The 115343-nt window shown below is 56.3% G+C and carries 99 protein-coding genes and 2 tRNA genes (1 of these 101 running past the window's edge); 64 read left to right on the plus strand and 37 right to left on the minus strand.

The genetic code is table 11. The features are described 5' to 3' along the window. The first annotated feature begins 138 nt into the window (after positions 1-138). The gene (locus J4D97_RS13290) at positions 139-957 is read left to right on the plus strand and encodes an enoyl-ACP reductase FabI (protein WP_208307982.1); all 819 of its coding nucleotides are present in this window, start codon (positions 139-141) and stop codon (positions 955-957) included. Between the two features lie 199 nt (positions 958-1156). Then, on the plus strand, positions 1157-2059 hold the full coding sequence (locus J4D97_RS13295; protein ID WP_243900305.1) for a restriction endonuclease: 903 nt from the start codon (positions 1157-1159) through the stop codon (positions 2057-2059). A 210-nt stretch (positions 2060-2269) separates the two neighbouring features. Here J4D97_RS13295 and J4D97_RS13300 read toward each other — a convergent pair whose 3' ends face one another. Further along, positions 2270-3721: a phytoene desaturase family protein gene (locus tag J4D97_RS13300; protein WP_208307983.1), complete on the minus strand. Its 1452-nt coding sequence runs from the start codon at positions 3719-3721 to the stop codon at positions 2270-2272. A gap of 252 nt (positions 3722-3973) precedes the next feature. Here J4D97_RS13300 and J4D97_RS13305 point away from each other — a divergent pair, with 252 nt between their 5' ends. From J4D97_RS13305 to J4D97_RS13320, 4 genes are all read left to right on the plus strand, one after another. Further along, on the plus strand, positions 3974-4756 hold the full coding sequence (locus J4D97_RS13305) for a rhamnogalacturonan acetylesterase (RefSeq protein WP_208307984.1): 783 nt from the start codon (positions 3974-3976) through the stop codon (positions 4754-4756). A gap of 124 nt (positions 4757-4880) precedes the next feature. After that, positions 4881-5684 carry a rhamnogalacturonan acetylesterase gene (locus tag J4D97_RS13310; protein WP_208307985.1) on the plus strand — a complete coding sequence of 268 codons (804 nt, stop codon included), beginning with the start codon at positions 4881-4883 and terminating at the stop codon, positions 5682-5684. Further along, the gene (locus J4D97_RS13315; protein WP_208307986.1) at positions 5681-6637 is read left to right on the plus strand and encodes a pectinesterase family protein; all 957 of its coding nucleotides are present in this window, start codon (positions 5681-5683) and stop codon (positions 6635-6637) included. The genes J4D97_RS13310 and J4D97_RS13315 overlap by 4 nt, the downstream gene beginning before the upstream one ends. A 19-nt stretch (positions 6638-6656) precedes the next feature. Beyond that, positions 6657-7661 carry a pectinesterase family protein gene (locus J4D97_RS13320; RefSeq protein ID WP_208307987.1) on the plus strand — a complete coding sequence of 335 codons (1005 nt, stop codon included), beginning with the start codon at positions 6657-6659 and terminating at the stop codon, positions 7659-7661. On the opposite strand, the gene dinB is transcribed toward J4D97_RS13320, so the two are convergent. Beyond that, positions 7644-8684 (minus strand): DNA polymerase IV, encoded by a 1041-nt coding sequence (dinB, locus tag J4D97_RS13325; RefSeq protein WP_243900316.1) that lies wholly within the window; start codon positions 8682-8684, stop codon positions 7644-7646. The two genes, J4D97_RS13320 and dinB, sit on opposite strands and share 18 nt — an antisense overlap. Before the next feature lie 202 nt (positions 8685-8886). On the opposite strand from dinB, the gene J4D97_RS13330 reads away from it, so the two are divergent. The 7 genes from J4D97_RS13330 to cphA all read left to right on the plus strand — a co-directional run bounded on the left by J4D97_RS13330 (position 8887) and on the right by cphA (position 16436). Then, a complete protein-coding gene (locus J4D97_RS13330; RefSeq protein WP_208307988.1) occupies positions 8887-9954 on the plus strand; it encodes a fatty acid desaturase family protein in 1068 nt (355 codons plus the stop codon). Positions 9955-10020: 66 nt separating this feature from the next. Further along, a complete protein-coding gene (locus J4D97_RS13335; RefSeq protein WP_208307989.1) occupies positions 10021-10335 on the plus strand; it encodes a hypothetical protein in 315 nt (104 codons plus the stop codon). A gap of 120 nt (positions 10336-10455) precedes the next feature. Next, positions 10456-10740 carry a PIN domain-containing protein gene (locus tag J4D97_RS13345; RefSeq protein WP_208307991.1) on the plus strand — a complete coding sequence of 95 codons (285 nt, stop codon included), beginning with the start codon at positions 10456-10458 and terminating at the stop codon, positions 10738-10740. A gap of 5 nt (positions 10741-10745) precedes the next feature. Then, positions 10746-11186, plus strand: a complete 441-nt coding sequence (locus J4D97_RS13350; RefSeq protein ID WP_208307992.1) for an SMI1/KNR4 family protein — start codon at positions 10746-10748, stop codon at positions 11184-11186. Between the two features lie 165 nt (positions 11187-11351). Further along, positions 11352-13394 (plus strand): 30S ribosomal protein S1, encoded by a 2043-nt coding sequence (gene rpsA / locus J4D97_RS13355; RefSeq protein ID WP_243900306.1) that lies wholly within the window; start codon positions 11352-11354, stop codon positions 13392-13394. A gap of 163 nt (positions 13395-13557) precedes the next feature. After that, positions 13558-13628: transfer RNA gene (locus J4D97_RS13360), tRNA-Cys, on the plus strand. A 195-nt stretch (positions 13629-13823) separates the two neighbouring features. Then, complete coding sequence (gene cphA, locus J4D97_RS13365) at positions 13824-16436, plus strand: cyanophycin synthetase (RefSeq protein WP_208307993.1); 2613 nt, start codon at positions 13824-13826, stop codon at positions 16434-16436. 179 nt (positions 16437-16615) lie between these two features. Here cphA and J4D97_RS13370 read toward each other — a convergent pair whose 3' ends face one another. After that, a complete protein-coding gene (locus J4D97_RS13370) occupies positions 16616-17563 on the minus strand; it encodes a hypothetical protein (RefSeq protein WP_208307994.1) in 948 nt (315 codons plus the stop codon). Between the two features lie 53 nt (positions 17564-17616). Here J4D97_RS13370 and J4D97_RS13375 point away from each other — a divergent pair, with 53 nt between their 5' ends. The 4 genes from J4D97_RS13375 (at position 17617) to J4D97_RS13390 (ending at position 22344) form a co-directional block, all read left to right on the plus strand. Continuing rightward, positions 17617-18282, plus strand: a complete 666-nt coding sequence (locus J4D97_RS13375) for a methyltransferase domain-containing protein (protein WP_347879345.1) — start codon at positions 17617-17619, stop codon at positions 18280-18282. A 339-nt stretch (positions 18283-18621) separates the two neighbouring features. After that, positions 18622-19476 carry a 3-deoxy-8-phosphooctulonate synthase gene (gene kdsA / locus J4D97_RS13380; protein ID WP_208307995.1) on the plus strand — a complete coding sequence of 285 codons (855 nt, stop codon included), beginning with the start codon at positions 18622-18624 and terminating at the stop codon, positions 19474-19476. 148 nt (positions 19477-19624) lie between these two features. Next, positions 19625-21382, plus strand: a complete 1758-nt coding sequence (gene sppA / locus J4D97_RS13385; RefSeq protein ID WP_208307996.1) for a signal peptide peptidase SppA — start codon at positions 19625-19627, stop codon at positions 21380-21382. Positions 21383-21525: 143 nt separating this feature from the next. Next, on the plus strand, positions 21526-22344 hold the full coding sequence (locus J4D97_RS13390; RefSeq protein WP_208307997.1) for a purine-nucleoside phosphorylase: 819 nt from the start codon (positions 21526-21528) through the stop codon (positions 22342-22344). A 161-nt stretch (positions 22345-22505) separates the two neighbouring features. Here J4D97_RS13390 and J4D97_RS13395 read toward each other — a convergent pair whose 3' ends face one another. The 4 genes from J4D97_RS13395 to J4D97_RS13410 form a co-directional block, all read right to left on the minus strand. Beyond that, positions 22506-23351 (minus strand): DUF4249 domain-containing protein, encoded by an 846-nt coding sequence (locus J4D97_RS13395; protein ID WP_208307998.1) that lies wholly within the window; start codon positions 23349-23351, stop codon positions 22506-22508. A gap of 4 nt (positions 23352-23355) precedes the next feature. Beyond that, positions 23356-25647 carry a TonB-dependent receptor gene (locus J4D97_RS13400; RefSeq protein WP_243900307.1) on the minus strand — a complete coding sequence of 764 codons (2292 nt, stop codon included), beginning with the start codon at positions 25645-25647 and terminating at the stop codon, positions 23356-23358. 160 nt (positions 25648-25807) lie between these two features. Continuing rightward, positions 25808-26119, minus strand: coding sequence for a thioredoxin (trxA, locus tag J4D97_RS13405; protein WP_185282794.1), 312 nt, complete (start codon positions 26117-26119; stop codon positions 25808-25810). Between the two features lie 70 nt (positions 26120-26189). Beyond that, positions 26190-26636: a hypothetical protein gene (locus tag J4D97_RS13410; RefSeq protein ID WP_185282795.1), complete on the minus strand. Its 447-nt coding sequence runs from the start codon at positions 26634-26636 to the stop codon at positions 26190-26192. A gap of 249 nt (positions 26637-26885) precedes the next feature. Here J4D97_RS13410 and J4D97_RS13415 point away from each other — a divergent pair, with 249 nt between their 5' ends. Continuing rightward, a complete protein-coding gene (locus J4D97_RS13415; protein ID WP_208307999.1) occupies positions 26886-27203 on the plus strand; it encodes an HNH endonuclease in 318 nt (105 codons plus the stop codon). 105 nt (positions 27204-27308) lie between these two features. Continuing rightward, positions 27309-28373, plus strand: coding sequence for a DUF6687 family protein (locus J4D97_RS13420; RefSeq protein ID WP_208308000.1), 1065 nt, complete (start codon positions 27309-27311; stop codon positions 28371-28373). 20 nt (positions 28374-28393) lie between these two features. On the opposite strand, the gene J4D97_RS13425 is transcribed toward J4D97_RS13420, so the two are convergent. The 6 genes from J4D97_RS13425 to J4D97_RS13450 all read right to left on the minus strand — a co-directional run bounded on the left by J4D97_RS13425 (position 28394) and on the right by J4D97_RS13450 (position 38217). Next, positions 28394-31834, minus strand: a complete 3441-nt coding sequence (locus J4D97_RS13425) for an AAA family ATPase (RefSeq protein ID WP_208308001.1) — start codon at positions 31832-31834, stop codon at positions 28394-28396. 618 nt (positions 31835-32452) lie between these two features. After that, positions 32453-33283, minus strand: coding sequence for an ion transporter (locus J4D97_RS13430; RefSeq protein WP_208308002.1), 831 nt, complete (start codon positions 33281-33283; stop codon positions 32453-32455). Between the two features lie 273 nt (positions 33284-33556). Then, positions 33557-34486 carry an NmrA family NAD(P)-binding protein gene (locus J4D97_RS13435; RefSeq protein ID WP_208308003.1) on the minus strand — a complete coding sequence of 310 codons (930 nt, stop codon included), beginning with the start codon at positions 34484-34486 and terminating at the stop codon, positions 33557-33559. A 167-nt stretch (positions 34487-34653) separates the two neighbouring features. After that, the gene (gene sbcD / locus J4D97_RS13440; RefSeq protein ID WP_208308004.1) at positions 34654-35871 is read right to left on the minus strand and encodes an exonuclease subunit SbcD; all 1218 of its coding nucleotides are present in this window, start codon (positions 35869-35871) and stop codon (positions 34654-34656) included. Positions 35872-35994: 123 nt separating this feature from the next. Continuing rightward, a complete protein-coding gene (locus J4D97_RS13445; RefSeq protein ID WP_208308005.1) occupies positions 35995-37353 on the minus strand; it encodes an MBL fold metallo-hydrolase in 1359 nt (452 codons plus the stop codon). Between the two features lie 402 nt (positions 37354-37755). Beyond that, complete coding sequence (locus J4D97_RS13450) at positions 37756-38217, minus strand: hypothetical protein (protein ID WP_208308006.1); 462 nt, start codon at positions 38215-38217, stop codon at positions 37756-37758. Positions 38218-38432: 215 nt separating this feature from the next. On the opposite strand from J4D97_RS13450, the gene J4D97_RS13455 reads away from it, so the two are divergent. Next, the gene (locus tag J4D97_RS13455; protein ID WP_185282803.1) at positions 38433-39914 is read left to right on the plus strand and encodes an amino acid permease; all 1482 of its coding nucleotides are present in this window, start codon (positions 38433-38435) and stop codon (positions 39912-39914) included. A gap of 133 nt (positions 39915-40047) precedes the next feature. Here J4D97_RS13455 and J4D97_RS13460 read toward each other — a convergent pair whose 3' ends face one another. Next, positions 40048-40260 (minus strand): DUF2945 domain-containing protein, encoded by a 213-nt coding sequence (locus J4D97_RS13460; protein WP_208308007.1) that lies wholly within the window; start codon positions 40258-40260, stop codon positions 40048-40050. 207 nt (positions 40261-40467) lie between these two features. On the opposite strand from J4D97_RS13460, the gene J4D97_RS13465 reads away from it, so the two are divergent. From J4D97_RS13465 to J4D97_RS13500, 8 genes are all read left to right on the plus strand, one after another. After that, a complete protein-coding gene (locus tag J4D97_RS13465) occupies positions 40468-43524 on the plus strand; it encodes an amidohydrolase family protein (protein WP_243900308.1) in 3057 nt (1018 codons plus the stop codon). Positions 43525-43698: 174 nt separating this feature from the next. Then, positions 43699-45051 carry an amidohydrolase family protein gene (locus J4D97_RS13470; RefSeq protein WP_208308008.1) on the plus strand — a complete coding sequence of 451 codons (1353 nt, stop codon included), beginning with the start codon at positions 43699-43701 and terminating at the stop codon, positions 45049-45051. 231 nt (positions 45052-45282) lie between these two features. Beyond that, the gene (locus J4D97_RS13475) at positions 45283-45924 is read left to right on the plus strand and encodes a response regulator transcription factor (RefSeq protein ID WP_208308009.1); all 642 of its coding nucleotides are present in this window, start codon (positions 45283-45285) and stop codon (positions 45922-45924) included. 453 nt (positions 45925-46377) lie between these two features. Then, the gene (locus tag J4D97_RS13480) at positions 46378-46578 is read left to right on the plus strand and encodes a hypothetical protein (protein ID WP_208308010.1); all 201 of its coding nucleotides are present in this window, start codon (positions 46378-46380) and stop codon (positions 46576-46578) included. A 192-nt stretch (positions 46579-46770) separates the two neighbouring features. After that, positions 46771-48801, plus strand: coding sequence for an RICIN domain-containing protein (locus J4D97_RS13485; RefSeq protein ID WP_208308011.1), 2031 nt, complete (start codon positions 46771-46773; stop codon positions 48799-48801). Between the two features lie 224 nt (positions 48802-49025). Next, positions 49026-49916 (plus strand): DUF6929 family protein, encoded by an 891-nt coding sequence (locus tag J4D97_RS13490; protein ID WP_208308012.1) that lies wholly within the window; start codon positions 49026-49028, stop codon positions 49914-49916. Between the two features lie 500 nt (positions 49917-50416). Continuing rightward, a complete protein-coding gene (locus J4D97_RS13495; RefSeq protein ID WP_185282809.1) occupies positions 50417-50821 on the plus strand; it encodes a hypothetical protein in 405 nt (134 codons plus the stop codon). 65 nt (positions 50822-50886) lie between these two features. Beyond that, on the plus strand, positions 50887-51309 hold the full coding sequence (locus J4D97_RS13500) for a BLUF domain-containing protein (RefSeq protein ID WP_185282810.1): 423 nt from the start codon (positions 50887-50889) through the stop codon (positions 51307-51309). Between the two features lie 137 nt (positions 51310-51446). Here the strand turns inward: J4D97_RS13500 and J4D97_RS13505 are convergent. The 3 genes from J4D97_RS13505 to J4D97_RS13515 all read right to left on the minus strand — a co-directional run bounded on the left by J4D97_RS13505 (position 51447) and on the right by J4D97_RS13515 (position 53065). Then, positions 51447-51528, minus strand: a tRNA-Leu gene (locus tag J4D97_RS13505). 27 nt (positions 51529-51555) lie between these two features. Then, complete coding sequence (locus J4D97_RS13510; protein WP_185282811.1) at positions 51556-52092, minus strand: iron-sulfur cluster co-chaperone HscB C-terminal domain-containing protein; 537 nt, start codon at positions 52090-52092, stop codon at positions 51556-51558. Between the two features lie 178 nt (positions 52093-52270). Further along, on the minus strand, positions 52271-53065 hold the full coding sequence (locus J4D97_RS13515; protein WP_208308013.1) for an SAM hydrolase/SAM-dependent halogenase family protein: 795 nt from the start codon (positions 53063-53065) through the stop codon (positions 52271-52273). Between the two features lie 127 nt (positions 53066-53192). Between J4D97_RS13515 and J4D97_RS13520 the strand changes: the two genes are divergently transcribed. The 27 genes from J4D97_RS13520 (at position 53193) to ftsZ (ending at position 84290) form a co-directional block, all read left to right on the plus strand. Continuing rightward, complete coding sequence (locus J4D97_RS13520) at positions 53193-54311, plus strand: PhoH family protein (RefSeq protein ID WP_208308014.1); 1119 nt, start codon at positions 53193-53195, stop codon at positions 54309-54311. 126 nt (positions 54312-54437) lie between these two features. After that, entirely contained in the window at positions 54438-54869 is a 432-nt protein-coding gene (locus J4D97_RS13525) for a GNAT family N-acetyltransferase (RefSeq protein ID WP_208308015.1), read from the plus strand. A 175-nt stretch (positions 54870-55044) separates the two neighbouring features. Further along, positions 55045-57282, plus strand: coding sequence for a ComEC/Rec2 family competence protein (locus J4D97_RS13530; RefSeq protein ID WP_208308016.1), 2238 nt, complete (start codon positions 55045-55047; stop codon positions 57280-57282). 180 nt (positions 57283-57462) lie between these two features. Continuing rightward, positions 57463-58266, plus strand: coding sequence for an enoyl-CoA hydratase/isomerase family protein (locus J4D97_RS13535; protein WP_432207211.1), 804 nt, complete (start codon positions 57463-57465; stop codon positions 58264-58266). A 232-nt stretch (positions 58267-58498) separates the two neighbouring features. After that, positions 58499-58978 (plus strand): sterol desaturase family protein, encoded by a 480-nt coding sequence (locus J4D97_RS13540; RefSeq protein WP_208308018.1) that lies wholly within the window; start codon positions 58499-58501, stop codon positions 58976-58978. 110 nt (positions 58979-59088) lie between these two features. Further along, on the plus strand, positions 59089-60003 hold the full coding sequence (locus J4D97_RS13545) for a MerR family transcriptional regulator (RefSeq protein ID WP_208308019.1): 915 nt from the start codon (positions 59089-59091) through the stop codon (positions 60001-60003). 276 nt (positions 60004-60279) lie between these two features. Further along, entirely contained in the window at positions 60280-60795 is a 516-nt protein-coding gene (locus J4D97_RS13550; protein ID WP_185282819.1) for a sigma-70 family RNA polymerase sigma factor, read from the plus strand. Positions 60796-61162: 367 nt separating this feature from the next. Next, complete coding sequence (locus J4D97_RS13555) at positions 61163-62638, plus strand: phytoene desaturase family protein (RefSeq protein WP_208308020.1); 1476 nt, start codon at positions 61163-61165, stop codon at positions 62636-62638. A 144-nt stretch (positions 62639-62782) separates the two neighbouring features. Then, on the plus strand, positions 62783-63625 hold the full coding sequence (locus tag J4D97_RS13560; RefSeq protein ID WP_208308021.1) for a phytoene/squalene synthase family protein: 843 nt from the start codon (positions 62783-62785) through the stop codon (positions 63623-63625). A gap of 72 nt (positions 63626-63697) precedes the next feature. Next, complete coding sequence (locus J4D97_RS13565; protein ID WP_208308022.1) at positions 63698-64168, plus strand: hypothetical protein; 471 nt, start codon at positions 63698-63700, stop codon at positions 64166-64168. Positions 64169-64253: 85 nt separating this feature from the next. Then, the gene (locus tag J4D97_RS13570) at positions 64254-65441 is read left to right on the plus strand and encodes a carboxypeptidase-like regulatory domain-containing protein (RefSeq protein WP_208308023.1); all 1188 of its coding nucleotides are present in this window, start codon (positions 64254-64256) and stop codon (positions 65439-65441) included. Between the two features lie 81 nt (positions 65442-65522). Further along, a complete protein-coding gene (locus J4D97_RS13575; RefSeq protein ID WP_243900309.1) occupies positions 65523-66401 on the plus strand; it encodes a 4-hydroxy-3-methylbut-2-enyl diphosphate reductase in 879 nt (292 codons plus the stop codon). Between the two features lie 177 nt (positions 66402-66578). Continuing rightward, positions 66579-67220, plus strand: a complete 642-nt coding sequence (locus J4D97_RS13580) for a fatty acid desaturase (RefSeq protein WP_432207212.1) — start codon at positions 66579-66581, stop codon at positions 67218-67220. A 229-nt stretch (positions 67221-67449) separates the two neighbouring features. Beyond that, on the plus strand, positions 67450-67926 hold the full coding sequence (mraZ, locus tag J4D97_RS13585; RefSeq protein ID WP_208308025.1) for a division/cell wall cluster transcriptional repressor MraZ: 477 nt from the start codon (positions 67450-67452) through the stop codon (positions 67924-67926). Then, the gene (rsmH, locus tag J4D97_RS13590) at positions 67923-68858 is read left to right on the plus strand and encodes a 16S rRNA (cytosine(1402)-N(4))-methyltransferase RsmH (RefSeq protein ID WP_208308026.1); all 936 of its coding nucleotides are present in this window, start codon (positions 67923-67925) and stop codon (positions 68856-68858) included. Before mraZ ends, rsmH begins: the two co-directional genes overlap by 4 nt. A 121-nt stretch (positions 68859-68979) precedes the next feature. Continuing rightward, complete coding sequence (locus J4D97_RS13595; RefSeq protein ID WP_208308027.1) at positions 68980-69681, plus strand: FtsL-like putative cell division protein; 702 nt, start codon at positions 68980-68982, stop codon at positions 69679-69681. Further along, positions 69678-71957 (plus strand): penicillin-binding protein, encoded by a 2280-nt coding sequence (locus J4D97_RS13600; RefSeq protein ID WP_208308028.1) that lies wholly within the window; start codon positions 69678-69680, stop codon positions 71955-71957. Before J4D97_RS13595 ends, J4D97_RS13600 begins: the two co-directional genes overlap by 4 nt. Positions 71958-71984: 27 nt before the next feature. Continuing rightward, positions 71985-73457, plus strand: coding sequence for a UDP-N-acetylmuramoyl-L-alanyl-D-glutamate--2,6-diaminopimelate ligase (locus tag J4D97_RS13605; RefSeq protein WP_208308029.1), 1473 nt, complete (start codon positions 71985-71987; stop codon positions 73455-73457). Further along, entirely contained in the window at positions 73454-73681 is a 228-nt protein-coding gene (locus J4D97_RS13610; RefSeq protein ID WP_208308030.1) for a hypothetical protein, read from the plus strand. The genes J4D97_RS13605 and J4D97_RS13610 overlap by 4 nt, the downstream gene beginning before the upstream one ends. 74 nt (positions 73682-73755) lie before the next feature. Then, on the plus strand, positions 73756-74976 hold the full coding sequence (gene mraY / locus J4D97_RS13615) for a phospho-N-acetylmuramoyl-pentapeptide-transferase (protein ID WP_208308031.1): 1221 nt from the start codon (positions 73756-73758) through the stop codon (positions 74974-74976). A gap of 54 nt (positions 74977-75030) precedes the next feature. Next, entirely contained in the window at positions 75031-76386 is a 1356-nt protein-coding gene (murD, locus tag J4D97_RS13620) for a UDP-N-acetylmuramoyl-L-alanine--D-glutamate ligase (protein WP_208308032.1), read from the plus strand. A gap of 124 nt (positions 76387-76510) precedes the next feature. After that, positions 76511-77689 (plus strand): FtsW/RodA/SpoVE family cell cycle protein, encoded by a 1179-nt coding sequence (locus J4D97_RS13625; RefSeq protein WP_185282832.1) that lies wholly within the window; start codon positions 76511-76513, stop codon positions 77687-77689. 164 nt (positions 77690-77853) lie between these two features. Then, positions 77854-78954 carry an undecaprenyldiphospho-muramoylpentapeptide beta-N-acetylglucosaminyltransferase gene (murG, locus tag J4D97_RS13630; RefSeq protein WP_208308033.1) on the plus strand — a complete coding sequence of 367 codons (1101 nt, stop codon included), beginning with the start codon at positions 77854-77856 and terminating at the stop codon, positions 78952-78954. 12 nt (positions 78955-78966) lie between these two features. Next, a complete protein-coding gene (gene murC, locus J4D97_RS13635) occupies positions 78967-80418 on the plus strand; it encodes a UDP-N-acetylmuramate--L-alanine ligase (protein WP_208308034.1) in 1452 nt (483 codons plus the stop codon). Continuing rightward, entirely contained in the window at positions 80402-81166 is a 765-nt protein-coding gene (locus J4D97_RS13640; protein ID WP_243900310.1) for a cell division protein FtsQ/DivIB, read from the plus strand. Before murC ends, J4D97_RS13640 begins: the two co-directional genes overlap by 17 nt. Positions 81167-81260: 94 nt before the next feature. Then, positions 81261-82643 carry a cell division protein FtsA gene (ftsA, locus tag J4D97_RS13645; RefSeq protein ID WP_208308035.1) on the plus strand — a complete coding sequence of 461 codons (1383 nt, stop codon included), beginning with the start codon at positions 81261-81263 and terminating at the stop codon, positions 82641-82643. A 123-nt stretch (positions 82644-82766) separates the two neighbouring features. Further along, positions 82767-84290 (plus strand): cell division protein FtsZ, encoded by a 1524-nt coding sequence (gene ftsZ / locus J4D97_RS13650; protein WP_208308036.1) that lies wholly within the window; start codon positions 82767-82769, stop codon positions 84288-84290. 100 nt (positions 84291-84390) lie between these two features. On the opposite strand, the gene J4D97_RS13655 is transcribed toward ftsZ, so the two are convergent. The 3 genes from J4D97_RS13655 to J4D97_RS13665 form a co-directional block, all read right to left on the minus strand. Then, the gene (locus J4D97_RS13655) at positions 84391-85767 is read right to left on the minus strand and encodes a GDSL-type esterase/lipase family protein (RefSeq protein ID WP_208308037.1); all 1377 of its coding nucleotides are present in this window, start codon (positions 85765-85767) and stop codon (positions 84391-84393) included. Between the two features lie 109 nt (positions 85768-85876). Beyond that, positions 85877-86062: a hypothetical protein gene (locus J4D97_RS13660; RefSeq protein ID WP_208308038.1), complete on the minus strand. Its 186-nt coding sequence runs from the start codon at positions 86060-86062 to the stop codon at positions 85877-85879. Between the two features lie 50 nt (positions 86063-86112). Further along, positions 86113-87234: a cytochrome-c peroxidase gene (locus J4D97_RS13665; protein ID WP_208308039.1), complete on the minus strand. Its 1122-nt coding sequence runs from the start codon at positions 87232-87234 to the stop codon at positions 86113-86115. 152 nt (positions 87235-87386) lie between these two features. Here J4D97_RS13665 and J4D97_RS13670 point away from each other — a divergent pair, with 152 nt between their 5' ends. Next, positions 87387-88685 (plus strand): voltage-gated chloride channel family protein, encoded by a 1299-nt coding sequence (locus J4D97_RS13670; RefSeq protein WP_208308040.1) that lies wholly within the window; start codon positions 87387-87389, stop codon positions 88683-88685. Between the two features lie 202 nt (positions 88686-88887). Here the strand turns inward: J4D97_RS13670 and J4D97_RS13675 are convergent, their stop codons facing one another. The 8 genes from J4D97_RS13675 to J4D97_RS13710 form a co-directional block, all read right to left on the minus strand. Continuing rightward, complete coding sequence (locus tag J4D97_RS13675; RefSeq protein WP_208308041.1) at positions 88888-89880, minus strand: hypothetical protein; 993 nt, start codon at positions 89878-89880, stop codon at positions 88888-88890. 55 nt (positions 89881-89935) lie between these two features. Continuing rightward, entirely contained in the window at positions 89936-91009 is a 1074-nt protein-coding gene (locus J4D97_RS13680; RefSeq protein ID WP_208308042.1) for a cytochrome-c peroxidase, read from the minus strand. A 2-nt stretch (positions 91010-91011) separates the two neighbouring features. Then, entirely contained in the window at positions 91012-91794 is a 783-nt protein-coding gene (locus J4D97_RS13685) for an MbnP family protein (protein ID WP_208308043.1), read from the minus strand. 98 nt (positions 91795-91892) lie between these two features. After that, the gene (locus tag J4D97_RS13690; protein ID WP_208308044.1) at positions 91893-92273 is read right to left on the minus strand and encodes a hypothetical protein; all 381 of its coding nucleotides are present in this window, start codon (positions 92271-92273) and stop codon (positions 91893-91895) included. Between the two features lie 116 nt (positions 92274-92389). Then, the gene (locus J4D97_RS13695; protein WP_185282845.1) at positions 92390-92917 is read right to left on the minus strand and encodes an NADPH-dependent FMN reductase; all 528 of its coding nucleotides are present in this window, start codon (positions 92915-92917) and stop codon (positions 92390-92392) included. 78 nt (positions 92918-92995) lie between these two features. Beyond that, on the minus strand, positions 92996-93751 hold the full coding sequence (locus tag J4D97_RS13700) for a succinate dehydrogenase/fumarate reductase iron-sulfur subunit (protein WP_185284202.1): 756 nt from the start codon (positions 93749-93751) through the stop codon (positions 92996-92998). A 138-nt stretch (positions 93752-93889) separates the two neighbouring features. Continuing rightward, the gene (locus J4D97_RS13705) at positions 93890-95824 is read right to left on the minus strand and encodes a fumarate reductase/succinate dehydrogenase flavoprotein subunit (RefSeq protein WP_185282846.1); all 1935 of its coding nucleotides are present in this window, start codon (positions 95822-95824) and stop codon (positions 93890-93892) included. Next, on the minus strand, positions 95824-96561 hold the full coding sequence (locus J4D97_RS13710) for a succinate dehydrogenase cytochrome b subunit (RefSeq protein WP_185282847.1): 738 nt from the start codon (positions 96559-96561) through the stop codon (positions 95824-95826). The genes J4D97_RS13705 and J4D97_RS13710 overlap by 1 nt, the downstream gene beginning before the upstream one ends. A gap of 235 nt (positions 96562-96796) precedes the next feature. Between J4D97_RS13710 and J4D97_RS13715 the strand changes: the two genes are divergently transcribed. From J4D97_RS13715 to fabD, 3 genes are all read left to right on the plus strand, one after another. Further along, positions 96797-99619 carry a gliding motility-associated C-terminal domain-containing protein gene (locus J4D97_RS13715; RefSeq protein WP_208308045.1) on the plus strand — a complete coding sequence of 941 codons (2823 nt, stop codon included), beginning with the start codon at positions 96797-96799 and terminating at the stop codon, positions 99617-99619. A 68-nt stretch (positions 99620-99687) separates the two neighbouring features. Then, the gene (locus J4D97_RS13720; protein ID WP_208308046.1) at positions 99688-100050 is read left to right on the plus strand and encodes a hypothetical protein; all 363 of its coding nucleotides are present in this window, start codon (positions 99688-99690) and stop codon (positions 100048-100050) included. 179 nt (positions 100051-100229) lie between these two features. Then, on the plus strand, positions 100230-101111 hold the full coding sequence (gene fabD, locus J4D97_RS13725; RefSeq protein ID WP_208308047.1) for an ACP S-malonyltransferase: 882 nt from the start codon (positions 100230-100232) through the stop codon (positions 101109-101111). 201 nt (positions 101112-101312) lie between these two features. Here the strand turns inward: fabD and J4D97_RS13730 are convergent, their stop codons facing one another. The 4 genes from J4D97_RS13730 to J4D97_RS13745 form a co-directional block, all read right to left on the minus strand. Next, positions 101313-101732: a hypothetical protein gene (locus tag J4D97_RS13730; RefSeq protein WP_208308048.1), complete on the minus strand. Its 420-nt coding sequence runs from the start codon at positions 101730-101732 to the stop codon at positions 101313-101315. A gap of 206 nt (positions 101733-101938) precedes the next feature. Beyond that, positions 101939-102427, minus strand: a complete 489-nt coding sequence (folK, locus tag J4D97_RS13735) for a 2-amino-4-hydroxy-6-hydroxymethyldihydropteridine diphosphokinase (RefSeq protein ID WP_208308049.1) — start codon at positions 102425-102427, stop codon at positions 101939-101941. Positions 102428-102517: 90 nt separating this feature from the next. Then, on the minus strand, positions 102518-103378 hold the full coding sequence (locus J4D97_RS13740) for an alpha/beta hydrolase family protein (protein ID WP_208308050.1): 861 nt from the start codon (positions 103376-103378) through the stop codon (positions 102518-102520). Positions 103379-103419: 41 nt separating this feature from the next. After that, on the minus strand, positions 103420-103794 hold the full coding sequence (locus J4D97_RS13745; protein ID WP_208308051.1) for a DMT family protein: 375 nt from the start codon (positions 103792-103794) through the stop codon (positions 103420-103422). Between the two features lie 152 nt (positions 103795-103946). Here J4D97_RS13745 and J4D97_RS13750 point away from each other — a divergent pair, with 152 nt between their 5' ends. Then, positions 103947-104927, plus strand: a complete 981-nt coding sequence (locus J4D97_RS13750; RefSeq protein WP_185282854.1) for a polyprenyl synthetase family protein — start codon at positions 103947-103949, stop codon at positions 104925-104927. A gap of 163 nt (positions 104928-105090) precedes the next feature. Here J4D97_RS13750 and J4D97_RS13755 read toward each other — a convergent pair whose 3' ends face one another. Next, positions 105091-105417 (minus strand): hypothetical protein, encoded by a 327-nt coding sequence (locus J4D97_RS13755; protein ID WP_185282855.1) that lies wholly within the window; start codon positions 105415-105417, stop codon positions 105091-105093. A 152-nt stretch (positions 105418-105569) separates the two neighbouring features. Between J4D97_RS13755 and J4D97_RS13760 the strand changes: the two genes are divergently transcribed. Further along, positions 105570-106160 (plus strand): GNAT family N-acetyltransferase, encoded by a 591-nt coding sequence (locus J4D97_RS13760; RefSeq protein ID WP_208308052.1) that lies wholly within the window; start codon positions 105570-105572, stop codon positions 106158-106160. Positions 106161-106248: 88 nt separating this feature from the next. On the opposite strand, the gene J4D97_RS13765 is transcribed toward J4D97_RS13760, so the two are convergent. Beyond that, positions 106249-107535 (minus strand): TlpA disulfide reductase family protein, encoded by a 1287-nt coding sequence (locus tag J4D97_RS13765; protein ID WP_208308053.1) that lies wholly within the window; start codon positions 107533-107535, stop codon positions 106249-106251. Between the two features lie 168 nt (positions 107536-107703). Between J4D97_RS13765 and J4D97_RS13770 the strand changes: the two genes are divergently transcribed. Together J4D97_RS13770 and J4D97_RS13775 are read left to right on the plus strand one after the other, a co-directional pair. Further along, a complete protein-coding gene (locus tag J4D97_RS13770) occupies positions 107704-110010 on the plus strand; it encodes an aconitate hydratase (RefSeq protein WP_185282858.1) in 2307 nt (768 codons plus the stop codon). A 138-nt stretch (positions 110011-110148) separates the two neighbouring features. Beyond that, complete coding sequence (locus tag J4D97_RS13775; protein ID WP_208308054.1) at positions 110149-110835, plus strand: TIGR02117 family protein; 687 nt, start codon at positions 110149-110151, stop codon at positions 110833-110835. Positions 110836-110838: 3 nt separating this feature from the next. On the opposite strand, the gene J4D97_RS13780 is transcribed toward J4D97_RS13775, so the two are convergent. Next, positions 110839-111252, minus strand: coding sequence for a hypothetical protein (locus tag J4D97_RS13780; protein WP_208308055.1), 414 nt, complete (start codon positions 111250-111252; stop codon positions 110839-110841). Positions 111253-111385: 133 nt separating this feature from the next. Between J4D97_RS13780 and J4D97_RS13785 the strand changes: the two genes are divergently transcribed. Beyond that, on the plus strand, positions 111386-112093 hold the full coding sequence (locus J4D97_RS13785; RefSeq protein ID WP_185282861.1) for a carbonic anhydrase: 708 nt from the start codon (positions 111386-111388) through the stop codon (positions 112091-112093). A gap of 76 nt (positions 112094-112169) precedes the next feature. On the opposite strand, the gene J4D97_RS13790 is transcribed toward J4D97_RS13785, so the two are convergent. Both J4D97_RS13790 and J4D97_RS13795 read right to left on the minus strand, forming a co-directional pair. Next, the gene (locus J4D97_RS13790; protein WP_208308056.1) at positions 112170-112418 is read right to left on the minus strand and encodes a hypothetical protein; all 249 of its coding nucleotides are present in this window, start codon (positions 112416-112418) and stop codon (positions 112170-112172) included. A 260-nt stretch (positions 112419-112678) separates the two neighbouring features. Next, positions 112679-115343, minus strand: the 3' portion of a protein-coding gene (locus J4D97_RS13795) for a S8 family peptidase (RefSeq protein WP_208308057.1). It continues 158 nt past the right edge of the window; only the last 2665 of its 2823 coding nucleotides appear in the window; the start codon falls outside the window, past its right edge; its stop codon occupies positions 112679-112681.

A 115343-nucleotide genomic window follows, 5' to 3' on the forward strand; every position in this document is an offset into this window, starting at 1 on the left:
ATGCTGAGCCTGTCGAAGCATCTCTACTGATAGTAATTAATTACTATCAGTAGAGATGCTTCGACAGGCTCAGCATGACGTTCTTATTTTTTTTACCTCCTTTGTACTCTGAATCCTCATACTACCCAACTTCACCTCATGCCTAATCTACTCGCTGGCAAAGTCGGCATTATCTCCGGCGCCCTCAACGAAAAATCTATTGCCTGGAAAGTGGCCCAGAAAGCCCACGCCGAGGGCGCCCGCTTCGTGCTGACCAATGCTCCACTGGCCATGCGTATGGGCGAAATTAACGCCTTAGCCGAGGAGTGCAACGCTCCCATCATTGCGGCTGATGCTACCTCGGTGGAAGACCTGGAAAAGTTGTTCTCGGGCGCTCAGGAGCAACTGGGCGGCAAGATTGACTTCGTGCTGCACTCCATTGGCATGTCGCCGAACATCCGCAAGGGCAAGCACTACGGCGAGCTGAACTACGACTGGTTCCAGAAAACGCTGGATATCTCGGCGCTGTCGCTGCACAAGATGCTGCACGTGGCCGAGAAGCAGGACGCCCTCAACGAGTGGGGCTCGGTGGTGGCCCTGTCGTACATTGCCGCCCAGCGCGCCTTCCTCGACTACACCGATATGTCGCAGGCTAAGGCGGTGCTCGAAAGCATTGCCCGCAGCTACGGCCAGCGCCTGGGTAAGCAGAAAAAAGTACGCGTGAACACGGTGTCGCAGTCGCCTACCAAGACCACGGCCGGCGCCGGCATCAGCGGTTTCGACGCGTTCTACGATTACGCCGACAAACTCTCGCCCCTCGGCAACGCCCCCGCCGAAGCCTGCGCCGACTACTGTATCTCGCTGTTCTCGGACCTCACGCGCTACGTGACCATGCAAAACCTCATGCACGACGGCGGCTTCAGCACCACCGGCATTTCGGAGGAAATGGTAGAAGTGCTGACGAAAGCTAGCTCGTAAGTGGTAGTTGTTTATGCGAAAAGCCTGGCCGAAAGGTCAGGCTTTTTTGTTTATTGTGTTGTAGTTATTGACTTGGTTGGTAATGCTATCAAATAGTTACATTTACTAATCGTTTTTGATATTTTAAACTTAATTTCGTCGCGTCTACTAAACTGTAAATGCAACTTGAGTGACCTGTGTATAGAAGTTACATAGTATTTTGACCAACATTCAAAGAGAAATGGACATTCCAAAATTTGACGAAACGTTTTTGCCTATACTAGAAGTTCTCAAATCTGGTAATGTCTATAAAACACGAGATTTAATAGACGAAGTAAAATCCGTATTTTATTTTGAATTAACAGAGGAGCAACTTAGGCAAGAGACCAAATCAGGTGACTTGCTTATCGATAATAGGATAGCTTGGGGGAAGTCTTACTTAAAGAAAGGGGGATACGTTTTCTTTCCCGAGAGAGGTTACGTGCAGATAACAGAAAAAGGTAAAAATCATTCTTCGAGTTTAACTGTACGAGATTTAGAGAACGAGTCTTCTTTCTTCGATTTTTATAAACAAGTACCGACACAATCTCTTATCAGTGAAACTCCCAAATCTAATGTCTCCTCACCGCAAGATCTGATAGATGAAGGTGTCAAAAGAATTGATGACGAAGTAAAAAGCGAGTTGCTATCTAAACTCAAAGGTATCAATCCATATTTTTTTGAAAAAGTCGTTTTAAGATTGCTTAAAAAAATGGGGTATGGTGAATTTATCGAAACAGCAAAGTCTGGAGATGGAGGTATTGATGGAATTATCAATGAAGATCAACTTGGTTTGGATAAAATTTATATACAAGCGAAAAGATTTAATGACGGCAAAGTAAGAGAAACTGATATTAGAAATTTTATTGGTGCAATGAGTGGTGATACAAATAAAGGTGTGTTCGTAACGACATCAGATTTTGATAATAAAGCGTTGGAAAAGGCTCGTTCAGCTCATCATAAAATAATCTGTATTAATGGAGAAAAGCTTGTAGAACTTATGCACAAATTTAATGTAGGAATTCAAATAAAAACAACTTACGAAATTAAGCAGGTTGATGAAGATTTCTTTGATGAAAAGTAAAACATCATATAATAAGGTATTGTCAAATGAAAATAGGTACATCACTGTTGGGTTAAAGGAAGCAGTTAAACAACATCAACTTGTTGAATTCTTAATTATAAGATTAAAATAGGTTGCTATTCCAACCTTCAGCCAGAAGAAGTAAGTAAAATTCCTCTCTTGGCTGAATATGCGGAATGTAGTCTTCTTTGTTCCTGCTACCGTTCTACTCTACCCCTCATACAACGGCGCAGCCGGTAGCTGAAATACATCATGCAACGCTTGCTTGGCGGCGTGGTAGCCACACAAGCCGTGCACGCCCCCGCCGGGAGGGGTAGCCGAGGAACACAGGTAGAGCCCTTTGGCGGACGTACGGTAAGGCGAGGCGCGCAGGGCCGGGCGCGTGAAGAGTTGGCCGATATCTAACACGCCGCCGTTGATGTCGCCGCCCACGTAGTTGGGGTTGTGGGCCTCCATCTGGGCCGTGTCGAAGGTGTGGCGGCCGATGATCCGGTCGCGGAAGCCGGGGGCGAAGCGCTCTACCTGTTGCTCAATGGCGGCGGTCATGTCGATGCGGGAGCCGTTGGGCACGTGGCAGTAGGCCCAAGCTGTGTGCTTGCCGGCCGGGGCGCGGGTAGGGTCGAAGAGGCTTTGCTGAGCCAGCAGCACAAACGGCCGCGTGACGTGGTGGCCCTGGGCGGTGGCCCGCTCGCCGGCAATAATTTCCTCGCGGGTGCCTCCCAGATGAATGGTGCCGGCTTGTCGGCACTCGGGGGCGGTGAAGGGAATAGGAGCATCCAGGGCCCAATCGATTTTGAACACGCCCATGCCGTAGCGGTAGCGCCGCAACTGCCACTGGTACACAGCGGACAGACTGTGACCAGCTATCTGCAACAGCTGTGTGGGCGTCACGTCGAGCAGCACTGTGCGGGCTTGGGGCAGTTGGTCGAGGGAGCGTACGAAGGTGCCGGTTTCCACCGTGCCGCCCAGCGCCCGGAAGTGCGCCACCAGCGCATCGGCAATGGACTGCGAGCCGCCCTGGGGTAGGGGCCAGCCGCCGCGGTGGGCCGCTATCAACAATACCAGGCCAATAGCCGAGGTAGTGAGGTTGCTGAGCGGCTGAATGGCGTGGGCGGCCATCCCGGCAAACAAGCCCCGCGCTTCTTTCTGCTGAAAATAGCTGGTGAGCACGGAGGCCGGTAGCATAGCCGGCGCACCAAACTGCGCCATCTGGAGCGGATGTTTAGGAAAATGCAGCGGAGCCAGCACGTCGTTGGCAATGGCGGGCCAGCTAGCTATCAGTGGCTCCAGGAGTTGGCGGTAGCGCTGCTCGTCCTGGCCCAGGTGGCGCGCTGTATCGGCCAGGGAGTTATAGACCGCGGCAGCCGTGCCACTATCGAAGGGGTGAGCGGCGGCTACGGGCGGCATGAGATATTTCAGGCCGTAGTGGGCCAGGGGTAGGGTCTGGAAGAAAGGGGAACCAACGGCCAGCGGATGGATGGCTGAGCAAATGTCGTGGCGGAAGCCAGGGAGCGTCAGCTCGGCCGTGCGCAGGCCACCGCCCAACTCGCTCTTGCCTTCAATCAGCAGCACTGACAAACCGGCTTGTTGAAGCGTAGTGGCGGCAGCCAGGCCATTAGGGCCTGAGCCAACTACTACGGCATCGTATCTGGAATCGGGCATAATGGCTCGGGTAGGGTTGTTGGCTATACGAGGGTAAGGGCAGGGTAGGCTGTTTTGCACATCCTGTGTCCTAGGGCTGAAGCCCTAGGCTAGACACCGGGACGTTGGTATGAAACCGATCCGTAGCTCCTGGGACACAGGGTGCGCTAAAATACTGCGTTTGGCAACGTTCCCGTAGAAAAAAGCGGCGTGCTGCTTGGGAAAGGTAGGGCAAACCGGTAGTATGTGCTTCGTCCTACCCATCTCCCACCTATGAATCATCCGTTGTTTCGGCTCGCGGGAGCCGTGCTGCTGCTGGCGTTGCTGGCCTTTGGTCCACCCAAAAAGAACATCACCGTGTATTTGGTCGGCGACTCTACTATGTCGATTAAGGAGCGCAAGGCCTACCCCGAAACGGGTTGGGGGATGCCCTTTACGGTATTTTTCGATGAAACCGTAACCGTGGACAACCGTGCGCAGAACGGGCGTAGCACTAAAACCTTCCTCACCGAAAACCGCTGGCAGCCCGTGGCCGCCGCGCTTAAAGAAGGCGACTACGTGTTCATTCAGTTCGGCCACAACGACGAGGTACCGACGAAGAAGAGTTACACACCCAAAGCCGACTATCGCGCCAACCTAGTGCGTTTCATCACCGAAACCCGCGCCCGCAAGGCTACGCCCGTGCTGCTCACGCCCGTAACGCGCCGCAAGTTCGACGCAAATGGCAAGATTGAAGGCACACACGACACCTACTCGGCCCTGGTGCGGACCATTGCGCAGGAGCAAAAAGTGGCATTCATTGATCTGGACCGCGAAAGTCAGGCGCTGTTGCAGCAGTTTGGAGAAGAAAACAGCAAGCTGCTATTCAACCACTTGGCGCCTAGTGAGCACCCTAATTATCCTGATGGCCGCGAAGACAACACGCACTTCTCGGAGCTGGGCGCCCGCAAAATGGCCGAGCTGGTACTAGCCGATATTCGGGGGCTAAAGCTGGAACTGGCCGACCACATTGTGCAGCGCGAATCCAAAAAGACTGTGGATGCGCAGGCGCGGTAGGGTAGGGAACATAAAGCGTAGAGTTGTTCCCGAACAATAAAACAGAACGTCATGCTGAGCTTGTCGAAGCATGATGTTCTAAGGTGGATTTTTAGAAACAAATCTCATATATAAAGACCAGAGTATGTCATACATGAAAAGCATTGGCTTTCTGCTTGTGCTGGGGCTGCTTGCCTTTCGGCTGCCGCCCATCCATAAGACCACCGTCTACCTGATTGGTGATTCTACCATCGCCCAGAAAATACCGCAGACTTTCCCGGAAACCGGGTGGGGTATGCCGCTGCCTACTTTCTTCGACTCGACAATTGTAGTGGCCAACCATGCCAAGAATGGCCGCAGTACGCGTACGTTTCTGGCAGAAAACCGCTGGCAACCCATTGTAGAGGCCTTGCAGCCCGGCGACTACGTATTCATTCAATTCGGGCACAACGACGAGGCCGAAAACTACCCCGACCGCTATACCCCACCCGCCGACTACCGCAAAAACCTGCTGAAATTTGTGGCCGAAACGCGCCGCAAAGAGGCGTATCCGGTGCTGATTACGCCCGTCACGCGCCGCAAATTCATGCAGGGAAAGCAGCAGGAAACCCACGTAGCTTACTCGGCTGTGACGGCGGAGGTGGCTAAGGCGCAAAAAGTGCCGCTCATCGGCCTCGACAAGATGAGCCGGGATATGGTGCAGCAATTCGGGGAAGAAAACAGCAAGCTGCTCTTTCTGCAACTCGCGCCCGGCGACCACCCCAACTACCCCTACGGCCGCCAGGACAACACGCACTTCTCGGAGCTGGGTGCCCGCAAAATGGCGCAACTCGTGGTGAGTGAGTTGAAGACGCAGCGCATCCCACTGGCCGACCACCTGGCCCGGCCCCTACCCAAAAACGCGGTGCCGCCCACCAAAGGCCCCGACACGCAACCTACTACCCCATGAAGCATCTGATTCTCCTGTGTTGCCTGCTCAACGTACTGCTCACAGAGCGCGCCTTCGGCTACGATTTCGTGGTGGCGCAGGACGGCAGCGGGCAGTTTCGAACGGTGCAGGCCGCTATTGATGCGGTGCCGGATTTCCGGAAGAAAGTCACCACTATCTTCATCAAAAAGGGCACTTACAAAGAAAAGCTGGTGCTGGCCGGTACGAAAAATTTGGTGCATTTCATCGGCGAAGACGCCCGCGCTACCATCCTCACTTACGACGACTACAATCAGAAAAAGAACCGCTTTGGCGAGGATAAAGGCACCTCGGGCTCGGCTAGCATCTACATCTTCGGCACCGATTTTTCGGCCGAAAATCTGACATTTCAAAACTCATCGGGGCCGGTGGGGCAGGCGGTAGCCGTGTGGGTGGCCGGCGATAAAGCCCGATTTAAGAATTGCCGGTTTCTGGGGTTTCAGGACACGCTTTACACCTACGGCTACGGTAGCCGGCAGTATTACCAGAACTGTTACATCGAGGGTACCACCGATTTTATCTTTGGCTCTAGCACGGCGTGGTTCGAGCGTTGCGAGATTTTCTGCAAGAAAGGCGGCTCCTTCGTCACGGCTGCTTCTACCCCCGATACCACCCGCTACGGCTACGTGCTCAACCACTGCCGCCTGACTGGCAACGCCCCCGCCAACAGCTACGCCCTGGGTCGCCCGTGGCGCTCCTACGCCAAAACCGTGTACCTGCACTGCGAGTTGGGCAACTTCATTAAGCCGGAAGGCTGGGACCCGTGGGGCAAGGAGGAAAACAAGCGTACCGCCTACTACGCCGAGTACCAAAACACTGGCCCCGGCGCCGCGCCCAAACAGCGTGTGCCGTGGGCGCACCTGCTCACGGCGCAAGAGGCCCAGCAATACACGCTGGCTACCGTGCTGCGCGGCTGGGACCCTACCCAGGAGTAAGGTTACGTTATCACCGGCTATGAACCACAAAATACTCTGCCTGCTTGGCCTACTGCTGTTGCTGCGGGTAGGCGTGTGGGCGCAACACCACGCCGTAGCGCCCGGCCTGATAACGGTGGCGGCGGACGGCAGCGGCACGTACCGCACCATTCAGGAAGCCGTGAATGCCGTGCCCAACCAGTCGCAGCAGCGGGCAGTAATTCATGTGAAGCCCGGCACCTATCGCGAAAAACTAGTGGTGCCTACCCTTAAAACCCATATTTCCCTACTCGGCGACGACCCCGCTACTACCATTATCACATTCGACGACCACTCGGGTAGTAATGGTATTGATACCTATTCCTCGCATTCGGTGCTGATTCAGGGCAATGATTTTGAGGCCGTAAACATTACGTTTCAGAATACCGCGGGCCGTACGGCGGGTCAGGCTGTGGCGCTGCATGTAGAGGCCGACCGATGCGTATTCCGTAACTGCCGCATCCTCGGCGACCAGGATACTTTGTTTCTAGCGGCTGGTCATACCCGGCAGTACTTCTACCGCTGCACCATTGAGGGCACTACCGATTTCATCTTTGGTGCCAGCACGGCGGTGTTTGAGCAGTGCACCATTGTCTGCAAGAAAAACTCCCACATCACGGCCGCTTCCACGCCGGAAGGACAGCCCTACGGCTTCGTTTTTCTGCACTGTCGGTTACTGGCCGATTCTACGCTGGCAACCAATGTGTCGCTGGGGCGGCCGTGGCGGCCCCATGCCCGTGTGGCCTACCTCTACACAGAAATGGGCCGGCACATTCGCCCGGAAGGCTGGGACAACTGGAAAAATCCGGACAACGAAAAAACGGCCTCCTACCTCGAGTACCGCAGCACTGGGGCCGGTGCTCAGCCGCAGCAGCGTGTGGCGTGGGCGCACCAGCTCTCCGCTAAAGAAGCGAAGCGCTACACCGTAAAGCAAGTTTTAACAGGCCTGGATAAATGGCAGCCGGGCAAGGTCGCGCCTACGTTTTCACTACAACCCCAATCCTAGCTGCCGCCCTACCATATCGGCCTCCGTTTCCAGCCCCGATAACGAGACGCCCAGCAGGCGCACGCCTTTGGGCAGGGGTAGGAGGGCCGTTAGCAGCTCGTGGCTGATGCGCATCACCGTGGCTACGTCGGCCAGGGGGGTAGGGAAGCTGCGGGAGCGGGTAATCTGCTGAAAGTCGGCGTATTTCACTTTCAGCGTGACGGTGCGACCGCGCAGGCCGGTTCGCTCGCAATGCGTCCACACTTTTTCCAGGCACGGTTGCAGGTGCTCGGTGAGGTCGGGTAGGGTAGTGAGGTCGCGGGCGAACGTGGTTTCGGCGCCGATGGATTTGCGCACCCGGTCGGCCACCACGGGGCGGTGATCTTGCGCCCGCGCAATAGCAAAGTAGTGCGAGCCCGCCTTGCCAAAGTGCTGCCGCAGAAACGCCTCCGACTGCTGCCGAAGGTCCCAGCCGGTGCGGATACCCAATTGCTCCATGCGCGCCGCCGTCACGCGCCCAATGCCGTGAAATTGTCCTACTGCCAGCTGCTCCACAAACGCCAGCCCCTCGTGCGGCCGAATGACGAACTGCCCGTTGGGCTTGCGGTAATCGGACGCCAGCTTCGCTAAGAACTTGTTGTAGGAAATGCCCGCTGAGGCCGTCAACTGCGTTTGCGCCAAGATTTTCGCTCGTATTTCCTCCGCAATGCGTGTGGCCGAGGGTAGGTTATAGCGGTTCTGAGTCACATCGAGGTAGGCCTCATCCAGTGAAAGCGGCTCAATCAGCTCTGTGTAATCAGCAAAAATGGCGTGAATCTGTCGCGATACGCCTTTATATACCTCAAAGCGCGGCGGCACAAACAGCAGCTCCGGACACAGGCGCCGGGCCGTGGTGGCGGGCATGGCCGAGCGTACGCCAAACTTCCGGGCTTCGTAGCTGGCCGCGGCCACCACGCCCCGCTCGCGGGCGCCACCTACTGCTAGTGGTCGGCCGCGCAATTCAGGGTTATCACGCTGCTCCACCGACGCGTAGAAAGCGTCCATGTCGAGGTGAATAATCTTGCGGGTTTCGGGCTCCAGTGAGTTCGTCGTCAGCACCCGGCAAAGATACGGCGGGTAGGGGAGAGGAACTATCGGCGTACGATGCAGGTTGGGCGGGTAGGGTACGCAATTTTGCACGACAGTCACCTGCTGTCCCCTCAACAGGAAGAGGTATCTTTGCTTTCCTGTTTATCCCATTTTCTTCATGCACGCACCCAAATTCGCGGCTTCGCGCTCTTTTCATCAGGAGTTGAAGCGTCGCACCAACGCCTACTTTGCCGAGGCTGGCAAAGCCACCACAGGCGGCAATTCCTTGTTTATCAAAGCCCTGATTTTGACTACCGCTTTTGTGGCAGTCTACGTGCATCTGGTTTTCCTGACGCCGCCTACCTGGCTGGCCGTTGCAGAGTGCTTGCTGCTGGGTGCAATTGGCGCCGCTATCGGCTTCAACGTGATGCATGATGGCGCCCACGGCTCATTCAGTAAAAAGCGATGGGTGAATCAGTTTGCCGCGTTTACGCTGAATGTAATGGGCGGCAACAGCTTTATGTGGAATATGAAGCACAACCTCATCCACCACATGTACACCAACATCGACGGCGTGGACGACGACCTGGATGCGCAGCCCTGGTTACGCCTTAGCCCCGGCCAACCACGCCGTAGCCTGCACCGATTCCAGCACCTGTACTTCTGGTTTTTCTATGCCCTGCTGTTCATCGCCTGGATTTTCTACATGGATTACCAGAAGTATTTCCGGGGCAAAATTGGGGAGATGCCCATCAAGAAGATGAACGCGTCGGACCAGGGTGTTTTCTGGGGCTTCAAAGCGTTACATCTGGGGCTGTTTGTGGCCCTCCCTATTTATATGGTAGGGTTTGTAAGCTGGCTGGTAGGGTTCTTGCTCTTTATGGCTGTAGCCGGCTTTACCCTCAGCATCGTGTTTCAGTTAGCTCATACTGTGGAGCACGCCGAATTTCCAGTGCCGCACGCTACCACCAACAAGCTGGAAGACGAGTGGGCCATTCACCAGATCAAGACCACGGCCAACTTTGCTACCGATAATAAGCTACTTAGCTGGCTGGTTGGTGGCCTCAACTTTCAGGTAGAGCACCACTTGTTCCCTACCATTTCCCACGTGCATTACCCAGCCCTCAACAAGATTATCCGACAGGTGTGCGAGGAGTTTGGCATCACGTATAATGAGTATCCAAAAATGCGCTACGCCGTAGCCTCGCACGTGGCACATTTGCGCGAGTTGGGTAGGCGGGCATAGCCATCCACTGATTTTGTATATTTGGAGAGTTGCGGTATTTGCCGCAACTCTCTTTTATTTCTAGCTATGAAGACTGTCGTTTTGCATGTGCAACTTCCTGACTCAGTTGAACTTACTGAGCAGCAATTACAGGCGTTGCTATTGGAAAAACTTTTTGAGCGTGACTCACCCGCTAAGGCTGACAGTAACGATGCTGCTTCGGAAGCAGTACAGGTACCCGCCAAAGATGCAGCGGATATCCGCCATTTGATTGGGTTGTATTATGCGGAAAAAGCCACCGCTGCTATGGATGCACTATGGAAAAAAAATGGCTGGACAGCCGAAACTATGCAACAATGGCTGCGTGAAAAGATGCGTTCTTCCAGTCGTAAAGCTTCATGAAGGTGGTACTCGATACCAATGTGTTGTTGGTATCTATAAGCCGTCGGTCCATTTATCGACCCATAATAGAAGCGCTACAGCAGCAACACTACGAATTATTAGTAACGAGCAGTATTTTGCTTGAATTATGAAGAGATAATAGGGTTGCGTAGTAGTCCAGAAGTGGCCTCCAACTTTCTCAATGCCCTGCAAAATTTTAGCAACGTCCGCGAAGTCATTCCTCATTATCGGTTCCAATTAATCCCGACTGATCAGGACGACGAAAAGTTTGCTGATTGCGCGGTAACTGGACAAGCAGATTATTTAGTTACCGAGGATTCGCATTTTAAAGCACTTATCAAGATTAAGTTTCCTGCTGTGCGGGTACTATCAGCGCAGGAGTTTTTGTCGCTATTACCTAACTGACTGCAATGGTAGAAAATACCTTTGAGGAACTGATAACAGAGCCGGAGTTCAAGGTAGGAGCAACGCAAGAGGAACAAGCCCGCCTCAAAGCAAAGATGGACTTTGATTACCCACCCAGTTATCTAGAATTCCTAGCGAGGCATAATGGTGGTGGCGGTTGGTTGGGCAGAGGATGGTTTTCGCTCTACTCCGTTGCAGATGCACTCGATATAAACGCGTTGTGGATGAAGGATGCAGATTACGAAGAGCATTTTATCAACTATTATTGGCTAATCGGCTCTAATGGTAGTCTTTTCACTTATGCCATCGAAAAGGAGACAGGACATTTTGTTGAGTTGGATGTCTTTGATGACGAGTATGCGGTGTATTTGGGAAAAAGCTTTCAGGAGTTTCTTAACTTCTTGCATAAGTTATCATTCGAGCGGTGTGATGAAGACGGGGACTAGGTGCGCAAATGCGAGATAATGTCCTGTTTTACTTGCGCGTAACTTTCCGTATCTTTGCGCCCCCACCAGGGTGGTGGGACGGCGCTTCAGCGCTGTGTATCAAGCAAAAACGCGATTCGGAGGCGGGCCCTGCGTCGAACGTGTATAGGAGGGCCACTAGCTAATATGGCAGAAGTAGTAGATAACTTCGACTGGGATAATGTTGGAGCCAGCGGCTTCGGCGGTAACTATTCCGCAGAGGAGCGCACCCGGATGGAGGAAATGTACAGCGACACGCTGACGACCGTCCAGGAAGAAGAAGTAGTACGTGGCGTAGTGGTAGGCATCACCGACCGCGACGTTATCCTGAACATTGGCTTCAAGTCTGACGGACTAGTGCCCGTGTCAGAATTCCGTGACCTGCCCGATCTGAAGCCCGGCGACGAGGTGGAAGTATTCATTGAGGAGCAGGAAAACGCCAACGGCCAGCTGATCCTGTCGCGCAAGAAGGCGAAGATCAAGCAGGCTTGGAAAGCCATTTACGATGCCCTGGAGAATGATACCATTCTGGAAGGCGTAGTAAAGCGTCGTACCAAAGGTGGTCTGATCATGGACCTGGACGGCGTAGAAGCCTTCCTACCCGGCTCGCAAATTGACGTGAAGCCTATCCGTGACTTCGACATCTATGTAGGTCGTCGCATGGAAGTGAAAGTGGTGAAAATCAACGCTGCTTTCGACAACGTGGTAGTTTCGCACAAAGTCCTGATCGAGAAAGACCTCGAGAAGCAGCGCGAAGCCATCCTCAACAACCTGGAGAAAGGCCAGATCCTGGAGGGCGTTATCAAGAACATGACCAACTTCGGTGTGTTCATCGACCTCGGTGGCGTAGACGGTCTGCTGCACATTACCGACATCTCGTGGGGCCGCATTGCACATCCTTCGGAAGTGCTGCAACTCGACCAGAAGTTGAACGTGGTAGTACTGGACTTCGACGAAGCCAAGAAGCGTATTTCACTGGGCCTGAAGCAGCTGACTCCTCACCCATGGGATTCGCTGCCCGAGGACATGGGCGTAGGCTCGAAAGTGAAGGGCCGCATCGTGAACGTAGCCGACTACGGCGCATTCATGGAAATCATCCCTGGCGTAGAAGGCCTGATCCACGTTTCAGAAATGAGCTGGAGCCAGCACCTGCGCAACCCGCAGGACTTCATCAAGCAGGGCGACGTGGTAGAAGCGCAGATTCTGACGCTGGACCGCGAAGACCGCAAGATGAGCCTGGGTATCAAGCAGCTGAGCGAAGATCCATGGACTCGTGGCGACTTCGGTACGAAGTACGCCGTGGGCACCAAGCACAACGGCCTGGTGCGTAACCTGACCAACTTCGGCCTGTTTGTAGAACTGGAAGAAGGTGTAGACGGTCTTGTGCACGTGTCGGACCTGTCATGGACCAAGAAGATCAAGCACCCCTCCGAAATGGTGAAGGTGGGCGACCGTCTGGATGTATTGGTTCTGGAGTTGGACGTGTCTAACCGTCGCTTGGCCCTGGGCCACAAGCAGCTGGAGGAAAACCCCTGGGATACGTTCCAGACGGTATTCACCCCTGGTTCGGTACACCGCGCTACCATCACCGAGAAGAACGACCGTGGTGCCGTGCTGGAGTTGCCTTACGGCATCGAAGGCTTCGCCTACCCCAAGTCGTTGCAGAAAGAGGATGGCTCGCAGGCTGAGAACGGCGAATCGCTGGACTTCCGCGTGGTAGAATTCTCGAAGGACGACCGTCGCATCGTACTCTCGCACACGGCTGTGTACAACCAGTCGGTAGAAGAGGAGAGCCGTGCTTCCAAGTTCAAGAAGAAGACGCCAACTACGGCTGGTGGTGCTTCGACTTCGAATGCTGCTGACGTGAAGAAGGCAACTGCGCAGCCCGCTGAGAAATCAACGCTGGGTGACCTGGACGCACTGAGCGCCCTGCGTGACCGGATGATGGGCTCGGAGCGTGAGGCTGGTGAGCAGAAGTTGCAGTCGCAAGCCGGCAAAAAGGCTGCCCCTGCTGCTGAGGCTCCTGCCGAAGCTGAAGCTCCTGCTGAAGAAGAAGGCCTGATTGCTCGCGTAACCAAAGCCGCTTCCGACGCCATCGACACCGTAACGCACGCTGCCGAAGACGTAGTAGACCGCGCCAAGCACCTGCTTGATTCGGATGACGACACCAACAAAGAAGACAAAGCGTAAGCTGACCTTCTAAGCTGGAAACAAGAAGCCCTGGAGCAATCTGGGGCTTTTTTGTGCGTAATAAAACCTGCTATGATACAGAAGTTTAGTGAATAAAGGCAAGAAAAGAACGGGTTCTGTTTGGCAAAAGTCAATTATTGGCGTATGTTTGCGCTCCCAATCCGGTGACGTGACCGAGTGGCTAGGTAGAGGTCTGCAAAACCTCCTACGGCGGTTCGAATCCGCCCGTCACCTCTTCCTGTTTTGCTTGCTTGCCCCGGTCGATTAGCCCCGACCGGGGCTTTTTGCGTTTTACTTCCTATGTTGATAGGAGAGAAAGCCGTGCAATTATTCTGGCAAAACCAGCCGTAAGCCCGACATTATCCCTACCTTCTGGCCTTGTCTTGCGTATAGTGCGGGCATACTCCGTTTTTCACCCACGCTTATCGTATGAAGATTGTCGACCTGCGCACCATGCGCGGCCCTAGCTATTGGTCTGTTAAACATACTCGCCTGATTGTCATGAAAGTTGACTTTGGGGAGTTGGCCGGCACCTGGTCGAATAGCATGTCTGAGTTACCGGAGCAACTGGCGGAGCTATTCCCGAACCTGGGTATGGCTAATCCGCACCATTCTGCCGAGGCCACCAAGCATCCGCCCCTCACCCGCGACCAGCTAGCTGATGGTGAGCCGTTGGCTTATGTACTGCAACACATGGCACTGGCCTTGCAGCGCCAGGCCGGCATGCCGGTGTATTGGGGCAAGTCCTACCCCGCGCACGAAGCAGGGATGGAGATGGTGGTGTTTGCTTACCGCGAAGAGCGCGCTGGCCGCCAAGCCGCTGAATACGCAGTGGAAATACTAGACGCCCTCTGCAAAGGCCAATCAGTGGATCTGAAGCCCATGCTGGCGGAGCTGCACGATATTCGGGAAGAAGAATACTTCGGACCCAGCACGCAGAGTATTGTGTCGGAAGCGGCTTCGCGCAACATTCCCTACATCCAACTGGAGAACAGCAACATTATTCAGCTGGGTTACGGCGTGAACCAGAAGCGCATCTGGGCCACTACCACTACCTATACATGCAATGCAGGTGTAGAAATTGCGGGCAACAAAAACCGCACGAAAGCCATGCTCAAGAACGCGGGCGTGCCCGTGCCCCGCGGTACCACTGTGTACTCGGAAGAGGGTCTGCGGGATGCTATTGACGAGTTGGGCTTTCCTATTGTGACTAAGCCGCTGGATGGCAACCACGGCAAAGGCGCCACCATCAAGATTCAGAATTGGGAAGATGCCGTGGTAGGCCTGAAAGCAGCGCAGGAATACTCTCGCGCCGTGATTGTGGAACAGTATATTGAGGGTGCCGACTTTCGGTTGCTGGTAGTAAATGGTAAGCTGGTGGCTGCGGCCAAGCGCACGCCCGCCGCCGTAACGGGCAACGGCACGCACACCATTCAGGAGTTGATTGATCAAGTCAACACCGACCCACGCCGCGGTATTGGCCACGAGAAGGTGCTCACGGCCATCAAAGCCGATAAGCACACGCTGGATATCCTGGCTGCACAGCAATTGTCGCTGGACTCCGTGCTACCGGCCGGCCAAACAATCTACCTCAAGAGCACAGCCAACATCAGCACCGGCGGCACCGCTACTGACGTGACCGACCTGGTAGACCCCTACAACGTACTACTGGCCGAGCGTGTCGCCGGCACCATCGGCCTTGATATTTGCGGTATCGACCTGCTCACCGACGATATTGCGGTGCCGCTCAACGAAACTCGCGGCGCCGTGATTGAGGTAAATGCCGCGCCCGGCTTTCGGATGCACATTTCACCCACTGAAGGATTGCCGCGCAACGTGGCAGCGCCTGTGGTGGATATGCTGTTTCCGCCCGGTGTGCCTACCCGCATCCCCATCATTGCCGTGACGGGCACCAACGGCAAGACCACTACCACGCGTCTGATTGCTCATATGGTGGCCTCTAAAGGGTACAAAGTAGGCTTCACCACGACGGACGGGATTTACATCCAAGGCGTGCAGCTGCAAAAAGGCGACTGCACCGGTGGCCAAAGCGCCGAGTTCGTGCTGCGGGACCCTACCGTGAACTATGCAGTGCTGGAAACCGCCCGCGGCGGCATGCTGCGTTCTGGGTTGGGCTTCCACTCCTGCGATATTGCCGTTGTCACCAACGTAGCCGCCGACCACTTGGGCCTGCGTGATATTTACACCGTGGAGGAAATGGCTGCTGTGAAGGGCGTGCTACCCCGTACGGTGCGTAAAAATGGTTGGGCTGTGCTGAATGCTGACGACGATTTGGTGTACCAGATGGGCCACAAGCTCGACTGCCGTGTGGCCTACTTCAGTATGGATGAGAACAACCCGCGCATTCTGGAGCACGTGGAGGACGGCGGCGTGGCGGCGGTGTACGAGGAAGGCTACATCACCATCTACAAAAACAGCTACAAGCTGCGCATCGACCGGGCCGTGGAGTTTCCGGTGACGTTTGGGGGTAGGGCTGGCTTCAACATTGAGAATAGCCTGGCGGCGGCGCTAGCCGGTTACCTGGCCGGGTTTGATAAGGACGATATCAAAACGGCGTTGCGCACGTTTGTGCCTTCGGCCAGCAAAACGCCGGGCCGCATGAACGTGTTTAAGTACCCGCAGTTTGAGGTGATTGTGGACTACGCCCACAACACAGCAGGTATCACCAAGTTTGCTGATTTTCTGAATGCTACCGAGGCCACGCATAAGGTAGGCATTGTGTCAGGCCTAGGCGACCGGCGGGAAGAGGATACGTTGGGCTTCGCACGCATAGCCGGGCAGATTTTCGACGAAGTAATCCTGCGCCAAGACCGTGACTTACGCGGTAAAACTGCTGAGGAGCTACGTGAGCTAATGACCCGCGGCCTGCAACTAGACAAGCCCGAGATTCCCATCACCTACATCGAAAACGAGCTGGACGCCATCGACCACGCCCTCCACACTGCCCGCCCTGGCTCTGTGGTGTGCATCTTCACCGAAAACATCAGCGCCACCATCAAAAAGCTGGAGAACCATCAATAAGGATGAAGTTCGTCTGAACCACGAATTCGCTCGGATTTTTCGGATTACGCGAAGTTTATGGATGATTTCAAATAAAAGGAGCTTGCCAATTGGCAAGCTCCTTTTGTTTTTTGGTACAGTATAAATCGTCCACAAAATTCGCGTAATCTGAAAAATCCGAGCGAATCCGTGGTTCAGACTTACTTCAACGTGAACGTGGTTTTGCCGATCATCACGCCACCCGAATATAGCTCTACCGTGTGCAGACCGGTTTTGTAAGGTGCACCCTTGGCGTACAAAAACTGCACAGGCTGGCGGGTGTTATCAAACACGATGTCCTGCTTGGCGGTGTAAAACGCCTCCGACCCATCAACCATAAACGTGCCGCCGCCGGTGCTCAGGTTGTATAGCGCCGAGCCGTCGGGCTCGATCAAGCGCATCATGATTTGCTTGGTTTCCTTGGGGGCCACGTCGTTGCGAGCTAGGTTGAAAGTAACTTTCACTTTCTCTACCCGCTTGGCTTTGAACTCGTTGTCGTCGTCGTCCTTTTCTTTGTTGCGGCCGTTGATGATGCCTACCCGGATGTTGTCGGCTTGCAGGCGCGAGGCCACGGCTACCTTGTCCGACAGCTCCTGGTTGGAGCGTACTACCGTCGAGATGGTGTCGGTGAGTTTGTTTTGGCGCTCTTTCAGGGTAGTTGTTTCGGTGTAGAGAGCCTCGTTATCAGCCTTCAACTGAGCAATTTCCTCGTCTTTTTTGCGCAGCTGGTTCTCGAAGTTGGCGGCGCGCTCCTTAAAGCGACGCTGCTCGGCAATAGAGAAGCTGCCCTTGCGGAAGGAGCGCAGTTTCAGCAAATCGGCGTTGATAGAGGCAATGCGAGCCTCCAGCGAGTCGTTGGCTAGGCCCATCCCTTGTACTTCTTGGCTCTGGCGCTCAAAATCAGCCTTTAAGGTTTCGTACTCTTTGATTTGCTGTTCCAGCTTGGAGTCTTTCTCTTTGACAGTGGCTGTCAGCTGCTCGTTTTGCTTGCCTTTCTGCTGATTCAGGTAGAACAGGAAGCCGTTGATGCCCAATAGCACCAGAAAGAGGGCCACGAACAGCCAGACCCGGTTGTTGTTTTTAGGTTCAGAATTTTGAGTTGGTTCCATGTAATGGGAGGGTTAAGTGATACCCGGCAGATGCGGGTGGGACCAGTACCTTTGTGCACAAAAATAAAGGGATTGTGCACGTGCGCAAGTCCCGGCTTAAATCGGATAAGGTGATGCAACCTACGCAAAAGCTTGATGCCATCTACTGGCAAGGGCGTTACGAGGCCGGACAAACTGGCTGGGATACGGGCCAGATAACGCCGCCTCTGCGGGAATATTTCATGCAGCTATCCGAGCCTGATGCTCGCCGCATCCTCATTCCGGGCGCTGGACGCGGCTACGAAGCCGAATATTTGCACGGCCAGGGCTACTCCCAGGTGTGGGTGGCCGACGTGGCGCCCGACGCCCTAGCGGCCCTGCAAACCCGCGTGCCCAACTTCCCGGCGGACCACTTGCTGCTACAAGATTTTTTCGCCTTTGCGCCCACCGAGCCATTCGATTTGCTGGTAGAGCAGACGTTCTTCTGTGCCCTCGACCCCGCCCAGCGCCCCAACTACGCCCGGCAGTGCGCCGCGCTTTTGCGCCCCGGTGGTACGCTCGTGGGCTTGCTCTTCGACACGGAGTTTTCGCAGCCCGGCCCACCCTTCGGCGGTAGCGCGGCGGAGTACCGCACCTATTTCGAGCCGTATTTTGATTTCGTGCATTTCGCGCCGGCTTATAATTCGCTGAAACCCCGGCAGGGTAGGGAGTTGTTTATCTGTCTGCGTCGGAAAAGTTAAGAACGCAACAATGCTATTTTTACAGCAAATTCTGCAAAAGCTGCTGTTAGCCCTTTTGGCTACCTTCTGGATAGCTGATTTATTGCTGCTATGTATGCTGGCTTATGCTGTCTGTCGCAGCTTTCTATTTCCGTACACTGAGCAAGAATTACGCGACACGGTACTATGGGAGCCAGAAGACAAAGACGGATACCTATTGTTCTTTCTATTAAGCTTTCTGTTGCTACTAGGTATTTCGTGGATAATGCGTAGAACAACGCGTACCCATTAATATTCTGCGTTTCATAGCTTCCCTATTCGTTTAAAGACTTACCTTCTCACATTCACCTCTTGCCTCCTATGTTTGCCCAACTCGCCAACGCTCTCCCGCATTTCCGCAATACCAATTCTGGTCAGTTCTTTCTGATGGCTGGCCCCTGCGTTATCGAGGGCGAGGACATGGCCCTGCGCATTGCTGAGCGCATTAAGCATATCACCGATAAGCTCCAGATTCCTTACATCTTCAAAGGCTCCTACCGCAAGGCCAACCGCTCGCGCCTAGATTCCTTCACCGGCATCGGCGACGAAACGGCCCTGCGCATCCTGCAAAAGGTGGGGCGCGAAATTGGGGTGCCTACCGTCACCGACATCCACGAAACCACCGAGGCTGCCTTTGCCGCCGAGTATGTAGACGTGCTGCAAATTCCGGCGTTTCTGTGCCGCCAGACCGATCTGCTGATTGCCGCCGCCAAAACTGGCAAAGTAGTGAACGTGAAAAAAGGCCAATTCTTGAGCGGCGACGCCATGCAGTTTGCCGTGGATAAAGTGCGCCAGTCCGGCAACGAGCACGTGATTCTGACGGAGCGTGGCAACTCGTTCGGCTACTCCGACTTGGTGGTGGACTTCCGCAACCTGCCGGCCATGCAGCAGTTTGGCGTGCCCGTGGTGATGGACGTGACCCACTCCCTGCAAAAGCCCAACCAGAGCAGCGGCGTGACGGGCGGCCAGCCGGTCCTCATCGAAACCATTGCCAAAGCCGCCATTGCCGTGGGCGCCGATGGCCTGTTCATCGAAACGCACCCTACCCCCGCCACCGCCAAATCGGACGGGGCCAACATGCTGCCGTTGGATCAGCTGGAGGGTCTGCTCACCCGCCTCACCACGTTGCGCCAGGCCTTGCAGGATACGGGCAGCATCGAGGCCTTGCCAGCGTAAAAATTATCTGTCATCCTGAGCTTGCGAAGGACCTTCTCACGGCAGAACGAGGCGTTGTTCAACGTGAAAAGGTCCTTCGCAAGCTCAGGATGACAGACTGTTTTACGTTTCTATATCTTTTCCGCATCTCCCTATCTGAATCCCCTACATGAAACAATTTTTTAAGTACGTGCTGGCTACCCTCACGGGGTTGGTGCTGTTTGGTATACTGAGTTTTGTGCTGTTGCTGGGGGCGCTGTTTGTTCTGGCCAGCTCCGCCGATAAGGAGGTGACGGTAGCCAGTAACTCGGTGCTGGAAATCAAGCTGGATAAGCCGTTGGCTGAGCGCGAAAGCCGCAGCTCGTTGGCGTCGCTCATCAGCTCGCAGGCCGATGATATTGGGTTGGAACAGGTGAAAGAAGCCATTGGCCGTGCCAAAGATGACGGCGACATCAGAGGCATTTTGCTGAATGTGGAGCTGGTGCAGGGTGGCATGGCCTCGCTGGAGGAAATTCGCGATGCGCTGCTGGATTTCAAGAAATCGGGCAAGTTCATCGTGTCGTATGCCGATGCGCAATCGGAAAAGAGCTACTACTTGGCTTCGGTGGCTAACCGTATCTACCTCAATCCGCAGGGCACGCTGGAGTTCAACGGTCTCAGCTCGGAGACCTACTACTACAAAAACCTGTTCGATAAGCTGGGCGTGGAGCCGTACATTTTCCGGGTAGGCTCGTTTAAGAGCGCCGTAGAGCCGTATTTCCGCACCAGCATGTCGGATTCGGCGCGGCTGCAAACGTCTTCGTTCCTGAACTCGCTCAACAACTACATGCTGGGCCATGTGGCCACGGCCCGCCGCATTCCGGGGCCACGCCTCAAGGTTATCAGCGACTCGATGCTGGTGCACAACGCCGACGACGCCAAGCGCCTCGGCCTGGTTACCAACTTAGGCTACTACGACCAGGCTACCGACTACATCAAAGGCAAGCTGGGCGTGGCGAAGGATAAAAAGCTGAGCACCATTGACCTGAGCGACTACGCCAAAAACAGTGAGGATGAAACGCTGGGCAACAACCGGATTGCCGTTATCTACGCCGAGGGCGACATCGTGACGGGTAAGGGTAGCGGCAGCAGCATTGGCAGCACGCGCTTCGCCGAGGCCATCCGCAAAGCCCGTATGGATGATAAGGTGAAGGCCGTAGTACTGCGTGTGAACTCGCCCGGCGGCTCCTCGCTGGCCTCGGATATTATCTACCGCGAGGTGGTGCTCACCAAGAAAGTGAAGCCCATTATTTGTTCCATGTCGGATGTGGCGGCGTCGGGCGGCTACTTCATTGCCATGGCCTGCGATACCATCGTGGCCCACCCCAATACCATCACGGGTAGCATCGGCGTATTCGGCGTATTGCCGAACATTGGACCGTTCTTGAGTGAGAAAATTGGGGTGACGACGGACCGGGTGAAAACGGGCGAGTTCTCGGATATTCCCACCATTACGCGCCCGCTCACGACCTACGAGAAACAGCAGCTGCAACAGGAGGTAGACCGCATCTACGCCGATTTCACCACCAAAGCCGCCCAAGGCCGCCACATGCCTGTAGAGCGCCTGCGCCGCTTGGCGTCGGGTAGGGTGTGGTCGGGCAATGAGGCCAAGGCCCGCGGCCTGGTCGACGTGCTGGGTTCTATGGATGATGCGTTGCGTATCGCCGCCCGCCGCGCCAAGCTGAAAGAGGGCGACTACTCCTTGCAGCGCCTACCCCGCCAAAAAACCTTCGTCGAAAGCATGTTCAGTGGCCTGAACGAGGAAGTGCGCTTGCGCATGGTGAAGCAGGAAATGGGCGCGCTCTATCCTATGTACGAGCAATACCAGAAGCTCACGCAGATGCACGGTGTGCAGGCCCGCATGCCGTTTGAGATGACGATTGAGTAACGTTTTACAACGTTTGTCATCCTGAGCAGAGCGAAGGACCTTCTCACACCAGAACGAGTCGTTGTTACGCCTGTTATTCTGCCGTGAGAAGGTCCTTCGCTCTGCTCAGGATGACAAACGGTCTTACACTTCAACCCCAACCCATGCAACAACTCCGCGAAGCTACTGCCTACCTCCAAACCCGTCTGCAAGACTTTCAACCCGAATTCGGCATTATCCTCGGTACCGGTTTAGGTGGGTTGGTGCAGGAAATCGAAGTAGCCCACACGTTTTCCTACGCTGATATTCCGCACTTTCCAGTGTCTACGGTAGAGAGCCATTCAGGCAAGCTGCTGGCGGGCACGCTGGCGGGTAGGCGGGTGCTGGTGATGCAGGGGCGCTTTCACTTCTATGAGGGCTACTCCATGGAGCAAGTAGTGTTTCCGGTGCGCGTGCTAAAGCTACTGGGCATTCAAAAGCTGTTTGTGAGCAACGCTGGCGGCGGCCTCAACCCTGATTACAACTACGCCGACCTCATGCTCATTGAGGACCACATCAATCTGCAACCCACCAACCCGCTCATCGGCAAAAACCTGGACGAGTTGGGCCCGCGCTTCCCCGATATGCTGGAGCCCTACGACCACAGCCTGCTGTCCCTAGCCGAAAAAGCTGCTCAGGATTTAGGATTCGCCGACAAAGTGCGGCGCGGCGTGTACGCCTCCCTACCCGGCCCCATGCTGGAAACCCCCGCCGAGTACCGCTACCTGCGCACCATCGGGGCCGATGGGGTAGGGATGAGCACCGTGCCCGAAGTCATTGCCGCCGTGCACATGCAACTGCCCGTGCTGGCCATATCCGTCATCACCGACCTGTGTGCGCCCGGCAAGCTCAAGCGTGTGCAATTAGCTGATATTCTGCGCGTAGCCGCCGATGCCGAGCCCCGCCTCACAGCGCTGTTGAAAGCGGTAGTAGAGCAGTGTTGAAAAGGTGAAGTTGTGAGTTTGTGAAGTTGTGAATGAAAAAAAGTGTGTCCTCCTGAGCTTGCGAAGGACCTTCTCACGGTAGAACAACGAGTCGTTCAGCTGGCATAAGGTCCTTCGCTCTGCTCAGGAGGACACACTTTTTTTCATTCACAACTTCACCGCTACTCCCGCAGAATAATATTCTGCCGCTGCACGCTCAGTACCGTGAATACCCCAATGCCGCCCGTCACGGTTGATTTTACGCCGGAGGGCTGCGCGAAGGGGTTATTGTTGGCACTGCGCGCATCCTGCACCGATTGCAGAAAGTTGTAGTAGGGCGTGTCGAGGTGGAACAGGCTGACGATGAGCGTGTCGTTGGGGCGGAACTCGTAGGACGTGCCCAGCGTGATACTCTGGCCATCGGTGAGGCGGTCTTGCACGGTGTACTCCACTTCCGGTTCGCGGAGGAGGGAGCGGCGATGCACCATGAAACGGTAGGCGTCGCCGAGGCCGGCGGGGTCCTGGAAGGTGTTGAGGACGTAGGCCTTGCGCTGGTCGCCGGTTTCGTTGTTGAAGCGCCATTCTACCTTCTGAATCGGTACGGTGGCGGGCACGGTGGCCGTGCCGGTGAGGCGCCTACCTTGCTTGTCGTATACCTCCAGCCCAAAGATGTCGCCAGGCCGGGCATTCAGTCGCCGCCGACCAATGTGTGTGTAGCCTTTGCGCGTCGTGCGGTCGATGGTCGGCGCGTACATAAGCGTGTCGCGGGTGCCATTAGGGCGAATGATAATGGCCGTGGCATCGTCTACCAAGGGTATCACCGCCTCGGCTAGGTAGGGCTGCGTTTCGGTAATAGTCAGGCGCGGCACCACGTTCGGCTCCAGATACGCTTCCACCACCAACTGCGACGGCCCGAAAGGCAGCTCCACGTCGATATCTTGTTGCAGGCTGCCGCAGCCGGCCAGTAGGGTAGGAGAGAAGAGGCTCAGCAACAGCCAGGCAGCAGGTCGGCGGCGGAAACAGCGCATCAGGTTAGAATTTGAAGTTGTATGTAACCGACGGAATAGTCGGAAACAGCGACACCTGCCGGGCTCTGTATCCCGTGGTGAGATTGGTCTGCGGATCTTCTATCCGGTCGAAGTAGATGAAGTACGGATTGCGCCGGTTATAGGCATTGTAAATGCTCAACGTCAGGTCCGACTCGCCGTGGCGGGGGCGCAGCTTATACACCAGGCCCAAATCGAGGCGGTTATAGGGCGCTAAGCGGTAGGTGTTGCGCTCGGGGTAGAGCGGCACCGCTACCGGGTTGCCGCCGCTGCCCAGCGCATCTTGGTAGATGAAACGCCCCTGCGGCAGTGTAGTAGCGGCCCCGGAAGTGAATACAAACGAGCCCGTGAGGTTGATGCGCGGCGAAAGCTGGTGCAGGACCACCACCGTCAGATTATGGCGCCGGTCGTAGGTAGGGTAGTAAATAGCACCGTTGTTGATGCCCGTGGTGCCGCGCTGGGGCGGAAAGCGCCGCTTGGTCCAGGCCAGGGTGTAGCCAATCCAGCCGGTGGTTTTGCCTTCCTTTTTCTCCAGGTAAATTTCGTCGCCATAGGCCCAGCCCTTGCCGAATAAGAACTCTTGGTCCAGATCGGCATTGGCAAACAGCTGGGCGCCGTCCCGAAAATCAATCTGGTTTTCGGCCCACTTATAGTATACCTCGTTGGTCAATAGATACTTGCCGCCGCCCAGCAGCCAGCTCACGCCCGTGGCTACCTGTTGCGAGCGTTGCGGCTTCACTGATAGGCGCGAAGGGTACCAGATGTCGGTGGGTAGAGACGCGCCCGAGTTCGTGACCAAGTGAACGTACTGGTACATCAGCGCGTAGTTGGCCTTCAGGCTGAGGGTAGGGGAAAGGGAATAGCGCGCCGCCACGCGGGGCTCGATGCCGCCGTAGGTATCGGAGCCGCTGTGAAAGCCCGACAGGCGCAGGCCATAATCAAGCTGCCACTTGTCGTTGACAGTAAAGTTGTCGGACGCGTACAGGCCGCCTTCCTGGCCGGTGTAGCTCACATCGGAGCCGAAATTGACCAGGTTGCTCACACTTTCAGCCTGCAAACGGCCTACCCCAAAGTCGTGCGAAGTGATAGTGGCCCCGGCTTTCAGAATGTGCCGATTGTCGGCGGTGTGGTATTCCAGATCGGAGCGGAGGCTCAGGTCGCGGATGGTAGAGGCCAGGCCGAAGCTGAACTCGTCCAGCGCATTGCCGATGTTGTAGCGGTAGCGCGTGAAGGAAGCCGTGGTATTCAGGTACAGGCGCGGCGCAAAGGTGTGCTGCCAGCGCAGCGCGCCCAGCGTATTGCCCCACTCGAAGTTGATATTAAAGCCACCGTCGCTCTTAAAGCCAAACACATCCTTACCGTAATAGCCAGTCAGGAACACCTGGTCTTTGCGGCCCAACTGGTAGTTGGCTTTCAGGTTGAGGTCCTGAAAGTAGTAGTCGGGAATGGGGCTGTAATCTGCCGTGCCCTCGTTCAACCGGTTGATGGCCCGCGTGAACACATCAAAATACGTGCGGCGTCCGGAAACCAGAAAAGAGCCCTTGCCCTTGTTCAACGGCCCTTCCACGGCCAGGCGCGATGAAATCAGACCGATGCCGCCGCTCACGCCTACCTTCTCGTGGCTGCCTTCGCGCAAGCGCACATCAATAATAGAGGAAAGCCGCCCGCCATATTGCGCCGGAAAGCCACCTTTGTATAGGTCCACGCTCTGCACGGCATCGGGGTTGAACACCGAAAACAGCCCGAACAAGTGCGCTGGGTTGTAGACCACCGCATCATCTACCAACACCAAGTTTTGGTCCGATGAGCCGCCGCGCACGAACAGGCCCGAGGTGCCCTCGCCGCCGTTCTGCACGCCGGGTTTGAGTTGTAGGGTTTTCAACAAGTCCACTTCCCCAAACAGCGCGGGCAAGAGCTTGGCCTCGCGGGTAGTGAGGCGCTCCACGCTCATTTGCGTGGTCTGAAGTTTTTGTTCTAGCGTGCCCGTACCGCGCACAATCACCTCGCCCAGCTCATTGGCTGCGGTGGGCAGCTCAACCAACAGGCGCTGGTCGCGGCGCAGCGTGATGGTGCGCGTAACGGGCTGATAGCCAAGAAAGGAAACGACTACCTCGTGCGTGCCCGGGGGTAGGGGCAAGGAGTAGGCCCCCTGGGCATCGGTGGCGGTGCCGGTGGCCGAAGCAGGCACCGCCACCGACGCGCCGGGTAAAATTTCGTGCGTGTCGGCGGCGCGCACCACGCCACTAAGGGTATACTGCGTTTGCGCTAGCGCAAACAACGGTAGTAGTAGACTGACTACTAGAAGGGTACAGCGTGCAAACAACAGACGAAGGGTTTCGGGGCGAATGGTAGAAAAGTGCGGGCAAATGCCGCCTACTCCAACGCCCAACCTCGTCGGATAGTTTGTCGGTTAGGAATTGCGCACCAACAAAGCTACTTCAACGATTGACAAAGCCCTGCAACGCCTGATTGAGCTGCGGCGCGGGCACCACGCCCGCCTGCCGCCACACGGGCTGCCCATTCTGAAACAGAATAAGGGTAGGAATGCTCTGTACTCGAAACTGTTGGGCCACCGCCTGGTTGCGGTCTACGTCAATCTTGATGACGCGCAGCTTGCCCTGGTGCTGCTGGGCTACCTGTTGCAGAATGGGCGCCATGGTTTTGCACGGGCCGCACCAATCGGCGTAAAAATCGACCAGCACCGGCATGCCAGGGCTGTTGATTAACTCGGAAAAAGACTTCTTCGGCATGAGAAAAATGGTTGCGGAGTTGGAGAGGAAATGAACTACTCCGCATACGCAGGCGCCGACAAAAAGGCTTCTACTTCCGCTTCTCAACAACCGTTACGTCGTTGCCGGCTTTTTCAAACTCGAAGAAACCCCCTACTACCTTTTTGCCGCTCACCTGGCACTCCCACACGTAGCGGCCGGGCGCAGCCGTGCCTGCCTCGTTGCGGTCCGACTTGAAATAGTCGGCCTCGGAAGGCTCCGAGGGGAAGATAACGTCTACGCCTTTTTGCCCCGCTGGTATCTGCTTTTCCAGCATATAGCTTTTGCCGGTCGATTGGTTGGTCACCACAAACTTAGCGGTGTACGCCCCCAACTGACCAAACTTATCCACCACACCCAACTTCACGTACGAGTCCGTCGATACCAGCCAGGTTTGCGCGTGAGAGGCAGTGGAGCTTAACAGAAGCAGGGTCAGCGCGAAACCGGCTGCTCGTAGCAGTGTGGTCAAACCAGATAAAGAGGAAGTAGAAGTGGGCATACGCAAAAGATGAAATGTGAGGAGTAAAAAGCTAGGTTTTGGGGTTATTCTACTGGCCGAACTGCTTGCCTAGTGTCTTATGGAAGCAATTGCAATGAGTTGAAAATTTTGGATTAACATATTTCAAAAGAATCAGCTAAATATAAAATATTCTGGAAAAATAGACTGTTTATATTTATGAATTTTGCAATATATATGAATTATTATACAGTGACCATAAAAGATACTACCCAAGCAGCTAAGTAGAATATGGCACGCCGTCGGAAAGAGGTATTTGCTAAATCTGTGCCGGAAGAGCCGCAGTGTGCGCTGTGCTTGCGGCGGGTAAGGCAGGTAACGCGCCACCACTTGGTGCCGCGGGAAGAAGGTGGTAAGTATGGACCTGTGGCTGACTTATGCCAGCCGTGTCACAGCACGGTGCACCTTTTGCTACCCAACAAAACCCTGGCCCGGCAGTACGGGACCATCGAGGCTCTACGGGAAGCAGAGGAGTTGCAGAAGTATCTGGGCTGGATTCGGAACAACCGCGTAGAACGGATTTCCAACCGGCGTAGTAAGTATAAATAAAGCAATTTTAATTGTAAGGTTTTAAATAGAACTATGTATGGTTCAGGTGGCGTCCGATATTCTTGCCGTCGGGCAGGAAGCAGGCAGGCTGCTACCTTTACCATCATGACTTCTGCCCGCTACTTCGTTCCATTTGCCCAGCTACGCCAGCAGCCTACCATCCTGGTAGATAGCACCGGCTTGGGCGCTGCCCTCACGTTGGCGCACTGGCGCGGAGCCGTTACCCCTACACCGTTGCGCGACGATACCAGCGCCGGCTCGGTGCTGCGTGCCCTGCACCAGCCCGCCATGCCTGGACTGGAAGCGCAAGCCGTGTCGGCCAACCACTTCGACGTAGACGGATTTGTGGGCGTGTGGAGTCTGCTGCACCCCGAACTAGCGCTGCGCCACGAGCACCTATTGCGCCTAGTGGCTACCCTCGGCGACTTCCGCGAAATTGATTGGCACGACCCGCAGGCCAACCATGCCCTGCAACTGGTTTGCTGGCTGAATGCCGAGGAAAAGGCACGATTCTACGAGCCGTTTGGGGCGCCCGCCCGGCGACGGCGGGAGGATGAGGCTTCGGCCGAAAAGTTTGCGTGGTTCCTGCCGCGCTTTGCCGCGGTGCTGGAAAACCCAACGTCCGAACGCGCCGTGTGGCTGCCGGAATACGAACGGGTGCAGCAAGCCGCAGCCATCATGCAAAGCCCTGCTACCAGCCTCACGCCCTACTCCGAAATTGGGCTGATGGTGGTGCGCACACCGGAGCCGCTACCTTACTACGCGCTGTTCGGCCCCACGGCAGGTTTCGATATGGTGCTGAGCCTCTATGATAATCAGCGGTATGAATTTGAGTACAAATACACCACGTGGATTGATCTGGAATCGCGCCCCACGCTACCCCGGCTGCAGCTCGATGCGCTGGCTAATCGTCTGAATGCGCTGGAACAAACCACCCGCCGCTGGACTCACGACGGCATTACCGATACCGGTCCGCTGCTGCGCCTCTCTGGCAAAGGCCTCACCAAGGCCCAGCGCTACGCCGACCCCGACCAGCGGCCTCTGTACCAATCGTCTATCGCATCAGAAGAAATAGAGCGTGAAGTCGTGTCGTTTTTTCAGCAGGGTTACGCCACCATAGAGCCGCGCCGCTACTGGACGTGGGCAGAGATACGGGCAGCCGGGCAGTAGCGCCGCGCTGGAAATCGGCGCTACTGCTCTTCCCCAAACCCAATAACTCGCAACGTACTCACGCCGCCAGCGCCCTTGCGTACGTTAATTTGCGTGCTCACGCGTTCCTTTAGCGCCTCCACGTGGGAAATGATACCGATGGTTTTGCCGGTGCCCTGCAAGGTTTCGAGAGCCGATAGGGCCACGTCGAGCGTGTCGGGGTCGAGGGTGCCGAAGCCTTCGTCGATGAAGAGCGTGTCGATTTGCGTTTTGCGGCCGGCCAGCTCCGAGAGGCCCAGGGCCAGCGCCAGACTCACCAGGAAACTCTCCCCGCCTGATAGCGAGTTCATGGAGCGCACGTTGTCGGCCTGATAGTGGTCGGTGATGAGCAGGTCGAGGTGCTCCTGCGGGTTGCGGCTGATGCGGTAGCGGTCCGAGAAGCGGTGCAGGTGGCGGTTGGCCAAGTCTACCAAGCGGGCTAGGGTCAGGCCTTGGGCAAATTCGCTGAACTTCTTACCATCAGCCGAGCCGATGAGGTCCGTGAGCTGGCGCCAGCGCCGCGCTTCTTGCTGCTGCTTCTCAATTTCCACCACCAACGAAGCGTGCTTGGCTACCCCGGCGCGGTGGTCGGCGAGGCGCTGTTGGCGCTGGCCAAGCTGCTGGTTGAGAGTAGCAAGTTGCTGGGTGTTGTCAGTTAGTTGCTGCGTAATGACCTCCGGCAGCTCCGGCGTGAGGGCGCGGGCTTCCTCTTGTTGAAGCTGCTCGGCAGTTTCGCGTAGCGTCTGCTCGGCTAGGATGGCGTCTTGCTCGTGGCGGCGGAGCTGGCTTTGCAGGTTGTCTACCTCCGCATCGGGTAGGAGCAGGGTAGGGAGGATGGCGGGGTCAGGCGCGAGGCTAGCCGCGCCCAGCGCCTCCGACAGGGTAGCGTAGCGTTCAGCTTGCACTTGCTGCTGCTGTGCAACATCTTGCTCTCGCTGGCGCAGCTTATCGGTGGCGATGGTGAGCGTGGTAGTATGCTGTTGTAGTTGCTGCTCCGCCTGCTGGCGGCGCTGGTCGGCGGTGCGCACGGCCGTTTCCAACTGGCGACGGGCGTCGGCTACGCTGGTGGTATTGGGTAGCAGCTCGTGGCGCTGCTGCTGGCGCTGCACAATTGCCTGGTGCTGCTGCGCCAGGGCCTCGCGGCGCTGATCCAGTTCCAATTGCAGCCGTGTGCGCTCTTTCTCAGCAGTGGTGGCGCGTTCGTTTTCCAGGTCCAGCTTGCGTTCCAGCTGCTCGGCTTCCAACTGCTTGCGACGGAAATCGGCACCGGCAGTTTCCAGGTTTCGCACCAGCGCCGCGCCGTTCTCACCCGAAAATTCCAGCCCAAACGACCGGATTAAGCTCGTGATGTTCTCCTTCATCAAAGGCTCCTGTTCGCGCGCATCCTGCAAGCGCGTGGTCAGGCGTTCCAACTCTGTCCGAAGCTGCTGTTGCTGCTGTTGGGCGTTGTGTTGGTCTGCCTGGGCTTTGGCCTGAATGAGTTGGGCCTGCTGCTGCAATTGTTCCGTATCACTCAGCTCCTTAGCTAAGGCGCGCACGGTGGCCGGTATAGTCGTTTCTTCCTCTTCTGACAACCACCGCACCACTGCCGTTTCGGGCTCACTTAAAGGAGCGCCGTTTTCCAGCAATCCGCTGATGCCCACTAGCCGGTTGATGCGCCCTTTCAAGGCTACTGTTTGCTTCTCCAAGGCTTGCTCCCGTTCCCGGTCGCGCTGCACAGAGTCTTCGCTCACGCCCAGTACGCCGGTGGCATAGGGGTGCTCCACGGCTCCACACAGCGGGCACGCCTCGCCGGCTATAAGGTGCCGACGAGCTTCCTCATGGGTCAGAATAAGCTGATGCGCGTGCATGAGGCGACGCAAGTCCTGCAAGCTGGCATCCAACGTGGCGGCTTCGCGATGCAAGCGGGCTACGTGGTGCGTTAGCTGGTGGCGCCAATCGGTGCGGGCGGTAGCGGCGGTGGCGTGCCGCTGGGCCAGGGTAGTGAGTTGGGTGTTGGTTTCGGCAAGTAACTGGGTGCTGTTGGTCTCGGTGCTGGTGGCGGCGGTCAGTTGGCGCTGGCGCTCCCGAATCAACTCACTCAGCCCTGTAAGCTCAGTACGGTTGTGCTGCCAATCCTGGAGGTAGCCACTCAAAGGCGCCAGGGCTTCCGATGCGCTGCTGAGGACGGTGTGACGCGTAAGCCACTCGCGCAATGTGCGGGCCTGCTGCTCCTGCTGATGCACCTGCGCGGCGGCCAGGGTAGCCGTGTTTTTCTGCTCTTTCCATTGAAGGTTGAAGCCTTGGTATTCCTGCTTGCCCTTCTCTAGTTGATGTTGCTGGTCGGCTAGCTGATGGTCGAGCAATTCGGTGGCGCGCAGCTTCGGCTCCTGTTCCGCCTGAGTGGCAGCGGCCTGCGTATGGACCTCGTGGGCGGTGTGCAGCGTGGCTTCGGCGGTGGCACGGCGCTCTTGCAGCTGCGGTAGTTGCTCTTGCAGCTGGCCTACCTCGGTGCGTAGCCTGCCTAGCTGCTGCTCGGCTTGGCGGAGCAAGGCATAATCGGTGGCGAAAGGTGCGGCCTGCTGATGCAGTGCCAAACGCTGCCGCAATGGGGCCAGCGTTTCGGCCTGGGCAACAAGTTGCTGCTGGCGTTGCTGGGTGGTGTGCTGACGTTGACGCAGGTCGTGCAGCCTTTGGTGCCACTGCCGCGCCTCGCGCAGCTGCTCCTGGGTGGCAGTAGCGGTTTCGAGCTGAGTGGTTAGTTCCTGCGCTTCGGCTTCCAGCGCCCCTACCTCTTCTGCCGACAGCAGCGTCACGCCCGCCAGACCCGCCCGCAATTGCTCTACCCGTTGGGCTTCTTCCTTGGCCCGTTGGAACGCCGCCACCGAAATATCGGAGTACTTGCGCGTGTCAGTAATCTTCTCCAACAGTTGGGCCCGCTCGCCGGGGCTCGACTTCAGAAACCGGGTGAAGTCGCCTTGAGCCAGCAGCACGGAGCGCAGAAACTGCCGGTATTCCAGCCCGCTCAGCTCGGCCACGCGCACCGGCACCCGCGACTTGTAGCTTTCCAGAATCGGCCATTTATCGGGCGCCTCGGGGGTAGGCGTTTCGGGTTGCTCGCTCAGCTCCATTTTGGGGTCCTGGAGGTTGCCACCGGGCTTGCGGCGGGCGCGGTACTGCCCCCACTTCGAGCGGTAGGTTTTGCCGCTCACCTGAAACTCCACCTCGGCCCAGCTCTCGCCCGTGCCGTGGCTCATCACCTGCTCGGGGCCGCTACCCTCGTGGCGCGGCACCTGGCCGTAGAGGGCCAGCGTAATGGCATCGAGGATGGTGGTTTTGCCGGCGCCGGTAGGGCCCGTGATGGCAAACAGCCCCGCATCGGCCAGAGGGGCGTGGCTGAAATCAACAAAATGCTCCCCGCGCAGGGAGTTGAGATTGAAAAAGCGGACGCGGAGAATTTTCATGCGGAGTAAACACCAGGGCGGACCACGAAGTTACTGCGCTAAAAGAAACTGCATGGTGAGACAAGGCGCAGAGTCACCTTTTGATACTTGAGAAGTAGGCGTGCGTAAGTGATATGCGCAGCGAATTGTAGTTATTTAGTACATGCATACTTCGTTATCGCCCCTACTTATCCCGGCGTTCATAGCCGTGTTTATTGGCTTTTGGTGCGTGGTTTGTAAGCTTATCTCCTTTTTTGGCTGGCACCAACTGTCTACACAATTCGAGGTTGCGCCGGAAGATATGATAGAGCCGCAGTTTCGACTGCACCATGCGAAACTAGGCTTAGCCAGGTACAACGGCGTAATCAAAGCAGCCGCATCGGCGTCTGGCTTATCACTGTCCGTTGTGTTTCTTTTTCATATAGGCCACCCTCCACTGCTCATTCCCTGGTCGTGTATTGGGTCGCTTGAGGAGCAAACGTTTCTTTGGTCCACTACCTACACAACGCGTATTCTAGCAGGCAGTACTAGTATCAAGTTCAAATTCAGCGGCGAAGAATTTAAAAAGGTAATACAGCCCTGGTTGGCAGCAGGCTAAGCCCAGTGTTGTACTAGATGCAGTGTAGAATATAGCAGCCTCTACAGCTTCTCCCCGCAATTCCAGCAAAACTCGGCGTCGTCGCGGTGGTCCCCAGCTTGGCATATGTGGCAAGTCGCCTGCTTGAAGGTAGGCGCATCGGAGGTAGGGCGAGCCATTTGAGCCGATACAATACCGGTGGGAACAGCAATAATGGCGTAGCCCAGAATCATCAAGATAGAGGCCATGGTTTGGCCCAGTATGGTACCCGGCGAAATGTCACCGTAGCCAACGGTGGTCAGCGTTACGATGGCCCAGTAGATGCTTTTGGGAATGCTGGTAAAGCCGTTCTGGCCACCTTCCACTACATACATGAAGGTGCCAATCACAATAACTAGCGTGAGAACCGCCGTCAGGAAAACAAGAATTTTGAAACGGCTGGCTTTAAGCGCGTTCAAGATAAATTCGCCTTCTCCCACAAAGCGGCCCAGCTTAAAAACGCGAAAGACGCGCAGCAGCCGCAGTGTTCGAATTACTACGAGATAGTGGCTGCCTAGCATCACCAGAGAAGCCAGCGTAGGCAGAACAGCCAGCAAATCGATAATGCCCAGCAAGCTTAGTGCATAAGCTAGTGGCCGGCGTACCACCACCAGCCGGATGATGTACTCTAGCAGAAACAACCCCGTGAAAGCCCACTCCACTGCCCGCAACAAAGACCCGTATTGCGCCGCAATCTGACTCACGCTTTCCAGCATCACTGTGAGCACGCTCAGCACAATGGCCACAAGCAGCACTGCATCAAACGTCTGGCCGGCCGGCGTGTCCGATTCGAAGATGATGCGGTAGGCGCGCTGCTTCCAGTGGGGGGTGTTTTCGTGAGGCGGTATATCCATTAGCGAGGAGCAGGATGGTAGGTAGTTGCCCTCTACCTACGCAAACGGGCCTTTGCAGGTATACCAGCAAGCGCCTGTGCCAGGGCGTTGTGAATTTACTACCTACTACTAGTGAAGTGATTAATATAAAATTATACTCATCGGATATCTCTTATTCACACCCGCTTATAGCTGAGCTTGCAAGCAAATAGCACCAAGCAAAAAGAGCGTTATTTCGACCAATGGAAGAAACAACGCTCTTTGGTTTAATATCCAGAGAGTCAACAGTAACGCCTACCCCCTTTTTGGCAGTACATCCTGCACCTTCGTCCAATGCAGGTCGGGGTATCGGTCGTTGTCCAGTGTGGGTAGGCTGACTTGACCCGAGAGCATGTTGTGCATGTACTGCATGCCCTGCCACGGTGGGAATACCTCGTTCTCGGCTGGCATAAGCGTTTTCGTCACCTTGATCATCGTTTCTAAGACGCCCAGGCCGCCTACCCGTAGCAGCTTAAAGGGCTGACCCATTACCTCGCTGGCAATGGCTTGCAGGTCGCGCACGGTGGTGACGTCGCCGGCGATGCGCAAGTAGCGGGGCGTGGTGGGGTCGAGAGCGGCGGCAGCGGTGTAGGCAGCCGTGTCGACCATGGTGGTAGACTCCAGTGGCTGGTCGGCGCTACCCCAGTACACAATGCGGCGTATGGTTGGCTGAATGAGCGGCGCCTGTCCGGTGAACAGGTCCATGAACATGCCGTTGAAGATGGACGTGGCCTGAATAGGTGCCTGATCAAGCCGCTGCTGAAACTCCCGGCGCAGGTCGAAGTTGCGGTTCGAGCCTTCGGGCAAGCGGGTGAAATCGGCGGAATAGTCGGAGGGGATGAAGCGCGGTACACCAGCAGCCGCAGCGGCATTGAGCAGGCGCGTTTGGGCATCCACAATCACCGGCCGCAACCCCGACAACGCCGACACCACACAATCGGCCCCATGGCAGGCTTGCGTGAGGTCGGCCACGCTGCTGTAATCAGTCTCTACCACCTCAGCACCCTGCAAGCGCAACGACTCTGCCTCGGCCGACGCACTGCTGTTAGGGCGCACCAGGGCCCGTACTGTAGCGCCTCGCTGGCGAAGGTGGTGGGCAATCAGTAAACCAAGCGAACCGGTAGAGCCGGCTAATACGATGGTAGTGGGTAGGGTAGTAGAGCCAGCTTTAGAGTCGGTAGCCATAAGTGGGAGTAGTAGGTGAGTAGTTAGGTTGCACTGTATGGGCGTGTCAACTACAGAAAGTAGTACCGCCTACCTTTCCCGAAGGTTGTGGAGAAGCAAGAAAGACACGATTTCATTCAAGCCTGAGCAGGGTAGAAAATACGGCCAGCAGTAGAATAGGCCGCGTACTACATTCCTTCCAACAACTCATCAAACGTGCGCAGCAACTCCGGCCGGTCTTCTTCTGGCTCCGCTTCCAGGCGCTGCACAAACACTTCGCGCTCCGTGAAATCGTGTAGGCTGCGGGTGAGGGGTTCCTCTTCCTGACCCAAGAGGCGCGGGGCCGCCACGCGAAAATGGCGTCGGTTCAGCACTTGTAGCTGCCCTCGGTCCAGGGCTTCTATCACCTTCAGCAACTGCTCGGCTACCTCCAACTGGCTCAACTCGGAGCGAATCTCCACGTCGGCCCAGGCGGGTAGGGGGTAGTCGGTGTTGTCGTAGGTGGTGAGTTGGGTGAGGACTTCGTCGAGGTTTCCGTGGAAGCGCACCAGCCGGCGCACACCCGGTACGGGTAGGGAGTTGATGGTGAGGCCATCTGGGGTGAACTCCAACAAAACAACCTCCTTAGGATAGTCGATTTCGGAAAACGACAGCGCAATGGGCGCCCCCGAATACCGGATGTGCTCCCGCCCGCCCACGCGCTGTGGGCGGTGCAAGTGCCCTAGGGCCACATAATCAAAGACGGTAGGGAAATGCTCGGCCGTTACCTGCCCCAGGTTGCCCACATGAATGGTGCGTTCCGAATCGGAAGGGGAGCCGCCAGCGGCGTAGAGGTGGCCCGTAGCTAGCACAGGTAGGCCAGCAGCTTTCAACTGCCACACAGTTTCCAACTCGGCCAAGCGGGCGTAGTGGTCGGCAATGCCTTGCTTGATGCGGGCCTCGCGCTCCTCGGCGCTTTCGCCCGGCACCGATAGGCGCACATCTCGGTCGCGCAGGAAAGGCACGGCGCATATCACCAGGCCAGGGCGACCCTGCGCATTGTCAATCACCAGTACCTGGTCGTCGAAACAATCAGGCACGCAGCCAATTACGTGCACGCGCAAGTGGCGCAGCAGGCGGGCGGGGGCATTCAGGGTAGCCGGCGAGTCGTGGTTGCCGCCCACCAGCACCACATCGCGGCAGCCGGTGTCGCGCATTTGCAGCAGGAAGGAGTAATACAGCTCCAGCGCCTGGTTGGAAGGGGAACCCGTATCAAATACGTCGCCGGCCATCACCAGCACTTCTACCTGCTGCTCGCGCACGGTCTGCACCAGCCACTCCAGAAAGTGACGGTGCTCCTCCGTGCGCTCGTGGCCACCCACGAAACGCTGACCCAAATGCCAGTCGGCGGTATGCAGAACCTTCATATAGGGGCGTGTTGCAGGCGCCCGTCGTTATTACGAGACGGGCGCAGGGAATCTAGGGGGTAAGGAATGCTAGATGAAGTATAGGGCTCAACATCTAGCAGCAGTAGCGGGTGTCAGACGCTCCTACTGAAACTCCTGTACAGCTTCGCCCAAATCATACACAGCCGTACCGGGAAGTAGCGGCACCAAAATGCTGGCGCCCGCCGCCGAGCGGTAGCCACCGGCGCAATGCACCAGCACTGACTTGTCGCGTGGGATTTCGCCAGCTCGCTCGCGCAACTCGGGTAGAGGAATCAGCAGTGCCTCCGGAAACAGGGCCTGTTGAGCTTCGGAGCGGTTGCGAATGTCCACTATCGTAAACTCCTCGGGATGTTGTCGCACATCCTCCACATCCACTTGCAGGCTCACGGCCGGCAGAATGGGCGGGGTAAGCAGTGCACCCTTGATGTTTGTTTCGTAGCCAATTTTGGCCGTTTTACGGATAACGGTGTCCAGGGCAATACGCGTGTCGGCAATGAGGTAGAACGGCTCATCGGGGCCTACCACCGAGCCCAGCCAGGTTTCAAACTTGCCCCCATCCTGTAAGTTGATGGCTGAGGATAAGTGGCCCGCCTTGAACTGCTCTGCTGGTCGCGTATCAATAATGAGCACGCCGGGCTCTAGAGGCTCATCGGCTTGCAGACGCGGCACACACCGCACGCTGTTTTCGAAAGAAGAAGCGCCCTGCTTGTTCAGGAGCACATCGTACCCAAAATACTTGGGCACAAAGGGTTGATCTTCTAGCAACACCCGCACAAACTCCGGTTCCGTCATGGGCTGAAGGGCGTAGTTGGAGCGCGCCTCCTTGCCAATAGTGCTGTCTAGCTCGGTGCTAGTGGTTTTGCCGCACAGCGAGCCAGGCCCGTGGGCGGGGTATACCTTGGTAGCGGGGGGTAGGGTCAGGAGTTTGTCGTGGAGGCTGTGGTAGAGCTGCACGGCCAGGTGCTCGCGCTGATGGCCGCCCACGGCCTCACTTTCGCGTAGGTCGGGGCGGCCCACGTCGCCCACAAACAAGGTGTCACCGGTGAATACGGCACGGGTCTGGCCCAAATCATCAATGAGCAGCACCGAAATGCTGTCGGGGGAGTGGCCAGGAGTGCTGAGGGCGTGCAACTCCACGGTGCCCAGCGTCAGCCGGTCGCCATCGTCGAAATTCTGGTGAGGATAGGCGGCTTTCGTGAGCTTGCTACAGTAGATGGTAGCGCCGGTTTCCTCGGCTATTTCCAGGTGGGAGCTAACGAAATCGGCGTGGGGGTGGGTTTCGATGACGGCCTCGATGGTAGCATCGTGCTCGTCGGCGAAATCATAGTAGGGTTGTGGGTCGCGGCTAGGGTCGATGAGCGCCACGTAACGGCCGCACCGGATAGCGTAGCTGGCATGGGCCAGTCCTTTATCATAAAACTGCTGAATCTGAACAGACTGACTACTAGGCAGGGGACTCATGAGGGAAGCATATAGTGAATGCGACGCCGCGCGGTAAGCTGGTCCGGACGCGGCATCGACCGGCCAGGCCCGCCGACGCATATTCTCAAATATAAGCAAACGCAACGTGCGCCGGGAGGTTAGGGAAAGGAAGGGTTAAAAAATTGAGGCGTAATGTATTGGTCATCAACCGGATAAAAAATAAGGCGGTTATGCAATGCCGTGTAGCTCTGTAATAGAGGGCAGGGCATTTGCCACAGACAACGTCATGCTCAGCTGTCGAGCCGTGCATCCGTCAGAAAAGCGGCATTTGCCACGGCTGGCCGGTAGTAAAATACCTGGTAAAACCACTGCGGAAACCACGCAAAACGGCCCGCTTGTTTGCACAAGCGGGCCGTTAAAATAGAAATTAAGAGGCTACGACTAGCCGTTCGTGCTGGCCTTCATCTTGCCTTTTTTGCCTTTGCGGTCCTGCAATTTGCCTTGCATCTTGTCCATGCGCTCATCGCGCATTTGGGTGTACTTGGTGTACTGGTCGCTGGTCAGGATGCCTTTCAGCTGCTCCTCGTACTTGTCGCGGGAGGCTTTCATGTTCTGCATCATGGCCTGACGGTCGGCGCTGGCCTGGGTGCGCATGGTTTGCCGCTCCTGCTGTTGGGCCAAGGCCAGGGATTTCACTTTCGTAGTCTGGTCGGCCGAGAGGCTGAGCTGCTTGGTGAGGCGCTGGGCTTGCTGGTCGGCACGCTGCTCGGGCGTCATGTTGCGCATACCCTGGCCGCGCATGGGGCGGTGCATTTGTCCCGTTTCATTTTGGGTAGTGGTCTGAGCCGAAGCGGCGCCCATGGTAAAGACAAAAGCAGCAAACAGAATGAGTGATTTTTTCATGGTCGAAAGCAACTATTACGTTGTTTTTGGGTGATTACTGGCCGTTGGACAGCGCTCCAAAAGCGAGGTTTAACGGGGGCGAAGAAAAGTTTTAGTGCGTTGCCGCTACACTCGCATTAACCAGATAAAAGCTATATTCGGGCCATCTGAACTGATTTCGCAGCTTTGTAAGCGCACCTTTTACACTTTTCATTCTCTTTTCTCCCTTCTCTTCTATGGCAGATATTTTCGCCAAAAAGTCCCTCGACAAGCTGATGCACGAAGCCGACGAGGGCGAGGGCGGCGGCCTCAAGCGAACCCTAACGGCTACCAACCTCACCATGCTGGGCATCGGGGCCATCATCGGCGCCGGCATTTTCGTGCTGACGGGAACGGCGGCTGCCAACGCAGCTGGTCCGGCCATTGTCATCTCCTTTATTATTGCGGGCCTGGGCTGCCTGTTTGCGGGCTTGTGCTACGCCGAATTCGCCTCCATGATTCCGATTGCCGGCTCGGCCTACACCTACGGCTATGCTACGCTGGGTGAGTTCGTTGCCTGGATCATTGGCTGGGACCTGATTCTGGAATACCTCTTCGGCGCGGCTACGGTGGCCGTGGGCTGGAGCGGTAACCTAGTGAGTATTCTGGAAAAAGCCGGTGTGCACGTGCCCGCTGCCATTTCGCAGGCTCCTATCGCCTACGACGGCGCGCATTTCAGCACTACGGGTGCTGTTATCAACCTGCCGGCGGTACTCCTTATAGGCGCCATGACAATGCTGCTGGTCGTTGGTATTCAGGAGTCGGCTCGCTTCAACAACATCATCGTGTTTGTGAAGGTGGCCATTGTGTTGTTGGTAATTGCCTTCGGCTTCAAATATGTGAATGCGGCTAACTGGAGCCCATTTATTCCGCCCGTAGAGAATCTGCCCGGTGGTGGCTCGCGCTACGGTTGGGAAGGTATTGTGCGCGGCGCAGCTGTCGTATTCTTCTCTTACATTGGATTTGACGCGGTGAGTACGGCCGCTCAGGAGGCTAAAAACCCACAGCGCGACATGCCCATTGGCATGCTGCTTTCGCTGGGTATTTGCACGCTGCTCTACGTATTAATGTCGCTGGTACTCACAGGTCTTACCTCGTACAAAAACCTGAACGTGCCCGATCCAGTGCTGGTAGCGTTGCAAGCTGCGGGTCCTTCGCTGGGCTGGCTGTATTACTTCACTGGCTTGGGTGCTATTGCCGGCCTGGCTTCGGTGGTACTCGTGATGCTCATGGGGCAGCCCCGCATCTTCTTCGCCATGTCGCGCGACGGCCTGCTGCCGCCCATCTTTGGCAAAGTGCACCCTAAATTTCAGACGCCCTACGTCACGACCATCTTCACGGGTGTTGTATGCGCCATTGTGGCCGGTATCCTACCCGTAGGTTTGCTGGGCGAGCTGGTAAGCATTGGTACGCTGCTGGCCTTCGTGATTGTATGCGGTGGCATCATTGCTCTGCGCCGCCGCGACCCCAACCTGCACCGGCCGTTCCGCACGCCGTGGGTGCCGCTGGTACCCGGCATGGGTATCCTGATCTGCGGCTACATGATGTTCAACCTGCCCTGGGACACCTGGTTGCGTCTGATTATCTGGATGGCCATTGGTGTTGTTATCTACTTCTTCTATGGACGCCACAACAGCAAGCTCAACCGCGAGCGGGAAGCTGAGGCTGCTGGGAAGTAAAGCAGGAGCTGTATAAAAAGGCCCCGCGAACCAATGTTCGCGGGGCCTTTTTGTTGCTAATAGAACGTCATTTCTAGTAGCCTGTCATTTCTCATTGCGTTCAAAATGACCTTCTTATTTAGCTATTCACAATTCACTTCGCCGCTTCTACCTCGCTTTTCAGCTTGAGGACCTGGTCGCCGTTTTCCTGGGTGATGAGGTAGGCGGGGTTGTCGGCGGTGCCGTTGCGGGTAATGTCGCTGCCCTTTAGCTTACGCGTGATGGATTCCTTGTGCACTTCTTCAATTTTGCCGGTGGCCGTGCCGGTGCCGTATTTCCAGCTGACTTTACTGCCTTTGCGAAACATAGGGGTAGGGGATAGGGTGGAACGATGAATAATGTACCGCAAAAGCTGAGGTAGGGTTCCTATTCGACAGCCGAAGTCCCGGAATTCCTGCTTTTGACGCAACCCCATAGGACGAGCCGGTTTCTTTGGGTAGCTTACAACTGCTCTGTTCTGCGCCTACCCCCACCAGTCTCTTTTTCCTCCAAACCACACTCTTTCATTCACTCTATGCACCAAAAATTACGCATGCTGGGTTTGCTGGGCCTGCTCGCCAGTGGCCTGCCCGCTTGGGCGCAGCAACCCCTCACGTACCCGCGCAACGGCGTCTACGACCAACGTTCCGGCCTCTACGCTTTCACCCACGCCACCATCTACACCGATTATAAAACCAAACTCGACGACGCCACGCTCGTCATCCGCGATGGTAGAGTAGTGGCTGTGGGTAATAAAGTAGCCATTCCGCAGGGCGCGGTAGTGAAAGACCTGAAGGGCAAGTACATTTATCCGGGCTTCGTAGACATGTTCACCAGCTACGGTGTGCCCGACGTGAAGATGCCCGAGCGCCGGGGTAGGCGCGAAGCGGGGCCGCAGTTTGAGAGCCAGAAGGAGGGCGCCTACGATTGGAACCAGGCCATCCGGCCCGAAACCAATGCTGCCGAGATGTTCAAAGTCAACGCCGACCAGGCCGACGCCTACCGTAAGCTGGGCTTCGGGGCAGTAATGACCTTGCAGCCCGACGGCATCGCTCGCGGTACCGGCTCTTTGGTGACGCTGAACACCGACCGCCGCGAAAACGAGGTGATTCTCGTGGACCGCGCCGCCACCGGTTTCTCCTTCGACAAAGGCAGCTCCACCCAGGACTACCCTGGGTCCCTAATGGGTAGCATTGCGCTGCTGCGCCAAACCTACCTCGATGCCAACTGGAACCAGCGCAATCCGCGCCGCGAGGAAAACCTGTCGCTGCAAGCCTTCAACGGCCAACGCAACCTGCCCGCCATTTTCGAGGCCAGCAACAAGCTGAACACCCTGCGCGCTGACCGGGTAGGCGACGAGTTCGGGGTGCAATACATTATTAAAGGAGCCGGCGACGAGTACCAGCGCCTACCCGAAGTAAAGGCCACTAAGGCTTCACTCATCCTCACCCTCAACTACCCCGACGCCTACAAGGTAGACGACGTGTACGACGCTACCCGCGTGCCCCTGGAAGACCTCAAGCACTGGGAAATGGCGCCCGCCAACGCGGCCATGCTCGCCAAAGCCGGCGTCACCTTCGCCCTGTCAGCCAGCGACCTAAAGGATAAGAAGAAGTTCATGCCCAACCTCAAAAAGGCCATGCAGTCCGGCCTCACCGAGGAACAGGCGCTCCAGGCCCTCACGGCCACCCCCGCCGCCCTACTCAAAGCGCAGGATCAGGTAGGCAGCCTGAAGCCCGGCATGGTAGCTAACTTCCTGGTGTGCTCCAACCGCCTCTTCGCCGACGACAACGTGATGCTCGACAACTGGGTGCAGGGCGAGCGGTACCAGCTTACGGAGGTGCCCAACGACTACCGCGGCGTGTATACGTTGCAGGTAGGGCAGCAGCCTGAAGTGAAGATGTTGGTAAGCGGCAAGCCAGAAGCGCCCCAGTTGAAAGTGGTGCGTGCCGCGGCCGATACGGTGAAGGGCACCATGACGGTAACCGGCGACTTGGCAACTATTGTCTACGCTGCCGCCAAAGGCAAAAACGCCGGCTCCATGCGCTTGAGCGGCTACTATACCGCCGAGGGTAACACATTTCGCGGGGATGCGGAGTTGCCTGACGCCAGCATGGTAAAATGGACCGCCCGCCGCCAGGAAGGCGCCACCCAAGCTGCCCGCCTCGACTCTGCCCGCACGCCCCGACCCATGGAAATCGGCCAGCTGACGTTCCCGTTTGCCTCTTACGGTCGCACCGAGGTTCCGAAGCAGGAAACCGTGCTGATTAAGAATGCTACCGTGTGGACCAGCGAAGCCGCCGGCAAGCTCGAAAATACCGATGTGCTGTTGCAAAACGGCAAGATTGCCAAGGTAGGCAAGAACCTGAGCGCCCCCAGCGGCGCTCGCACCGTAGATGGAACCGGCAAGCACCTTACCCCCGGCATCATCGACGAACATTCGCACATTGCCATTTCGCAGGGCGTGAACGAGGGCACCCAGGCCGTGACCAGCGAAGTGCGGGTAGGCGACGTTATCGACCCCGAGGACGTGGGCCTCTACCGCGACCTGGCCGGTGGCGTGGTGGCCTCGCAACTCCTACATGGCTCGGCCAATCCCATTGGCGGGCAGTCAGCCATTATTAAAATGCGCTGGGGTATGGATGCCAACGACTTGAAAATCAAGGATGCGCCGGGCTTCATTAAGTTTGCGTTGGGTGAGAACGTGAAGCAGAGCAACGCCGGCGAGCGGAATGTGCTACGCTTCCCGCAGTCGCGCATGGGCGTGGAGCAGGTGTTTGTGGATGCCTTCACCCGCGCCAAGGAATACGAAAAGGAATGGGCCACCTATAATAAGCTGTCGAAGGGCAAACAAGCGAAGACCGAGCCGCCGCGCCGCGACCTGGAGCTGGAGGCATTGGTAGAAATCCTGCGCGACGACCGCCACATCACCTGCCACAGCTACGTGCAGTCGGAAATCAACATGATGATGAATGTGGCCGACCGCATGGGTTTCAAAATCAACACCTTCACTCACATTCTGGAAGGCTACAAGGTAGCCGATAAGATGAAGGCCCGCGGCATCAACGCCGGCACTTTCTCCGACTGGTGGGCCTACAAAAACGAAGTGCGCGACGCTATTCCTTATAACGCCGCCATCATGACCAAGGTAGGCGTGAACGTGGCCATCAACTCCGACGACGCCGAAATGAGCCGCCGCCTCAACCAGGAAGCCGCCAAAACCGTGAAATACGGCGGGCTGAGCGAGGACCAAGCTATGCGCCTCATCACAATCAACCCGGCCAAGATGCTGCATCTCGATTCGCACATGGGCAGCATCAAGGAAGGGAAAGACGCCGACGTGGTGCTCTGGAACGAGCACCCGCTGAGCGTGTACGCCAAAGCCGAGCGCACCTTCGTAGACGGTCGCCAGATGTTCAGCCTGGAAGAAGACCAGCAACTACGCGACCAGATGCAAAAAGAGCGTCTGCGCATTATTCAGAAAATGGTGAGCGCCCGCAAGTCTGGTGCCCCGGCGCAGGAAGTAGCTGCCCGCACCAACAGCCACTACACCTGCGACACGCTGGGCGAGGAGAAGGAAGAGGATCAGTAAACGAACACCCCACCCCCCGGCCCCCTCCCCTCCGGGAGAGGGGGAGCCTAACGGGTTTGCTATTGAATGAAGCTAACGGCTAACAACCATCAGCTAATAGCTTCGGTAAAGGCTCCCCCTCTCCCGGAGGGGAGGGGGACGGGGGGTGGGGTCCACACAAGCACGACAACCATCATGAAACGATATACCACATTCTTTTCCCAGCTGAAAAAAGCTAAAAGCCAACAGCTAATAGCTATTAGCTTACTCTTGTCAATAGCCGCCCAGGCCCAGGTGCCCATGCCGGCTCCTGCCCAGAGCAAGCCCATTGTACTCACGGGCGGCACGCTGCACGTGGGCAACGGCACGGTAGTGCCCGACGCGGTGGTAGCCTTCGATAAGGGCCGAATCCTCTACGCCGGTGCCCGTAGCGGCTACACGCCTGCAGCTGGCGCCGAAATGGTGGATGTGAAAGGCCAGGAAATCTACCCCGGCCTCATTCTACCCAATACCACGCTAGGCCTGACGGAAACCGAATCGGTGCGGGCTACCGTGGACGAGCGGGAGGTAGGCGAACTGAACCCCAACGTCCGGTCCCTGATTGCCTATAATACCGACTCCGACGTCCTACCCACCGTGCGCACCAACGGCGTGCTGCTGGCCCAGATTACGCCCCGCGGCGGCCTGCTCTCCGGCCAAAGCAGCGTGGTGCAACTGGATGCCTGGAACTGGGAAGACGCCGCCGTGCGCCCCGACGAGGGGCAGCACCTGGTATGGCCTACCTCGGCGCCGCCCCGCTTTTTTGGAGGGGCAACTGTTGACCCGCGCGCCGCTGAGCGCCGGGAGCAGGCCCGTCAGCAGCGCCTCAACGAGTTGGAGCAGCTGTTTGCTGAGGCATCGGCTTACCGGTATTTGTCTACTGTCCACGCCACCAACCTGCGGCTGGCCTCGCTGGGCGGGTTGTTCGATGGTTCCAAAACGCTCTACATCCACGCCGATAATGGCAAGGAAATTCTGGAAGCTGTGCGCTTTGCCAAGCGCTTGGGCGTGCAGAAGGTAACGGTGGTAGGCGCCCGCGACGCCTGGATGATGCTCGACTTCCTGAAGCAGAACGACGTGGCCGTGGTACTCTCCCGCATCCACGCCCTACCCCTGCGCGACGGCGACGACTACGACCAAGCCTACAAACTGCCCGCTACCCTGCAAAAAGCCGGCATCCGCTACTGCCTCGACTACGAGGGCAGCATGGAAACCGCCGGCTCGCGCAACCTGGCCTTCGTAGCCGGTACGGCCGCTGGTTTCGGTCTCACCAAAGAGCAGGCCCTCACGGCCGTAACTCTGAGCCCTGCCCAAATCCTGGGTCTCGACAAGGACTACGGCTCCCTGGAAGCCGGCAAAAGTGCTACCCTGATAGTAAGCCGTGGCGACCTGCTCGATATGCGAACCAACGACCTGACCCACGCCTACATCGACGGCCGCGAGTTCAACCGCGACAATAAGCAGACGTACCTGAGCAACAAGTTCGTGACCAAGTACGGAGTGAAATAGCCACTCGCTACTAACTGAAAAAAGCCGCTTCTTCATCTGAAGAAGCGGCTTTTTTCAGTTATAGAAAGCGGTTTGGCGGTACCGGCTGCGTTGTAGAACTGGTGCTTGCGGTGACGCGATAGAAGCATCATATTTCTATATATAATTTCGCATTACCTTTGGTAGCACTGCTCTCGTAGAAACCAGAGTATAGTAAAATCAGGCCGCCGCACGGCATTGTGTTAGACTGGAATGAGTGAACAGCGTATTTCCGTATATCTGGTAGATGATCATCCGCTGGTGCTGGAGGGCGTCAAAACGCTGTTGCACCCAGAGGCTGATATCTGCGTTATGGGGCAGGCGAACAGCGGGCCAGAGGCGTTAGCTCAACTTCCCACGCATCCGGAGGTACAGGTAGCTGTGATTGACATGAACATGCCCCAGATGTCGGGGGTAGAGCTGACACAGGCGCTCCGCACGCACTACCCCCAGATACGCGTGCTGGTGCTGAGCATGGACGACGACTACGCCCAGATACGCGAAGTGCTGGATGCCGGCGGCATGGGATATTTACTGAAGAACACGACCCGCGAAGAACTGAGCACGGCCATTCGCACTATTGCGGCGGGCCGTACCTTTTTCAGCCAGGAGATAGGCAACACGATCCTGCAACACTCCGCCACGGTAGGCACCACTCCCGTAAACCTAACGGCGCGGGAGCACGAGATTCTGCGCCTGATTGCCCGCGAATACTCCAACAACCTGATTGCCGAAACACTCTTCATCAGCGAGCGAACGGTGGAAACGCACCGGAAGAACATCTTGGTCAAGACGAACTCCAAATCGGTGGTAGGTTTGATTCAGTATGCCCTGCGGCACAAGCTGATTCCTTGATTAATCTGTGGGCATGATAGGGCACTACAGCGCAATAGGGCTGGTAGGGGTCAGTATTTGTACTTATTAAATAGTTGAAGGTACAGCACTAGCAGGTGGGGCTAGTCTTTTTCTGGGAGACTGCAACGAAGGAAATATAAACTCGTAGTGGGCTGCCAGAAATTTTCTTACGCTTGAGCTATAGGCTCTAAAAAGCTTGTAAGATCTATCCAGTTAGAACAAAGGGAAATAGGTACACGGCTTGTTATAGTTCGTGCCAAATTTACTATGTACTGATTTTCCTCCGTGCCAGTACGGAGGAAGGCCTACGGGATACTAGGTATTTTTAATTTAGCCAAGAAAAAATAGCTCTTTTTATCATTCTACTAAATAAGAAGATAATTATATTTGAATCATTACTGCGGACGACATCAGACCCTTTCTTTTATACAGCCTCATTTAACAAACACCTCTATGGCATCAAAAATCCTCTCCTTTATTTGCCATGTTCCAACACTGGCTCCTGGTTCTTACCCTGCAGTGCCCGCTCCTGCTACACCCAGCCGGGCAATTGAACCCAAAAAAGAGGTTCAGAATACCGCTGGCGGCCACTTCGCAGCCATTTACGAAAACGACCGGTTTGTGCGGTTCAAGTACATCAACAACGCCAAGTAACGCTGCTGCTCGCTGCCTGCGCGCGAGTTACTAGCAAAGCCGAAACGCCGCCCGTTGCCTACTGGTAACGGGCGGCGTTTCGGCATTTAAGCAAGAGTAGTTATTATCTTCCTTATCCACAGAATGAATTGTTGACAGCGCCCGGCTGCAGATTTGGGCTAACTTGCAGGCCATTTCATCTGTTGTGCACACATGAATTCAATGCTAGTTCGCGGCCTGTGGCTGCTGTTGTTGGTGATAGGGGTTGGTCAATCTGGATGGGCGCAAACGGCGGGCATCATGCCTGAAGAAGGCGCCTGGTATGGTATTATAGCCCGCAGTAGCGGCCGCAGCCTCGATATTGCCAACTCCTCCGCCGAAGCCGGGGCTGCCGCCGTGCAGTGGGAGTTCAACCAGGCCCGGAGCCAGCAGTGGCGCTTTGTGCCCGTGATGGCCGGCAGCCAATACTACCGCATCGAGTCGCGCAACAGCACGATGTGCCTAACCCTGGAGCGCCCCGACGAAAATGCGCCCATTGTGCAGCGTCCCTGGACGGGCAGCTTCTACCAGCAGTGGGCCCTGGTGCCTACCGGGCCGGTAGGCACCTTGCAGCTCATCAACCGCGGCAACGACAAATGCGCTGCTTTAGCCGGTGCCGACCGCTTCAACGCGACGCCGGTGGTAGGGCAGGCGCCCCAAAACCGCGCTACTCAGCAGTGGCGCTTGTTCAAGCTGCGACTCAATATTGACGTAACGGCGCCCGGTTTCGGCCCCGTGCGGCCCCTGCCGGCTCTCAATACACCCGCCAACGAGCTGCAACCCGTCCCTACCCCTGATGGCAAGCGCCTTTACCTGGCCCGCACCAAATATGCTGGCAACACGGAAGGAAACACCGAGTCGGGCGATATTTGGGTGAGTACTTCCGCCGACAACGGCGAAACCTGGGGCCCCGCGTCGCGCGTTGAAGGGCTGAACACGGCCCAGAACAACGGCGTGATGTCGGTGCTGGAGGATGGCAAAGCCCTGCTGCTGCGCGGCACCTATAACCGCGACTCCTTCCGCGACGAAGGCGTGTCAAGGGTCGTGCCGGGCGCCAAGGGTAGAAATGCGCTGCCCGAACCGCTGCCCATTCGCAACTACTACTCCGTGAGTCCGTCGAATACGTTCTTTATGACGCCCGACGAAAAAGTGCTGCTGCTCTCCATTGAGCGCAGCGACACGCAGGGTAGCAACGACCTGTACGTGAGCTACTCCCTATCCGATGGCACTTGGAGCGAGCCACAAACCCTGGGTAGCGTCATCAACTCGCCGGGCTTCGACTTCGCGCCCTGGATGTCGCCCGACGGCAAAACACTGTATTTCTCCTCCTATGGCCACGCCGGCTTTGGCGGAGCCGATATCTTCGCCAGCACCCGCCTGGATACGCTAAGCTGGAACTCGTGGAGCGTGCCGCGCAATCTGGGCGGCTCAATCAACGGGGTAGGGTTCGATGCCTACCTATCGGTATCTGGCGACGGTAAGCACGCCTTCTTTGCCTCGGCACCTAAGCCCGATGCTCCCGCCGACTTGTTCCGTACCATCACCGGGGTAACGCAGGAGCCACCCGCACCCGATACCACGGCCAGACCCGTGGCGGCCCGCATCATGCTCACTGGTAAGGTATTGAATACCAAAACCAGTCAGGCCGTGCCAGCTGAAGTGAAGGCCGTGCGCCTGGGCTCCGACATTATCTTCAACGCCACCGGCCGCACCGACGCGGGCACGGGCTTTTACCAGTTTTCGCTGCCGCCCGGCCAATACCGCCTCACGGCTACCAGCACTGGTTTCCTCACAGCCTCTGATACCGTAACCGTGGCCGGCTCCATGCGCCGCGACCTGCTGCTGGTGCCCGCCGCTGTGGGCTCCAAGCTGGAGCTGCCTACCCTGATTTTCTCCCAAGGCAAATACGACCTGCTGCCCGCTTCCTACGAAGAACTGAACCGCCTGGCCCGCACTTTGGTCGATAACCCCGCCGTCAGCATTCAGCTGGAAGGTCACACCGACAACGTGGGTAATCCCCAGCTGAACGTGCAGCTCTCTCTGGAGCGCGTGCAGGAGGTGAGGCGCTACCTCGTGAGCCGAGGCGTGGCTGCCAACCGCATTGCCACTGTGGGCTACGGCGGCGCCAAGCCTCGCGCCAGCAATGCCCGCGAAGAAACCCGTCGCCTCAACCGTCGTGTAGAGTTCACCATTACCAAGGATTAGTGTTGGCGATGGGGTAGGGGAGTGGCGATGGAAAGCAGGTTTCGACTCCGCTTATCAGAACATGCCGAGATGATTCTTTGAGCGGTATATGGAATACGATGTAGAGACATCATATTTTTTGTCTTCTTGTTGAACGATTGAATTAGTGACCGTTGAACGACATCGGCAATGAGGGACACCATATTTCGTGTCCCGCCTCATACCGATTTTCCCCTAGCGACTTTATGCAAGCCATCATCCTCCGCGAACTTGTATTGCCGGATCTGCCCTCAGCGTCGGGGGTAGAGCTGATAGGGGACAGTATATATATAGTAGGCGACGATAGTCCTTTCCTGTATATGCTGGATGCTGCGTCGTTGGAAGCTGGCCGTCCTACCACTCTATTCGAAACGGCGCATTTCAGTACTGGCCGCATTCCCAAAGCCAAAAAGCCCGACCTGGAATGCCTGACTGCCTTAACCCTGCCCAGCGGTGAAACCGTCTTGCTCACGTTTGGATCGGGCAGCGCGCCTACCCGCGAAATAGGCTTCTGGGTGCCGTTGTTGCATGGTTCGGCTACGGTGTACCCGTTGGCGCTGGGGCCATTGTATAAGCTGCTGCGGGCACAACTGCCGGCGGGCATCAGCCTAAACGTGGAAGCTGCGGCGGCCACTGCCACGGAGTTGTGGTTGTTTCAGCGAGGCATTGGGGTAGGGGCGCAGAATTTGGTATTCCGGATGCCGTTGGAGCCGACGCTGGATTTCATCCGCCTCCGCACTGCGCAGCCGCCTACCATCCGCCAGCAGGTATTGGCGCTACCTATGGTAGGTGAGCACACGGCGGGGCTGTCCGGCGCTACCTGGTACGATGGCCGCTTATTCGTGACGGCTTCGGTGGAAGACACGCTCGACCCCGTAGCCGATGGCGCCGTGCTGGGAAGCCTGGTAGGCATGGCCGAACCCGGCAAAAGCCCCACGTGGGTGCCGCTGGTGCAGCCCAACGGGCAGCCCTACCTACGCAAAGTAGAAGGCGTAGCGGTGCGACGGCGTATTGCGCACGGACACTACGAGCTACTCCTGGTAACCGACGATGATGCCGGCGGTTCTACTGCCCTGATAGCCACGCTACGCGCCTGAAACCAGCGTCCTCTTCACCAGTACCGTCCGTACCTTCTTCCTATATCACTGCGCAATCGGCACGCACGGGGCTGCAACAAGGGCAGTACATTCCGCAATAACAGCCATCCGCTGCAATTGCGAATCTACTGTATAAAATCTGACTAAGCTCCCAAGATGTCCTATAAAGTCCTGCCGCCATTGGCGGCAGGACTTTTTTGTTTGTTGTAACTATACATTATGCACCACCGAAGCGAACTTAGTACAGCTACATTAGCTTCTCTCAGAAGGCTTTTAACAAAACATAGTAGTTCATTTTCTTTAGGGAAATGGTAGATAACTTGTCTTTTGTTGGGAAAATAGTTCAGTATCGATAATATCCTCTACACAAATAAGTTAAATGATATATCCTACCTATATTCTGTTATTATACACCCTGTTAATGGAATGATATTGGTATAATACAAAGAAATGGCGATGTATTTGCATTGACGAGCTACACCAGATTTTTGTACTTATCTATGTCTATTGTTGCTCTGCCCATCGTTTTTGAAAACACAGCTGGTATTATTGCTGCGCATTCCGATGGATACGCTTTGGTGCGTTATCATGCGCGACCACGTCGTTCAAACGATTTGCGGAATTTGCTGGAGTATCTGGGAGGCTTTCTGGTAGATCGGGGCTGGCAGCGTATCCTGTGCGACGCGCGCAATATGAAGGCGCTAACGCTAGACGAACAACGCTGGATGCAGGAGCAATGGTACCCGAGCAACGTAATGCGCCCTAATCAGCTCTCTACGGTCTACCTATCGGGAGAAGACGCAGCAGTGCAGTTACTTCTGGAGGAGATGGCGCCCGTTACACAAACACCACCCACATTCAGTAGTCTACAAGAGGCGCAAACGTATTTAGCGAGACGCTCATAAAGCAGCAAGCTACTTGGTATCGGGAAAGGGCTTTATCTTTCGACGTACACCAACACAGCATCTGCATGCACCAGATAATTTATATGAGCCGGGGCGTAGAGCCCATGAGTGAGGAACAGCTGCGGGAATTGCTGCTACAGGCCCGCGCCGCTAACGAAGCAAAAGATATCACCGGCGCCCTGATCTACGGCGACAATCAGTTTATGCAAATCATTGAAGGTGCCGAGAATGACTTGGTGCTGCTATATGCAAAGCTGATCAATGACCCACGGCACCAAAACGTGGTAAAGCTCGCTGATAAGGAGATTATGCAGCGTAATTTCAGCCAATGGACGATGGCTTTCAATACTGTGTCGCCAGAGGAATTTGCCCAGTTGCAAGGCTACGTAGAGCCAGACGCACTAAACTTGAAAGCGCCCGGACTAAACGCCGCCGATTCGCTCCTACTGGAAATGATGAAATCCTTCATCTTGAACCCACGAAAATAGCACGGAGCTTTTCTGCACTGTACGCTAATTCAGTTGCAGTTACTCTCGGCTGATAGAAGTGGAAGTAGGGAGTTCTTAATAATAGAAAAAGCCGGGGCGCAGCAGTTTCACTGCTGCGCCCCGGCTTTTTCTCCTAGTACCCAGAGCCGGGGTCGAACCGGCACACCTTGCGGTATTGGTGTTTGAGACCAACGCGTCTACCGATTCCGCCATCTGGGCTTCTGAACAACCGTTCGGGTCGGTAACTCACGAACGGGTGGCAAACTTAGCAAGACTTTCTCGAATACGCAATAGGTAGCGCCGTTTCAAATAATATGTGCGGATTTGCTGTAGGGCTTGCGGGCGGGTATCGGTGGGTAGCTGTTCGTACCCAACTAGTACAGGTTCGATACCAGCTTCTAAGGTGTCGCTCAATTCATTAACCTCATTTTCTACGCGCGCTACTACCGCTTGGTCCGGGTCAAATTCCAGCTCCATCAGCTGTTCATTTAGCTCCATCACTTCCATCAAAAAATCTGGTGGAAGCTCTTGTTTTCCCTCTTCTAGCAGGCCATAGCGGCCTAAAATGTACGCCATGCGTGCATCAGGGTCGGAGAGGGTACGGTAGGCGTTGGTATTAAGAGTAGCCAGGCGCAGGATCTCCTGTTGACGCTCGGGTGGGGCTGTGGCGTGAAAATCGGGGTGATACTCGCGGCTGAGCGCGTAGTACTGACGCTTAATATCAGCCTCGTTGGGACGGAAGCTTTCGGGAAGATGATAAAACTCGAAGTAGTCTGTGGTCATAAGGAAAAAATACGAGCAGCCGGTGCCGGGTGAAAGTAAGCAACAAGCCTACTCGCTACGGGTTTCGGAGAGGTAGGAAACAATAGGTCTCATTAAACAAAAGCAGTACGATATGGCACTACAATTCTGTTTAACATAATATAAAAACAAGGATAATAAGTTGATTTAAAGCCAATAGTTAGGCTTTTAGCTCTGGAACAGAAGCTTCTGTGGGAAAATGAACCTCTATTTGTGAGTCAAAATGGAGGCCTAGCAATTCGGCGGCATTGCCTTGGTTGATACCGATGCAGAGCTGATCCTGACTGTTGAAAATGCATGCTACGTCGCCGGGCGGAGCGGCTTGGTAGTGCAGGTGTAGCTCTCGCACCGTCTCGCGGGCAAAGTGGATGGTGCCGGCCCGGCCGTGCCCCACAGCATCCACGGCCGTGCGCGTGATGTCGGTGATGAGGTTGCCGTAGTGGTCGATGTGGACCACATGCCCCGTAATGCGGTGGTCCTGCAAACGCAGCTGCCGGTTTACCAAAGAGCGGAACGTAGCGGTTTCCAGACCAAGGTCGGTGAGTTGGCCGCCCTGGGCCAGATGCACGGCCGCCGGCGTCAGGATGTCGCGAGTGGGGGAGGGGGTAGGCTGAGCGGCTTGCAGACGCACTACTTCCTCGGGGCGGCCCTCCGTGAGCAGTGACAAAATACCGTTGTCGGCCACTACAAAATAGTGCCCCTCGTAGCTGGCAGCGTGCCAGGCGGGCTGCGCACTACCCAAATCGTTGACGCCAATGAGGTGAACCGTGCCCAGCGGGAAGTCACGAAATACCGCTTGGAGAACGTGAACGGCGTGCGCGATGTTAAAGGGTTCAATGGCGTGGCTAATGTCGAGCACCGCCTGCGCGGGGGCAAGTTGCAGCATCCGCGCCTTCACGGCCGCCACGTAATGGTCGCGGTAGCCGAAGTCAGACAGAAACGTAATCAACCCCATGCCGAAATCCTGAGTTATTCGTACTATTGCTTACCCCCTGCGGGGGCGGCAAAAGTAGGCCTTTTCGGTGGAAACCGATAGCCGATACTTCTTTTCATGTATTCCCATCCCTCTAAAAATTCCTGATTTGGTCGAGAAAGTCATCACGCTCGAAAACGTGTCCCTGATTGATTTCCTGGGGGCCGACAACCAGAATATTCGTCAACTCGCGGCTGCCTTTCCAGGTAGTAAAATTATTTCCCGCGGCAATGAAATTAAGATTCAGGGCCAAACGCCCGTCATTACCCGCATCAATGAAATCCTATCGGGACTCATTGAGCACTACCACCAATACGGCCAGATTACAGACCGAACGGTGAGTGAATATATTGGGGCCGTAGACGACGAGCAGCAGGAGCGCATTATGGCCACGGCGCCCATTGCCGACGTGATTGTGTTTGGGGCCAAAGGCGGCGTGATCAAAGCCAAAACGCCCAATCAGCAGAAGCTGGTAGACACGGTGATGAAGCACGATCTGACCTTTGCGCTGGGGCCGGCTGGTACGGGCAAAACCTATGTATCGGTGGCGCTGGCAGTGCGGGCGCTCAAAAACAAAGAGGTCAAAAAGATCATCATCTCGCGCCCTGTGGTGGAGGCTGGCGAAAGCCTGGGCTTCCTACCCGGCGATATGAAGGAAAAGGTGGACCCCTACCTGCGCCCGATTTACGATGCCCTAGAGGACATGATTGCGCCTGAAAAGCTGAAGTTCTACCAAGAAAACAAGATCATCGAAATTGCACCGCTGGCCTACATGCGTGGCCGCACGCTCAACAACGCTTTCGTACTGCTGGATGAGGCTCAGAACACTACGCCCTCGCAGTTGAAGATGTTCCTGACCCGCATGGGACCATCGGCGAAGGTGATGGTGAACGGCGACCGAAGCCAGATTGACCTACCCACCAAGCAGAAATCGGGGCTGATGCAGGCTTTGGATATTCTGAAGGGGGTGCAAGGCATCGGTTTCGTAGAGATGAGTGCCGACGATGTGGTGCGCCACAAGCTGGTGAAGGAAATCGTGCAGGCCTACGACAAATTCGACGTGCAGCAGCAGCGCGAGCAGGCCAACCGCCCACCCCGCGAGTATACGCCCCGCAACGGCGCGCCTCGCTTCGTGCGCGAAACCGCCGACCCGGCCCGCCACCCCGACGCCCGCCCCGAGGACGACGGCATGCAGGACCTACCCGTGAACCACGAGCAGCAGCTGTAGTAACGGGTAGACGTAGTGTTTTTCACAAGGAAAAGCAGCTTGCAGGTCGCAAGCTGCTTTTTCTTTGCTTTCAGTTTTCTTTGTTATCCAAGAAGCTATTTGAGTCAGCTAAACGCCACCTTCCTTATGACCGCTCAGCAAATCACTACCACCGAAGAAATAGCCGCGGCCCTCCATATCCGCGAGATCGTGTTTGTGCAGGGCCAGGGTGTGCCGCCAGACGCCGAATACGACGAACACGACCGTTCCGACGCTACCCACTATCTGGTCACATCGGCCGATGGCACGCCCTGCGGCGCCGCCCGCTGGCGCCCCACCGATAAGGGCGTGAAGCTGGAGCGGTTTGCCGTGCTGGCCAGCTACCGCAACCAGGAAGCTGGTGCGGCCTTGCTCCGCGCCGTGTTGCACGATGTGCAGGCAGCCCATCCCGACGCCACCGTCTACCTACACTCCCAGCTGCCGGCCGTGCGCTTCTACGAGCGGCACGGGTTTGAGAAGGTAGGTGAGCAGTTCTCGGAGTGCGATATCGAGCACTACAAGATGGAATTGCGGAAATAACCCCGCGTATCCTTCCGAGCATTTTGTGCAAAAAGCAGCGAGGAATCTGAGGCCGCAGCCGTTGCTGCTGTCTCAGATTCCTCGCTGCTTTTGAATGGCATATTTTTTATACAATCAGCTAGAGTCCTGTCGGCTTATGTAATCGATTTTCTATTCTTCTTATCCTGAGTGTTATATGTTGCATTGGGCTCCTGTTGCCTTTGTACGCCTAACGCTGGCGTTGGCGGCTGGTATTCTCACGTACTTGTATGTAGGCGCTGTACTGCCAGAGTTGCAATGGATGTTATTGACGCTGATTTTCAGCTACATCTCGTTTCAACTTTGGGCAGCTCGCCAGCCTACCCCTGGCCCTACCGATGCAGCAGGTTTGTTGGCGTTGGTGGTCCTGTACGTGGCTGGCCTCACACTCACGCAGCACGCCACCGAGTCGCGCCGCACCGACCACCTCTACCGCTTCGGCAACCACATTGAGTTTTACCGGGCTGTGGTGGATGAGCCTGCTGTGGTGCGGCCCGTTACCTATGCTACCACCGTGCGCGTACAGGCGGTGCGGGTGGCGGGGCAGTGGCGGCCCGCTACGGGTGGCATCCGGGTGTCGGTTCCGCGCACGGAGCAGGGTAGGGACGTGGCCCTGCCGCGCTACGGCGACGTGTGGCTGGTGCGCGGGGCACCCGCACCCAGCAAGGCCCCGCTCAACCCCGGCGAGTTTGACTACCGCCGCTACCTGGCCTACCATCAGGTGTACCATCAGCAGTTTGTGCACCCCGATCAATACCTGAAAACAGGCGTGGCACCGCCTAATGAGTTGGTGGCCGTGAGCCTGCGCGCCGCTCGCGTCATCGAGGGTGTATTCAAGCAATACGTGCACCGCAAGCGCGAATATGCCCTGGCGGCGGCGCTGGTGCTGGGCATCAAAGACGACGTAGATCAGCAAACCCAACAAGCCTACGCCAACACGGGCACCACGCACATCATGGCCGTGTCGGGCTTGCAGGTAGGGCTGCTGTTTGGAGCCGTGTCGTGGCTCCTGACGCTGGTGCCGGGCAGGCGCGGGCCGCTTTTTCGGCTGGTGACGGCGTTGCTGGGCTTGGCCGTTATCTGGAGCTACGCTTTTCTGACGGGCTTGTCGGCGTCGGTGCTGCGGGCGGCCGTCATGTTCTCTTTCATCATTCTGGCGCGGGCCTTGGACCGGCAGAGCAGTATGTACAACACGCTGGCGCTGGCGGCCTTTGTGCTACTCTGCTACAATCCCTACCTGCTGGTAGATGTGGGGTTTCAGTTGTCATTCTTGGCGGTGCTCAGCATCGTGTATTTGCAGCCGCGCATTGCGGGCTGGCTTGATCTGCGCGATTGGGCCTTGGGCCACCTGCGTCCCTGGCAGCCGCAATGGCAGCAAAAGGCGTGGCGAGGGGCCGGCTGGCTGCTTAACGCCACCTGGCAGGCTACGGCTCTATCATTGGCGGCGCAAGTGGCTACGTTTCCGCTGGGGTTGTTTTATTTCCATCAATTCCCGCTCAGCTTTCTGCTGTCAAATCTGATTGCGGTGCCCGTCTCTTCGGGCGCGGTGTATGTAGGCATTGTGCTGCTGGTAGTGAAGGGGCTAACTAGCTTGCTGGCGCTGGCCCTACCCGCCGCCGCGCCAGCGCTGGAATGGGCGCCGCGGGCTGTAGCCGCCTTGTTTGAGGGGATGATCTGGTTTTTCAACGAGTATATCTTCTGGATTGGCCGCGTCCTACCCGGCGCCCTTATTGCAGGCATCCACATCACGGCACTGCAAGCCTGGCTGATTTTTGCGGTGATTCTGGCCCTACTCGTCTTTTTTGCGGCGCGCCGACTGGCCTGGCTGGGTCTTGCCTGCGCCTTACTGGGCGTGTTTGCCAGCAACTGCGTGTGGGCGGCCCACCAGCTCGCCCCCGATGAGCGCCTGATCATCTACAGCATTCCGCGCCGCTCGGCGGTGGGCTTCTGGCAGGGCGCCGCGGCCACCATCGTCACTCTCGATTCCCTACCCCTCACCGAAACCGAGCGTACCTACCGCATCGTGCCTGGCATCATTCAGCGCGAAGCCCGGCGGGTGGCCTACCACCTCGGCTGGCGTGGGGCACCGGTGCCGGCTGTAAAGGCCGATAAAAATCTGGTGGTCAGCGTGTGGCGTGGCGTGCGCTTGGCCTTTGTGTCGGGCAAGTTGAGCAGCGCTACCCAGCCACAGCCGGTAAACGTGGTTGTGCTGCGGCGCAATGCCCACGTGTCGCCTGAGGTGCTGGCTGCTGTGTTTGGCCGGCAGGCGCAGGTAGTGTTCGATTCGTCGTGCCGGTCGTGGTACGTGGCGCGGCAGGATTCGGTGCTGCGGGCTGCGGGTTTTCGGCCGCACGATGTCACGGCCCAAGGGGCCTACACGGTGCGGCTTCGCTAAAGGGTAGGGGCAAGCAGCAGCGCAACCCAGGCTATATGACTTGCGCTATATAGTTTCACTGTTGCCTCCTTTTCGTTACGTTTGGTTTTACTGCCCTGCGTATCACGGAGCAGTCGAACCTGTTATGTACCAGGTCGTCGGCCGCTCGTTCACTGTTTAGCCCCGCCGACCATGGACAATATGCTTATCGAGGAGCTGGAAGCCCTGCGCTATATTCAGTATGAGTGCCACGATGCCATTGGCTATATCACCCTAAACCGTCCCGAAAAGCGCAACGCCCTCAGCGCCGAAATGGTAACCGAGCTAAAGCTGGCTTTTGATACCGCCGAGGAAGACGAAAACTGCAAAGTGATTGTGCTGCGGGCCGCAGGCAACGTGTTCTGCGCCGGTGCCGACCTAGCCTACATTCAGGAGTTGCAAGGCTTCGGCTACACGGATAATCTGGCCGACAGCACCCACCTCATGCAGCTGTTCCACCAGATCTATACCCTCAACAAAGTAGTCATTGCACAGGTGCAGGGCCACGCGCTGGCCGGTGGCTGTGGCTTGGTAACCGTCTGCGACTTTGCGTTTGCTGTGCCCGAAGCCAAGCTTGGCTACACCGAGGTAAAAATAGGTTTTCTGCCAGCCATTGTGAGCGTCTTTTTACTGCGCAAGGTAGGCGAGAGCCGCGCCAAGCAACTGCTGCTGACAGGCGACGTGATTTCCGCCCCGCGGGCGCAGGAGTTTGGGTTGGTCAACTTCCTGACCTCAGCAGTGGAACTAGACGAGCAGGTGCAGCAGTTTGCCCGTCGCCTGTGCGTCGAAAACTCGGCGCAAAGCATGGAAGTAACCAAAGAAATGCTGGCCCGACTCCCCGAAATGCCGCTGGAAGACAGCCTGCGCTACGTGGCGCAGCTCAATGCCGAAGCCCGCAGCTCTCTGGATTGCCGCCGAGGCATTGCTGCTTTTTTAAATCGGGAGAAAATAAACTGGGAGAATTAAGGAGGCTTTCGGTGTGTGAATTTTTAATTTCTAGTTTTACACTGCCATACTGAGCCCAGTATTCATTCCTCCGCTACCCTGTTATTTTAACTTTTTTCACTCTTCTAACTCCGTGCGAGACTGTCTTTGGGCTTATATAGGTTTCGCATAGAGGTAGGGAGTGAAAAAGGAGTTTCGCTTTTTCTTAAAAATCAGGGTCGAAACAATTAACCCAAAAGCAAGTTACCACCTCATGACAACGCTGGCAGCCGTGGCCGTAACGACGGCTACTTTTCTGGGAATGGAATTTTGGGCGTGGTTCATGCACAAATTCGTGCAACACGGTCCTCTGTGGTTTTTGCACCGCTCGCACCACGTGCGGCCTAGTCCGCGCCCCTTCGAACACAACGATCTGTTCTTTCTGCTGTACGGTGGCCTGTCGGCTGCGCTCATCATCACCGGCGACAATGGCCAGCGTTGGTGGTTTTGGGTAGGGGTAGGCATTGCGGCCTACGGTACTGTCTATTTTTTCGTGCACGATGTACTGATTCATGGCCGCCTGCGGTTCTGGCGCAAATCACAAAACACCTACCTGCGGGCCCTGAATATGGCCCACAAAATGCACCACAAAACCACTGGCCGCGACGGCTCCGTGGAATTTGGTTTACTGTGGGTATCGCCTAAATATTTGGAGATGGCGCGCCAGCGGAAAAAGACAATTAATAATGAATGATTATTAATTAAAACCTTTGCTGATGTGCAAGGTTAATGCGTTGTAAAGCCAATAAAAGAATAGAGAAAAATTAATAATTATTAATTCGTAATTATTAATTAAAAACAGCCGTGGGAAAGTTTTCAATCAGCGACCTGGAGAATCTCTCCGGAATAAAAGCACACACCATTCGGATGTGGGAGCAGCGCTACGGTATCCTGCGGCCGGTGCGCACCTCTACCAACATCCGTACGTACTGCGAGAGCGACTTACGCCGCCTGTTGAACGTGGCTACCCTGTGCAACCGCGGGCACCGCATTTCGCGCGTGGCCCAGCTGTCGGAGCAGGAGTTATGTCAGGCCGTGATGCAGTGCGGCGAAGAAGGCCAGGATCATGTGCCGCAGGTAAATGCCCTGCTGGCCGCTGCCGTGGCCATGGACGAGCCCCAACTGCAACTGCAAATAACCGCCGCTCTCGACCACTTGGGTTTCGAAGAAGCCATGCTTCATATCCTGTATCCGTTTCTGCGACGGGTAGGGATTATGTGGCAGGTAGGCACTATCAACCCGGCGCAGGAACATCTGGTAGCCAACCTGATACGGCAGAAAATGGTGGCCGCTATAGATGCCCTACCCTACGTGCCGCCGACAGAGGCCCGGCGCTGGGTGCTGTTTTTGCCGCAGGGCGAGCTGCACGAGTTGGGCTTGCTTTTTATGAGCTACGCACTGCGGGCGCGGCAGCACCACGTGTTATATCTGGGCCAAAACCTGCCCGTGAAAGAGCTGGCAGCAGTGTGTGAGGCTTATCAGCCCTACGCCTTGTGCACGGTGCTCACATCGGTGCCGGAGCGCGACCAGGTACAGGGTTTCATAGAGGAGTTGGCTCGTATCAGTCCGCACACGCCCTTGTTTTTGTATGGCCCGCTGGTGCAGCGCGAGTGCCTGCAACTACCCGGCAACGCGGTACAACTCCGCCTGATGACCGATTTCCTGGCTTTGGCTAACTCCCTGACTTTACACCCAGAGCCTACGGAAGTCTTGAGCTAAGCCCGCTGACTGAGTGCGCTACGCAGAAGTCATAATTTTTTAACAAGGCGTTTTTCGTCCCTCAGATTGCATATAGGCCCTTTTTCTGGCAGCAGAAGAAGGGCCTTCGCTTTTTAAGGGTTCAGATGACGATCTGAAAATCAACAGCTTCGTACGCCTACTATGCCGTTAGGCGCGTTGTTTGGAAATAATCAAAATTATTTTTGATCAATTGTGCACAACTTTTAATTTCTCCCGTATCTTTGTTTAACTTTTTGCCACGAAAAGCTAAACAGTATGACCTCTTTGGAATTCACCAACCAAGTACAGAAGATTTCTTACTCTCTAAAGCCCGTGGCGATGAACCTGACCCGCGACGCTGACGATGCGAAAGATCTTGTACAAGAAACTTTGCTAAAAGCGCTGCTGAACAAGGACAAGTTCAAGGCGGGCACCAACCTGAAGGCATGGTTGTACACCATCATGCGCAACACCTTCATTAACAACTACAACAAGATTACCAAGCGCAATAGCAATATTGACAGCACAGAGTATTTTCAGTATTTCAACACCGACGAAAACTACATTACGCACAACGGCGCCAGCTCGGATTTCGTAGTAACGGATATCAATGAGGCTATCGGCAACCTCCCGGCCGATTACCGCACCCCGTTTATGATGTATTACATCGGCTACAAATATTTGGAAATAGCCGAGAAGCTTCAGATTCCCATTGGCACGGTTAAAAACCGGATTCACATTGCCCGGAAGGAACTGAAGGACGCATTAAAGGTATACGCTCCCGGCGTGTAGGGAATAGGGAGAGAGTACAACTGCCCCGGGCGTATAGCGGGTCGCAAACAGTGTTGACGCAAGTCACGTTGTTCGCGGCCCGTTTTTTTGTTGCGGATATTGCAGCTTGATGAGATTGCGCTGATGCGGACGGAGTGCATACCTATTTCGTTGGTAGCCTAGTGCTTTAGCCTTGGGAAGATTGTGGGGTAGGGCGGCGGGCCATAGGGCGTTGCCGAAATTGCGGGGGTAGGCCGTATGTTTGTTGCAAGCTGAACAAGGTAGGGCGGAACGAGTTGGCCGGGCTTCCGTATCGGAATAGCGAGACGGAGCGGAACAACGCGTATCTGCATCTGCGAAATCCGCTCAATCTGCACAATCTGCGATAATGAATGTACTTGTAATTGGGGCCGGTTTTGCCGGGCTGGCAGCCGCTACTTCCCTGGCGCAACAGGGCCATAGCGTCACGGTGCTGGAAAAAAACGAAGGCCCCGGCGGCCGCGCCCGCCAGTTCCGGTCTGCCGGCTTCACCTTCGATATGGGTCCCAGTTGGTACTGGATGCCCGATGTGTTTGAGCAATATTTTGGCCGCTTCGGCAAAAAAGTAGCGGACTACTACGAGTTGGTGCGGCTGGACCCGTCCTACCAGGTGGTATTTCGGGGAGGCGAGGCTGTGGATATTCCGGCGGCCATGCAGGAGCTGCGGGCGTTGTTTGAGCGGTTTGAGCCGGGCAGCGGTGCGCGGCTAGACGAGTTTCTGCGGCAGGCTGCCTATAAATATGAGGTAGGGATGCACAAATTTGTGCACATGCCCGGCCGCTCGGTGCTGGAGTTTGCCAAGCCCCACCTGCTAGTAGATGCCCTGCGCCTCGATTTGCTGCAAAGCATGCATAAGCACGTGCGCAAGTTCTTCAAAGACCCGCGCCTGTTAGAGCTGGTGGAGTTTCCGGTGCTGTTCCTGGGGGCTACCCCGCAAAACACGCCCGCGCTGTACTCCCTCATGAACTACGCCGACCTCGCGCTGGGCACGTGGTACCCCATGGGCGGCATGCACAAGATTGTGGAAGGCATGGTGCAATTGGCCCAGGAACTGGGCGTACAGTTTGAATACAGCCAGGCCGTGGAGGAAATTGTGGTGGAAAACGGCAGTACCACGGGCGTACGCACCGCCACCGGCTTCCGGCCGGCCGATGTGGTAGTAGCCGGTGCCGACTACCACCACGCCGAGCAGCACCTACTGGCTTTCGACCACCGCAACTACACTGAGCGGTACTGGAACAAGCGCACGCTGGCGCCCTCGTCGCTGCTGTTCTACATCGGGGTGAACAAGCGTCTCGACAAGCTACGCCATCACAATCTGTTCTTCGATGAGGACTTTGGGCGGCACGCGCACGAGATTTACGAGCAGCCCCAGTGGCCTACCCGCCCGTTGTTCTACGCCTCGGCCCCGTCGCAAACCGACTCCAGCGTGGCGCCGGAGGGTAGCGAAAACCTGTTCCTGCTGATTCCAGTGGCCCCCAACCTCGACGACACCGAGGAAACCCGCGAGCGGTACTACCACCTCATCATGGAACGCTTGGAGAAACACTGCGGCCAAAGCATCCGCGACGCGGTGGTGTTCCGCCGCAGCTACGCCCACCGCGACTTCATCCAGGACTACAACAGCTATAAGGGCAACGCCTATGGCCTGGCCAACACGCTAAGCCAGACGGCCATCCTGAAACCCGCGCTGAAAAGCAAGAAAGTCAGCAATTTGTATTTTACGGGCCAACTCACCGTGCCTGGCCCTGGCGTGCCGCCTTCGCTCATCTCAGGCCAGGTAGTAGCTAGGGAAATTGAAAAGGACTTCGGCGGGGTAGGGTAGAACGTTATTTCGAACGGAGTGAGAAAGCTCGCGTGCAATGGTAAGCTCAATCGTCAGGAATTAGCGGGAGCACGCGAGCTTTCTCACTCCGTTCGAAATGACGTTCTACTTTCTAATTCATAAATTTTAATTTTCAATTACCCCGTGGACCACGTTGCCCTTTTTGATGAAACCACGCTGGCGTGTAGCAAGCTGATTACCACGCGCTACAGTACCTCGTTTACGCTGGGCATCCGGACGCTCGACAAGCGCTTTCACCTGCCCGTGTACGCGGTGTATGGGTTTGTGCGCTGGGCCGACGAAATCGTGGACACCTTCCATAGCCACGATAAAGCCGCACTGTTTCAGGATTTCAAGCGCCAAACTGACGAAGCCCTGCGTGAGCGGCTGAGCCTGAATCCCGTGCTACACGCGTTCCAACTGATGGTACATCGCTACGGCATCGACCAGGAGTTTATTGATGCGTTTCTGCGCAGCATGGAGATGGACTTGGAAGACCAGAGCTACAACCAGTCCTTGTACCAAGAGTACATCTACGGCTCGGCAGAGGTGGTAGGGCTAATGTGTCTGCGCATTTTCTGCGAGGGGGATAAGGCGCTGTTTGAGCGCCTACGCGAACCGGCGCGACGGCTGGGCTCGGCGTTTCAGAAGGTGAACTTCCTGCGCGACATTCGCTCCGACTACAAAGACCGTGGCCGTGTGTATTTCCCAGGCGTGCAGTACGAGAGGTTCGACGACCAGGTGAAGCGCCAAATAGAGGACGATATTCTGGCCGATTTCGAGGCTGGCTACGCCGGCATCGTGCAGCTGCCGCGAGCGGCACGGCTGGGCGTATACTTGGCCTACGTGTATTATTTGAAGCTTTTTTATAAAATTCGGAAGCTGTCGGCGGCACATATTTTGGGTGAACGAGTGCGTGTGCCCAACAACACTAAAATGCTTTTGCTGCTAGGTTCGTACTTTCGTTATCGCCTCCGGGCCATTTAGCCAACAAACTCGTACTGCGTGAAGGTTCTGCTGCCGTTCTGTCTTACCCTGTTCTTCATTCTCTCCAGTCTCGTGTCCGACGCCAATCCCTACTCCGTTGCCAACCTGCGCCGCCAGTATCAGCAAGCCGCTGCAAGCAAAGAAGGTGGTGAGAAGTTTCACCAATTAATGGCTGCCTACACCCAGCACGATGCTGTGGTATTGGCCTACAAAGCTGCCGCCGAGGCCATCCGGGCCCGCGACGCTTCCATGTTCAACAAGCTCACCTACGTACAGCAGGCCGCTAAGCTGTTTGACGAAGCCGTGCGCCGCGACGATGACAACGCCGAAATTCGGTTCCTGCGCCTGAGCGTGGAAAGCAACCTGCCCGCCTTCCTGGGCCTCAGCCAGCACGTAGATGATGACCGGCAGTTTCTGGTACGCACGCTCTTGCAGCACCCCGAGTCCGGTATGGACAACGAATCCTTTGCTCTGGTGCGCGATTTTATGGTAGAACGCGGCCACGTATCTGGTCCCGACGCCCAGCGCCTAACCTCCTTATAGCGTTGCCCCATATTATAATTTGTCCTGAAGCTCCTGTTTGGAGCTTCTTTTGTTTAGGCTGCTTTGTATTTCTACCCTTGTTAGCATGATGCACAACGTAGTACTGGTAGGGTGTCTCTTACTGAGTAGCCTAACGGCTTTTGGCCAAAGTATTCGCCTGACGGGGCGAGTAGAAGACACCGAGCATCACCCTATTCCTTATGCCAGCGTGGCCCTGCCCGATGGCGCGGCGGGTACTGCTACCAACGAGGTAGGGGAATTCAGCCTGACCGTGCCCGCCCTGCCGCAACGGCTGGTGGCACTCAGCATTGGGTACGCCCGCACAGAAGTAATGGCTACTTCGGCTGCGCCTCTCACTATCATCCTGCCCGCCAGCACGGTACAGCTGCCGGAGGTGGTAGTGCGCAATCCTCAGCGCGTGGCCGAAGACCTGGTGCAGCGCGCCTACGCCCAACTGGTTCGTCACGAAAAAGATACGTATTACGGCAAGGCTTTCTACCGCCAGAAAACCCGCACCAACGGCACCTACGACGAACTGTCGGACGCGTTTTATGATGTAGAGCTGACACCGCAGAAGATAGTAGGGTGGGAGCTGGGCGAGTCGCGTTACGCGGCCGTGGCAGGGCCATTTCACATGAAAAACTTCTCTACCCTGATGCGGCTGCCTACCTTCACCCAGCACCCCAAACGGGGTAGTCTGTACCTGCCACTGGCTTCGGATGCAGCCAAGCGGTTCACCTTCACGCTACGCGAGATACAGACTGAAAACGGCCGCGAAACCGCTGTCATCGATTTCCAGCCACGACCGGGGATAGACAAGCCCGCTCCCGCTGGCACGCTCTACCTCGACCGTCAGACAGCTGCCCTGCGCCGCCAGGAACTACACCTGCGAGTAGGTTCTATGCTGGCATTTACGAAGGGTTTTCAGCCGTTATCAGATTCATTGCGGCTGGTATCGGATTTTGCGCCGGTGGCTGATTCGCTCACGCGTCTGGCCAGCACGCGGGGTGAGCTGGCCGTAACAGTGCAAACCGGTAACCGTCCGCCCGTGCAGTCGTTGATATCGGCCTATCTGCTATTATATCAATACACTGGCCGCCTACCCAGCCAGGCCTACAGCCGAGTGAAGCACAGCGCCGATGACTTGCAAATGTTACAGGGGCGGCCCTATAACGCCAAATTCTGGCAGGAGAACGAGATTATTCGGGCCAGTCCGGTGGAGGAAAGTGTAATTAAGTCCTTTGAGGGACGCCGGGTATTCGGCCGCTTATAGTGCTGAAAATGCGCGGGTTTTGCAGCCCGAAAGGATGAGTTTGCGTATCTTTTCCCGGATACTCCCCCGCACTGTAACCTTATGCCGGTTTTTGCGGTTATTCCGAAAGCTATGCCGCACCACCTGAGCGTCCGTATCGACCCCAATTCCGGCTTTTGCTTCGGCGTCATCTATGCTATTCAGATGGCCGAGGACTTGCTGGATGAGCAAGGCTACCTGTATTGCCTAGGCGACATCGTACACAACGACGAAGAAGTAGAACGTCTGCGCCAGCGTGGCCTGCGCATCATCGACTACGATACCTTTGCTACCCTACGTAGCGAGGCCGTGCTCATTCGGGCCCACGGCGAGCCACCCGCTACCTACCAGATGGCGCTGGAAAACAACCTGACGCTGATTGATGCCTCGTGCCCGGTGGTGCTAAAGCTGCAAAACCGCATCAAGGCCAGCTTCGACAAAAAGGATAAGATCTTCATCTACGGCAAGCATGGCCACGCCGAGGTGCGCGGCTTGCTGGGCCAGACTGGCGGCGAAGCGGTGGTGTTCGAGAACCTCGACGAGCTGCTGCGTCACGAACTGCCCGACAACATCACGCTCTACAGCCAGACCACCAAGAGCACCGACAGCTTCTACCGCATCAAGGGCGAGCTGGAGCAGCGGGGCCACACCGTAAACGCTAACGACACGATTTGCCGCCAAGTTAGCAACCGCGACAAAGATCTGCGCCGGTTTGCTGCCCAGTTCGACCAGGTGATTTTCGTATCGGGCACCAAAAGCTCCAACGGCAAGGTGCTCTACCATGTGTGCCTCGAAACCAACCCCAACACGCACTTCGTGTCGAAGGTGGAGGAGTTGCAAACCGAGTGGTTCCGGCCGGGGCAGTCCATCGGTATTTGTGGCGCCACCAGCACGCCTATGTGGCTGATGGAAAAGGTGCGCGACACGCTGCTGCGACTCTAGGCAGTGACTGAGCGGCAGAGTGACTGAGTGACTTTCTGAACGTACGCGGTCTCATCCTGTGTTACTTTCGCGTATCCCTGCGAAATCCCTATGTCAACAACTGCTACTCTATCCACGCAAAAACGCCTGAAACCTACGTCGGTAGGGTATAAGGGGGTAGGCATTGCGTTGTTAATTATGACGTTGTGGGCAGGTCTACTCACCTACCTGCTGGCCTACTACCAGCCCGATTGGCGCACGCCCTGGCCCTACCTGCTGGCTCTGGTGCAGATGCACCTCTACACCGGCCTGTTCATCACCGCCCACGATGCGATGCACGGTGTGGTGAGCCCCAACCCGCGCCTGAACAACGCCATTGGCACCGTAGCGGCGCTGCTGTTTGCCTACAACTGGTTCCCCGGGATGCTGCCTAAGCACCACCAGCACCACCGCCACGTAGCTACCCCCGACGACCCCGACTACCACGACGGCGAGCATCCCAACTTCCTGTTCTGGTTCGTTCGCTTCGCCTGGAACTACGTGACTTGGTGGCAGGTAGTGCTAATGGCCGCCACCTATAATATGCTGAAAATCTGGTTTCCGCAGGAAAACGTCATTGCGTTTTGGATGATACCGGCCGTGCTGGCTACCCTGCAATTGTTCTTTTTTGGGACCTACCTGCCGCACCGGGGCGAGCACGCCCCCGACAACCCGCACAAGTCGCGCACGCAGTTGCGGCACCATGCGTGGGCTTTCGTGAGCTGTTACTTTTTCGGCTACCACTACGAGCACCACGACCAGCCCTACCTACCCTGGTGGCGCCTGTGGCGCACGAAGTAATGTCTGGACCACGGATTCGCTCGGAACGATAAACGTCTGCCATTTTGACAAAGCGGCGCTACCACTTGGTAGCGCCGCTTTGCTTTTTACGGTAATAGAAGTGCAAAACCGCTTAAATACCCTGAAAACGCGCTTTCAGTGGAGTGGTAGAAAATGGTAAATCGTGGTGGGCTTTTCCCAGGCAATCCGTACTTTTGCTAGTATCCCTGAAACGATGCCAGGCAATGCCATGAACCTTCTCTCCGGCGAATACGAATGCAAGCTGGACCCGAAAGGGCGTCTGGTGCTGCCGGCCAAGGTGAAGGGTAGTTTGCCAGAGGAAACCGGCAACCAGCTGATCCTAGTGCGCGGCTTCGAGCCGTGCCTGGTGCTCTACCCGCGGTCGGCGTGGCGCGTGATTCACGAGAAGGTGATGGCGCTGGACGAGTTCAATGAGGAATACCGTCAGTTTCAGCGCAATTTTTTGCGGGGCATGACAGAGGTAGAGCTGGATAGCATCGGCCGGTTTATGCTGCCGCGCACCATGCTGCGCTACGCCGGCATCGAGAAGGAGGCAATCATTGTGGGCATCGGCAACCGGTGCGAAATCTGGGACCCTGAGCGCTACGACAACTTCCTCATCAAAGACCAGCAGAGCTTCTCCAAACTGGCCCAAAAATTCCTGACCACCCCCGACGCGGCCTCTTCCAATCCGCTTGCTGCATGAGCACTTCCTACCCCAACGATACCGCCTACCACCGCCCCGTGATGCTACGCGAGTGCCTCGACGCCCTCGACCTGCGTCCCGATGGTCGCTACGTAGACGTAACTTTTGGCGGAGGCGGGCATTCGGCGCGCATCTTGGAGCATCTCACCACCGGCCACCTCTACAGCTTCGACCAGGACGCTGATGCTGAGGCCGAAGCCGCCCGCCTGTCCCGGCCGCAGTTCACCTTCATTCGCGCCAACTTCCGCGACCTGCACGCCGAGCTAGCCCGCCACGGCGCCCTACCCGTCGATGGAATATTAGCTGACTTGGGGGTGTCGTCGCACCAGTTCGACACGCCGGAGCGCGGCTTCTCTACCCGCTTCGACGGGCCGTTGGATATGCGCATGGACCCCGAAGCCGCCCAAAGCGCTACCGATATTGTGCAGGACTACTCCGAGGCTGAGCTACACCGTATTTTCGGGATGTACGGCGAGGTAACGAATGCTCGCACTCTAGCTGCCACTGTAGTAGCTGCCCGTCGGGGTAGGGCCATCACCACCATCGCGGAGCTAAAGAAAGCCATTGCACCCTGCACGCCCCGCGGGAAAGAGAATAAGTACCTAGCGCAAGTGTTCCAGGCCTTGCGCATTGAGGTGAACGAGGAAATGGAAGCCCTGCAGGAAATGCTGCTGCAAACGGCGCAAGTGCTACGCCCCGGCGGCCGCCTAGTGGTGATGAGCTACCACTCCCTGGAAGACCGGCTAGTGAAAAACTACCTCGCTAAAGGCAAGTTTTTCGGCGAAGTAGAAAAAGATTTGTTCGGCAACACGCACCAGCCCTTCACCGTGCTCACGCGCAAACCCGTAGAAGCCACCGCCGCCGAAATTGCCGAAAACAGCCGCGCCCGAAGCGCGAAACTTCGCATAGCGGAATTAAAAATCAATAATTAGTAATGAAGAATTATCTGTTAATGTCAACTATGAAATATTTGCTAATTGAATTATCAGCGCCAGCTAATAAATGCTCATGTATCCATTATTAATTTCTAATTCTTAATTATTAATTAAAAACATGGCCGTTAATACCGTCAGACCACCGCAAAAAACTCCACCCCGCGCCAATGTGCCGCGCGAGGTGGCAGCGCCCATGCCTGTGCCGGAGGTAGTACCCGAGCCTACCCACGTACCCGAGCCGGAGCCAAAGGAAGAGCCGGAGCCCTACCGCGCCCCGCGGCGGCCCCCTAGCACCTGGAGTGTATTTACGGTGGTTGACCGCATCATGCGCATGGATGGGCTGTTCCGCGAGGGGCTGCCGGTGCGCTACCTGCCGCATTTGCTGTTCGTGATGTTCCTAACGTTGCTCTACATCGGCAATACGCACTATGCCACGCGGATGAACCGCAATATTCAGAAGCTGAAACTGGAAACTGAGGACTTGCGCGCCGACTTTACAACGCTTTCCTCGGACTACATGGAGGCCAGCAAACAAAGCGAGGTAGCCCGCAAAGTAGCGGCCTATGGGCTGGTGGAAAGCTCCTCGCCGCCGTTCCGCATCAAGGTGCCCGCCGGCCGCTTGGACGAAGCTCAACTGGACCGCCTACCTGTTATCACAGCCGACTCCATGGCGGCGCGGGCCGTGGCTGACTCGTTGGCCCGCCTAGCCGCCGAGGAAGAGGCCGGGGCACTGCCACCTGACTCGGTGGCTGCGCCTGTCCGTGCGCCGCGCATGATTGAAGCCCCAAAAGCGCGCACTAAACCTGCGAAGAAGAAATGAAGGGAAACGTAAAAAAAGCCATAGTTACGCGGGTTCGCCTGGCCTTTCTGGGAGTTTGCCTATTCTCGGCAGCCATTGTCTGGAAGGTGTCGCGGATTCAGTCGGAAGAGGAGGGGGCCAAGTGGCGGGCGCTGGAGCAGGAGCGCCGGGTGGTATACCAGCCGGTATTTGCCACGCGGGGCACCATTTTGGCCGGTGACGGCAAGAGCATTATGGCTACCTCGCTACCCTTCTACCGGGTAGCCTGGGACCCAAGCGTGGTCGACAAAGATGTGCTGCGCGCCAAGGCCGATTCGTTGGGGCTGCTGCTTTCGCGCTTTTTTGGGGATAAGTCGGCGCAGGAATATGCCCGCAAGCTCAAGAACGCCCGCAACGCCTCGCCTGTGGTGCGCTATATTCGGTTGAACTCGCGGCAGATCAATTTTCAGGAGAAAAAACAGCTGGCTACGTGGCCGATTTTCCGGCTAGGTAAGAACAAGGGCGGGGTTATTTTCGAGAAGGTCGACAAGCGTTTTCGGCCGTTTGGCGGACTGGCCCAGCGCACTATTGGCTTCCTGAACGAAGACAAAAACGGCGCGGGTCTAGAGTTTACCTACAACCGCAGCCTAGCTGGCAAAGACGGCGAGGCTTTGTTCGAGCGCCTACCCGGTGGCAACAAGCCTATCTACGATGGCTCGGAGGTGAAGGCCCAAGCTGGCTACGATATCAGGACTACCCTCGATATCAACTTGCAGGACGTAGCCGAAAATGCACTGTATAAGTCGTTGGTAGACAACGATGCGCAATATGGTTGCGTGGTGCTGATGGAAGTGAAAACCGGCGAAATCAAGGCCATTGCCAACCTGGGCAAGATTGGCGAAGGCGTGTATACCGAGAATTATAACTACGCCATTGCCGACCAGGGCCGCACCGAGCCGGGCTCTACTTTCAAGTTGGCTTCCATGATGGCCTTGTTTGAGGACGACCCCGACATTGAGCTGACCGACACCGTGAACACCGGCACCTCGGGCTCTATGAAGATTGCCGGCGCCATCAAAACCGACACCCACCCCAACGGCCGCGTGACCATTCAGAAGGCCATTGAGCAGTCGTCGAACATTGGGGTAGCCAAGCTCATCAACGACCATTTCTCGGCTAACCCTGAGAAGTATACCGACCATCTCAAGAGCTTCGGGCTGGACAAGCCGCTAGGCTTCCAGATGGCGGGCGAGGCACGGCCTTATGTGAAGGACCCCAACGACCGGAGCTGGAGCCGCACCTCGCTCTCTACCATGAGCATCGGCTATGAGCTGAAGCTGGCCCCGTTGCAAACGCTGGCGTTCTACAACGCCATTGCCAACGACGGCGTGAAAATTGAGCCCATCATTGTAAAGGAAATCAAGCAGGCCGATAAGGTGCTAGAGAGCTTCGATGCGCGGGTGCTGAACCCCCGCATCTGTTCGGAAAAAACGGTTGCCAAGTTGCAATCTATGCTGAAGGGGGTAGTGCTGAACGGCTCGGCCCGCGGCATCAAAACCGATGATTATAGCATTGCTGGTAAAACCGGCACCGCCTGGAAATTCAAGAACGGCCACTATACCCGCATGTACTCCACCAGCTTCTGCGGCTATTTCCCCGCCGACAAGCCCAAGTATAGCTGCATTGTGGTGATTGACTCGCCTCGCCGCGGCCGCATCTACGGTGGCACGGTGGCCGCGCCAGTGTTTCGGGAGGTAGCCGACAAGGCCATGGCCCGCGATGCGGCCAGCCAGCGGCCCTTGCTGGCACGAGGTAGCGGCCCCCGCTCACGGGTACCTTACGTGCGCGCTGGCATGCAGGATGAGCTGCAACTGGTATGCGAGAAACTCTCCATCAGCATGGACGCGCCGCAGGCGGTAGCCGAGGACTGGGTGCGTGTGACGCCAGCCCGCGACTCGGCCAAGCTGGCCGTGGTGGCCCAGCCTGTGTCGCGCGACCATGTGCCCAACGTGCAGGGCATGACACTGCGAGATGCCCTATTTTTGCTGGAAAACCGGGGGCTGCGCGTGAAAACCGTAGGTACGGGCCGTGTGCAACGCCAGTCGCTGGCTGCGGGTAGCGCCCTGAAACGGGGTACTACCGTAGTACTGGAACTGGCGCCCATTGGCCGCCAGATGGTGCCGGTGCTGCTACCCTCGGTGGCCAGCGAACCTAAGCCGGCCGTGACCTACCCCGCCGAGCCAACCAAAAAACGGTCGGCGCCGTCGTCCATCACGCAGCAAACGCCCCGCCGCCCCGAAACCAAACCCAAAGCTTAACCGGCGCCTGCCGCGTCGTTTCTTCTCTTGACAACACATTCTCTTTCTGCGCTGCTCACCGGCATTCCGGTACTCGACCAACAGGGCCCTACCGAGGTAGAGGTGCAAGGCCTTACCCTCGACTCGCGTAAGGCTGGGCCGGGCATGGTGTTCTTTGCCCTGCGCGGGGTGGCGGCCGATGGCCACCAGTTCATTCCGAAAGCCGTGGAGCAAGGCGCTGCTGTGGTGGTGTGCGAAACCCTACCCGACGAGCAAGCCGATGCCGTGAGCTACGTGCTGGTGCCCGACAGTGCCGCCGCCATGGCTCTGATGGCAGCCACCTTCTACGACCATCCGTCGCAAAAACTGCGCTTAGTGGGCGTAACCGGCACCAACGGCAAAACGACCTGCGCTACCCTGCTGCACAAGCTGTTCCGGGAGTTGGGCTACCACGTGGGCCTGCTGAGCACGGTGCAGAACCAGATTGACGAGGAGGTGATTCCGGCCACGCACACCACGCCCGACGCCATCCGGTTGAACGAGCTGCTGGCGCGCATGGCGCGGGCCGGCTGCGCCTACGTGTTTATGGAAGTCAGTTCGCACGCTGTGGTGCAGCACCGCATTACGGGCCTGCACTTCGCGGGCGGTATCTTCACCAATCTCACCCACGACCACCTCGACTACCACGGCACCTTCGACGCCTACCTCAAGGCCAAGAAAGGCTTCTTCGATAAACTCCCTAAAACCGCTTTCGCCCTCACCAACGCCGACGACAAGCGCGGCCCGGTGATGCTGCAAAACACCGTGGCCCGGCGTGAGTCGTATGGGCTGCGGGGGGTAGGCACGTTTCGGGGCAAGCTGCTCGAAAATGCTGTGCACGGCTTGCACTTGGAGGTAGACGGCCGTGAGGTGCAGTTTCGCCTTATCGGCGTGTTCAACGCCTACAATCTGCTGGCCGTGTATGGCGCGGCCACGCTGTTGGGCGAAGACGCTGATGCGGTGCTGACCATTCTCTCCGGCTTGCTGTCGGCGCCGGGGCGGTTTGAGCCAGTAGTGTCGGCGCAGACGCGTGTGACCGGCATCGTGGACTATGCCCACACGCCCGACGCGCTGGAAAACGTGCTTGATACCATTGCCGACATCCGCCAGCCGCGGCAGCAAGTGATTACGGTGGTAGGCTGCGGTGGCAACCGCGACGCGGCCAAGCGCCCGATTATGGCTAAATTGGCCTGCCAGGGCTCCGAGCGTGTAATCTTAACCGCCGATAATCCGCGTTTCGAAGACCCCAACGATATTTTGCACCAGATGCAGGCCGGCGTAGCGCCAGCCGATATGGGAAAGGTGCTGACCATTGCCGACCGGCGCGAGGCCATTAAAACGGCCGTGGCGCTGGCCCAACCCGGTGATATTGTGCTGGTAGCGGGCAAAGGCCACGAAACCTACCAGGAAATTAAGGGAGTGCGTACGCCTTTCGACGACAAGCAAGTGCTGCGTGAGATGTTTGAGCTGTTGGCAAAATGAAGAAGAACCCAAGCCGTCCTGCTACCCCCACGCTGTGGATGAAGCAAACCGAGAAAAATGACACGTCGCCTCGCTTCGTTAGTCCAGCGCTGTCGACTACGCTGATTCGGGCCGATGCCTTAGTGCAGCAGCTGCGCGCCGTGCACACCACCTACCACGATGCCCTAGCTGGCCCGTGGACCGTGACCAGCACTAATCAAATTCCGAACAAACGCAATACCTGACGCCTCGTCAAAAAGCTGAACATTTGCAGTTTGAAAGACCTTCAACTGTCCTTTTTTGCTGATTTCCTGCGCTCATGCTCTACCACCTCTTCACGTATTTATACAAAACCTATCACCTACCGGGCGCGGGGGTATTCCAATACACCACATTTCGGGCGGCCATGGCCGTTATCACTTCCCTGCTGATTGCCCAGGTATTTGGGGGGCGTCTCATTCGCGTGTTGCAGCGCCGCCAGATTGGCGAAGGCATCCGCGACCTAGGGTTGCAGGGGCAAATGGAGAAGAAAGGCACGCCTACTATGGGCGGTCTGATTATTCTGCTAGCCATCTTGGTGCCGGTGCTGCTATTCGCCCGCCTCGATAATATTTACATCATTCTGATGCTGTTGAGCACGGTGTGGCTAGGGCTGATTGGCTTCCTCGACGACTATATTAAGGTAGTAAAGAAGGATAAGGAAGGCCTAGCAGGCCGCTTCAAGGTGCTGGGTCAGGTAGGGCTGGGCATCACGGTGGGCTGGGTGCTGTTCTTCTCCAACGACGTGACCGTGCGCCAGTACCTGCTGCCCGATGGCCAGCTCTCGGCCGTAGACGCCAGCCAGGTATACCAGGATGTGAAGCTGATGATTACTACCATCCCCTTCGCTAAAAACAACGAGCTGAACTATGGCAATCTGTTCAGCTACGCTGGGCCGTATTTCAATGGTCTCTACGCCTTTCTCTACATTCCCATCGTCATCGTCATCATCACGGCCGTGAGCAACGGCGCCAACATCACCGACGGCCTCGATGGGCTGGCGGCGGGTACTTCGGCCATCATCGGGACTACCATTGCCATCTTCGCTTTTGTGAGTGGTAACTCAGTACTGGCTGACTATCTGGATATTATGTATATCCCGAATTCCGGAGAGCTGGTTATTTTCTGTACTGCATTTGTGGGGGCGTGCGTGGGCTTTCTGTGGTACAACTCCTACCCCGCGCAGGTGTTCATGGGCGACACTGGCTCGCTGGCCATTGGCGGCATCATTGCAGTGCTGGCCCTCATCATCCGTAAGGAGTTGCTGATTCCCGTACTGTGTGGGGTGTTTTTGATTGAAAACCTGTCGGTGATTGTACAGGTGAGCTACTTCAAATACACCCGCAAAAAGTACGGCGAGGGGAGGCGCCTGCTGCGCATGTCGCCGCTGCACCACCACTACCAGAAACTGGGCTACCACGAATCCAAAATCGTGTCGCGGTTCTGGATTGTGGGCATTATGCTGGCCGTCTTGACGCTGGTAACGCTGAAACTACGCTAATGACAGGTTTCTCGCAGGGCACAATCTTCGCGATAAACCTCAACAGAATAACGCATGAACATCGTCATTTTAGGAGCTGCGGAAAGTGGGGTAGGGGCGGCGCTGTTAGCGCACGCTAAAGGCCACACCGTATTTGTATCCGACAAAAGCCCGATTCAACCACGTTACAAGGAAAAGCTGACGGCGGCTGGTATCGAATTTGAGGAAAATCAGCACACTGAAGCCCGAATTCTGGCTGCCGATGAGGTAGTAAAAAGCCCTGGTATTCCGGAAAAGGCCCCCATCGTGCAGGCATTGCGGGCACAGAATACGCCTATTATCTCCGAGATTGAACTAGCTGGGCGCTATACCAAAGCGAAGTGCATCTGCATCACGGGCACCAACGGCAAAACCACTACCACCCTGCTCACCTACCACCTGCTGAAAGAGGCTGGCCTGAAGGTAGGCCTGGCCGGAAACGTAGGTTACTCCCTGGCCGAGCAGGTAATCGACGATCAGCACGACTACTACGTGGTGGAGCTAAGTAGCTTCCAGCTCGACGACACACACGATTTTCAGCCTTGGGTGTCGGTGCTGCTCAACATCACGCCCGACCACCTCGACCGCTATGACTACTCGATGGAAAAATACGCCGAGTCCAAGCTGCGCATCATGCGCCGGCAGGACAGCAACGGCTATTTCATCTACAACGCCGACGACGAGAACATCCAGCGCAACTTTAAGGGGGCCTTTCGGCCGGTGCGACAGCTACCGTTCAGCCTGCACCACCGCCCCGATTTTCACTTGGCGGGCTACTACGAAGAAGAAAGCCTGTTACGCCTAGATTTATTGCCCGGTTTTTATAGCGAAACTGAGGAAATCAGCACTGCCAACTCGCCGCTGATTGGGAAGCACAACCGCCAGAACATCCTGGCAGCTGTGCTCTGCGCCCGCGTGGCGGGGGTAGGGAAAGAGCAGATAGAAAGTGCTCTGGCTACTTTCCGCAACGCTGACCATCGCCTGCAACCCGTGGGCGAAATCAACGGCGCTACCTTCATCAACGACTCCAAAGCCACCAATGTGGAAGCCGCCTGGTACGCCCTGGATGGCATTACCAAACCCATCATCTGGATTGCGGGGGGCACCGATAAGGGCAACGATTACACCTCGTTGCTGCCCCTGGCGCAGGAACGCGTGAAGGCGCTCATTTGCCTGGGGGCAGACAACGAAAAGCTACGCACTGCCTTCACCGGCGTGGTGCCCTACCTCGTCGAGACCCAAAGCATGACCGATGCCGTGGAGCGTGCCGCCACCCTGGCCCGCCCCGGCGACGTAGTGTTGCTTTCACCCGCCTGCGCCTCCTTCGACCTCTTTAAGAACTATGAGGACCGGGGTAGGCAATTTGCGGCGGCAGTGCAGGAAATGGTGTAATTGTGAGCGGGTGAGCATGATGTCCAGTTTGTGAAACATGTAGCTCTCTATCCATTACATAAGTACCATCTCAAACAAGCCACGCCAGCAGAACGACAAACCCACTATCTCACAATTTCACTCCATGGAACCCATTAAAAACTGGCTGCAACGCAACCTCAAGGGCGACCCGGTCCTGTGGGGTATCGTGATTTTGTTTTCGCTGATCAGTATTGCGGTGGTGTACTCGGCTACGGGTACGCTGGCCTACAAGAAGATGGGCGGCAACACCGAGTACTTCCTGTTCAAGCACACCGGGCTGATTCTGGTGGGCTTGTTCTTCATGTGGCTGGCCCACCGCATCGACTACCGCTATTACTCGCGGTTGTCGCTGTATGCACTATTGATTTCGGTGCCGTTGCTGCTCTTCACGTTCTTTTTCGGTGGCACTACCCTCAACGACGCCTCGCGCTGGCTGACCATCCCGGTTATCAACCAAACCTTTCAGCCCTCCGACTTAGCCAAACTGGCCCTCATTGCTCACTTGGCCAGTATGCTCAGCCGCCGTCAGCAGCACGTGCAGGACTTCAAAACCACGCTGCTACCTGTTATGCTGTGGGTAGGGTTGATTTGCGGCATCATCATTATGAGTAACGCTTCTACGGCGCTGCTGCTATTTATCACTTGTTTGCTGCTGATGTTTATTGGTCGGGTGCCACTGAAGCAGATGGCCGTGATGGTAGCCATTGGCTTGGTAGTAGGTGGGGTAGGACTGGCCTCGGGGCAGCGCTATAAAACGGTAATGAGTCGCGTATCAAGTTTCACGGATAAATCAAAGCCGGTGCCGTTTCAGCTGGAGCACAGCTACATAGCTATTGCGACGGGTGGCGTCACGGGCAAAGGCCCCGGCAAGAGCACTGAGCGCAACATCCTACCGCACCCGTATTCCGACTTCATTTACGCTGTAATTATTGAGGAATATGGCATGGTAGGAGGTGCCTTCGTGCTGTTTCTCTACCTCGCTTTTCTCTATCGAGGGCTGAAAACCGTGATGAACAGCGCCGGCGCCTTTGGGGGGTTGCTTTCGGCGGGCCTCAGCTTTAGTCTGGTCTTGCAGGCGATGGTAAATATGGGCGTGGCCGTAGGCCTGGGTCCGATTACGGGCTTACCCCTGCCGTTGTTGAGTATGGGCGGTACCTCGCTCATTTTCACTGGTATCAGCATCGGTATTATCCTGGCCGTGAGTAGGGGCGAGCGGGAGGTACGCCCCATGGTGGGCGAGCCTGCCGATACCGCCCGGATTCCGCGGGTAGCAATGGGGTAGGGGCGGCTTGCAGCCGCCCATCTCCAGAAAGTCAACGAAACAGAACGTCATTCCGAGCTGGTCGAGGAATCTCGCTTGATAGTAATTATTACCTGCCATCAGCACGCGAGATTCCTCGACCAGCTCGGAATGACATTCGATGAAGCTAATAGCTTAAGCACAATATGAAAGTAATCATCAGCGGCGGCGGTACAGGTGGGCACATCTTCCCGGCCGTGGCCATTGCCAACGAACTGCGCCGCCGCCACCCCAGCGCGGAAATTCTCTTTGTGGGCGCTAACGGCCGCATGGAGATGACGCGCGTGCCCGAGGCCGGCTACCGCATTGTGGGCCTCGACGTGACGGGCTTACAACGCCGCCTAACGCCTCAGAATCTCATGTTTCCGGTGCGCGTGTTCCGGTCGGTGCGCAAGGCAGGTCGGCTACTCGAAGAGTTTCAACCCGATGCGGTGGTGGGGGTAGGGGGCTACGCCTCGGCACCGGTGCTGCTGGCCGCCACCTCGCGCGGAATTCCGTCCCTCATTCAGGAGCAGAATTCCTACGCGGGCCTCGTGAATAAGCTGCTGGCCCGCCGCGTCGACCGCATTTGCGTGGCCTACGAGGGTATGGAGAAATTCTTCCCGGCCGATAAGCTGGTGCTCACGGGCAACCCCGTACGCGCCGAAATTGCCAGTGGCAACCGCGCCGAAGCGTTGGCTTTCTTTGGGCTGGATGCTAGTCGACCAGTTTTACTGGTAGTCGGGGGGAGCTTGGGTGCTCGCACCCTCAACGAGGCCACGGTCGCCGCGCTACCGCGTCTTCAGCAAGGAGGTGTGCAACTGTTGTGGCAAACCGGCAAAACCTACTATCCCCAGGCTGCCCCGGCCGCTGCGCCCTACGAGGCGAAAGGGCTGCACGCGCTGGAGTTCATCCAGCGTATGGATTTGGCTTACGCTGCCGCCGATGTAGTAGTGAGCCGGGCTGGGGCGCTATCGGTATCGGAACTATGCCTCACAGGCAAACCGAGCATTCTGGTGCCCTCGCCCAACGTGGCCGAAGACCATCAAACCAAAAACGCCATGGCCCTGGTGCAGCGCAACGCCGCCCTACTGGTAACGGACACGCAAGCTGCCGCCCGTCTCTACGATGAAGCGCTGGCTCTGCTGCACCAACCTGAGCGCCGTCAGCAACTCGCTACTAATGCCTTGGCGCTGGCGCGCCCTGCTGCCACCAACACGATTGTAGACGAGCTAGAGAAGCTGATGCAGCCGAATTTTAATTCTTAACGATTCAACTACTTGCAACCTTACGTCTATTTTCTGGGCATTGGCGGCATTGGAATGTCGGCGCTGGCGCGGTGGTTTCAGGCCAACGGTCATCAGGTGAGCGGCTACGACAAAACCGCTACTCCCCTCACCGAGGCACTCACCGCCGAAGGCATTGCCATTCACTATGCCGATGCGGTGGAGAACATTCCGGCGGTAGTGCGCGACAACCGCGAGCAAACGCTAGTGGTTCTCACACCGGCCATCCCGAAAGACCACCAGGAATGGGCATGGCTGCGGGAGAATGGCTATGATATCCGCAAGCGCAGCCAGGTGCTGGGCGTGCTTACCGAAGGTCGCCCTACTCTAGCCGTAGCTGGCACCCACGGCAAAACCACTACCAGCAGTATGCTGGCGCACTTGCTGCACCACGCTGGCCTACCGGTAGGAGCGTTTCTGGGCGGCATCAGCGTCAACCTCGGTTCCAACCTGCTGTTGCCTGAAGGAATTAAAAATAATGGTGTAGAAATTTCTGGGGAAGAGCCAACAGCTAAAATAGTAGTAGAGGCCGACGAGTACGATCGGTCCTTCCTGACCTTACACCCCGACGTTGCTATCATCACTAGTACCGATGCCGACCACCTCGACATTTACGGCGACAAGGATGCGCTGGTGGAGTCGTTTCGGCAGTTTGCGGGGCAGATAAAGCCCGGTGGCACGCTGCTGCTCAACCATACCGCCGATGCCAGCGTGGCTGATGCGGTGGGGCCGGAGGTGCGCGTCATCCGCTATGGGCTCACAAAAAGCGAAGGGCCAGAATTATATTCCTCGGCCATTACGGCGGAGGGGCATCAGTTTCATTTCGACCTACATAGCGTAGCGGGTAGCGTAATGGGTTTGCAATTATCAGTGCCCGGATACCACAATGTGGAAAACATGTTGGCCGCTGCTTGCGTAGCGCAGTTGCAAGGCGTCAATTCTGACTCGTTGAAAACGGGTGTGGCGGCGTACCGGGGCGTAAAGCGGCGGTTCGAGTTCATCGTAACGGCCACTTCGGGCACTGGGCCAAAAGTGTATGTGGACGATTATGCCCACCACCCACGCGAAATCGACGCCTTTCTGCGTTCCTTACGAGCGCTCTACCCCGGCAAACGGCTGCGGGTGGTGTTTCAACCCCATTTGTTCACCCGTACCCGCGACTTTCTTGCGGGCTTCGCCGACAGCTTAAGTCTGGCCGACGAGGTGGTGCTACTCGATATCTATCCGGCGCGGGAGCTACCCCTGCCCGGTATCACATCGGCGCTGCTCCTGGATCTGATAACGGCCCCCGTAAAGTCGTTGCAGACGAAAGAGCAGGTGCTGGCTGCCGCCCAAACCGATGATTCATTCGACGTGCTGGCAACAGTTGGCGCCGGCGACATCGACCAACTGGTGCCGCGCTTGCGGACTATTTTAGATAACAAGTGGAATGGAGCTGAAGCGTAAAGCCAATAATCTACTGTTTGCCACTGGCTGCCTCGTGCTGCTGGTTGGGCTACTGGTGTTTGCTGGCATCCGGCAGGCGCATCGTCCTGTGGGACAAGTCATTGTTAAAATTAGTAATGAGTTCAATAACTACTTCATTAGCGAACGGGAAGTGACGCAACTGCTGACCAGAAACGGCCGGGACCGGCTGGAGGGTAGCGCCCCCGAGGCCCTGAACCTGCGGGCGCTGGAAGGGCGCCTAAAGGCGCACAGCTTCGTGAAGGATGCGCAGGTTTACCGCGACCTGTCGGGCAACCTGCATGCTGATGTGCGCCAGAGCCGCCCCATTGCCCGCCTCACGCACTCGGATACCCGCCAGGACTCCTACCTCGATTCTGATGGCCGGCAACTGCCGCTCTCACCGCTCTTCACGGCCCGCGTGGTGCCCGTGGCCCGGCAGGGCGGGGCACCGTTGCAGGCTGGTTTCTTTCAGGATTCGGTTGGCCGTCACTATTTGGAGCTACTGCGCTACATAGATGAGCATCCTTTTTGGCGGGCTCAAGTAGCGGAAGTTTTTATTGACCCAAATGGTAAGGTTGCCCTTACCCAACAGGTAGGTGACCAGCGCATAGAATTTGGTTTTCCGAAGAATATATCGGAAAAATTTGCGAAACTAATGGTATTTTACCGCCAAATTCCGCCCGCCCTGGGCTGGAATACCTACCACCGCGTTAACGTGGAGTTCAAAGATCAAATCATCTGCGAATAGCCATACTCTTTTAAAAACGCCTGAAATACGCGTTTTTTGCGTCATATTCCTTAGCTTACCTAGCTGCAACACCCTACCTACACGCCTCCGCCTCATGCAAAACGATAAAATTGTCGTCGGTCTCGACATTGGAACCACCAAAATCTGTGCGCTGGTAGGGCGCAAGAATGAATTCGGTAAGCTCGAAATTTTGGGCATGGGGAAAGCTGTGTCGGAAGGTGTTGTGCGGGGTATCGTGTCGAACATCGACAAGACGGTGGACGCCATTAAGCGCGCCATCCGGCAGGCGGAGGAGCAATCCGGTATCAATATCGGCGTAGTGAACGTGGGTATTGCAGGCCAGCACATCAAGAGCTTGCAACACAACGGCAGCATCACGCGCGCCTCTACCGACAGCGAAATCACGGTGGAAGACGTGAACCGGCTGACCAACGATATGTACCGGCTGGTAACCCCGCCCGGCTCCGAAATCATCCACGTAATGCCCCAGGACTACAAGGTGGATTACGAGGAAGGTATTATGGATCCGGTGGGGATGTCGGGTGTGCGTTTGGAGGGTAATTTTCACATTATCACGGCCCAAAGCACGGCCATCAACAACATCAACAAGTGCGTAACCAAGGCTGGGCTGGAGATTGATAGCCTGATCCTGGAGCCGCTGTCTTCGTCGATGTCGGTGCTGTCGGATGAGGAGAAAGAGGCCGGCGTGGCCCTAATCGACATTGGCGGCGGTACCACGGACTTGGCTATTTTCAAGGACGGCATCATCCGCCACGCGGCAGTGCTACCCTTCGGCGGCAATATCCTGACCAGCGACATCAAGCAGGGCTGCGCCGTGATGCAAAATCAGGCGGAGCAACTGAAGGTGAAGTTCGGTAAAGCCATTGCTGAGGAAGCTTCCGAGTACGAAATCGTGAGCATTCCGGGCCTGCGCGACCGGGCTCCCAAGGAGATTTCCCTTAAAAACCTGGCCTACATTATTGAGGCTCGGATGGAGGAAATCGTGGAGCTGGTGTATGCCGAAATTCAGCGTACCGGCCACGCCGATAAACTGGCCGCTGGCATTGTACTGACGGGTGGTGGCTCGCAGTTGCAAAACCTGGTGCAACTCACGGAGTACGTGACCGGCATGGATACGCGCATTGGCTACCCCAATGAGCACCTGGGTAAGAGCAAGATCGAGGCGGTGAAGTCACCGATGTATGCTACTACGGTAGGGCTAGTGCTGGCCGGCTACCGTCCCCTCGACGAGCGTGTCAACCAGAGCATCTACGAAGAGGAGCAGCCGCAGACCTACTACCAGCCGCAAGCTCCTGAGCCACGCTACACGCCGCCAACGCCCGTAGCGCAACAACCTGCTCCTGCACCGGAGCCGGAAAAGCCCAAGAAGCCTTCGGGCGCTAGTAAGTTCTTCCAGGACATTATTAGTCGCACCAAAGGTCTGCTCATCGACGATTTTGACGATAAGCAGTACTAACCATTTAATTAATAATTGAGAATTAATAATTAAGGATTGTGCTTTTGCAACTAGGCCGTCAGGCACGCAGCACGTATACTTCCCAATTATTAATTCTTAATTCTTAATTATTAATTAAACCCCATGAATTTCACCTTCGATATACCAGCGCAAAACACGTCCATCATTAAGGTGATTGGCGTGGGTGGAGGCGGCTCCAACGCCGTGAACCACATGTTCAATCAGGGCATTAAGGACGTTGAGTTTGTAATCTGCAACACCGACAAGCAGGCCCTAGCCTCCTCGACGGTGCCTAACCGCCTGCAAATCGGTCTGGACCTGACCGAGGGCCTGGGTGCGGGCGCGAACCCCGAGCGGGGAAAGCAGGCCGCCATCGAGAGCAAAGAGCAAATCCGGGAGCTGCTGAGCCACGGCACCAAAATGGTGTTCATTACGGCCGGTATGGGTGGTGGTACCGGTACCGGTGCTGCTCCGGTTATTGCCCGCGTGGCCAAAGAGTTGGACATTCTTACGGTAGGCATCGTGACAGCTCCCTTCATGTTTGAAGGCAAAAAGAAGCGTCAGCAAGCTGAGCAGGGCATTAAGGAGCTGAGCGAGAACTGCGACACGGTGCTGGTGATTCTCAACGACAAACTTCGCGAGATTTACGGCAACCTACCCATCCGCTCGGCCTTTGCTAAGGCTGATAACGTGCTGAGCACGGCTGCCAAGTCCATAGCCGAAATCATTACGGTGACGGCCGACGTGAACGTGGACTTTGAAGACGTGAAAACGGTGATGAAGGATTCGGGCGCCGCCGTAATGGGTAGTTCCATCACGGATGGCGAAAACCGCGCCCGCCGCGCTGCGGAAGAGGCCCTGGCTTCGCCGCTGCTCAACAACACCGACATTCACGGCGCCCAGCGCATTCTGCTCAGCATCATGTCGGGTGACCAGGCAGAGCTGGAAATGGACGAGCTGACCGAAATTACGGAGTGCATCCAAGACAAAGCGGGCCAGAACGCTGAGGTGATTTTCGGCCACGGTATTGATTCTACCCTGGGCCAGAGCATTCGGGTGACAGTAATTGCTACCGGCTTTGCCCGCGAGGCGCACACTATCACCGACAGCATGGTGAGCAAGGAGACGCCTAGCACACCGGAAACGGCCGCACCAGCTGCTCCTGCTGAGCCGCGTTCCGATAATTCGATTGTGCCTTCGTTTGGCGCGCCGGCCCCAGCGCCCGCTCCAATTCCAGCGGCCCCGGTTACTCCTGAGCCTCCTAAGGTTACCTTTGACCTGGAAACGTCGCCGTATACCTACGAGCCACCCGTTAATCCGTCGCCGACGCCTAACCCGGAGCCGGTGCTGCAACCCCAGCCGCAGCAGTATCAGCAGCAGCCTGTGCACGCTACGCCCTACCAGCCTTCGGCCCGACCTGTTCATGATGCCCGCGCCGAGGAGCGCCGCCGCCGCTTGCAGGGCCTGAGCAATGGCCTCACCAACGAAGCCATCAAAGACCAGCTGGAAACACCAGCCTACCTTCGCCGCCAAGTGAAGCTGGAAAACGTGACGCCTTCCAGCGAGCAGAACATCAGCCGTTTCAACCTCTCGGATGATAACGAGCTGTTAGGCGATAACCGCTTCCTGCACGACAACGTGGATTAAAAACAAGAAAGCCTTAGAAAGACATCGGCCCGCTGAAGTAACTTCAGCGGGCCGATGTCTTTCTAAGGCTAATCAGCATAAGCTAATTATAGCTTCCGCTTTACTTACGACGCTCGGTAGAGGTAGGGGGAGTAGCAGGCTGCGGTGTTACCGAGCGGGTAGGGGAGGCGGGTCGCTTCGTTTTCTGCATCTTCTGCGCGGCAGAAACCACATGCAACGTATTTAGGCTCTGAGCCAGGTTTTGTAGCGAGTCGGTAGTGGCTTGACGGCCGTTGAGGGGGGCGTAGAGTTCTAGGCTGGACTTGAGCAGCGAATCGGCAGCGACTGCCAAAATTTCATCCTGGTTCATGCCAGAGCGGTAGAAAAACCAGTCGCGTAGCTGCACCCGGCGCGGGGCAGTAGCGCCGCCCAAGTCGAGTTGGGTAGGGCGCAGGCGCTCCGCCACGCTACCTTCCTGGGTGCTATCAACATAGAGTTGGGTAGCCCCGCGCGCGTAGTAGTGCGTAAGGGCTAACTGGTGCCAATGATTGTCTGCCACGGGTACTTTGCCGGTGATGCGCTGTCCTTTAGCAGAGTTGTAGGAAACCACGCCGCCCGGTGCTACCTGTAGCGTGCCTACTGCAAGGCCGGCACTGTCGCGGATGGCCAGTAGTTGGCCTGCGGTGCCGGTTTTGAAGCGGATAATGGTGGTGAAAGGGTGCACCACATCCTCGGGCACCAAACGGATGGTAGGCGCCGGCCGACTGGCGGTGTTGGTAAGCTTGATGCCCATACTGGTGCGGCGCGTGGGCTGCGGCTTGCCCGCATGCAGAGCATCAAAGAGCGAGGGGACGATAGTATGCGCCATTTCCACATGGCCCCGGTCGTTGGGGTGTAGCCCGTCGAACCAGTAGCCCGTGGTCCAGCGGCCCTGCCCATCGTCGACAGCACCGAGCAGATTAATACTGGGCACATTCCACCCCTGAATCAGCAAGTTCATGCGGCGCGTGAAATCGTACTGATCGGGGCCGTAGTCATTGCGCGTGTAGCCGTTGGTGATGATGGGTACCATGCCAAGCGCCCGCGCCCGGTTGATAAGCGTGACCAGATTGGTCTTGAACTGCTCAAAAATTGGCTGGCCCTTTTCCTTTATACCCTCGTTGCCAAGCGCCAGCGCAAATACTACATACTTAGCGTGCTGCGGCAGCAAATCAGCATCGAAGCGCTTCATCACGGCAATAGTGTTATTGCCGGAGATGCTGATATTGGCCGTTTTCCAAGGTAGCCCTACCTCAGCTGCGGCTCGTTGCGCCAGCAAATCAGAATAAAGCGCCGTGTAGCCGTGTTGATTGGTAGCTCCTACACCTGCTGGTACGGAAGAACCCATATAAACCAGCTTCAGCGAATCTAAAGTAGTAGGGGTAGCAGGCTGCGACTGAGCAAAGGCGGGGCTATGCGATAAGCCGGCCAGTAAGGACAGGAATAGTAATCGGGACATAGAAAGGGTAGGAGCAGAAAGTAGCGGAGTGTGCTAACGCAACGTATTGGCACACAGAAGCCAGTGAATATTCCGCCGTTGTAGCAACACTACTTGCGGCCACACCACGCTACGACTTAGGCGGGGTTTCCTTTTCAGGTTGCGCAGGTTCGGCAATTTCCCGGTCGGGGGTGAGCGTGCGTGGGGCGCGAGTGGGCCGGGTGGCCGGTGAGTGTGGCTCCCGCGCTGTGGTGAAGCAGCCCATCAACAGGAAGAGCCCCGGCAGGAGCAGCACGTAGGCAAACCAGCGTTTCATGTGTGCAAAGTACACAATTTGCCCGCAAGCAACCGGTTATTGCTTGCCAATCAGGGAGTAAACGGATTAGCGAAGCGCTTGTCCTGCACAAACGTCGTGTCAGTCAGGGTTTTTAAGAAGGCTACGAGTTGCCGTTTTTGGGTAGCCGAAAGGCTGAGCTGACTGCCAAATGGCACGTTGGTAGCGTCCAGCATATTGGGGTCGAGGTTGGGACTCTGGCGCTGCACATGGTCGCTGTAATGGTCCACCACTTCCTCTAGGGTAGCAAAACGGCCATCGTGCATGTAGGGGGCCGTGAGGGCAATGTTGCGCAGGGTGGGTGCCCGAAACTTGCCGTTGTCAAAGGATTGTCCGGTGGCTTGGCCGCGGCCGTTGTCTGCAAAGCTGAGGTCGAGGCCGTTGTTGAAAAAGTCTCGGGCCGTGAACAGCGTACCGCCGTGGCAGTGAAAGCAGTTGGCCCCCGCAATACCATGGCTGGGCTCGGGGTGGTTGTTGAACAGCATCAGGCCCTGCACCTCATCCGGCGTCAGCACCGACCGGTTGCCCGCGTAGTAGCGGTCGTAGCGCGAATTGGCCGAAATCAGTGTACGCTCAAATTGCGCCAGCGCCTTCAATGTGTTTTCCTCCGTAATGGTTTTTGAGCCAAACGCCTTCAGGAACAGGGGAGGGTAGAGGTCGGTTTGCTGAAGCTTGGCTACGCCCGCGGCCAGCGACTGGTGCAGCTCTACCTCGTTCTCAATGGGGATGCGGGCCTGCGTTTCGAGGGTCGTGGCGGCGCCGTCCCAGTTGAGGGTAGTCTCCCACAACAGGTTGGTTAGCGACATGGCGCCGCGCGGGTGTTGACGCCCGTCTACGCCCAGCGCCCGCGCCCGGCCGTCGGTGAAGGCCTTGCTCTGCTGGTGGCACGAGCCGCACGATAGAGTATTGTTGCGCGAAAGGCGCGTTTCGTAGAACAACATCCGACCCAGCGCTACGCCTTCGTTGGTGAGTGGGTTATCGGTTGGGATGGTAGGGCTCTGCGGAAAAGTAGCTGGCAGCGTAAGCGTGTACAGGGTAGGCGCTACTATGGGGTCCTCTTCCTCATCCATCGTGCCCTTCGGACTGCACGCCACCGCTAATACCAGCATAGCGAGCCAGAAGCGCGCACGCACAAAACGGAGCAGAAGAGCCATCGGCAGGGTAGAAAAGGTCATGCAGTAAGCAAGATACAAGCTAAGGTCGCAACGTTGCGCGTTGGACAAATGGTTCTCGCTCCTTATCGCCGAGCAATAGGGTGCCATTAGCATAACGCCTACCCCTGGCAATTGCGTATTTTGAGCGCACTATGCGCTACTTTCCGTTGGTTTTTCTGAGTGAATACCGTTCGCAGGTATTTTTTCTGCTACGCTGGCTGCTATTGAGTACGCTTATCGGACTGCTGGCCGGCACTGCCTCAGCGGGGTTTCTGGCGGCGCTGGCCTGGGCTACCGACTGGCGCGAGCTACACCCCTGGATTATCTGGTGGCTGCCAGCGGGCGGCCTACTCATCGGCCTGATGTATCATTACCTGGCGGGTAGGGCTGAAAAAGGCAACAATCTGATTCTGGACGAAATCCACCAGCCCCAGGATACGTTGCCCCTGCGCATGGTGCCGCTGGTACTCCTGGGCACGGTACTCACGCACCTGTTTGGCGGCTCAGCGGGCCGCGAGGGCACGGCCGTGCAAATGGGTGGCACCCTCGCCGACCAGCTTATGCGCCCCCTACATCTGCATCGGCGCGAGCGGAAGCTGCTGCTCATTGCGGGCGTCAGTGCGGGCTTTGCGTCTATCTTCGGCACGCCGCTGGCCGGGGCGGTTTTCGGGCTGGAAGTGTTTCTGATTGGTCGCCTGCGTTACGATGCCATCCTGCCCAGCTTCCTGGCCGCCATCAGCGCCGATTACGTGACGCGCTGGTGGGGTTTGTATCTTCCTGATATACATGGCCTAGGCCACACGCACTATCCCCACATGGTAGCGCCTACGGCCAGTGTGCTAGGCTTGCTGAGTGCGGCTGTGGCAGGTATGGCCTTTGGGCTGGCAGGTAGGGCGTTTGCCTCGGCTACTCATCTGGTGAGTGGCTTCTACAGAAAGCTGATTGCCTACCCACCCCTGCGCCCGGTAGTAGGCGGAGCCGTGGTGGCATTGCTGGTGTGGGCACTGGGTACCACGCGCTACATTGGGCTAGGCGTGCCCGTAATAGTGGAGTCGTTCAGCGTGCAGCTACCGGCGTATGCGTTTGCGCTCAAGATTTTGCTCACGGCGCTCACACTTGGTGCCAGCTTCAAGGGGGGCGAGGTGACGCCGTTGTTTTTTGTGGGCGCTACCCTGGGCAACGCTTTGGCGCTGCTGCTGCCGTTGCCGTTGCCGCTGCTGGCGGGCATGGGTTTCGTGGCGGTTTTCGCGGGGGCGGCCAACACGCCATTGGCTTGCACGCTCATGGGACTGGAGTTATTCGGGGCCGAAGGTGGGCTGTATATTGGCCTGGCCTGCGTAGTTAGCTACCTGTTCTCAGGTCACCAAGGCATCTACAGTGCCCAGATAGTAGGCGAAAGCAAGCACGGACTTTGGAGTAGGCAAACCGGCAAGCACCTGCGGGAATTATAGGGAAATGATGGAGTGGTGAGTTTGTAAAGTGGTGAGATGGTCAGTGAAAAAGCGCCTGTCATCCTGAGCTTGAAGGATCTTCTCACGTCAGCACGATGCTCGTACCAACGACTCGTTCAACTAGCATAAGATCCTTCGCAAGTTCAGGATGACAGACGCTTTTTCACTGACCACTTCACCACTTTACAAACTCACCATTCCATCATTTCACCAAATACTTCGTCTGCTTGAGACTATACCCAACAGCCAGTACGATGCGGCCGGCGCTGGCGGGGTGGTCGGTGGGGGCGGTGTAGACGGGGAGCTGCACGCTGGTATTCAAAGAGAAGTTCTTGTAGTACACATCAAGACCAGGGCCGAGCAGGGCGTCGTTCATCTCGTGCTCGTGCGTGAGCTGACCGTCCAACATTTCGCCCTTGGTGCGCTCGTAGTAGAACTGCGCCGAAGGATAGACCTGCCAGTTAGGCCCCAAGGGTAGGCGATAGAACAGGGTAGCAAAGTTGGTAGCGCTGGGCGCGATGCTGTTTTGGAAGCTGTTGCGCGTAGTGCGTCGGTAGCTGGCATTCACACTCAGCCCAAAGCTGTGCAAACTGCCGATGTAGTTGGCGTACACAAACCCATCCGTAGTGCCGGTGCCTACTTGGTTCAGCATGGCGTAGCGCTGGCCGTCGGCGTTGGTGCGGCGGTAGTCGCCGGTAGGAAGCTTCACACCGCCGCCCACAATTAAACGACTCTGAATACCCAGCGTTTCAATGTTGCGGATGAGATGGTAGCCCGCAAAAACCGTTATGTCGCCCACGCCGGCTACGTTTAGCTGCTGGCCGTTGCTCTGGGTGGTATTCATCACGTAGGGCACAAAGGCGTTCAGCTCCAGCCGCTTGGCTAGAAAATATTTGCCGCGTAGCTCTACTACGCGGTAGGCTTCGTAATCGGTTGGGTCACCTTGGTGGCTGTGCTTGTAGCCTGTGTCGGAGTTTGGGTTCGATGGAAAAAAGGGCTGCACACCTGCCGGGAAAAGTCGGTGCTGCTGCCCGAGTAGCTGGTAGCCATTGAACACGCGGTAGCGGTGCATGATGGAGAAGCCGCTTTGGTTGTCGTAGGGCGTGATGCCCATAAAGCAACCGCAAATATCGCAGGCCCAGGCAGGCGCGGCTAGCAATAGAAAAGCCAGGGTAGGCAGTACTATTTTCTTCATAAGAAAAAGCAAAAAAGAGATGAGAAGCGGCTAGCCGTGCGGCTGCCGCAGGCGCTTACTGTCGCTCGGCCAGGCGGCGGTCCTGCAAAAACTCCGTGTCAGTCAACGTCTCCAGAAACGCCAGCAAATCGGCTTGTTCTTGGGCTGTGAGCGGAATACCCAACTGTCTATTGGGGCGGCGCAGCATCGGGTCGAGGGTAGGAGAGACCTGCACGCCGTGGTTGTAGTGGGCTAATACCTCCGCCAGGGTAGCAAAGCGGCCATCGTGCATGTAGGGTGCGGTCTTGGTCACGTTGCGCAGGGAAGGCACCTTAAACAGACCCCGATCCTGCGTTACGTTGGTAATGTGTGCCCTACCCGAGTCGGCCGAAAACTCCCGGTCCAGACCGTTGTTGCGGTAGGTCTCATCGGTAAATAAATCGGTGCTGTGGCAGGGCGTGCATTTCTGCGCGAGCAGCGCACGGCCGCGCAGCTCCGGCTCGCTCAGCTGCCCGCCAGCTTCGCCGCGCACGTGGTGGTCGTAGCGCGAGTTAGCCGAGGTCAGCGCGGCCGTGAACTGCGCCAGCGCCCGCAGAAACTGGTACGAATCGATGGGCGACTTGCCATAGATTTTCGCAAACCGGCGCTGATAGTCGGCATCGGCATTGAGCTTTTTGAGCACATTGTCGAGCGTCTCGTCCATCTCCACGGGGTTGGTGAGTGGGGCCAGTGGCATGGTTTCGAGATTTTTGGCCCCGCCATCCCACAACAGCTCCCGGCGCCACCGCAGGTTTTGGAGCGCCGGCGCATTGCGCGGCCCCAGCAAGCCATCCACGCCATGACTCACGCGGTGGTCGGCGTGGGCAAAAGCGACAAACTGCTGATGGCACGAGCCGCACGACACGTCTCCGGTGCGCGACAGGCGCGGGTCGTAAAACAGCGTGCGGCCCAACTCAAACGTCGCCCGGTCGGGTGGGTTGGTTTCGAGCGCGTAGGCGGGGATAGGAAAATTGCTGGGGAGCGTATCGCCCGCTACGGCCTGTTGCTTTAGGATGTCCGCGTCGGGTTGGCAACCGGCCACCAGCAGCCCCGCCAGCCCCATGAATAGGGTTAGCGAGGCTGTTAGAGTCCGCGAAATGGATACGCTCACTGCTAGTTAGCGTGAATGTGCTCCACAGAGAACATGCCTGCCGCGTAGTTGTTGGCTACCTGCACGGCGTTGCTGCCCGGCATGTGCGCGCCCATAAAGGTGCTCAATTGAATGGGTTGCGGGCCATTCAGCACTTTCAGAACATCTGCTTTTAAGTGTAGCTCGGGACTGTGGTCGGCGCGCACCAGCAGGTTACTGCTCGGAAACGTCAGCTTCACGGTGCGCACGGCGTTGTACGGTTTGGTGAAACCACCTACGTGCATCAAAAAGGCTTTGGCAGGGTAGGAGCTGGAAGCCAATAAGTTGCCTTCCATCTTAAAGAAAATGTAGCCCGTGTTCCAACTCCAGAACATGTTATTGTTCACATCCAAAGCGCCGGTTTGGGCCCCGGCCGTGTTGCGGGCACTATCCACGCCAACCACAAACGAAATGCCGGTATAGTCGCCGGTGGGTATGTCCTTGAGGTGTAAGTGCTTCGATTCAGCATCTGACTGCTGCACCAAATAGTAGCTTTCGGGCTGTGCGTATTCCGTACCGTCGGCTTTTTGCAGCTTAACGTTGGAAACGTAGTAGTTGAATCGGGAGATAGTGAATTGCTCGTTGCTAACTGGATTGGTGTAAGTAGTGGTACTAAGCGCCAACGCCTGGCTGCCTACTACGTGCTCCATTTCGATATCCAGCGTGCCCACGGCAGGTTGAGCGTCTTTTTCTTTATCGTCGCAGCCAGCCAGAGAAAATAGGATAGCCACAGCGGCTACCCAAAAGGTAGGTAGGGAAAATTTCATCGGTAAACTTCTGAAAAGCAAATAGATAATCGAGCGCGCTTCTTGTAAGAAACGCGCTATAGGACGCTTGCCGTATGGCAACACGTCTTATTCGAAAACTAAGCCCAGAAGCTTGGAGGATGGAAAATGCCGTGTTCCGGCGAAAATGTGTAGTGCACAGCGCGTAGCGGTGCAAACTGCTGCACTACGACAGGATAGAAAGCCTGTTGGGCAGCGTACACACGTAGCAAGGGTAGGGCCTCAAACTTAAGCTTGACCTTAGCCCCATTAGGCGCTTTGCTTTCCTCGTCGGCAGCTTTGCGGAGTTGTTTGGCCAAATGGCACTTGCCGTTGCAATGCAACTGCGGCCGGGCCTTGTTCACGCAGAATAACTCCGTAATCCGCTCTTTGTGTAGCTGATAATCCACCACCCGCAACTCCTGACTGAAAGTCTGAAGTAGCACCAAGGCAGTGAGAAAAACAGCAAACCAGCGAGTCATACAGGCAAGTGCGGCAGCAAAAACGTTCGTAAAGGTAGACACATCACGGCAAAACCAAAGGAGAATGAGTGTATCTACCTTGTTGTACGAAGTGACACCGGCGACCAGATTGCTTCTCAGAGAGCTAGGAATTGAGCCGCTTGCTCGCGTAGCAACTGCATATATAGCTCATGGCTAAGCGTACCATCCTGCGTAAGGTATTGGTCAATAAAGGGTAGGCGCACGCGGGTAGGAAGCACCACTGTGCCCAGATACATCAAAATATCCGTAAGGTGGCAGAGTGCCAGCGCCCCGCCTTGCGCACCAGTACCCAGCCCCACCACCGCAGCCTTCTTGCCGCGAATGCCGCCGGGGTAGGGTAGACCATCGATAAAACCCTTCAGCGCCCCAGGCAGCGACGCATTGTATTCAGGTACGATAAACACCAGCTTCTCAGCCGCAGCCGCTTTTGCGGCCAACTGGTTGAAACCAGCGTGCTGGCCGGTATTCGCGTATAGGGCCGTTTCGATAAAATCGGCTGGCAGTTCTACCAAATCCAACAGTTGGTAGTCTGCCCCCAAATCGGCCAGCAACTGGCCATATAAGTCGGCTACCAGCCGGGCGCGGGAGTTAGGCCGATTGGTGCCTGCGATAATGGTAATCATGCGCGTAAAGAAACTAGGGAAAACAAAAAGGCGAAGTGGAACTCCACTTCGCCTTTCCATATAGTACAACCGCGCTGCCTACGATAGGTTATTCGAGGTAGCCTTGGCGGCCAAAAATTCGCGGTTCAGGATAGCAATGTTCTCCAGCGAAATGCCCACTGGGCACTCTGCGGCGCACGAGCCAATGTTGGTGCAGGCACCAAAACCTTCCTTGTCCATCTGCGCTACCATGTTTTCCACGCGTGACTTACGCTCCACGTGGCCCTGGGGCAACAATGCCAACTGCGACACCTTAGCCGATACGAACAGCATGGCCGAAGCATTTTTGCAGGCTGCTACGCACGCGCCGCAACCGATACAGGTAGCCGCCTCGAACGCCCGGTCCGAAATTTCTTTCGGAATGGGAATTTCGTTGGCGTCGGGGGTACCACCCGTGTTGATGCTGATATAACCGCCAGCCTGAATAATGCGGTCAAAAGCCGAGCGATCTACGCTCAGGTCTTTGTTTACAGGGAAAGAGTTAGCACGCCAGGGCTCAATGGTGATGGTATCACCGTCGCTGAACTTGCGCATGTGAAGCTGGCAGGTAGTGGTGCCCTTCTCTGGTCCGTGCGCCCGCCCATTGATGAACAGGTTGCACGATCCGCAAATGCCCTCACGGCAGTCGTGATCGAAAGCCACCGGCTCTTCCCCTCTATGCAGAAGGTCTTCATTGAGCACGTCCAGCATCTCCAGAAACGACATATCCGGCGAAATATCCTTCACCTGATAGTCCACTATCTTACCCTCCGAGTTACGATTTTTTTGCCGCCACACTTTTAGGGTGAGGTTCATCGGCTTGGCGTTGGGGTTACTTCCGGCCATTTTATTTTTTGGCTATTAGCTGTTAGCTGATGGCTGTTAGCTTTTGTGGACTGTGAAACTACCAGCATATCGCTAATAGCTAACAGCTAGTGGCTAACAGCTCGAAAATTACTTATAGCTGCGTTGCGTGAGCTTCACGTTCTCAAACTGCAACTCCTCTTTGTTTAGTTTCTCCGGCTGATTTTCGCCTTGGTATTCCCAAGCCGCCACGTATGCGTAGTCGTCGTCGTTGCGAAGCGCCTCGCCTTCCGGCGTCTGGTACTCCTCGCGGAAGTGACCACCGCAGCTTTCGTTGCGGTCCAGGGCGTCGTCCACCATCAACTCGCCCAGCTCAATGAAGTCGGCTACACGGCCGGCACTCTCCAGGGTTTGGTTGAGGTCAGCATTTACGCCAACTACTTTCAGGTCAGACCAGAACTCGCGCTTCAGCTTCTGAATTTCGGCCTTTGCATGACGTAGACCTTCGGCAGAGCGAGCCATACCGCAGTACTCCCACATAATATGGCCTAGAGCTTTGTGGAATTCGGTAGGCGTGCGCGTGCCGTTGATGCTCATCAGCTGATCGATGCGCGCCCGTACACCGGCTTCGGCTTCCGCAAAGGCGGGGTCCTGCGTGGTAACGGGGGTTGGCGGCGTTTTAGCTAGGTAGTCACCAATGGTGTAAGGAATAACGAAGTAGCCATCAGCCAGGCCTTGCATCAGTGCCGAAGCACCGAGGCGGTTGGCGCCATGGTCGGAGAAGTTACATTCACCGGCCGCGTACAAGCCGGGTACCGTGGTTTGCAGGTTATAGTCTACCCACAGGCCACCCATAGTGTAGTGCACAGCAGGGTAGATGCGCATGGGAAGCTCATACGGATTCTCACCCGTAATCTTCTCATACATCTCGAACAGGTTACCGTATTTAGCGGCTACCCAGTCGGCACCGTTGCGCTTGATGCTGTCGGCAAAGTCGAGGTACACAGCCAAGCCCGTAGAACCTACGCCACGGCCTTCGTCGCACATCAGTTTGGCGTTGCGCGAGGCTACGTCACGGGGCACTAGGTTACCGAAAGCAGGATACTTACGCTCTAGGAAGTAGTCACGGTCGGCTTCTTTGATATCGGCCACGCGAATCTCGCCCTTGCGCAAACGCTCGGCAACAGACTTCTCTTTAGGCACCCACACACGCCCATCGTTACGCAACGACTCCGACATTAGTGTCAGCTTCGACTGGTAGTCGCCCGATACAGGGATACAGGTAGGGTGAATCTGCGTGAAGCAGGGGTTGGCAAAGAAAGCGCCTTTTTTGTGAGCGCGCCATGCTGCCGTTACGTTGCAATACTTAGCGTTGGTGCTCAGGTAGAACACGTTCCCGTAACCACCTGTTGCCAAAATAACAGCGTGAGCAGCGTGCGTTTCGATGTCGCCGGTAATCAGATTGCGCGTCACGATGCCGCGGGCCTTGCCGTCTACTACCACCAAATCCAGCATTTCGGAGCGGGTGTACATCTTCACCTTACCGTAGGCAATCTGGCGGCTCAGGGCCGAGTAGGCACCCAATAGCAACTGCTGTCCAGTCTGGCCACGGGCGTAGAACGTGCGCGACACCTGTGCACCACCAAACGAGCGGTTAGCCAGCAGCCCGCCATACTCGCGGGCGAACGGCACACCTTGCGCCACGCACTGGTCAATGATGTTCACCGATACCTGCGCCAGGCGGTATACGTTAGCTTCACGGGAGCGGTAGTCGCCACCCTTTACGGTGTCGTAGAACAGACGGAATACAGAGTCACCGTCGTTCTGGTAGTTTTTGGCAGCGTTGATACCTCCCTGCGCGGCAATGCTGTGCGCACGCCGGGGCGAGTCGTGGAAGGAAAAGGCTTTTACGTTATAGCCTAGCTCGGCTAGGGAAGCCGCAGCCGATGCACCCGCCAAGCCAGTACCTACGATGATGATATCGTATTTACGCTTGTTGGCAGGGTTGACCAGCTTAACATCAAACTTATGCTTGTCCCACTTTTCGCCTATAGGGCCTTCGGGAATTTTTGAGTCCGGGAACATTACTTCAGCGCTAGGTTAATGGAATCAACCAAGGGTGCTACCGCCGAAAGCGGTTCGCCCTGTTCGTTGGTGAAGAAGAAAAAGTACAGCGGCATAATAGCGAAACCTAAGCAAACAATGATTGAAAAGGCGTAGCCAATAACCTCAATGGCAGGTGTATACTTGCGGTGGTTGAGCCCCAGCGTTTGGAAGGCGCTCTTAAAGCCGTGTAACAGATGGTAGCACAAGGCTACCTGTGCCAGCACGTACAGGGCCACGTACCACCACTGGTGAAACGAGCTTACTACTAGTGTGTACAAGTCATCATTGTTGTTGATGTCTGGATCCAGCTCACCGAAGCGGGCCCGGTAGAAGAAGTTGTACAAGTGCACTAACAGGAAAACGAGAATGATAGTGCCCAACAAACTCATGTTGCGCGACTGCCATCTACTGTTCTGCTCGGAGTGGTTTGACACGTATGCAACACTACGAGCACTTCTGTTGCGGCTGAACAGTGCCCAAGCCTCATAAATATGGAAGCCGAAGCCCAGTAGCAGCACCCACTCTACGGTGCGGATAACGGGGTTCGTTCCCATGAAGTGGGAATAGATGTTGAAGGCAACGCCGTCATCATGCTTAAATAGTTGCAGGTTGCCAATCAAGTGGACAACAAGGAAGGAGCACAGGAACAAGCCCGTGATGGCCACAATGATTTTGCGACCGATGCTGCTGGAAAATGTTTTACTAATCCAACTCATTTAGAAGCTGCGAAATGGTTTGCGAAGGTGATTCAATTGCAACGGCCAAAGGTACACCCCGACCTACTAGGAAACAATCTAGATAGGGGTTTCGTCGTTCATGAATCTATCCGGTGCTACCGCCGTTAGAACCCTAAAACCATTTGGCAACACTAACGGTCCTAGATTTGTTGGTTTTCCACCGGATTTTTCCTGATATTCTCCTACTCTTATTCCCGCTCTCTAAGTTCACTATATGAACCTTCCGCTACTCTGCTGGGGCCGCAGGCTATTTCTGGGGCTTACATTGGCTTTCCTGCTGTTGCTGGGTCTGGTGCCGCGCGCGCAAGGCTCTCACATCCGGGCCGGCGACATTCAGGCGAAGTCCGATACCACGGCTGCCCGCAACCCGCGCCGCATCTTCTTCAAGATGATTCTGTATACTGCTCGTAGTTCACCGGTGAAGCAGGAAAGCGCGACTTTTTTCTTTGGCGATGGCACCAATATTCAAAACGTGCCTCGTACGGGGTTTGCGCAAGTTTCTGCTGATACGGACATCAACGTTTTCTACTTCGAGCACACGTATAATGCGCTCGGTCAGTATGATGTGAGCTTTGTGGGTGAACTGCGTAAGGCCAATATCTTGAATATGTCGCCTCCCACGGATAGATACGAGTTCTACATCGCCACTCGCATTACAATTGACCCTGCTCTGGGTATCAACCGCGCCCCAGTTCTAACGGCGCCAGCCATTGACAAAGCAGCTACCAACCAAGTATATCTGCACAATCCAGCGGCCTATGATGCAGATGGAGACTCTCTTACGTATGAGTTAGCGCCTAGTCAGCGTACCGGATCTTTGGCAGATGACATTATTAAACTTTACAATAACATCGTTAGGCCTACTGATATACCTGGTTTTCAGTATCCTAATACGCGAGACGCACCCGGAGTTCAGGTGCCTTACGTGAATGCTACTGTTGGAGCTAAATCCATATTTCAAATAAATAGAAACACTGGCTTGCTGGTATGGAATGCCCCTAGCTCTAGTAGCGTAGGAGAATATAATACGCAGGTCATAGTAAAGGAATGGCGTCGTGTAGCAGGGGCAAGGCCGCGTTTGATTGGGCAGGTAATTCGGGATATGCAAATTATCGTAGAACCCAGTACCAACCTGCGCCCCGAAATAACGATTCCACGCGACATCTGCGTGGTAGCGGGTACGACAGTGAACGGCGCTGTGACGGCCACCGACCCCGACCGCAATCCGGTAGACCTGTTTGCTTACGGTGGAATTTTCCCACCGGCTACCTTCGGGCAAACGTCCCTTGGGCCACCCACAGCCAGGGGCACCTTCCAGTGGAATACGGAATGCAACGATGTGCGTCGTGACCCCTACCTGGTAACGTTTAAGGCACAGGACCGACCTGTTGGCGGCAATTCGCCCCTGATTGACGAGAAGGTGTGGAGCATTCGGGTAGTGGGGCCGCCGCCGCAGAATTTGCAGGCACAGCTCATCAGCGGTAGCGGAGCGCGGGCTACCCTTACTTGGGACCGATATATCTGCCAGCAGGCCAGCCAAATTCTGATTTTCCGCAAGGAAGGACCGTCGAATTTCAACCCCGATTCCTGTACCACAGGTATACCAGCGGGTCTGGGCTTTGTACAGGTAGGTGCGGTAGGGGCTAACCTTAGCTCGTTTGTGGATGACAATAACGGCCAGGGTTTACAACGAGGCAAAACCTATTGTTACCGCATTTACGCTGTGTTCCCGCTGCCCAAAGGCGGCGAGAGCATTGCCTCGGCCGAAGCCTGCGTAACCATCTCCGGCCGCTCGGCGCTGATGCGCAACGTAACGGTAGACCGCACTGACGCCAATGGGCAGATAACGGTACGGTGGTCGAAGCCGACCAGCAGCGCGGGCTTCACGGAGCCGGCCGGTTACCGGTTATTCCGGGCCACAGGGCAGAGTGCCAACCCTACCCAGCAGGTATATACGACCACCAATCTGAACGACACAGTGTTTGTGGATACCGGACTGAACACCGTTGGAACGGGCTACAACTACCGGCTGGAATTCTTTACAGCGGCATCTACTACCCCCGAGTCGGTAGGGCCGGCCAGCAGTGTGCTGCTCACTGGTAGACCCGACCAGGGTGCAGCCGGCAACGTGTTGAACTGGACATATAATGTGCCCTGGAACAACGCACTGCAACCAACCGTCATTTTCCGGCGCGAGCAGAACAGCACTACCTTCACGCAACTGGCTACCGTGACTGGCACTGCCACAGGCGGCACTTACACCGACCGGAGCGTGACATCGGGAGATACGTACTGCTACTACGTGCGGACCATTGGCTCATACAGCGGCGAGAATCTACCCAAAGACCTCGTCAACTTGAGCCAAGAACTGTGCATTCGGGCGGCACCTTGTACGCCGGTGCTCACGCTCCGCTCCCTGAACTGTGACAGCCTGAGTTCGGTAGGCTCAGCCTCGAACGTCGCTTTCCCGCCGGCGGACTTCACCTACACCAACCGCCTCACTTGGACGCTGGATAGCAACAACCCAGCGGGTTGCAACCCCAATGGCATTGTGTACTACCGTATCTTCTACCAAGCCACGGCCGATGCTCCTTTCGCGCTGATCGACTCGGTGACGACGATGAGCTACGTGCACCGCAACCTACCCTCCTCCGCCGGGTGCTACCAGGTGCAGGCCGTGGATAACATTGGGCAGCGCAGCAACCTCAGCAACCAGGCCTGCGCCGAGGACTGCTTATTCTTCCTGTTGCCCAACATCTTCACGCCCAACGGCGACGGTGTGAACGATACCTTCGTGCCGAAGATTTCCAGCCCCGTGCGGCGCATTACGTTCCGGGCGTTCAACCGCTGGGGCGTGAAGGTGTACGAAGGCAACCAGGACCCTCGCATCAACTGGAGTGGCGGTGGTAATGTGGGCGAAGGTAGCAGCACGCCACGCCTAGCCGATGGCATGTATTTCTACCAAGCCGAGGTAGAGTTTCTAGATTTCAACAATACCAAGCGCACCTACAAAGGCTGGGTGCAAATCAACCGCTAGCAGGCCTACCCTGCACGAAGCAAAAGGAGCAGGCCGGCTGGTCTGCTCCTTTTGTTTTTCTTTGCGGTATGATGAAGACGATTCCTGCCCTTCTGATAGGCTTTGGGTGCACGCTTGGCAGCTGCCAGCGCACCCAGGATACCCCTACCACCGATGCTATAGCTGCTGATTCGGCAGCGGCGCCCGCTACTGCAACCATGCCGAATACATCCGTTGGTACCGAAGCGGCCGCCCGTACTGCTGTCCGCGACTACGTGCAGGAGCTACCCAACCGCGCCGTGTACCAAGTCGATTCGGCTAGCGTGGTGGAGTCCGACGCGCAGTTTCAGGTGCTGGTGCCCCGCACCGATTGGGCTGGCCGCATGCCCAACAAAGCTGCGTTCAACGTGGACAAGCAAACCGGCGTCGTGACGGTGCAGCCCGTGAAATAAGCCGTCAAGAAGACCATACGAGCTACATAAACCGTCATTTCGAACGCCGTGAGAAATCTCGCTCGTGAGTAATGATTTGACGTTTGAGATTACCGTTGCACGCGAGATTTCTCACGGCGTTCGAAATGACGGACTATACAGCTAATCAAATCAACAACCCAATCCCACCTTTCTACCGAATGAAGGCAGTAATTTTCCCTGGCCAAGGCAGCCAATTCAGCGGCATGGGCCGCGACTTGTACGAGCAGCACGACGAGGCCAAGGCTCTCATGACCCAGGCCAACGACATTCTGGGTTTCTCGCTCACCGACATCATGTTCTCCGGTTCCGACGAGGACTTGCGCCGCACCGACGTTACCCAGCCTGCTATTTTCCTGCACTCCGTGGTGCAAGCGGCCGTGCTACCTGGCCTCCAGCCCGACATGGTAGCCGGGCACTCGCTGGGCGAATTTTCGGCCCTGGTTGCCGCCAAAGTGCTAACGTTTGCCGATGCGCTGCGGCTGGTAGCCCAGCGCGCCCAGGCCATGCAGGCCGCCTGCCAGGAGCAGCCCGGCACCATGGCCGCCATCCTCGGCCTCGACGATGACACTACCGTGCGCATCTGCCAGGAAATTACGGATGCCGGCAACGTGGTCGTAGCCGCCAACTTCAACTGCCCCGGCCAACTGGTGATTTCCGGCTCGCAACGCGGTATTGAGTTGGCGTGCGAGCAACTGAAAGCCGCCGGTGCCAAGCGTGCCCTACCCCTGCCGGTAGGCGGAGCCTTTCACTCCCCGCTGATGCAGTCGGCCGAAGCAGCACTGGCCGAGGCCATCGAGAAAACGACCTTCTCGCCTGGCATCTGCCCCATCTATCAAAATGTGGACGCCGCCCCCCACACCAACCCCGACGAAATTCGCCAGAACCTAGTACGCCAGCTCACTGCCCCCGTCCGTTGGACCCAGAGCGTACAACGCATGGCCCAAGACGGCGCCACCGAATTCATAGAGTGCGGCCCTGGTAAGGTGCTGCAAGGCCTGGTAAAGAAGATTGCGCCGACTGCGGCGGTGGCTTCGGTATAATACCTATTTATAAGAAACAGCCCGGCTCACCAGTATAATGCTGATGAGCCGGGCTGTTTTGTGTTTCTAACGGTTTGCATATGGCTTGTGGCAGTTTTAAAGCACTTTCTTGTCTACCGAGATCAAAGCTGGCTGCGGAGCGAAAACCTTGCTTGTAGCCATTCACCCGCCATAAGCTGTATGCGTTGTTGTGCTGCGTTTTTATTCCTTTTTCTTAAATGTTCTTTGTCGACCTTCACGTTCTAGAATTATCAACTTGTCGTCTGTGAGTTCTACAACTTCGTCAGTAATCACTTCGTAGTAGTCGCCATTTTCATCCTTTTTTGCGTGTCCTTTGTCAATTAGATACTGGGCAGCCATCTTATATGGCTTTTCGTAATAAAGCATTTGAATAATTGCTTTTTTCTTCTTGTCATAGTGCCACTTTCCCGTGTCTGTGTTCTGCGGTGTAAACTGCTTTGAATAAGTGCCGTCAGAGTTGTAAGTCAACAAAGGTCCTTTGGGAATTTCCCAACCTTGTTTGTCAAGTCCTGGCACATTATGGAAAATTGTGTCCACTTTATTGCCTTGAGCATCTCTTAGCTCGACAAATTCCCAAGTTCCAATAAGTTCAGTTTTCAATTCCCCTTTCTTGTTCGACTGTCCGAACGCAAAACTTGAAATGAAAATGGTTAATATAAATAGTAGTCTAATTCTTGTCATAGGGCCTTTTTTAAATGCAGCACAACATCTGCATTGACGAAGTACACAAACTTCGTCAATCGGCCTTTAGTCCGCAATAAACCTTCGTTAATACACCCAACTGTAGCTGTAATGACGAAGGCCTATCACAATACTATTCGTTCTACCCCCAACACATCCTCACACTCCACCAGCAATTCCGCTACCGTCCTACCCAACCCAGGATGAACTACCTCCGGCGCAATTTCCGCTAGCGGGACCAGCGCGAAGCGACGCTCCGGCAAGCGTGGGTGGGGCACTTGTAGGGTAGGGGTGTCGATGATTTCCTGCCCGTAGAGTAGAATGTCCACGTCCAGCGTGCGGGCGCCCCAGCGGATTTCGCGGGTGCGCCCGGCCTGCTGTTCCACCTGCTGGCAGGCGGTGAGCAGGGCATCGGGTGGAAGCGAGGTGGCCACTGCTATGGCTTGGTTCAAGAAAGCGGGTTGGTCGGCGAGGCCCCAGGCGGTCGTTTCGTAAAGGCCAGATTGCGCTACGATGGGGCCGGCCAACTGGTGCAGCTCCGCTACGGCTGTGCGCAGAATTTCCTGTCGATTGCCGAGGTTGCTGCCGAGTAGAAGGTAGGCGAGGGTAGGCATAGGTAGGGGCGCGTTGCACGCGCCTGTGGCGTTAGGAAGGTTATTTCTTGCATGCAATACCGTTCAACGACAGGCGCATGCAAGGCGCCCCTACCGTAGAAAAGCAATGGTTTCGTCGGCTACGCGCTGGGCGTCGGTGGGTAGGCCGTTTTCCTCCCAAGGGTGCCGGCCGCCGAATACGTGGTTGGCGCCGGGCACTATTACCAGTTTAGCGCGCGGCTGCCAATCTTGTAAATCGTGGGCCATGCGTACGGGTAGGGTTTCGTCTTGGTCGCCGTGGAGCAGGAGTAGGGGCTGGCGCAGGGTGCGCACCAGGGTAGGGATATCGAGGCGAACCTTGTTGCGCTGGTAATCCTCAGCTAGCTGGTAGTAGAGCGGCATGCGCTGGCCGGTGCGGGCATTGTCAATGTATTGCACGCCGTCGGCCTGCCAGCGCTGCATCAGGTCGGGGCTCCAACGCTGGTCGATGTCGTTGATGGCGGCCCAGCCGACCACGGCTGTCACGCGGGCGTCTTCGGCGGCTTTCAGCAACACTAGCCCGCCGCCGCGGCTGTGACCGATGAGGGCTAGGCGCGACAGATCCAGTTCGGCGGGGGGTAGGGGCGTGGCGCCGGGCGTGTACAGCGCGTCGAGCAGGGCGCCCAAGTCGTCTAGTTCCAGGCTGAAGTTGTTGTGTCCGAAGGCCTCCATATCCTCCAAATCGCCGCTGCCGCCTACCACCACGCCATTGTGCGAAAGGTTCAGCTTGATGAATACAAAGCCTTGTTGGGCAAAGTAATCGGCCAATACGTTGAAGTGGCCCCAGTCTTTGAAGCCCTTGAATCCGTGCACAAACACTACCACCGGCTTGGCTTGCCCATCGGGCAGGTAGCGGGCATCGGCCGCAAACGGGCGCGTGTGGTTGGGGTTACGGAGTAGAAAATCGGTGGAAATGGGAGTAGAAGAAGCCATAAAAGCGAAGGTACACTACAACCAATCAACGAGGCAGTAGCTCACCATTTTTTGAAAATGACATAGACGGCCGCTATCAGCAGCGCAAAGCCTACCATATGGTTCCAGCCTAGCTTATCAGTTTTAAAGACGAAGACCGCGCACAACGTAAAGACAGTGAGCGTTATGACTTCTTGTATCACTTTGAGCTGAAACAGACTGAACGGCCCGCCATTCTCTACAAAGCCCAGGCGGTTTGCTGGCACCTGAAAAATATACTCAAACAAGGCTAATCCCCAGCTCACCAAAATTACGCCTGCCAGTCCCAATTTGGCGAACCAGGGCATTTTCTTGAACAAATGCAGGTGGCCGTACCAAGCAAATGTCATAAACAGGTTGGAGATTGTGAGCAGCACAAGAGAGGCAATACCGCGCATAAAACCAAGGAGAAGGAGGGGAGTGAACCAACAAAGGGGGGCTTGTGGCTGCACTGCGCTGCCTCGGCGGTACTCATACGAATGTAATGGTAGAGAAAGGCACAATATCTCATCGTTTTTCACCGTATCATTGCAGCGCCCAATTTGCCCGCATGAAAGTAACCCTGGACGAAATACAAGCCCCTATTGCGGGCGAGATGGTAGAGTTTGAACACAAGTTCCGCCAGTCCATGAAGTCCAATGTCCTGCTACTGGACAAGATCATGGGCTACATCGTGAAGCGCAAGGGCAAGCAGATTCGGCCGATGTTTGTGTTCTTCTCGGCCAAAATCTGTGGCGGCGACCCACTGCCCGAGGCTACCTTCCGCGGGGCGGCCCTCATCGAGTTGTTACACACCGCTACCTTAGTGCATGATGATGTAGTGGATGAATCGAACTACCGGCGCGGGTTCTTCTCCATCAACGCACTCTGGAAGAATAAGATAGCCGTATTGGTAGGCGACTACCTCCTCAGCAAGGGCCTGCTGCTCAGCCTCGAAAACGACGACTACGCTCTGCTCAAAATCGTGAGCAATGCCGTGCGCGAGCTAAGCGAGGGCGAGCTGCTGCAAATCGAAAAAGCCCGCCGCCTCGACATCACCGAGGACGTGTACTTCGACATCATTCGCCAAAAAACTGCCTCGCTGATTGCTTCTTGCTGCGCCGTAGGCGCATCTTCGGCCGGCGCCGATGCCGCTACTATTGAGCAAGCCCGCTTGTTCGGCGAGAAGGTAGGCATCGCCTTTCAAATCAAAGACGACTTGTTCGACTACGGCACGGCCGAAATCGGCAAGCCGGTGGGCATCGATATCAAAGAGAAAAAGATGACGCTGCCACTCATCTACGCCCTGCAACAAGCCGACTGGCTCACCAAACGCCGGGTTATCTACAACGTCAAAAACAACGACGGCCGTAAAGACCGCATCCAGGCCGTTATCGACTTCGTGAAGAAATCCGGTGGCCTCGACTACGCCATCCAAACCATGCAGCGCTACCGCGACGAGGCGCTACAACTGCTCTACACGTTTCCGGCCTCGCCGGCCCGCACATCGTTGGAACAGCTGATTAACTACACCATCGAGCGGGAAAAATAACTGTTTAAACCACGGATTCACTCGGATTCCGCGGATTTTGTAAACGATTACAAACAGAAAGCGCTTGCCACTTGGCAAGCGCTTTCTGTTTTACATAAGTTCTAGATTTTTTACAAAATCCGTGGAATCCGACGAATCCGAGCGAATCCGTGGTTTAGACAGATTAACGCAGATCTTGCTCAGGCTCGGCCACCTGGTAGCTTACGGCGTCTGGGGCTACCTCGCTCACGTTGAACAATACGCCGTCAAACGTGCTGTCTACCATTAGCTCGTGGCGCATGCCGCAGTTGTGGCACTGGATTTCTTCGATTTCGTAGCCCTCGGCGGCTGTTTCGGGTTGGCCGGGGGTAGGGGCATCGGGAGCGGGCACGCCAATGAGGTCCGTGAATACTTCGGCGTGGCACTTGTTGCACTCAAATTTGAGGCCTACGGCGCGACCTTGCAGGTCGGAAAGGGAGGCACGCTCGTCGGCTTTTTGTTGAATCCACATAGGGAGGTTGGTTTGGTTTTGGAGTAAAAGGGCGGTATAGCTCTAGTGTACGCGCAGAAGGCCCTGTTAAGTTGCCCGAAACCGTATGATGACCGCCAAAGTGGCCAACGCAGCATTGGGAACAGACCAGAAGCATGTTATCTTGTCTGGTGATGACTTCAGCCTCCCTACCCCTCAGCCTACGGACGACGCCCCTACCCCTGGTGCCCCTCCTCGAAACGGCCGATCTGTATTTGCGTGCGCCCCAACCTACCGATTTGCCGGAAGCCGCCGCCATGCACGCCGACCCGGATTTTTATCGTTTTCTGGGCAACAAGCCCAACTCGGAAGAAGAGGTGTGGCGCCGTATGCTGGCGCAACTAGGACACTGGGCTATGCTGGGCTACGGCTCCTGGGCTATCGAGGAAAAAACTAGTGGCCGCTATATAGGCACAGTTGGTTTTTTCGATTTTCAGCGTGACCTCACGCCCTCGCTTAAAGGTACGCCAGAGGCAGGTTGGGTGCTGGCTCCGCACGTGCACGGCCGTGGCTACGGCTCGCAGGCGCTACATGCCGCACTGGCTTGGGCCGATGCGCAGCTACCAACAGGGCGTATCACCTGCATCATCGACCCCGATAATGCAGCCTCCTTGAATTTGGCGCGGAAATTTGGCTTCCGGGAGTTTGCCCGCACTACCTATCACAACGATACGATTGTTGTATTAGAGCGGCTGCGAGAAGATAAACGCCTTCCTATCGGGTAACAGGCAAAAGCAAAGCGCCCTGTCGCCCCACAGGAGAATCCCGCAGAGCGACAGGGCGCGCTATTTTCAGCTTAGACGGTGCTGTAACCTACTTTTCGGCCAGCAACTGATCAATGGTCTTGTTGAATTCGGCAATTTCCTGGTCGTAGTATTTGCCGGTGCCGGGGCCAGAGAATCCGGTATGAATCTTCCGTACTTCGCCCTTCTTATCCAGGAAAATGGTGGTAGGGAAGGCCAATACTTTTTCTATCTGGGGTAGTGATTTGGCAGCAGCATCTTTGTCGGCCACACCGGCCACAGCCACATCGTAGCCCACGTTGAAGCGCTGCTTCATTTTCAGCAGCTTCGCGGCGGCTTTCTGCTGGTCGGGCGTGCGCTCGTAGCCCAAGCCAATGATTTCGACGCCACGCTGCTTGTTTTTCTCGTACCAGGAGGCCAAGAAGTTGGTTTCATCCATGCAGTTGGGGCACCACGAGCCCAACAGTTGCACCACCACTACCTTGCCCTGGTATTTTGGGTCGGAAGGTGAAATGCTGCCGCCTTGCATGACGTTTGGGAACTTGAACGTCAGTTTTTTCTGCCCCGGTTTCATGCCCGCCAGCGAGTCGGCGTTGGGTAGTTTGGCGTTGGGGTCGAGGTTGGCCACCCAGGTTTCATGGCCGGTTTTGCCGGAGTAGAAGTCGCCTTGTAAGGTGCCATCTGCTTGCTTGGCCGCCGTAAACAGGAAGCCGTGGCTGCCATCGAAGGTAGAGAGGCGCAGTGTGTCGCCATTGGCCTGGCCCGCCAGGTAGCGGTAGTCGCCGGTAGTGGTTAGAAACGTGCCCGTTACATCATGGCCTTTTTGCTTGAATACGCCCACCGCAGGGTAAGAGTCCTCGGGCTTGTCGCCCCGGAACGTCACGCGCCAAGTACCATTAAAATCAGCCGGATTTGCCTGTTGCTTGCTGAAAAATAGCTGCTGGCCACCTAGCTGCGCTGTGAAAGGTATGCGGTAGGGCTCCTTGGCATCATACTTCACCCAAGCGCCCGTTAGCTGTCCGTCGCCGGCAGAGCGCACGACCAACGCCGCATCAAAAGCGCCGAGCCGGATGGTAGTAGAGTCGCCAGCGGTTGTGATTTCATCCAGTTTCAGGCGCTCTTCACCGTTGCGCAGGTACACCACGGGTTGGTTGGCCGTGTCGCGCTCTACCACAAACAAAAACGGAATCTGTTGCCCTTGGGCCGTAAGCTCCCCCCGCCACGGTCCTACCCGCAGGGGGGTAGAGGGTTCTTTGGCGGCAGAATCAGCGGCTGTACGGTCGCCAGAATTGGATGTGCAAGCGGCTATGGTGAGGGCAGTACCGGCGCCCAAAAGGAGCTTCTGAAAAACAGACATATTCTAAACAAGGTAAGGAATGAGTCAAAGCTAAACCACTACGCTAGTTAGTTGGTTTATAGACTAAGTTCCGGCGAAGATAAAGTTTGGGTAGCGCAACGCCCGGCAACTATATTTGCGTACCTATTAGGAAGTTTACCCTAGTTCACCTTTTCTCTTTTTTGCATTATGGCGTTTGACTTAGAAATGATTCAGGCCGTGTACGCCGGTATGGGCCAGCGCATCGAAGCCGCCCGTGCCGCCGTTGGCCGCCCGCTCACTTTGACCGAAAAAATCCTGTACGCTCACCTCTACGGCGGCGATGTAAAGCAGGCTTACGAGCGGGGCGTTTCCTACGTCGATTTCGCTCCCGACCGTGTGGCCATGCAGGACGCAACCGCCCAAATGGCGCTGCTCCAGTTCATGCAAGCCGGCAAAGCCAAGGCTGCTGTGCCCAGCACCGTACATTGCGACCACCTGATACAAGCCAAAGAAGGCGCTTCGGAAGACCTTGCTACGGCTAACAACGAAAACAAGGAAGTATACGATTTTCTGGCTTCGGTTTCCAATAAATACGGCATCGGCTTCTGGAAGCCCGGTGCTGGTATCATCCACCAAGTAGTACTGGAAAATTACGCCTTCCCCGGCGGTATGATGATCGGTACGGACTCGCACACGCCCAACGCGGGTGGCCTCGGCATGATTGCCATTGGGGTAGGCGGTGCCGACGCTGTAGACGTGATGGCCGGCATGGCCTGGGAGTTGAAATTCCCGAAAGTAATCGGCGTGAAACTGACCGGCAAGCTGTCGGGCTGGGCTTCTGCCAAAGACGTGATTTTGAAAGTGGCCGGTATCCTGACCGTGAAGGGCGGCACTGGCGCTATCGTAGAATACTTCGGTGAGGGTGCCGACAACCTGAGCTGCACCGGCAAAGGCACCATCTGCAACATGGGTGCTGAAATCGGGGCTACTACCTCGGTATTCGGCTACGATGATAAGATGGCCGACTACCTGCGCTCTACCGACCGTGCCGACGTGGCTGAGCTGGCCAACGGCATTCGTCAGCACCTGCGTGCCGACGATGAAGTGTACCAGGACTCGGAGAAGTATTTCGATCAACTGATTGAAATCAACCTGTCGGAGCTAGAGCCTTACGTGAACGGCCCGTTCACCCCGGACGCTGCCTGGCCAATTTCGCAGTTCGCTGCGGCCGTAAAAGAGTTTGGCTGGCCCGAGAAGTTGGAAGTAGGCCTGATTGGCTCCTGCACCAACTCCTCGTACGAAGACATCACCCGCGCGGCTTCCATAGCCCAGCAGGCTGTTGAAAAAGGTCTGTCGGTAAACGCCGAATTCACCGTAACGCCCGGCTCGGAGCAGGTGCGCTACACAGTAGCCCGCGACGGCCTCCTCGACACCTTCGCCCAGATGGGTGGTGTGGTGCTGGCCAACGCTTGCGGTCCGTGCATCGGGCAGTGGGCCCGCCACACCGACGACCCCAAGCGCAAGAACTCCATCATCACCTCGTTCAACCGCAACTTCGCTAAGCGCAACGACGGCAACCCGAACACGCACGCGTTTGTGGCCTCGCCCGAAATCGTGACGGCCTTCGCCATTGCCGGTGATTTGACGTTCAACCCCCTCACCGACACCCTACCTACCAAAGACGGCCAGCAAGTGAAGCTGGACGAGCCGATGGGTATTGAGCTGCCGGCTCAAGGCTTTGCTGTAGAGGACGCTGGTTTCCAGGCTCCTGCTGCTGACGGCTCGGGTGTGCAGGTTGTTGTTGATCCTACCTCGGAACGTCTGGAGTTGCTGGAGCCCTTCAAGGCTTGGGAAGGCACCGACCTGAAAGGGTTGCGCCTGCTCATCAAAGCCAAAGGCAAGTGCACCACCGACCACATTTCGATGGCTGGCCCATGGTTGAAATACCGTGGTCACCTAGACAACATCTCCAACAACATGCTTATCGGCGCTACCAACGCCTTCAACGACGAAACCAACTCGGTACGCGACTTCGTGGTACAAGGCGACGGTTACAACACCGTACCGCAGGCCGCTCGTAGCTACAAGAGCATGGGCATCGGCACGGTGGTAGTAGGCGACGAGAACTACGGCGAAGGTAGCTCGCGTGAGCACGCCGCTATGGAGCCCCGCCACTTGGGCGTGCGCGCCGTGATTGTGAAGTCGTTTGCCCGTATCCACGAGACCAACCTGAAGAAGCAGGGGATGCTGGCTCTCACGTTTGCCGATAAGAACGATTATGGTTTGGTTGAAGAAGCCGACACCATCGACATCCTCGGTCTGACGGACTTCCAGCCCGGCAAACCGTTGCAGGCTCGTCTGCACCACGCTGATGGCGACACCGACCTCATCACCCTCAATCATACCTACAACGAGGGACAGATTGCGTGGTTCAAAGCCGGTTCAGCCCTCAACCTGATCCGCTTGCAGGAGTCGGGCCAGGTGCCAACCGACACGGCTGGTAACTTGGTGTAACCAGTTGGTGTAGTTTGTTCTACATTGCAAAAGCCGCTTCTCTCATGTAGGGAAGCGGCTTTTTTGTGTTATGGAGGGTAGGAAGCACTGGTTACTTTTTGGCTGGAATCGTATGAAGGGAAAATCTCAACACTCTTTATGGCAGCAACGCTTCAGAAAATAGGAAAAGGAATGGCCTATACCGGCGCAGGTATTTTGGGAGCGGTAGCGCTCTACTTGGGCACGTCGTTTATCCTGTCGCGCATTCCAGTGGGTACGCGCACACCACCAACTGAGGGCACTATTGAGGCCTACATCTTATCCAATGGCGTGCATACCGATATTGTGCTGCCTGTGCGTACTTCGCAAATCGATTGGAGCGAGTTTATCCCCTATACCGATACGCCTGCTTCAGACACTACCATGCGCTATGTGGGCTTTGGATGGGGTGATAAGGGCTTCTACCTTGATACGCCTACTTGGGCCGATCTAAAGGCCAGTACAGCTTTTGAAGCTATGTTCTGGCTTAGCTCCTCGGCTATGCACACCACGTTCTACCACGAGCCCAGCGAAGGCCCCGATTGTGTCCGCATCTACCTCAAACCTACCGACTACATTCGTTTGATCGAGTTCATTAAAACCAGCTTCCGTTACGATACGCAGGGTAGGGTGCAGCACATTGCTGGTCATAGCTACGGCCGCTACGATGCGTTTTATGAGGCTAAGCGTGTGTATAATCTATTCTACACTTGCAACACCTGGGCCAACGACGGCTTGAAAGTCGCGAATCAAAAAGCCGCCCTGTGGACGCCCTTTGATTCGGGGATATTTTATCAGTACCAGTAGGCCTTATAAGGTAGCTACCTGCTCGGGCTGTGTTTCGCGGGGTTTTTCGATGACGTAGTAGTAGGCTAGAATACCCAACCCTAGCAGAAACGGCACCAAAGCCAGGTGTTTGCCCGTGAAGCCGTAGCCGAGTTGCACCGCATCAAAACCAACAAATTCGCTGATCATCCAGTAAGAGTTAGCCGTAATCCAGAACACGATGGCCAGGTTGTGCGCCAGCTCGGCCTTGATGCCGCGGGTGCGCCAGGTGATGAGCAGCGCAATGCTGAGGGTAGGAAATATCATGCTGATACCGAGCGGCTTCCAGATCATGCACCAGCCAATATCCTTGAGTAGCCAGAAAAGAATATGCAGGTTTTCCATGCGCCGGTAAGACGCAGGAATGGTGTATACAAAATGTTCGGAGGGCGGGGACATATGGCAGAACGTTAGGCCGAACAAAGGTAGGAACGGCGCAGTAGCCGGAAAAAGTAACACATCCGTAGACAGCTTATTCTCCAACAAAATCGTAGTATAGCCGAGAACTGTCTGCACTTTTTCCAAACCTACCATGATTACATACGAACAGATTTTCGAGAACAACCGCCAGTGGGTAGCCAACAACGAGGCATCTGGCCCAGAATTTTTGAAGCGCCTGGCCTCTGACCAGCGCCCCGATTACCTCTACATTGGGTGCAGCGATTCGCGCGTGACAGCCGAAGAACTGATGGGTGTGGCTCCTGGCGAAGCGTTCGTGCATCGCAACATTGCCAACATGGTGATTAACATCGATTTGAACGCCATGTCGGTGATTGAATATGCTGTGTTACACCTGGGGGTAAAGCATATTGTGGTATGCGGACACTATGGTTGCGGCGGTGTGAAAGCGGCTATGCAACCCAAAGATTTGGGTATCATGAATCCTTGGCTGCGTAACATCCGCGATGTATATCGCTTGCACCACACCGAGCTAGATGCCATCGAGGACACCGATGCACGCTACGACCGTTTGGTAGAGCTAAATGTGCAGGAACAATGTGTGAATGTCATTAAAACTGCTGTAGTGCAGCAGGCCTACCTCAAACAAGGCTACCCCATTGTACACGGCTGGGTATTCGACTTGAGAACGGGCTTGCTGAAAGATCTGAACCTGGACTTCGAGCACATCCTACACGACATTCAGGACATCTATAATCTGAGCGAAGAAACGCTTTACAACAGCAAAAGCAGCCCTGCAGCTGAGATTGGTAAAGAAGCGAGTGTAGAAGACAACCGGTAAAACGGGCGCTAAATAAAAACGGCTGCTTCCGTGTAGTGTAACGGAGGCAGCCGGTAAGGCGTGGAAAAACGGCTGGCTAATTCAGCCAGATGCTGGCAACAGGCGCAAAGCGCTCGGTTGCAAACGCACCGTAGGGTGCCTCAGCGTAGAAACCCAGAATGTGCACCTGCGGCCGACCAGTGCGAGCATGTGTCAATACACGCACAGGATATATCTGGCCCTCTTCGGGCCATTCGCCTACATAGTCAGCCGGGCGGCGTGAGTCGTCTACACAGCGAGCAAAATGCTGCACGGGCGTTGGGACGGGAAGTTTGACTTTCGACATATCCAAAGATACGAATATTGATTCGAAACTAAGCAAATTAGTACTAAGATATTCTAAATTTAATACGGTTTTAATATTTAAATAGTTATAATTAATAGATTTTAGTAGTACTTTTTAAAGCAATAAGTTATATTTAATTTTTAAGATGTTTTATTGTTCATGCTAACCCATTTAGTTGAATATTGTTTAGTCTAAAACGTATATAATCTTGTGGTCGCTACTGAGTGGAGCGAGATGTACTATAGCAGAAGCCACCTTTGTTATGGCTGCACGACTACTCGTTGTGAAAGAGTGCTACCGCCAGCCGAGCATACTTGTAATAGATAAAGACCAGCCGGATACGCATGCAAATCTAGTGTGGTACGAGTAGTGGCTGCCTGTTGCAGCACCATGGTGCCTGCTTGGTTAAACAAACGAATGTCGGTGGGGCTGAAGGAGAGGGGTACCTCTATGTGTAGTTTTCCAGTAGTAGGATTTGGGTAGGCTTGCCAAGTGACAACGGGGGCTGCCGGGCGTGTGGGTAGCACCTGCGCAAAGCGCTGGCGGGCATCGTCGGCGGCGGCTTGCAATTCTGGCAACGATGATGCTCCCAACACGGCCAGCGTTAGGGTGGTGGAGTCGCCGGGGGGTAGGGCACGTAGAGCGGCGCCTACCAGCTGTGAAACATCGGCGCCGTAGGGTAGGCCAGCACTGGCATACGTAGTTCCATTGCTGAGACCGTCGTATTTTTCGGTGCGGCTAAGGCCCCCGGTAGCTGGTGCTACTAGACCAGTAGTAGCGGCATTGTTGATGGCATAGTATGTAGGCGCTCCTCCATCCAGCACCTGCACACCCACGTACAGATCGGAGGTGGCCAGGCTATACACGTACCCTAGCGCACGGCTGGCATCCCACATGGCCACATTGCGAGCAGCATCGCGGGGTAAGTCCCAATCCATAAATAGACCAGCGTAGAGCGGCTTTAGCGTATCGGGGGTCATGTTGGTGAGCCGATACTGTAGCACTACATAGTTGCGGGCAGGAGCAGCGGCCCAAGCGTAGGCGTGCTGGTGCACCCGCACCCCTACCGTACGGTTACGTGTGGCACTAGGCAGCGAGTCCTGAAACACACCCTGCGCCTCCTGCGTGGCCCGCACAGGGCGGCTAAAGAGCGTCTGACTTTGCATGTGAAAATCCTGGTCATTCCCTTTGGCGCCGCGCACCTGACTGGAGACACGCGTGGGCGATGTAGCTACCACCAGCCCTCCTTCATACAGCAGTGAGCTACCCTGGCGATAGGTAATCCCTTCCCCAATACTAGAAGCAGGATTATCGTAACCGAGCGTACCCTGGCTGGCCAGGGTAAGCCGCAAGTCGTTTGCATCGAGCACCACGTAACCGGGATTTAAAACCACCGTCAGATACTGTGTGGTTTGGAAACCGTTATCAGCCATTAGCCGGCACTCAATCAGCGCTTTGGCATTGAGCGGCGTATTGGCAGCAACTGTCAGCCGGAAGGGTTTATCGATGTTGGTAGCTCTCCCGAGCGTGGGCAGGGCTGCCACGGCAAAAACATCGGAAGGAGTGGTGAGGTAGGGAGAAAGCGACGTGAGAGACACCCGCAGGTTAGTTACCGGCTGCAAAAGGTTCTGCACTTCTATTTCCAACTCTTGCTGCCTTGCCGTGCTGGTGCGCAGTACCTGACTGCGTACGACTCGCGCAGCGCGCGCATCGGTAGTCAGCACAGCTCGGTATGCATCCAGTCGACCTGTGCCCAACTTGCCCAGGTAGGCCGCATTGCCGGGTAGGGTGTAAATATCGGGATTAGTAGTGGCACGCACTTGCGCAATTACTTGTGCTGCTGAATAGCTAGGAAACTGGCTACGCACCAGTGCCGCCACACCCGCCGCAATAGGCGCGGCAAACGACGACCCAGTTACGGATACATATCCATCCACATAATCACCCAGAGTGGTTAGAACGTCTGTGCCCAGCGTGCATATATCAACACGTCGGCTATAGGTGAGGGCACCCCTCGTATTATCGGCTCGTACACCAGCCACCGACAATACGTGGTCGTAGCTGGCAGGATAAAAATCCTGTTCTGCATTGTTATTACCAGCCGCTGCTACAATCACCACGTCTCGATTTACGGCAACGTAGCTGATAACATCTTGTTCGTATTGAGAGCGGCTGCCCGGTCCGCCCCACGATACATTAAGCACTTGGCAACCGTGCTCGGCGGCGTACACCATCGACTCATAACCCGCGAAAGCACCCTGCGCCGTACTCGGATATATTTTGAGAGGCAAATAGCGGCATTTGTATCCTACTCCCGCAATGCCCTTTGCATTATCAGGTGTGCCTGCTGCTATGCCGGTAACTAATACACCATGTTTCTTGGGACCAAGTAGTGCGTCGACATAGGGATTGTTATCCTTATCGGCCAGGTCCCAACCTCTGAAATTGTCAATATAGCCATCGTGGTCATTATCAATGCCGTCAATCGGATCTGCATAATTATATTTTACCTGACCTAAATCTTGGTGGTCGAAATTGATACCCGTATCAGAAATACCAATTACAATAGTGGTATCGCCCTTTGTTACATCCCAGGCGCTGTACGCCCGAATGTTGCGCAGATACGATTGTCCATCAGTGCGGGTGGAATCAGCTAGGGGGTCGTTGGGTTGGGAGAGCGGCGCGTAGTAGTAAAGCGGCTCGGCGTACAGTACAGTGCCGGTATTCTGCAGCAGGTGCCGTGCCCGGTCGAGGTCTGTGGGGGTAGGTAGCTGGATTTCATAAATCAGGCTGATATCGACCGACCCGGGCTTTTCAGGATCGGGGAGGAGCGTGTTGCTGAATTTCTGGTGCAACTGCGTGGCCCCGATACGTTGCAGGGCAGCTAACAGGGTAGGCTCGGCAATGGCCGTGGCCGTAGCCAAA

This window comes from Hymenobacter defluvii (assembly GCF_017589435.1).
GTDB classification, from domain to species: Bacteria; Bacteroidota; Bacteroidia; order Cytophagales; family Hymenobacteraceae; genus Hymenobacter; species Hymenobacter profundi.

Excerpts from the sequence above, each read along its gene's own strand:
- J4D97_RS13765 (WP_208308053.1), bottom strand. The coding sequence starts at position 107,535 with ATGTCTGTTTTTCAGAAGCTCCTTTTGGGCGCCGGTACTGCCCTCACC.
- J4D97_RS13460 (WP_208308007.1), bottom strand. The coding sequence starts at position 40,260 with ATGTTTCGCAAAGGCAGTAAAGTCAGCTGGAAATACGGCACCGGCACG.
- J4D97_RS13755 (WP_185282855.1), bottom strand. The coding sequence starts at position 105,417 with ATGTGGATTCAACAAAAAGCCGACGAGCGTGCCTCCCTTTCCGACCTG.
- folK (WP_208308049.1), bottom strand. The coding sequence starts at position 102,427 with ATGCCTACCCTCGCCTACCTTCTACTCGGCAGCAACCTCGGCAATCGA.
- mraY (WP_208308031.1), top strand. The coding sequence starts at position 73,756 with ATGCTCTACCACCTCTTCACGTATTTATACAAAACCTATCACCTACCG.
- J4D97_RS13570 (WP_208308023.1), top strand. The coding sequence starts at position 64,254 with ATGATGCACAACGTAGTACTGGTAGGGTGTCTCTTACTGAGTAGCCTA.
- J4D97_RS13575 (WP_243900309.1), top strand. The coding sequence starts at position 65,523 with ATGCCGGTTTTTGCGGTTATTCCGAAAGCTATGCCGCACCACCTGAGC.
- J4D97_RS13695 (WP_185282845.1), bottom strand. The coding sequence starts at position 92,917 with ATGATTACCATTATCGCAGGCACCAATCGGCCTAACTCCCGCGCCCGG.
- J4D97_RS13475 (WP_208308009.1), top strand. The coding sequence starts at position 45,283 with ATGAGTGAACAGCGTATTTCCGTATATCTGGTAGATGATCATCCGCTG.
- cphA (WP_208307993.1), top strand. The coding sequence starts at position 13,824 with ATGAAGATTGTCGACCTGCGCACCATGCGCGGCCCTAGCTATTGGTCT.
- J4D97_RS13445 (WP_208308005.1), bottom strand. The coding sequence starts at position 37,353 with ATGAGTCCCCTGCCTAGTAGTCAGTCTGTTCAGATTCAGCAGTTTTAT.
- kdsA (WP_208307995.1), top strand. The coding sequence starts at position 18,622 with ATGTTTGCCCAACTCGCCAACGCTCTCCCGCATTTCCGCAATACCAAT.
- J4D97_RS13390 (WP_208307997.1), top strand. The coding sequence starts at position 21,526 with ATGCAACAACTCCGCGAAGCTACTGCCTACCTCCAAACCCGTCTGCAA.
- J4D97_RS13310 (WP_208307985.1), top strand. The coding sequence starts at position 4,881 with ATGTCATACATGAAAAGCATTGGCTTTCTGCTTGTGCTGGGGCTGCTT.
- J4D97_RS13660 (WP_208308038.1), bottom strand. The coding sequence starts at position 86,062 with ATGAAACGCTGGTTTGCCTACGTGCTGCTCCTGCCGGGGCTCTTCCTG.
- J4D97_RS13450 (WP_208308006.1), bottom strand. The coding sequence starts at position 38,217 with ATGAAAAAATCACTCATTCTGTTTGCTGCTTTTGTCTTTACCATGGGC.
- J4D97_RS13770 (WP_185282858.1), top strand. The coding sequence starts at position 107,704 with ATGGCGTTTGACTTAGAAATGATTCAGGCCGTGTACGCCGGTATGGGC.
- J4D97_RS13640 (WP_243900310.1), top strand. The coding sequence starts at position 80,402 with ATGGAGCTGAAGCGTAAAGCCAATAATCTACTGTTTGCCACTGGCTGC.
- J4D97_RS13775 (WP_208308054.1), top strand. The coding sequence starts at position 110,149 with ATGGCAGCAACGCTTCAGAAAATAGGAAAAGGAATGGCCTATACCGGC.
- J4D97_RS13415 (WP_208307999.1), top strand. The coding sequence starts at position 26,886 with ATGGCACGCCGTCGGAAAGAGGTATTTGCTAAATCTGTGCCGGAAGAG.
- J4D97_RS13790 (WP_208308056.1), bottom strand. The coding sequence starts at position 112,418 with ATGTCGAAAGTCAAACTTCCCGTCCCAACGCCCGTGCAGCATTTTGCT.
- J4D97_RS13330 (WP_208307988.1), top strand. The coding sequence starts at position 8,887 with ATGCACGCACCCAAATTCGCGGCTTCGCGCTCTTTTCATCAGGAGTTG.
- J4D97_RS13600 (WP_208308028.1), top strand. The coding sequence starts at position 69,678 with ATGAAGGGAAACGTAAAAAAAGCCATAGTTACGCGGGTTCGCCTGGCC.
- fabD (WP_208308047.1), top strand. The coding sequence starts at position 100,230 with ATGAAGGCAGTAATTTTCCCTGGCCAAGGCAGCCAATTCAGCGGCATG.
- J4D97_RS13485 (WP_208308011.1), top strand. The coding sequence starts at position 46,771 with ATGAATTCAATGCTAGTTCGCGGCCTGTGGCTGCTGTTGTTGGTGATA.
- J4D97_RS13350 (WP_208307992.1), top strand. The coding sequence starts at position 10,746 with ATGGTAGAAAATACCTTTGAGGAACTGATAACAGAGCCGGAGTTCAAG.
- J4D97_RS13760 (WP_208308052.1), top strand. The coding sequence starts at position 105,570 with ATGACTTCAGCCTCCCTACCCCTCAGCCTACGGACGACGCCCCTACCC.
- J4D97_RS13740 (WP_208308050.1), bottom strand. The coding sequence starts at position 103,378 with ATGGCTTCTTCTACTCCCATTTCCACCGATTTTCTACTCCGTAACCCC.
- J4D97_RS13780 (WP_208308055.1), bottom strand. The coding sequence starts at position 111,252 with ATGTCCCCGCCCTCCGAACATTTTGTATACACCATTCCTGCGTCTTAC.
- J4D97_RS13785 (WP_185282861.1), top strand. The coding sequence starts at position 111,386 with ATGATTACATACGAACAGATTTTCGAGAACAACCGCCAGTGGGTAGCC.
- trxA (WP_185282794.1), bottom strand. The coding sequence starts at position 26,119 with ATGCCGAAGAAGTCTTTTTCCGAGTTAATCAACAGCCCTGGCATGCCG.
- J4D97_RS13710 (WP_185282847.1), bottom strand. The coding sequence starts at position 96,561 with ATGAGTTGGATTAGTAAAACATTTTCCAGCAGCATCGGTCGCAAAATC.
- J4D97_RS13665 (WP_208308039.1), bottom strand. The coding sequence starts at position 87,234 with ATGGCTCTTCTGCTCCGTTTTGTGCGTGCGCGCTTCTGGCTCGCTATG.
- J4D97_RS13510 (WP_185282811.1), bottom strand. The coding sequence starts at position 52,092 with ATGACCACAGACTACTTCGAGTTTTATCATCTTCCCGAAAGCTTCCGT.
- J4D97_RS13300 (WP_208307983.1), bottom strand. The coding sequence starts at position 3,721 with ATGCCCGATTCCAGATACGATGCCGTAGTAGTTGGCTCAGGCCCTAAT.
- J4D97_RS13690 (WP_208308044.1), bottom strand. The coding sequence starts at position 92,273 with ATGACTCGCTGGTTTGCTGTTTTTCTCACTGCCTTGGTGCTACTTCAG.
- J4D97_RS13515 (WP_208308013.1), bottom strand. The coding sequence starts at position 53,065 with ATGGGGTTGATTACGTTTCTGTCTGACTTCGGCTACCGCGACCATTAC.
- J4D97_RS13410 (WP_185282795.1), bottom strand. The coding sequence starts at position 26,636 with ATGCCCACTTCTACTTCCTCTTTATCTGGTTTGACCACACTGCTACGA.
- J4D97_RS13670 (WP_208308040.1), top strand. The coding sequence starts at position 87,387 with ATGCGCTACTTTCCGTTGGTTTTTCTGAGTGAATACCGTTCGCAGGTA.
- J4D97_RS13370 (WP_208307994.1), bottom strand. The coding sequence starts at position 17,563 with ATGGAACCAACTCAAAATTCTGAACCTAAAAACAACAACCGGGTCTGG.
- rpsA (WP_243900306.1), top strand. The coding sequence starts at position 11,352 with ATGGCAGAAGTAGTAGATAACTTCGACTGGGATAATGTTGGAGCCAGC.
- J4D97_RS13705 (WP_185282846.1), bottom strand. The coding sequence starts at position 95,824 with ATGTTCCCGGACTCAAAAATTCCCGAAGGCCCTATAGGCGAAAAGTGG.
- J4D97_RS13625 (WP_185282832.1), top strand. The coding sequence starts at position 76,511 with ATGGAACCCATTAAAAACTGGCTGCAACGCAACCTCAAGGGCGACCCG.
- J4D97_RS13420 (WP_208308000.1), top strand. The coding sequence starts at position 27,309 with ATGACTTCTGCCCGCTACTTCGTTCCATTTGCCCAGCTACGCCAGCAG.
- J4D97_RS13480 (WP_208308010.1), top strand. The coding sequence starts at position 46,378 with ATGGCATCAAAAATCCTCTCCTTTATTTGCCATGTTCCAACACTGGCT.
- J4D97_RS13715 (WP_208308045.1), top strand. The coding sequence starts at position 96,797 with ATGAACCTTCCGCTACTCTGCTGGGGCCGCAGGCTATTTCTGGGGCTT.
- J4D97_RS13555 (WP_208308020.1), top strand. The coding sequence starts at position 61,163 with ATGAATGTACTTGTAATTGGGGCCGGTTTTGCCGGGCTGGCAGCCGCT.
- J4D97_RS13320 (WP_208307987.1), top strand. The coding sequence starts at position 6,657 with ATGAACCACAAAATACTCTGCCTGCTTGGCCTACTGCTGTTGCTGCGG.
- J4D97_RS13550 (WP_185282819.1), top strand. The coding sequence starts at position 60,280 with ATGACCTCTTTGGAATTCACCAACCAAGTACAGAAGATTTCTTACTCT.
- J4D97_RS13335 (WP_208307989.1), top strand. The coding sequence starts at position 10,021 with ATGAAGACTGTCGTTTTGCATGTGCAACTTCCTGACTCAGTTGAACTT.
- J4D97_RS13290 (WP_208307982.1), top strand. The coding sequence starts at position 139 with ATGCCTAATCTACTCGCTGGCAAAGTCGGCATTATCTCCGGCGCCCTC.
- J4D97_RS13655 (WP_208308037.1), bottom strand. The coding sequence starts at position 85,767 with ATGTCCCGATTACTATTCCTGTCCTTACTGGCCGGCTTATCGCATAGC.
- J4D97_RS13395 (WP_208307998.1), bottom strand. The coding sequence starts at position 23,351 with ATGCGCTGTTTCCGCCGCCGACCTGCTGCCTGGCTGTTGCTGAGCCTC.
- sbcD (WP_208308004.1), bottom strand. The coding sequence starts at position 35,871 with ATGAAGGTTCTGCATACCGCCGACTGGCATTTGGGTCAGCGTTTCGTG.
- J4D97_RS13500 (WP_185282810.1), top strand. The coding sequence starts at position 50,887 with ATGCACCAGATAATTTATATGAGCCGGGGCGTAGAGCCCATGAGTGAG.
- J4D97_RS13685 (WP_208308043.1), bottom strand. The coding sequence starts at position 91,794 with ATGAAATTTTCCCTACCTACCTTTTGGGTAGCCGCTGTGGCTATCCTA.
- murG (WP_208308033.1), top strand. The coding sequence starts at position 77,854 with ATGAAAGTAATCATCAGCGGCGGCGGTACAGGTGGGCACATCTTCCCG.
- J4D97_RS13495 (WP_185282809.1), top strand. The coding sequence starts at position 50,417 with ATGTCTATTGTTGCTCTGCCCATCGTTTTTGAAAACACAGCTGGTATT.
- J4D97_RS13700 (WP_185284202.1), bottom strand. The coding sequence starts at position 93,751 with ATGAACCTCACCCTAAAAGTGTGGCGGCAAAAAAATCGTAACTCGGAG.
- J4D97_RS13720 (WP_208308046.1), top strand. The coding sequence starts at position 99,688 with ATGATGAAGACGATTCCTGCCCTTCTGATAGGCTTTGGGTGCACGCTT.
- J4D97_RS13470 (WP_208308008.1), top strand. The coding sequence starts at position 43,699 with ATGAAACGATATACCACATTCTTTTCCCAGCTGAAAAAAGCTAAAAGC.
- mraZ (WP_208308025.1), top strand. The coding sequence starts at position 67,450 with ATGAACCTTCTCTCCGGCGAATACGAATGCAAGCTGGACCCGAAAGGG.
- J4D97_RS13490 (WP_208308012.1), top strand. The coding sequence starts at position 49,026 with ATGCAAGCCATCATCCTCCGCGAACTTGTATTGCCGGATCTGCCCTCA.
- J4D97_RS13305 (WP_208307984.1), top strand. The coding sequence starts at position 3,974 with ATGAATCATCCGTTGTTTCGGCTCGCGGGAGCCGTGCTGCTGCTGGCG.
- J4D97_RS13315 (WP_208307986.1), top strand. The coding sequence starts at position 5,681 with ATGAAGCATCTGATTCTCCTGTGTTGCCTGCTCAACGTACTGCTCACA.
- J4D97_RS13455 (WP_185282803.1), top strand. The coding sequence starts at position 38,433 with ATGGCAGATATTTTCGCCAAAAAGTCCCTCGACAAGCTGATGCACGAA.
- J4D97_RS13425 (WP_208308001.1), bottom strand. The coding sequence starts at position 31,834 with ATGAAAATTCTCCGCGTCCGCTTTTTCAATCTCAACTCCCTGCGCGGG.
- J4D97_RS13750 (WP_185282854.1), top strand. The coding sequence starts at position 103,947 with ATGAAAGTAACCCTGGACGAAATACAAGCCCCTATTGCGGGCGAGATG.
- J4D97_RS13595 (WP_208308027.1), top strand. The coding sequence starts at position 68,980 with ATGGCCGTTAATACCGTCAGACCACCGCAAAAAACTCCACCCCGCGCC.
- rsmH (WP_208308026.1), top strand. The coding sequence starts at position 67,923 with ATGAGCACTTCCTACCCCAACGATACCGCCTACCACCGCCCCGTGATG.
- J4D97_RS13535 (WP_432207211.1), top strand. The coding sequence starts at position 57,463 with ATGCTTATCGAGGAGCTGGAAGCCCTGCGCTATATTCAGTATGAGTGC.
- J4D97_RS13540 (WP_208308018.1), top strand. The coding sequence starts at position 58,499 with ATGACAACGCTGGCAGCCGTGGCCGTAACGACGGCTACTTTTCTGGGA.
- J4D97_RS13580 (WP_432207212.1), top strand. The coding sequence starts at position 66,579 with ATGACGTTGTGGGCAGGTCTACTCACCTACCTGCTGGCCTACTACCAG.
- J4D97_RS13530 (WP_208308016.1), top strand. The coding sequence starts at position 55,045 with ATGTTGCATTGGGCTCCTGTTGCCTTTGTACGCCTAACGCTGGCGTTG.
- J4D97_RS13525 (WP_208308015.1), top strand. The coding sequence starts at position 54,438 with ATGACCGCTCAGCAAATCACTACCACCGAAGAAATAGCCGCGGCCCTC.
- J4D97_RS13430 (WP_208308002.1), bottom strand. The coding sequence starts at position 33,283 with ATGGATATACCGCCTCACGAAAACACCCCCCACTGGAAGCAGCGCGCC.
- murD (WP_208308032.1), top strand. The coding sequence starts at position 75,031 with ATGAACATCGTCATTTTAGGAGCTGCGGAAAGTGGGGTAGGGGCGGCG.
- ftsZ (WP_208308036.1), top strand. The coding sequence starts at position 82,767 with ATGAATTTCACCTTCGATATACCAGCGCAAAACACGTCCATCATTAAG.
- dinB (WP_243900316.1), bottom strand. The coding sequence starts at position 8,684 with ATGGACGCTTTCTACGCGTCGGTGGAGCAGCGTGATAACCCTGAATTG.
- J4D97_RS13435 (WP_208308003.1), bottom strand. The coding sequence starts at position 34,486 with ATGGCTACCGACTCTAAAGCTGGCTCTACTACCCTACCCACTACCATC.
- J4D97_RS13610 (WP_208308030.1), top strand. The coding sequence starts at position 73,454 with ATGAAGAAGAACCCAAGCCGTCCTGCTACCCCCACGCTGTGGATGAAG.
- J4D97_RS13675 (WP_208308041.1), bottom strand. The coding sequence starts at position 89,880 with ATGAAGAAAATAGTACTGCCTACCCTGGCTTTTCTATTGCTAGCCGCG.
- J4D97_RS13745 (WP_208308051.1), bottom strand. The coding sequence starts at position 103,794 with ATGCGCGGTATTGCCTCTCTTGTGCTGCTCACAATCTCCAACCTGTTT.
- ftsA (WP_208308035.1), top strand. The coding sequence starts at position 81,261 with ATGCAAAACGATAAAATTGTCGTCGGTCTCGACATTGGAACCACCAAA.
- J4D97_RS13465 (WP_243900308.1), top strand. The coding sequence starts at position 40,468 with ATGCACCAAAAATTACGCATGCTGGGTTTGCTGGGCCTGCTCGCCAGT.
- sppA (WP_208307996.1), top strand. The coding sequence starts at position 19,625 with ATGAAACAATTTTTTAAGTACGTGCTGGCTACCCTCACGGGGTTGGTG.